99 protein-coding genes, 2 tRNA genes and 1 riboswitch (2 of these 102 cut by a window edge) are annotated in these 115343 nt (G+C 60.3%); of the genes, 38 read left to right on the forward strand and 63 right to left on the reverse strand.

Annotated elements, in window-relative coordinates:
- The 3 genes from ACEN8R_RS21265 to ureC form a co-directional block, all read left to right on the forward strand.
- On the forward strand, positions 1-177 hold the final stretch of the coding sequence (locus ACEN8R_RS21265) for a GNAT family N-acetyltransferase (protein ID WP_018928452.1). 357 nt of this gene lie to the left of the window's left edge; the window shows 177 of its 534 coding nt (coding positions 358-534); its start codon lies beyond the left edge, outside the window; it ends in the stop codon at positions 175-177.
- Entirely contained in the window at positions 177-485 is a 309-nt protein-coding gene (locus ACEN8R_RS21270) for an urease subunit beta (protein ID WP_018928453.1), read from the forward strand. Before ACEN8R_RS21265 ends, ACEN8R_RS21270 begins: the two co-directional genes overlap by 1 nt.
- A gap of 184 nt (positions 486-669) precedes the next feature.
- On the forward strand, positions 670-2370 hold the full coding sequence (gene ureC / locus ACEN8R_RS21275; protein WP_495624347.1) for an urease subunit alpha: 1701 nt from the start codon (positions 670-672) through the stop codon (positions 2368-2370).
- Positions 2371-2437: 67 nt separating this feature from the next.
- Here the strand turns inward: ureC and ACEN8R_RS21280 are convergent, their stop codons facing one another.
- Positions 2438-7357 (reverse strand): NEL-type E3 ubiquitin ligase domain-containing protein, encoded by a 4920-nt coding sequence (locus ACEN8R_RS21280; protein WP_495624348.1) that lies wholly within the window; start codon positions 7355-7357, stop codon positions 2438-2440.
- Positions 7358-7598: 241 nt separating this feature from the next.
- Between ACEN8R_RS21280 and ACEN8R_RS21285 the strand changes: the two genes are divergently transcribed.
- The gene (locus tag ACEN8R_RS21285; RefSeq protein WP_495624349.1) at positions 7599-8726 is read left to right on the forward strand and encodes a sensor histidine kinase; all 1128 of its coding nucleotides are present in this window, start codon (positions 7599-7601) and stop codon (positions 8724-8726) included.
- 163 nt (positions 8727-8889) lie between these two features.
- Here ACEN8R_RS21285 and ACEN8R_RS21290 read toward each other — a convergent pair whose 3' ends face one another.
- Both ACEN8R_RS21290 and ACEN8R_RS21295 read right to left on the reverse strand, forming a co-directional pair.
- Positions 8890-9195 (reverse strand): chaperone modulator CbpM, encoded by a 306-nt coding sequence (locus ACEN8R_RS21290; protein WP_018928457.1) that lies wholly within the window; start codon positions 9193-9195, stop codon positions 8890-8892.
- A 25-nt stretch (positions 9196-9220) separates the two neighbouring features.
- Positions 9221-10168 (reverse strand): DnaJ C-terminal domain-containing protein, encoded by a 948-nt coding sequence (locus tag ACEN8R_RS21295; protein ID WP_018928458.1) that lies wholly within the window; start codon positions 10166-10168, stop codon positions 9221-9223.
- Positions 10169-10464: 296 nt separating this feature from the next.
- On the opposite strand from ACEN8R_RS21295, the gene ACEN8R_RS21300 reads away from it, so the two are divergent.
- Positions 10465-11739, forward strand: coding sequence for an Hsp70 family protein (locus tag ACEN8R_RS21300; RefSeq protein WP_018928459.1), 1275 nt, complete (start codon positions 10465-10467; stop codon positions 11737-11739).
- A gap of 130 nt (positions 11740-11869) precedes the next feature.
- Here the strand turns inward: ACEN8R_RS21300 and ACEN8R_RS21305 are convergent, their stop codons facing one another.
- The 3 genes from ACEN8R_RS21305 to ACEN8R_RS21315 form a co-directional block, all read right to left on the reverse strand.
- Entirely contained in the window at positions 11870-12883 is a 1014-nt protein-coding gene (locus ACEN8R_RS21305) for an AI-2E family transporter (RefSeq protein ID WP_018928460.1), read from the reverse strand.
- A gap of 178 nt (positions 12884-13061) precedes the next feature.
- The gene (locus ACEN8R_RS21310) at positions 13062-13367 is read right to left on the reverse strand and encodes a PsiF family protein (RefSeq protein WP_064616040.1); all 306 of its coding nucleotides are present in this window, start codon (positions 13365-13367) and stop codon (positions 13062-13064) included.
- Between the two features lie 72 nt (positions 13368-13439).
- Positions 13440-14228 carry an AraC family transcriptional regulator gene (locus ACEN8R_RS21315; protein ID WP_495019426.1) on the reverse strand — a complete coding sequence of 263 codons (789 nt, stop codon included), beginning with the start codon at positions 14226-14228 and terminating at the stop codon, positions 13440-13442.
- A gap of 98 nt (positions 14229-14326) precedes the next feature.
- Here ACEN8R_RS21315 and ACEN8R_RS21320 point away from each other — a divergent pair, with 98 nt between their 5' ends.
- Positions 14327-15202 (forward strand): DMT family transporter, encoded by an 876-nt coding sequence (locus tag ACEN8R_RS21320; RefSeq protein WP_495624350.1) that lies wholly within the window; start codon positions 14327-14329, stop codon positions 15200-15202.
- A gap of 101 nt (positions 15203-15303) precedes the next feature.
- Here the strand turns inward: ACEN8R_RS21320 and ACEN8R_RS21325 are convergent, their stop codons facing one another.
- The 3 genes from ACEN8R_RS21325 to ACEN8R_RS21335 form a co-directional block, all read right to left on the reverse strand.
- The gene (locus ACEN8R_RS21325; protein ID WP_018928464.1) at positions 15304-16194 is read right to left on the reverse strand and encodes an esterase/lipase family protein; all 891 of its coding nucleotides are present in this window, start codon (positions 16192-16194) and stop codon (positions 15304-15306) included.
- A 108-nt stretch (positions 16195-16302) separates the two neighbouring features.
- A complete protein-coding gene (locus ACEN8R_RS21330; RefSeq protein WP_007903452.1) occupies positions 16303-16608 on the reverse strand; it encodes a DMT family transporter in 306 nt (101 codons plus the stop codon).
- Positions 16609-17247 carry an FMN-dependent NADH-azoreductase gene (locus ACEN8R_RS21335; protein WP_495624351.1) on the reverse strand — a complete coding sequence of 213 codons (639 nt, stop codon included), beginning with the start codon at positions 17245-17247 and terminating at the stop codon, positions 16609-16611.
- Positions 17248-17368: 121 nt separating this feature from the next.
- On the opposite strand from ACEN8R_RS21335, the gene ACEN8R_RS21340 reads away from it, so the two are divergent.
- Positions 17369-18313, forward strand: a complete 945-nt coding sequence (locus ACEN8R_RS21340) for a LysR substrate-binding domain-containing protein (protein WP_018928466.1) — start codon at positions 17369-17371, stop codon at positions 18311-18313.
- A 25-nt stretch (positions 18314-18338) separates the two neighbouring features.
- Here the strand turns inward: ACEN8R_RS21340 and ACEN8R_RS21345 are convergent, their stop codons facing one another.
- Complete coding sequence (locus tag ACEN8R_RS21345; RefSeq protein ID WP_064616035.1) at positions 18339-20414, reverse strand: AsmA family protein; 2076 nt, start codon at positions 20412-20414, stop codon at positions 18339-18341.
- Between the two features lie 379 nt (positions 20415-20793).
- On the opposite strand from ACEN8R_RS21345, the gene ACEN8R_RS21350 reads away from it, so the two are divergent.
- The 7 genes from ACEN8R_RS21350 (at position 20794) to ACEN8R_RS21380 (ending at position 26069) form a co-directional block, all read left to right on the forward strand.
- Entirely contained in the window at positions 20794-21396 is a 603-nt protein-coding gene (locus tag ACEN8R_RS21350; RefSeq protein ID WP_495624352.1) for a hypothetical protein, read from the forward strand.
- Between the two features lie 160 nt (positions 21397-21556).
- Positions 21557-22189 carry a TetR family transcriptional regulator gene (locus tag ACEN8R_RS21355; RefSeq protein WP_018928469.1) on the forward strand — a complete coding sequence of 211 codons (633 nt, stop codon included), beginning with the start codon at positions 21557-21559 and terminating at the stop codon, positions 22187-22189.
- A gap of 216 nt (positions 22190-22405) precedes the next feature.
- Positions 22406-22906, forward strand: coding sequence for an urease accessory protein UreE (gene ureE, locus ACEN8R_RS21360; RefSeq protein WP_018928470.1), 501 nt, complete (start codon positions 22406-22408; stop codon positions 22904-22906).
- On the forward strand, positions 22903-23577 hold the full coding sequence (locus ACEN8R_RS21365) for an urease accessory protein UreF (protein ID WP_018928471.1): 675 nt from the start codon (positions 22903-22905) through the stop codon (positions 23575-23577). The genes ureE and ACEN8R_RS21365 overlap by 4 nt, the downstream gene beginning before the upstream one ends.
- A gap of 23 nt (positions 23578-23600) precedes the next feature.
- Positions 23601-24215 carry an urease accessory protein UreG gene (ureG, locus tag ACEN8R_RS21370; RefSeq protein ID WP_018928472.1) on the forward strand — a complete coding sequence of 205 codons (615 nt, stop codon included), beginning with the start codon at positions 23601-23603 and terminating at the stop codon, positions 24213-24215.
- 28 nt (positions 24216-24243) lie between these two features.
- The gene (locus ACEN8R_RS21375) at positions 24244-24816 is read left to right on the forward strand and encodes a HupE/UreJ family protein (RefSeq protein WP_018928473.1); all 573 of its coding nucleotides are present in this window, start codon (positions 24244-24246) and stop codon (positions 24814-24816) included.
- 125 nt (positions 24817-24941) lie between these two features.
- Positions 24942-26069 carry an AGE family epimerase/isomerase gene (locus ACEN8R_RS21380; protein ID WP_018928474.1) on the forward strand — a complete coding sequence of 376 codons (1128 nt, stop codon included), beginning with the start codon at positions 24942-24944 and terminating at the stop codon, positions 26067-26069.
- A 120-nt stretch (positions 26070-26189) separates the two neighbouring features.
- Here ACEN8R_RS21380 and ACEN8R_RS21385 read toward each other — a convergent pair whose 3' ends face one another.
- From ACEN8R_RS21385 to amaB, 8 genes are all read right to left on the reverse strand, one after another.
- Positions 26190-26957 (reverse strand): SDR family oxidoreductase, encoded by a 768-nt coding sequence (locus tag ACEN8R_RS21385; protein ID WP_018928475.1) that lies wholly within the window; start codon positions 26955-26957, stop codon positions 26190-26192.
- A 745-nt stretch (positions 26958-27702) separates the two neighbouring features.
- Positions 27703-28419 (reverse strand): ABC transporter ATP-binding protein, encoded by a 717-nt coding sequence (locus ACEN8R_RS21390; protein WP_018928476.1) that lies wholly within the window; start codon positions 28417-28419, stop codon positions 27703-27705.
- Entirely contained in the window at positions 28416-29288 is an 873-nt protein-coding gene (locus ACEN8R_RS21395) for an ABC transporter ATP-binding protein (RefSeq protein ID WP_018928477.1), read from the reverse strand. Before ACEN8R_RS21395 ends, ACEN8R_RS21390 begins: the two co-directional genes overlap by 4 nt.
- Positions 29285-30565, reverse strand: a complete 1281-nt coding sequence (gene livM, locus ACEN8R_RS21400; protein ID WP_018928478.1) for a high-affinity branched-chain amino acid ABC transporter permease LivM — start codon at positions 30563-30565, stop codon at positions 29285-29287. Before livM ends, ACEN8R_RS21395 begins: the two co-directional genes overlap by 4 nt.
- Before the next feature lie 3 nt (positions 30566-30568).
- Complete coding sequence (locus ACEN8R_RS21405) at positions 30569-31483, reverse strand: ABC transporter permease subunit (protein WP_007939055.1); 915 nt, start codon at positions 31481-31483, stop codon at positions 30569-30571.
- Positions 31484-31654: 171 nt separating this feature from the next.
- Entirely contained in the window at positions 31655-32788 is a 1134-nt protein-coding gene (locus tag ACEN8R_RS21410) for a branched-chain amino acid ABC transporter substrate-binding protein (protein WP_018928479.1), read from the reverse strand.
- 363 nt (positions 32789-33151) lie between these two features.
- Complete coding sequence (amaA, locus tag ACEN8R_RS21415; RefSeq protein WP_018928480.1) at positions 33152-34435, reverse strand: L-pipecolate oxidase; 1284 nt, start codon at positions 34433-34435, stop codon at positions 33152-33154.
- Between the two features lie 94 nt (positions 34436-34529).
- On the reverse strand, positions 34530-36020 hold the full coding sequence (gene amaB / locus ACEN8R_RS21420) for an L-piperidine-6-carboxylate dehydrogenase (protein ID WP_018928481.1): 1491 nt from the start codon (positions 36018-36020) through the stop codon (positions 34530-34532).
- A 187-nt stretch (positions 36021-36207) separates the two neighbouring features.
- Between amaB and ACEN8R_RS21425 the strand changes: the two genes are divergently transcribed.
- The 3 genes from ACEN8R_RS21425 (at position 36208) to nadE (ending at position 39466) form a co-directional block, all read left to right on the forward strand.
- Entirely contained in the window at positions 36208-37119 is a 912-nt protein-coding gene (locus ACEN8R_RS21425; protein WP_111455418.1) for a LysR family transcriptional regulator, read from the forward strand.
- Positions 37120-37407: 288 nt separating this feature from the next.
- A complete protein-coding gene (gene pncB / locus ACEN8R_RS21430; protein ID WP_018928483.1) occupies positions 37408-38634 on the forward strand; it encodes a nicotinate phosphoribosyltransferase in 1227 nt (408 codons plus the stop codon).
- 4 nt (positions 38635-38638) lie between these two features.
- The gene (gene nadE, locus ACEN8R_RS21435) at positions 38639-39466 is read left to right on the forward strand and encodes an NAD(+) synthase (protein ID WP_018928484.1); all 828 of its coding nucleotides are present in this window, start codon (positions 38639-38641) and stop codon (positions 39464-39466) included.
- 71 nt (positions 39467-39537) lie between these two features.
- Here nadE and azu read toward each other — a convergent pair whose 3' ends face one another.
- The gene (azu, locus tag ACEN8R_RS21440; protein WP_064616027.1) at positions 39538-39984 is read right to left on the reverse strand and encodes an azurin; all 447 of its coding nucleotides are present in this window, start codon (positions 39982-39984) and stop codon (positions 39538-39540) included.
- Positions 39985-40329: 345 nt separating this feature from the next.
- Here azu and ACEN8R_RS21445 point away from each other — a divergent pair, with 345 nt between their 5' ends.
- Positions 40330-40917 (forward strand): cytokinin riboside 5'-monophosphate phosphoribohydrolase, encoded by a 588-nt coding sequence (locus tag ACEN8R_RS21445; protein ID WP_018928486.1) that lies wholly within the window; start codon positions 40330-40332, stop codon positions 40915-40917.
- A gap of 68 nt (positions 40918-40985) precedes the next feature.
- Entirely contained in the window at positions 40986-41177 is a 192-nt protein-coding gene (locus ACEN8R_RS21450) for a hypothetical protein (protein WP_018928487.1), read from the forward strand.
- 129 nt (positions 41178-41306) lie between these two features.
- On the opposite strand, the gene ACEN8R_RS21455 is transcribed toward ACEN8R_RS21450, so the two are convergent.
- From ACEN8R_RS21455 to rnr, 11 genes are all read right to left on the reverse strand, one after another.
- On the reverse strand, positions 41307-42197 hold the full coding sequence (locus ACEN8R_RS21455) for a transglutaminase family protein (RefSeq protein ID WP_019582213.1): 891 nt from the start codon (positions 42195-42197) through the stop codon (positions 41307-41309).
- Positions 42197-44683, reverse strand: a complete 2487-nt coding sequence (locus tag ACEN8R_RS21460; protein WP_495624353.1) for a circularly permuted type 2 ATP-grasp protein — start codon at positions 44681-44683, stop codon at positions 42197-42199. The genes ACEN8R_RS21455 and ACEN8R_RS21460 overlap by 1 nt, the downstream gene beginning before the upstream one ends.
- A gap of 88 nt (positions 44684-44771) precedes the next feature.
- Positions 44772-48047, reverse strand: a complete 3276-nt coding sequence (locus tag ACEN8R_RS21465; protein ID WP_138866700.1) for a transglutaminase family protein — start codon at positions 48045-48047, stop codon at positions 44772-44774.
- A gap of 344 nt (positions 48048-48391) precedes the next feature.
- Entirely contained in the window at positions 48392-50695 is a 2304-nt protein-coding gene (locus ACEN8R_RS21470; RefSeq protein ID WP_026286605.1) for a YgiQ family radical SAM protein, read from the reverse strand.
- A 259-nt stretch (positions 50696-50954) separates the two neighbouring features.
- Positions 50955-52352, reverse strand: coding sequence for a replicative DNA helicase (dnaB, locus tag ACEN8R_RS21475; RefSeq protein WP_019650685.1), 1398 nt, complete (start codon positions 52350-52352; stop codon positions 50955-50957).
- A 136-nt stretch (positions 52353-52488) separates the two neighbouring features.
- Positions 52489-52935: a 50S ribosomal protein L9 gene (gene rplI / locus ACEN8R_RS21480; protein WP_007939577.1), complete on the reverse strand. Its 447-nt coding sequence runs from the start codon at positions 52933-52935 to the stop codon at positions 52489-52491.
- A 19-nt stretch (positions 52936-52954) separates the two neighbouring features.
- Complete coding sequence (locus ACEN8R_RS21485) at positions 52955-53848, reverse strand: YybS family protein (protein WP_019582207.1); 894 nt, start codon at positions 53846-53848, stop codon at positions 52955-52957.
- Positions 53849-53884: 36 nt separating this feature from the next.
- Positions 53885-54115: a 30S ribosomal protein S18 gene (gene rpsR / locus ACEN8R_RS21490; protein WP_002551829.1), complete on the reverse strand. Its 231-nt coding sequence runs from the start codon at positions 54113-54115 to the stop codon at positions 53885-53887.
- Positions 54116-54143: 28 nt separating this feature from the next.
- Positions 54144-54566 (reverse strand): 30S ribosomal protein S6, encoded by a 423-nt coding sequence (gene rpsF, locus ACEN8R_RS21495; protein ID WP_007939579.1) that lies wholly within the window; start codon positions 54564-54566, stop codon positions 54144-54146.
- 234 nt (positions 54567-54800) lie between these two features.
- Positions 54801-55568 (reverse strand): 23S rRNA (guanosine(2251)-2'-O)-methyltransferase RlmB, encoded by a 768-nt coding sequence (rlmB, locus tag ACEN8R_RS21500; protein WP_018928494.1) that lies wholly within the window; start codon positions 55566-55568, stop codon positions 54801-54803.
- The gene (rnr, locus tag ACEN8R_RS21505) at positions 55565-58195 is read right to left on the reverse strand and encodes a ribonuclease R (protein WP_018928495.1); all 2631 of its coding nucleotides are present in this window, start codon (positions 58193-58195) and stop codon (positions 55565-55567) included. The genes rlmB and rnr overlap by 4 nt, the downstream gene beginning before the upstream one ends.
- 226 nt (positions 58196-58421) lie before the next feature.
- Here rnr and ACEN8R_RS21510 point away from each other — a divergent pair.
- The 5 genes from ACEN8R_RS21510 to ACEN8R_RS21530 all read left to right on the forward strand — a co-directional run bounded on the left by ACEN8R_RS21510 (position 58422) and on the right by ACEN8R_RS21530 (position 61501).
- Positions 58422-58508, forward strand: a tRNA-Leu gene (locus tag ACEN8R_RS21510).
- Between the two features lie 165 nt (positions 58509-58673).
- A tRNA-Leu gene (locus ACEN8R_RS21515) sits at positions 58674-58760 on the forward strand.
- Positions 58731-58913, forward strand: coding sequence for a hypothetical protein (locus tag ACEN8R_RS21520; protein WP_495624354.1), 183 nt, complete (start codon positions 58731-58733; stop codon positions 58911-58913). Before ACEN8R_RS21515 ends, ACEN8R_RS21520 begins: the two co-directional genes overlap by 30 nt.
- 12 nt (positions 58914-58925) lie before the next feature.
- Entirely contained in the window at positions 58926-59936 is a 1011-nt protein-coding gene (locus tag ACEN8R_RS21525; protein WP_018928496.1) for an extracellular solute-binding protein, read from the forward strand.
- Complete coding sequence (locus ACEN8R_RS21530; protein ID WP_258613016.1) at positions 59936-61501, forward strand: ABC transporter permease; 1566 nt, start codon at positions 59936-59938, stop codon at positions 61499-61501. The genes ACEN8R_RS21525 and ACEN8R_RS21530 overlap by 1 nt, the downstream gene beginning before the upstream one ends.
- A gap of 96 nt (positions 61502-61597) precedes the next feature.
- Here the strand turns inward: ACEN8R_RS21530 and ACEN8R_RS21535 are convergent, their stop codons facing one another.
- The 12 genes from ACEN8R_RS21535 to ACEN8R_RS21590 all read right to left on the reverse strand — a co-directional run bounded on the left by ACEN8R_RS21535 (position 61598) and on the right by ACEN8R_RS21590 (position 76597).
- Positions 61598-63532: a methyl-accepting chemotaxis protein gene (locus tag ACEN8R_RS21535; protein ID WP_064616021.1), complete on the reverse strand. Its 1935-nt coding sequence runs from the start codon at positions 63530-63532 to the stop codon at positions 61598-61600.
- Between the two features lie 138 nt (positions 63533-63670).
- The gene (locus tag ACEN8R_RS21540; RefSeq protein ID WP_018928499.1) at positions 63671-64963 is read right to left on the reverse strand and encodes an adenylosuccinate synthase; all 1293 of its coding nucleotides are present in this window, start codon (positions 64961-64963) and stop codon (positions 63671-63673) included.
- Positions 64964-65017: 54 nt separating this feature from the next.
- On the reverse strand, positions 65018-66205 hold the full coding sequence (locus tag ACEN8R_RS21545) for an ATP phosphoribosyltransferase regulatory subunit (RefSeq protein ID WP_007939588.1): 1188 nt from the start codon (positions 66203-66205) through the stop codon (positions 65018-65020).
- Positions 66206-66523: 318 nt separating this feature from the next.
- The gene (gene hflC / locus ACEN8R_RS21550) at positions 66524-67393 is read right to left on the reverse strand and encodes a protease modulator HflC (protein ID WP_007939589.1); all 870 of its coding nucleotides are present in this window, start codon (positions 67391-67393) and stop codon (positions 66524-66526) included.
- Positions 67393-68565: an FtsH protease activity modulator HflK gene (gene hflK / locus ACEN8R_RS21555; protein WP_018928501.1), complete on the reverse strand. Its 1173-nt coding sequence runs from the start codon at positions 68563-68565 to the stop codon at positions 67393-67395. Before hflK ends, hflC begins: the two co-directional genes overlap by 1 nt.
- Positions 68566-68661: 96 nt before the next feature.
- Positions 68662-69963 carry a ribosome rescue GTPase HflX gene (hflX, locus tag ACEN8R_RS21560; RefSeq protein WP_007939591.1) on the reverse strand — a complete coding sequence of 434 codons (1302 nt, stop codon included), beginning with the start codon at positions 69961-69963 and terminating at the stop codon, positions 68662-68664.
- A gap of 12 nt (positions 69964-69975) precedes the next feature.
- On the reverse strand, positions 69976-70236 hold the full coding sequence (hfq, locus tag ACEN8R_RS21565; protein WP_007902656.1) for an RNA chaperone Hfq: 261 nt from the start codon (positions 70234-70236) through the stop codon (positions 69976-69978).
- A gap of 94 nt (positions 70237-70330) precedes the next feature.
- Positions 70331-71302 carry a tRNA (adenosine(37)-N6)-dimethylallyltransferase MiaA gene (gene miaA, locus ACEN8R_RS21570; protein WP_086944079.1) on the reverse strand — a complete coding sequence of 324 codons (972 nt, stop codon included), beginning with the start codon at positions 71300-71302 and terminating at the stop codon, positions 70331-70333.
- Positions 71302-73212 carry a DNA mismatch repair endonuclease MutL gene (mutL, locus tag ACEN8R_RS21575; protein ID WP_018928503.1) on the reverse strand — a complete coding sequence of 637 codons (1911 nt, stop codon included), beginning with the start codon at positions 73210-73212 and terminating at the stop codon, positions 71302-71304. Before mutL ends, miaA begins: the two co-directional genes overlap by 1 nt.
- The gene (locus tag ACEN8R_RS21580; RefSeq protein ID WP_019582199.1) at positions 73209-74639 is read right to left on the reverse strand and encodes an N-acetylmuramoyl-L-alanine amidase; all 1431 of its coding nucleotides are present in this window, start codon (positions 74637-74639) and stop codon (positions 73209-73211) included. Before ACEN8R_RS21580 ends, mutL begins: the two co-directional genes overlap by 4 nt.
- Positions 74640-75110 carry a tRNA (adenosine(37)-N6)-threonylcarbamoyltransferase complex ATPase subunit type 1 TsaE gene (gene tsaE / locus ACEN8R_RS21585; protein ID WP_018928505.1) on the reverse strand — a complete coding sequence of 157 codons (471 nt, stop codon included), beginning with the start codon at positions 75108-75110 and terminating at the stop codon, positions 74640-74642.
- The gene (locus ACEN8R_RS21590) at positions 75098-76597 is read right to left on the reverse strand and encodes an NAD(P)H-hydrate dehydratase (protein ID WP_495624355.1); all 1500 of its coding nucleotides are present in this window, start codon (positions 76595-76597) and stop codon (positions 75098-75100) included. Before ACEN8R_RS21590 ends, tsaE begins: the two co-directional genes overlap by 13 nt.
- 63 nt (positions 76598-76660) lie before the next feature.
- On the opposite strand from ACEN8R_RS21590, the gene queG reads away from it, so the two are divergent.
- Positions 76661-77725 (forward strand): tRNA epoxyqueuosine(34) reductase QueG, encoded by a 1065-nt coding sequence (gene queG, locus ACEN8R_RS21595; protein ID WP_086944082.1) that lies wholly within the window; start codon positions 76661-76663, stop codon positions 77723-77725.
- Between the two features lie 93 nt (positions 77726-77818).
- Here queG and ACEN8R_RS21600 read toward each other — a convergent pair whose 3' ends face one another.
- Both ACEN8R_RS21600 and orn read right to left on the reverse strand, forming a co-directional pair.
- Entirely contained in the window at positions 77819-78430 is a 612-nt protein-coding gene (locus tag ACEN8R_RS21600) for a trimeric intracellular cation channel family protein (RefSeq protein WP_018928508.1), read from the reverse strand.
- A 223-nt stretch (positions 78431-78653) separates the two neighbouring features.
- Positions 78654-79196: an oligoribonuclease gene (orn, locus tag ACEN8R_RS21605; protein WP_018928509.1), complete on the reverse strand. Its 543-nt coding sequence runs from the start codon at positions 79194-79196 to the stop codon at positions 78654-78656.
- Positions 79197-79303: 107 nt separating this feature from the next.
- Between orn and rsgA the strand changes: the two genes are divergently transcribed.
- Both rsgA and ACEN8R_RS21615 read left to right on the forward strand, forming a co-directional pair.
- The gene (gene rsgA / locus ACEN8R_RS21610) at positions 79304-80335 is read left to right on the forward strand and encodes a small ribosomal subunit biogenesis GTPase RsgA (RefSeq protein ID WP_018928510.1); all 1032 of its coding nucleotides are present in this window, start codon (positions 79304-79306) and stop codon (positions 80333-80335) included.
- A gap of 300 nt (positions 80336-80635) precedes the next feature.
- Complete coding sequence (locus ACEN8R_RS21615; RefSeq protein WP_086944084.1) at positions 80636-81121, forward strand: toll/interleukin-1 receptor domain-containing protein; 486 nt, start codon at positions 80636-80638, stop codon at positions 81119-81121.
- A 41-nt stretch (positions 81122-81162) separates the two neighbouring features.
- Here ACEN8R_RS21615 and ACEN8R_RS21620 read toward each other — a convergent pair whose 3' ends face one another.
- The 3 genes from ACEN8R_RS21620 to motA form a co-directional block, all read right to left on the reverse strand.
- Positions 81163-82329, reverse strand: a complete 1167-nt coding sequence (locus ACEN8R_RS21620; protein ID WP_064616010.1) for a sterol desaturase family protein — start codon at positions 82327-82329, stop codon at positions 81163-81165.
- Between the two features lie 110 nt (positions 82330-82439).
- Positions 82440-83486: a flagellar motor protein MotB gene (gene motB / locus ACEN8R_RS21625; RefSeq protein ID WP_018928514.1), complete on the reverse strand. Its 1047-nt coding sequence runs from the start codon at positions 83484-83486 to the stop codon at positions 82440-82442.
- 3 nt (positions 83487-83489) lie between these two features.
- Positions 83490-84341 (reverse strand): flagellar motor stator protein MotA, encoded by an 852-nt coding sequence (gene motA, locus ACEN8R_RS21630; RefSeq protein WP_018928515.1) that lies wholly within the window; start codon positions 84339-84341, stop codon positions 83490-83492.
- 166 nt (positions 84342-84507) lie between these two features.
- Here motA and ACEN8R_RS21635 point away from each other — a divergent pair, with 166 nt between their 5' ends.
- The 4 genes from ACEN8R_RS21635 to ACEN8R_RS21650 all read left to right on the forward strand — a co-directional run bounded on the left by ACEN8R_RS21635 (position 84508) and on the right by ACEN8R_RS21650 (position 89754).
- Entirely contained in the window at positions 84508-86040 is a 1533-nt protein-coding gene (locus tag ACEN8R_RS21635; RefSeq protein WP_495624356.1) for an HDOD domain-containing protein, read from the forward strand.
- A gap of 96 nt (positions 86041-86136) precedes the next feature.
- Positions 86137-86952, forward strand: coding sequence for a rhodanese-like domain-containing protein (locus tag ACEN8R_RS21640; RefSeq protein ID WP_018928517.1), 816 nt, complete (start codon positions 86137-86139; stop codon positions 86950-86952).
- An 18-nt stretch (positions 86953-86970) separates the two neighbouring features.
- Positions 86971-87831 carry an archaetidylserine decarboxylase gene (gene asd, locus ACEN8R_RS21645; protein WP_007939614.1) on the forward strand — a complete coding sequence of 287 codons (861 nt, stop codon included), beginning with the start codon at positions 86971-86973 and terminating at the stop codon, positions 87829-87831.
- A gap of 135 nt (positions 87832-87966) precedes the next feature.
- A complete protein-coding gene (locus tag ACEN8R_RS21650) occupies positions 87967-89754 on the forward strand; it encodes a cyclic-di-GMP receptor FimW-related protein (RefSeq protein ID WP_495624357.1) in 1788 nt (595 codons plus the stop codon).
- Between the two features lie 25 nt (positions 89755-89779).
- On the opposite strand, the gene serB is transcribed toward ACEN8R_RS21650, so the two are convergent.
- Positions 89780-90994 carry a phosphoserine phosphatase SerB gene (gene serB / locus ACEN8R_RS21655; RefSeq protein ID WP_007939616.1) on the reverse strand — a complete coding sequence of 405 codons (1215 nt, stop codon included), beginning with the start codon at positions 90992-90994 and terminating at the stop codon, positions 89780-89782.
- Positions 90995-91128: 134 nt separating this feature from the next.
- Between serB and ACEN8R_RS21660 the strand changes: the two genes are divergently transcribed.
- Positions 91129-92658 carry an AhpA/YtjB family protein gene (locus ACEN8R_RS21660; protein WP_495624358.1) on the forward strand — a complete coding sequence of 510 codons (1530 nt, stop codon included), beginning with the start codon at positions 91129-91131 and terminating at the stop codon, positions 92656-92658.
- Positions 92659-92821: 163 nt separating this feature from the next.
- Here ACEN8R_RS21660 and ACEN8R_RS21665 read toward each other — a convergent pair whose 3' ends face one another.
- The 9 genes from ACEN8R_RS21665 to ACEN8R_RS21705 all read right to left on the reverse strand — a co-directional run bounded on the left by ACEN8R_RS21665 (position 92822) and on the right by ACEN8R_RS21705 (position 102191).
- The gene (locus tag ACEN8R_RS21665; RefSeq protein WP_305410941.1) at positions 92822-93535 is read right to left on the reverse strand and encodes a PqiC family protein; all 714 of its coding nucleotides are present in this window, start codon (positions 93533-93535) and stop codon (positions 92822-92824) included.
- Between the two features lie 176 nt (positions 93536-93711).
- Positions 93712-95976, reverse strand: coding sequence for a DNA topoisomerase IV subunit A (gene parC, locus ACEN8R_RS21670; RefSeq protein ID WP_018928521.1), 2265 nt, complete (start codon positions 95974-95976; stop codon positions 93712-93714).
- Positions 95977-95986: 10 nt separating this feature from the next.
- Positions 95987-96508: a retropepsin-like aspartic protease family protein gene (locus ACEN8R_RS21675; RefSeq protein ID WP_018928522.1), complete on the reverse strand. Its 522-nt coding sequence runs from the start codon at positions 96506-96508 to the stop codon at positions 95987-95989.
- Entirely contained in the window at positions 96505-97494 is a 990-nt protein-coding gene (locus ACEN8R_RS21680) for an esterase-like activity of phytase family protein (protein ID WP_018928523.1), read from the reverse strand. Before ACEN8R_RS21680 ends, ACEN8R_RS21675 begins: the two co-directional genes overlap by 4 nt.
- A complete protein-coding gene (gene parE, locus ACEN8R_RS21685; RefSeq protein ID WP_018928524.1) occupies positions 97494-99401 on the reverse strand; it encodes a DNA topoisomerase IV subunit B in 1908 nt (635 codons plus the stop codon). The genes ACEN8R_RS21680 and parE overlap by 1 nt, the downstream gene beginning before the upstream one ends.
- Positions 99402-99443: 42 nt before the next feature.
- Positions 99444-100052 carry a YqiA/YcfP family alpha/beta fold hydrolase gene (locus ACEN8R_RS21690; protein ID WP_018928525.1) on the reverse strand — a complete coding sequence of 203 codons (609 nt, stop codon included), beginning with the start codon at positions 100050-100052 and terminating at the stop codon, positions 99444-99446.
- A gap of 151 nt (positions 100053-100203) precedes the next feature.
- Positions 100204-101019: a 3',5'-cyclic-AMP phosphodiesterase gene (cpdA, locus tag ACEN8R_RS21695; protein WP_026286607.1), complete on the reverse strand. Its 816-nt coding sequence runs from the start codon at positions 101017-101019 to the stop codon at positions 100204-100206.
- 111 nt (positions 101020-101130) lie between these two features.
- On the reverse strand, positions 101131-101583 hold the full coding sequence (locus ACEN8R_RS21700; RefSeq protein WP_007939629.1) for a DUF1249 domain-containing protein: 453 nt from the start codon (positions 101581-101583) through the stop codon (positions 101131-101133).
- The gene (locus ACEN8R_RS21705; protein ID WP_018928528.1) at positions 101574-102191 is read right to left on the reverse strand and encodes an NUDIX domain-containing protein; all 618 of its coding nucleotides are present in this window, start codon (positions 102189-102191) and stop codon (positions 101574-101576) included. Before ACEN8R_RS21705 ends, ACEN8R_RS21700 begins: the two co-directional genes overlap by 10 nt.
- 229 nt (positions 102192-102420) lie before the next feature.
- On the opposite strand from ACEN8R_RS21705, the gene ACEN8R_RS21710 reads away from it, so the two are divergent.
- Positions 102421-103167, forward strand: coding sequence for an RsiV family protein (locus tag ACEN8R_RS21710; protein WP_018928529.1), 747 nt, complete (start codon positions 102421-102423; stop codon positions 103165-103167).
- Here the strand turns inward: ACEN8R_RS21710 and cytX are convergent.
- Together cytX and thiC are read right to left on the reverse strand one after the other, a co-directional pair.
- Positions 103136-104428 (reverse strand): putative hydroxymethylpyrimidine transporter CytX, encoded by a 1293-nt coding sequence (cytX, locus tag ACEN8R_RS21715; RefSeq protein ID WP_018928530.1) that lies wholly within the window; start codon positions 104426-104428, stop codon positions 103136-103138. The genes ACEN8R_RS21710 and cytX overlap by 32 nt on opposite strands.
- A gap of 213 nt (positions 104429-104641) precedes the next feature.
- Complete coding sequence (gene thiC / locus ACEN8R_RS21720) at positions 104642-106531, reverse strand: phosphomethylpyrimidine synthase ThiC (RefSeq protein WP_018928531.1); 1890 nt, start codon at positions 106529-106531, stop codon at positions 104642-104644.
- A gap of 166 nt (positions 106532-106697) precedes the next feature.
- A riboswitch (TPP riboswitch) is annotated at positions 106698-106803 on the reverse strand.
- A 193-nt stretch (positions 106804-106996) separates the two neighbouring features.
- Here thiC and ACEN8R_RS21725 point away from each other — a divergent pair.
- Positions 106997-108430, forward strand: coding sequence for a TolC family outer membrane protein (locus ACEN8R_RS21725; protein WP_018928532.1), 1434 nt, complete (start codon positions 106997-106999; stop codon positions 108428-108430).
- 66 nt (positions 108431-108496) lie between these two features.
- On the opposite strand, the gene waaA is transcribed toward ACEN8R_RS21725, so the two are convergent.
- Both waaA and ACEN8R_RS21735 read right to left on the reverse strand, forming a co-directional pair.
- Complete coding sequence (gene waaA / locus ACEN8R_RS21730; RefSeq protein WP_018928533.1) at positions 108497-109774, reverse strand: lipid IV(A) 3-deoxy-D-manno-octulosonic acid transferase; 1278 nt, start codon at positions 109772-109774, stop codon at positions 108497-108499.
- Between the two features lie 22 nt (positions 109775-109796).
- Entirely contained in the window at positions 109797-110687 is an 891-nt protein-coding gene (locus tag ACEN8R_RS21735) for a LysR family transcriptional regulator (RefSeq protein WP_018928534.1), read from the reverse strand.
- A gap of 103 nt (positions 110688-110790) precedes the next feature.
- Between ACEN8R_RS21735 and ACEN8R_RS21740 the strand changes: the two genes are divergently transcribed.
- From ACEN8R_RS21740 to ACEN8R_RS21755, 4 genes are all read left to right on the forward strand, one after another.
- The gene (locus tag ACEN8R_RS21740; protein ID WP_007939639.1) at positions 110791-111123 is read left to right on the forward strand and encodes a DMT family transporter; all 333 of its coding nucleotides are present in this window, start codon (positions 110791-110793) and stop codon (positions 111121-111123) included.
- Between the two features lie 139 nt (positions 111124-111262).
- Positions 111263-112438: an NAD(P)/FAD-dependent oxidoreductase gene (locus tag ACEN8R_RS21745; RefSeq protein ID WP_018928535.1), complete on the forward strand. Its 1176-nt coding sequence runs from the start codon at positions 111263-111265 to the stop codon at positions 112436-112438.
- Positions 112435-113247, forward strand: a complete 813-nt coding sequence (locus ACEN8R_RS21750) for an aldo/keto reductase (protein ID WP_018928536.1) — start codon at positions 112435-112437, stop codon at positions 113245-113247. The genes ACEN8R_RS21745 and ACEN8R_RS21750 overlap by 4 nt, the downstream gene beginning before the upstream one ends.
- A 32-nt stretch (positions 113248-113279) precedes the next feature.
- Entirely contained in the window at positions 113280-114245 is a 966-nt protein-coding gene (locus ACEN8R_RS21755; RefSeq protein WP_018928537.1) for a hypothetical protein, read from the forward strand.
- 10 nt (positions 114246-114255) lie between these two features.
- On the opposite strand, the gene ACEN8R_RS21760 is transcribed toward ACEN8R_RS21755, so the two are convergent.
- Positions 114256-115062: a hypothetical protein gene (locus tag ACEN8R_RS21760; protein ID WP_018928538.1), complete on the reverse strand. Its 807-nt coding sequence runs from the start codon at positions 115060-115062 to the stop codon at positions 114256-114258.
- A gap of 52 nt (positions 115063-115114) precedes the next feature.
- Positions 115115-115343, reverse strand: the final stretch of a protein-coding gene (locus ACEN8R_RS21765) for a hypothetical protein (RefSeq protein WP_495624359.1). The gene runs 476 nt beyond the window's last position; 229 of the gene's 705 nt are visible here — the last part of the coding sequence; the start codon falls outside the window, past its right edge — the gene reads right to left on this strand; it ends in the stop codon at positions 115115-115117.

Here is a 115343-nt window from a genome sequence, read left to right on the forward strand (position 1 = left end):
CGCCAGCACAAGCGCGGCATGCTCTACCTCGACACCGAGGCCGGCTCCCCCGCCGAAGACTTCTACAAGGCCCTGGGTTACACCCGTGCCGGCGAAATTCCGGACTACGCCTGCGACCCGAACGGGCGCTACAAACCGACCGCCCTCTACTACAAGATTCTCCAAGGAGCCCAGTGATGATTCCCGGTGAGTACCAGATCCAGCCTGGCGACATCGAGCTTAACGTGGGCCGACGCACTGTCAGCCTGAAGGTGGCCAACAGCGGCGACCGGCCGATCCAGGTCGGCTCGCATTATCACTTCTTCGAAACCAACGACGCGCTGACCTTCGACCGCGTCGCCAGCCGCGGCATGCGCCTGAACATCCCCGCCGGCACCGCAGTGCGCTTCGAACCGGGGCAGAGCCGCGAGGTCGAGCTGGTGGACCTGGCCGGGCATCGCCGGGTGTTCGGGTTTGCCGGCAGGATCATGGGCGACCTCGACTGACACGCAAACCCTGTGGCGAGGGAGCTTGCTCCCGCTCGAGTGCGAAGCGCTCGCAACACAGCTGGTGCGATCTATCTGAATAAGCGGAGCGGCAGATTTTACGACTGCTGCGCAGCCGAACGGGAGCAAGCTCCCTCGCCACAATGGACCGCGGACTACCGCACTTCACTTTCAAGGCAAGCGCATGAAAATCTCAAGACAAGCCTACGCCGACATGTTCGGCCCCACCGTCGGTGACAAGGTCCGTCTGGCCGACACTGAGCTGTGGATCGAAGTGGAACAGGACTTCACCACCTACGGCGAAGAAGTGAAATTTGGCGGCGGCAAAGTCATTCGCGACGGCCAGGGCCAAAGCCAACGGCTGGCCGCCGAGGTGGTCGATACCCTGATCACCAACGCGCTGATCATCGACCACTGGGGCATCGTCAAGGCCGACGTCGGCCTCAAGGACGGGCGCATCGCCGCCATCGGCAAGGCCGGCAACCCGGACATCCAGCCCAACGTCACCATCGCGGTCGGCGCCAGCACCGAAGTGATCGCCGGTGAAGGCATGATCCTCACCGCCGGCGGCATCGACACCCACATCCACTTCATCTGTCCGCAGCAGATCGAAGAAGCGCTGATGAGCGGCGTCACCACCATGATCGGCGGCGGCACCGGACCGGCCACCGGCACCAACGCCACCACCTGCACGTCAGGGCCGTGGCACCTGGCGCGCATGCTCCAGGCCGCCGATGCGTTTCCGATGAACATCGGCCTCACCGGCAAGGGCAACGCCAGCCTGCCGGAGCCGTTGATCGAGCAGGTCAAGGCAGGCGCTATCGGTCTGAAGCTGCACGAAGACTGGGGAACCACGCCCGCGAGCATCGACAACTGCCTGACAGTGGCCGACCAATACGACGTCCAGGTCGCCATCCACACCGACACCCTCAACGAGTCCGGCTTCGTCGAAACCACCCTCGCCGCCTTCAAGGGCCGCACCATCCACACCTATCACACCGAAGGTGCCGGTGGCGGTCATGCGCCGGACATCATCAAGGCCTGCGGTTTCGCCAACGTGCTGCCGAGCTCGACCAACCCGACCCGGCCGTTCACCCGCAACACCATCGACGAGCACCTCGACATGCTGATGGTCTGCCACCACCTGGACCCGAGCATTGCCGAAGACGTGGCCTTCGCCGAAAGCCGCATCCGCCGCGAAACCATTGCTGCCGAAGACATCCTGCATGACCTCGGTGCCTTCTCGATGATCAGCTCCGACAGCCAGGCCATGGGCCGCGTCGGCGAAGTCATCACGCGCACCTGGCAGACCGCCGACAAGATGAAAAAGCAACGCGGCCCGCTACCCGGCGATGGTGAAGGCAACGACAACTTCCGCGCCAAACGCTACATCGCCAAGTACACCATCAACCCGGCGATCACCCACGGCATCAGCCATGAAGTGGGCTCGGTCGAAGTGGGCAAGTGGGCGGATCTGGTGCTCTGGCGTCCAGCGTTTTTCGGGGTAAAGCCAACGCTGATCCTCAAGGGCGGTGCCATTGCGGCCAGCCTGATGGGTGACGCCAACGCGTCTATTCCAACGCCGCAACCGGTGCACTACCGCCCGATGTTCGCCAGTTACGGCGGTTCGTTGCATGCCACCAGCCTGACTTTTATCAGCCAGGCGGCGCAGGAGGCGGGCTTGCCTGAAGCCTTGGGGCTGAAGAAGAAAATCGCGGTGGTCAAAGGCTGTCGCGAGGTGCAGAAAACCGACCTGATTCACAACGACTACCTGCCGGACATCGACGTCGATCCGCAGACTTATCAGGTTAAGGCCGACGGTGTCTTGCTCTGGTGCGAGCCAGCGGATGTGTTGCCGATGGCTCAGCGTTACTTCCTGTTTTGAGATTCGGTCAGGCATAAACCCGGCACGAGGGGTGTCATTCTTCGTACCGGGTTAGCTGTTTCTCAGGTCAATCCGTTGCTGGTGCGTTCATAAAGGCGATGTCCACCCTTTGCAGTTTCGCCCGATCCATCGCCTGTTGGGTCAGGGTTTTAAGCAGCGTTTTCATCTCGATATCGATCAGGTTCAACTCGGCGGCATAGGCTTGGTCAGTCATGACCTGGCCCGGAGCAATTTCGCTTTCCAGCTTACCCAGTTCAGCGGCGAGTACCCGGAGCTCCTGCTTCAGATCGGCCTTTGCCTGCAACGAAAGGTTCGGTTCGGAGGCCCTCTTTTCAAGCGCCATGTAAAACTCAGTCGTTGCATCGATTCGGCGCCTGAAAACTTTGAAGGCGCTTCGATTTGTGCCCCGTAGGTATGTTTCCCAGAACGGTTGTTCGATGATCGAATCACGCAGTAAATCGCCGGTTTCCAGCTCCATGACCCGCTGATACGCACTCTCGATCATCTCGGGAGTCACACCGGTGTGCGTGCGAAATTGCAAATCACGGGACTGCCAGGGCAGGTCCAGTCGCTCTGCCAGATCCGTCATGTAAGCCAGGTGGACCTCGACTTCATCGATACTTCCCGACACTGCGCCCTCAGCATCGACAGTCCTGAATTGCTCACCATTTTCCAGGCGCTCGGCAACCACTTTGTGGGCGATCCGGCTCAACTCGTCCAGCCGCGACTTGCCTCTGGCCAGCTGCACCAGTTCGGCCTCCACCAGGCCCGGGTTGGCCAATGCGTAAGCCTCATGGATCAGCACTTCTACGCCCATCGCATTGAACAACTGCGCCCCGGCGTCAACACAGTTAGTGACCTCCTCCCTGCCCATGACGAAAAGATTGCGCCGCAGCTCGCTGTCCTTGGACATGGCCTCCAGCATTCGCCAGAGCTTTTGCGTCATGTCCACCCTGAAGGCTTTGTCAGTTCTGAAGGCGGTTGATTGGGTGAGTTTCCTGATCTGATTGAAAAAAGGCACTGAGCCGAACTCATCCTCAACGCTGTTCCAAACATCCTGTTTGGCCACCCACTCAGGTCGCGTCAAGCCTTCCTCCCAATCAAGACTGTCGCGCACGCCGCGAGGCGGATACGGACGATCGGGGTCCAGGCCGACGGACCGGATATAACCTCTGAGCGTTTCCAGGTTCTCGGCCGACAACCACGGCGGATCGCGATTCAATACCGTGCGCGCCAACAGCTCCGCGGAGGCTGAGCCGGGCGTAACCTGCGGGATAACGGTCAGTTCGTTGCGCTGCAGGCTCAGGTAAAAATGCCGGAACCTGGGTTGAGCGAACAGCCCCTCCGGCCAGGTATCAATCCCGGTGTCACCCAGCATCAGGGTATGCAGCATGCGCATCCCACCGATGTCGGGCACTCTCCCCAACGGGTTTCCTTGCAGATCCAGACTTTTCAGCCGGGAGAGCCATCTCAAATAGGTAGCTCCCTGGGCATCCAGCACTATCCGGTTATCGCCGAGGTTCAGTTCGGTCAGCCCACGCATTCGCCCCACCGCACGAGGAAATTGCGTGAGCTGGTTACCGGTGAGATTCAGCGAACGGAGTTTCGGAAAATGAACCAGAAACGTGACATGGGCATCGTTCATTCCAGTGCCCAGCAAGTTCAGGCTGGTGACGTGCTGAAAATCGGCTTCCAACAGAGGCATGCTTCCCAAGTGTCGCCCCAGGGGAACGTTTCTGAAATCAAGCGCTGTCCCGTACATATTTCCCAAAGGGTCCACATCCCTGGGCCCGGTGTGCTGCCAGCACTGGCGAATGGTTGTGTAGATCGAGTTTCGGGTCTGCCATTCGGCAATGCCGGCAGGGCTGTACCTGAACGCTTCGGTGGGTAAATTGAGCCAGTGCCGGAAATTGGCATTGAGACGATCGAACTCCGCCTCCAATGCGCTTGCCCGCTGTTCCGGAGTAACGTCGTCGCCCCCGCCGTCCAGGTAAGCCTGGGCCTCGGTTTCCGTCCACCCGGGGCGCACACTCCTGACCCGCTCCTGCGGCGTCACTCGGCCGGTCAGTTGTCGAATGCCCTGGGGGGCAAACATGCCACCGCGCAACTTCATCGTTTCGGGATCGTAGGCGGGCTTGCGCAGAGGGTTGTCCGCCAGCATCGGACGCAGCTTGTCACGCGCCAACGGGGCATTTTGAACACTGCGTTTGAGGTTCGCGCCTTGATAGATCTCGTACCCCAGCGCTTTGCGTTCGGCGTCGGGCAGAGCGTGCAAGACGGATGAAAAAAGATCGTCGGCACCCCGCAGATGGTTATCCTCGGCATCCCGCGCTTCATAGCCCTCGTCCGTGCTGACCAGCACTTTGCGCGTACGTGCGTTCTCCGGGCCAATGCTGTCGCGCAGGTGCCCGGTGAACGAATGTTCGCGAACTTCAATGCGCACGTCGCCCGGCCAGTTCGGCAAGGTTTCCAGGGTGTGCAGCGCCAGCCGTTCCGTATCCGGAGCGTGCATCGAGTCAAGGAACAGCCCTTCATAGGCGCGCGCCAAACGTACTTCCAGCAAGGCCGCCCGCACCTGTTGCCGCAGATGCAAGGCAATGCGCTTTTGTTCGGCCAGTGCTCGCAAATCCGCCGGAGCAGCGGCGGCCAGCAGTTCCTCGGCCACGCCGTCGGGCAATTGTGCAAAAGCATCCTGAAGCACCCGCACATTGGCATTGTCTGATGGCGACAGACCGCTCTGTGGCAGCTTCCCCGTGTCCGACCACGTCTTGAACCGTTCGATCGTGTCGACCAGCAACGCCGGCGGTGCTTCGTTTTCGACATGCAGCCGACGCAGCACATCTGCTTCGACGCCACTGGCGATCCGGATCTGCTCAAGCGTTGCATCGTCGAACGTTTCTACCCTCGCCCCCAACCGCCGCATGAGCTCGGTCGAGGTCCATTCGACAGGGCGGTCGAGCTCGGTATGCCAGGTGCCTGCGCCATTGTGTTCAAGCTTCGGTTGGTAGGCCATCGCTCGATCCGGATGGAGAATCCGCGGTTGCCCCGTGAGTGGATCGTCTTGCACCGCAAAGTATTTACCGCCGATCGACAGGAATTCCTGATCGTTGTGCAGATACAGGCCTCGCTCGTTTGGCTTCGTACCCGGACTCAGACTGACTTGATGTTCATACGGACTCAGGTCCGGATTCCAGAGACGGGTCTTGCCGTCAGCGAGCACCACCGGCTTCAGCTGTTCGACAAAAGATGAAGGCCGGACCGCTAGCGCTGCGCCCGTGGGTAAAACATGCCCTGCCGCCATGATTGCCAACTGGGCAGCATTGATCAGGACACCGCACAGAAGCGCCGACGCTTCTTCCTTGTCTCCCTTGCTCCAGTCCTCAATGCCCTCCATGGTTTCGAGCAGCATTTGCCCGACCATCACGCCCAACATGGCCTCCCCCAGGCCAGGCACCAGCATTGCGCCGAAGTTGAACACATTCCAGCCGATGTTCGCGTAACTCCTCAGCCGCGCCCAGCGGGCATTGGCATCTTCATCGCCAGTGGGCACGGCGATATGTCGCGCATCGGCGATGGCCTTGTCGCGCCGCCATCGACTGAACTGAGGCCAGAGCGCGCCTTCGATCACATGGGTGATCGGTTCTGCGTCGGGGTTTTCCACTGCGGTTTCCCGCCACCATGGCCCCATGTTCAACGGCTCCCGCTGCTGCCAGGTGAAGGTGCTGAAGCGCTCCCTGACGCGAGCGAAAAACCTGCCCTGGTCTTTTTGCGGTACGAACCGACTGAAGAACTGCTGATAGTCCGACGAGCGCAACTGGCTCGTCAGCGCCTTCATGAAGTCGGTGAAGGACGGATATTCCTTCAAGGGATGTTCAGGGTCATCAGGGACGTAGGCGATCAAGGTGCCATCGAGCCGGCTCTGCGTAAAAATATCGTTCCTGCCCAGCACCTCGTCGACCACACCGCTTGGCCCGTTGGCAAAAAAGGCCTTGAGCAGTTTGAATTGATCAAACTCCTGCCCGGGTAAAATGGCCAGTTTGCGCGACCACTCCATCATTGTTCGTTGGTCTGCCGGAACCAGGCTGTTGTAGATTCGCTTTACTCGTGTCGGATCAGCCACTGCACTAAACAACACGATACCCGACAGCTTCACGCCCAAAAGAGTCAGCCGATGAGACTGTAACGGGCGATTGCCCATCGTGATGTTTGTCTGGTTGTCTCGTAGTTGCTGCAACTTGCCATATGCATAAGAAGTGATATCACTCTTCAAATAGGCAATCAGCGCTGACTCATTGAACGCGGCCTTTTCGGTCCCGATGAAGTGCTGCTCAAGCGAGGCCTTGGCATCAACCGCCGAAGGGGCCAGCAACCCTTTGATGTGCCGCTGATATTGCGCACCGAGATCCAGATCCCTGCAAAGGCTCGCAAAACTCTCGATGGTCAATGAATGGCGCCTCAGGGCTCCTTCGGCGTCGGTAATGAAAATGCCGGAGCCATCACGAAAGGCGCCAGCACGGGTTTCAGAGTCCTCGAAGTTATGGAGGGCGGCCTCCAGCAGAGTTGACTGCCTGAGCTGACTGGCATTGGTGTCAACGCCAAAACCCAGGAGGGCCGGAATATAAAGCCGTACCGATGTCGCATGAACATCCAGATCCAGGTTCAGCTTTTCTTTCAGGGCCTGAACAAGCAAGGGTTCGGCGAACTTATTGATGTCCTTTTGCAAATCGCCCAGTGTGTCATCCAGGCTGTCTTGCAACCGCCACCGCTCACTGATGAGTTCGTTGAGATATTGACGGTTGATAGCACTCGCCTTGATGTACCACTCGGGAACGTCCGGCTTCATATCAGTCGTTGATACAAAACTTGATACCGATGGTTTCTTTATGAATGCGGGAACTTTGATTGCAAGATAATTCAAATAAACATTGGCGCCTGCTGTCATCTCTTGAGAAATATTGGAAACGCCCCCTTCTGACAATTCATTCATTGCGCATGTATCCCTATGCATTTGAGAAGAACGCCAAGCTTATTCAATACCTGAAAAAACAAAAGATTAAATAACTGTTGGAAAATAGCGATAAAACAAACAACACCTTCCAACTTAAGAATCTAAAAAACAAATAAGTACCACCTGCAAGACCTGCAAGCATGATCCGGCGTGTCAGCGGTAGTTTTTACCGATCTACAAAGAGGCTAAGATGCCCAGACTCTCCAGGCAGGTAACGGCCATGCGCTTATCCGAATTCATCAGGCAACACGTGGACCGTATCGTCGATGAATGGGAACAGTTCGCCAGAACGATCACCCCGGCGGCCGAGTGCATGGATCGAGCAGCCTTGCGCGATCACGCCAAGGCAATTCTGCTCGCGGCAGCGCGGGACATGACCACCGCGCAAACCGCCAGCGAACAGCTCGCCAAGGCCAAGGGCGAAGGCCCGGAGAAAACCCCAAGCCTGGATGAAGCGGGTGCCAGCCATGGCGAACTGCGGCATACCGTGGGCTTCGACCTGGTGCAAATGACCAGCGAGTTCCGCCATTTGCGGGCCTGTGTGATTCGGTTGTGGGTCGACAGCCTGGAGTCACCGGACCTGACCTATTTCCGGGACATGATCCGTTTCAACGAAGCCATCGATGAGGCCCTCGCCGAATCCACCGCCGCCTATGCCGAACAGGTCAACCATTCACGGGATCTGTTTCTGGCGATACTCGGGCATGACTTGCGAGCGCCATTGCAGGCAGTGAGCATGTCCGCCGAGTTACTGCTGCGTAAAGCAACGCTTGAAGGCGATGCTTTGGCCTGTGCCAACAATATTAAGGATGGCGCGCGGAACATGGCGGTGCTGGTCAGCGATTTGCTGGAACTGGTGCGCAGTCGCCTGGGCAAGCGCCTGCCAATCGAACCGGCGCCCATGGACCTGGCCGAGACGGCGCGCGAAGCGATTGCCCAGGCTTGCGCTGCTCATCCGCAATGCGATCCGGCACTGAGCGTCGAAGGCGATACCCGGGGTATTTGGGATGGCCGAAGGCTCGCTCAAATGCTGCAGAACCTGATCGGCAATGCCTTGCAGCACGGTTCGAACCACAGCGTGATCAAGCTGAGCCTCAGGGGTGAAACGGACAGCGTTCGCCTCACCGTGCACAACGACGGTGCGCCGATTCCGCCCGAGGTCATCGGCACAATCTTCGATCCACTGGTACGCAGTGCCGACGAAGAACTCGGCGGGCCGAGCACCAGCCTTGGCCTGGGGCTGTTCATCGTCAAGGAAGTGGTTGATGCCCATCAAGGGACGATCGAGGTCAGTTCCAGCGAGGCTGAGGGCACACTGTTTAGCGTGGTGTTGCCCAGGAAGGTGTAACGCCTTGGGACCGCTGTGGCGAGGGGGCTTGCCCCCGTTCGGCTGCGCAGCAGTCGTAAAATCGACGCATGCGGTCAGTCTGAAAAACCGCGATGACCGGATTTGGGGTCGCTACGCAACCCAACGGGGGCAAGCCCCCTCGCCACAGGTTTAGTGTTTACAGCTATTCGATCACCAAGCGCCCCAACCGCTGCTTGAGCATGCGGTTCTCGGCCCGCAGTTGCTGGACCTCGTCAAGCAGGTCCAGCGCCAGGGCGACACCTTCCCATTCCAGCTCCAGGTCGCGCCGCAGCTTGGCGGCGCGCTTGGCCAAAACCAGTTCGTAGTCGGTGAAACGCCAATCCTTGGGCTCTGTACCCTGTGGTTCGAGGATGCCGTGTTCGACGATCTCGATCACATGCACGTCCGACAACTCGGTCGCCTCACAGAATTCTGCCAGGTCCAATAGAACGATCACGGGGTCGCTCATGATTGGGCTCCTCCTTATCTCGGAATCAAAAATTCTCTCGCGGATCGAAAGCGGCTTTTTTCGCCAACTCCTCCCACAACGCCTTGACGTCATGGTCGAGTTTTTTCGGCATCACCGCCTTGAGCTGCACGAACAGGTAACCACGGTGCCCGGCCTTGTGCATCAGGCCGTGGCCCTTGGCGCGCATGCGCTGGCCGTTCTGGCTGCCGGCCGGAACCTTGAGGTTGATCTTGCCGGTCAGGGTCGGCACCGCGACTTCGGTCCCCAGTGCCAGTTCCCACGGTGCCAGTGGCAAGGTGATGATCAGGTTCTCGCCTTCGACATCGAATTTGGGGTGCGGCGCAAAACGAATGGTCAGGTACAGGTCGCCATTGGCCCCGCCACCGATGCCCGGAGCACCCTGGCCCTTGAGGCGGATGCGCTCGCCGTCGGTCACGCCGGCGGGGATCTTCACGTTCAGGCTTTTGCTGGTGTTGCTGACATGCTGGCCGGCAGCGTTGTACTGCGGCACCTGGAAGCTGACCTTCTTCGATTCGGTCGAGAGGGTTTCTTCCAGAAAAACCGGTAATTCCATTTCCACGTCTTGCCCTCGACGACCGGCGCTATGGCCCGACCGTCCACCACCACCGAAACCCGAACCACGGTTGCCGAAGATCGAACTGAAGAAGTCCGAGAAATCGCCCGTGTCCTGACCACCGCCTCCGAAACCACCACGACTCTGCCAACCCGGCGGGCCCTGGAACGGCTGGCCGTGGTGACCGTATTTGCGCAAGTCGTCGTATTCGGCGCGCTTGTCGGCGCTTTTCAGCGCTTCATAGGCTTCCGACGCGTCCTTGAACTTGGCCTCGGCGTCCTTTTCCTTGCTGACATCGGGGTGGTATTTGCGCGCCAGCTTCCGATAGGCGGCCTTGATCGCCTTATCGTCCGCAGTCGGCTCCACGCCGAGAATCTTGTAATAGTCTTTGAAGTCCATCGAGGGAATCACCATCCATTATCGAAATCGCGCCACTCGGTACAGCATGCTCTGGTTTACAGCGTCTTGATTGATCAATCTCAATTTTGTGACCGGGCAGCGCATCAGTAGTTTATCGGCAGCCAGGCGCAGTTCTTGCTGTCGCCCAAGGATTGCCAAACCTATGCAGGGAAGTTTGGGGGTGATGGCGCATCTTTCAAGCGTAGATCAATGTGATTTAACAGATAGTCGGCCTTCGAATCTGCGCCGCACTGACATACACTGCGCGGCCGTTTTTTAACCGGAACTTGAAAGACATGAAAAACGCATCTCCAGCCCGTGCCTGCGGTATCGACTTCGGCACGTCCAACTCCACCGTCGGCTGGCTGCGCCCCGGCATGGAAACGCTGATCGCGCTGGAGGACGACAAGATAACCCTGCCCTCGGTGGTCTTCTTCAATATGGAAGAACGCCGCCCGGTGTACGGCCGGCTGGCGCTGCACGAGTACCTGGAAGGTTACGAAGGCCGGTTGATGCGCTCGCTCAAGAGCCTGCTGGGCTCCAAGCTGATCAAGCACGACACCAGCGTCCTCGGCACGGCGATGCCGTTCAAGGACCTGCTCGGGCTGTTCATCGGCCAGTTGAAAAAGCGCGCCGAAGCCGCTGCCGGTCGGGAGTTCGAGGAAGTGGTGCTGGGCCGTCCGGTGTTTTTCGTCGATGACGATGAACTGGCCGACCAGGAAGCCGAGAACACCCTGGTGGACGTAGCCCGCGCCATTGGTTTCAAGGACGTCTCGTTCCAGTACGAGCCGATTGCAGCGGCGTTCGACTATGAATCCACCATCGAAAAGGAAGAGCTGGTACTGATTGTCGACATCGGCGGTGGTACGTCGGACTTCTCGCTGGTGCGCCTGTCCCCTGAGCGACGCGGGCACGACAACCGTCACGACGACATTCTCGCCACCGGTGGCGTGCACATCGGCGGAACCGATTTCGACAAACAGCTGAGCCTGCAAGGACTGATGCCGCTGTTCGGCTACGGCAGCCGTATGAAGAGCGGCGCCTACATGCCCACCAGCCACCACATGAACCTGGCGACCTGGCACACCATCAACTCGGTGTACTCGCAGAAATCGACCCTGGCCCTGGGCAGCATGCGTTACGACATTGAAGACACCGGCGGCATCGATCGCCTGTTCAAGCTGATCGACCAGCGCGCCGGGCACTGGCTGGCGATGGAAGTGGAAGAGACCAAGATCCAGCTGACCCACGCCGACAGCCGTCATGTGCCGCTGGACCGCATCGAGCCCGGTTTGAGTGTGGAACTGACTCGTGCGCTGTTCGAATCCGCCATCGACAACCTGCTGGAGCGGGTGCGCAACAGCGTGACCCAATTGCTGAACGACGCCAATGTGCGGGTCGATCAGGTAGATACGGTGTTCTTCACTGGCGGTTCGAGCGGGATTCCGGCACTGCGCAACAGCGTCTCGGCAATGTTGCCGAAGGCGCAGCATGTGGAAGGCAACATCTTCGGCAGCATCGGCAGCGGGTTGGCGATCGAGGCGGCCAAGCGTTACGGCCCGATGGATTGACCTGAAACCCTGTGGCGAGGGAGCTTGCTCCCGTTGGACTGCGCAGCAGTCCCTTCTTTTGGAGATAAGGGGGGCCGCTTCGCGCCCCAACGGGAGCAAGCTCCCTCGCCACAATTAGATCAACACGGGATCAAACCATCCCCACCTGCTTCAACTCACTCTTCAGGTACGCGTAATAAATCGGCCCCGCCACCACCCCCGGCAGGCCGAACGCGGCTTCGAACACCAGCATCGCCAGCAGCAACTCCCACGACTTGGCGCTGATCTGCCCGCCTACAATGCGCGCGTTGAGAAAGTATTCGAGCTTGTGGATAAAAATCAGATACCCCAATGCCGCCACCGCCACCCAGATCGACAGTGACAGGCCGACGATGGTGATCAAGGTGTTCGACATCAGGTTGCCGATCACCGGCAACAAGCCGAGCAGGAAGGTCAGCACGATCAGGGTTTTGGTCAGCGGCAGCTTGATCCCGAACATCGGCAGGACCACCGCGAGGAAAATCCCGGTGAAGAAGGTGTTGAGCAGGGAAATCTTGATCTGCGCGAAGACGATATTGCGAAACGCCTGGACCAACAGGTGCAAGCGGTCGAACAGCGCCGCGGCCAAGGGCTTGCGCTTGGTCAGGTCCGGTACGCGCTGCAAGGCGATGATCGCCCCCAGTACCATGCCGATCAGCAGCGTCACGAACATGTGCGCCGCGTCCTTGCCCACCAGTTGCAAGTCGCTGAGGTGCTTGCTCATCCACTCGCCGATGGCCACTCGGAATTCGGCGGCACTGGCCGGCAAATAAGCGTCGATGAACGGCGGCAGCTGCCCGCGTGCGCGGTCGACCACGCCCATGAATTTATCGAGGGAAGCACCGGGGTTTTCCGCCTCGTGCAGCAGAAAACTGATCGCACCGGCAAAGATCAGCGCCAGCACACTGACCACCAAAGTCCCCAGTAACGCCACCGCCAGCCAGCGCGCACGGCGGCCCTCGATCAGCCGTTGCAATTGCGGCGTGAGCATATTGACCAGTTCGAACACCAACAACCCGGCCAGCAGGCTGGGCAGCAATCGCAGAGGGATCACCAGCAGCAAACCGCCAAAAATAATGACCCAACTGATGAGCAACAAGACCTGACGCTGAGAAAACGCTGACATACAGCCTCAAAACGAACGACGTGAAAGGATTGGCAGTCTGCCAGCGTTCCGGCGCCGAAGCGAGCAAACACGAACCTTGGGAGCGAGCCTGCTCGCGATAGCATCAACGCGGTTCTGCGTGATACCTAGTCGCCTGCATCGTCGGATCGCCGTCCGGAGCAGGCTCGCCCCACACTGCTTATTTTTTCTTCAGGCACTCACTCATGAACGCTTTGCGTGCATCGCCCTTGAGGCCCTTGGTAGTGGCATCGGCGTTACAGGTTTTCATCTTTTCTTGTTGAGGTGTCATGGGCTTGGCGGCATCGGCGGCCGGCGCGGCTTTGAGGCAGGTACTCATGAAGGCTTTGCGCTCATCGCCCTTGAGGCTCTTGGCGGTAGCTTCGGCATTGCAGGTAGTCATTTTGTTCTGTTGGGCAGTGGCAGCAAAACCCTGGGAGCAGAGCAGCAGACCGATCATCAACAACGGGGCACGCAACATCTTCATGGAGTTTTCTCCTTGTTACCGCACCGATGGGTACGGCCTCGCTCTGGAGTGTAGACAAAGCCTGTTACACCTTCATCTGCTATCAAGATGGCTGCGCCGATACTGTTCCGGCGTGCACCCGGCCTGGCGCTGAAACATCGCGATAAACGCCGAGCCGGTGCTGTAACCCATGTCGAAGGCGATTTCCTGAATGCTGCGGTGGCTGTCCAGCGCTTCGATCGCCGCCAGAAACCGCAACCGTTGCCGCCATTCACCGAAACTCATGCCCAACTCGCGAACAAACTGCCGGGCCAACGTGCGTTCGCTGACGTGAACCTGCCCGGCCCAATACGCCAACGGCCGGTTATCCCCAGGTTCGGCCTGCAAGGCTTCCAGAATGCCAAGTAACCCGGGACTGCTGGCGTAGGGCAAATAGCACTCATGCATGGGCGCCTGTTGCAGTTGGTCCACCAGTACTTGAGCCAGACGCTGGTCCGCGTCGTGCTCGGGAATTTTCACATCGCGGGCGGCGAAGTCTTTCAGGATCGCCTTGAGGATGTCGCTGATCGCCAGGGTGCAGGCCTGTTGCGGCAGATCGCGGCACAGCGTCGGCGCGAGGCAGACCGCGCGATAGTTGATCGGCTGATGGCTATAGAAACTGTGTTCGGTCCCGGGCGGCACCCATACCGCGTATTGCGGCGGTGACATGAAGCGGCTGCCGTCGACATCCATGTGCAGCACACCATGGGCGGCGTACTCCAGCGTGCCCCACGGATGCCGGTGAGGCGCAGCGTATTCGTGAGCGCTGAAGTCGGCATAGCGGAAATACACCGCCGACGGCAGTTCGCTGAAATCCAGCAGGTCGATGTGTTTACTGTTCATGCTGTCCGGAATCAGGGGCAGATTGTCTGGATCGCAGTATAGGCTTGCATCCAGACAGGCGGATAATTGCCCCTCATTAACGTTCTGGCTTTTTCCCGATGCAATACGCTTATCCCCTGCTGGCCATCTTCATTTGGGCTGGCAACACCGTGATCAACAAACTCGCGGTGGGCGCAATCTTCCCCGCCGAAATCGGCTTCTACCGCTGGCTGCTGGCCGGGATTCTGTTCACGCCTTTCATGCTTAAGCCAGTGATCGCCCATTGGCCGGTCATACGCCCAAACCTGGGGAGGATCTTCATCCTCGGCGTACTCGGCATGGCGGTTTATCAGAGCCTGGCCTATTTCGCTGCAACGCTGACGTCGGCCACCAACATGGGCATCATTTTGTCGCTGATGCCATTGATGTCGCTGGCCATGGCGATGATCAGCCTCGGCCAACGCCTGACCGCCGGTGCGCTGGCCGGCGCGGTGCTGTCGTTTGCGGGGGTTTTGGTGGTGGTGTCGTCCGGCAGCCTCGGCGCATTGCTCGAACACGGGGTGAACCTGGGCGACGCGATGATGCTGATCGCCACGCTGGCGTATGCGATTTACAGCACCTTATTGAAAAAATGGCAGCTGCGCTTGCCGCCGCTGGTGCTGTTGTATTTGCAGGTACTGGTGGCGGTGGTGGTGCTGTTTCCGCTGTTCCTCGCCTCACCGAAAATCGGCCCGACCCTGCATAACATTCCGCTGGTGCTTTACGCCTGTCTGCTGGCCTCGATGCTTGCGCCGCTGGCGTGGATGCAGGCCGTGGTACGCCTGGGCCCGAGCCGGACCACGCTGTTTTTCAACCTACTGCCGTTGATTACGGCGCTGATTGCGGCGGTGGTGCTGCATGAGCAGTTGGCGTTGTATCACCTGGTGGGTGGGGTGTTGACGTTGGGTGGAGTGATTCTTTCCGAGCGCTGGACTACCACGTTGGGCCGCGCATAACCCTTTGTGGCGAGGGAGCCTGCTCCCGCTCGAGCGCAAGGCGGTCGCATTCTGGGGGCTGCTTCGCAGCCCAACGGGAGCAAGCTCCCTCGCCACAGGGGTTAAACGCCTGCCGCCTTCAACCGCGCGGCATGCTCGACAAACAACCGCACGGGCTCCGCCCCTTTGCCCACCAGCCCCAGGGATTGGTTGACGATATCGAAGTGATCCATCGGGTATTGATCGCCAATCACCGTCCCGAGATGCGAGCTGTAGCGCCCGACCATCCCGTCGCAATGCCCCGCTTCACGCACGAAGGTTCTGGCAAACAACCGGCAACTGCGGTTGGTGCCGTCGAACAGGTTGCACCCGCGATCGGTCTTGCCCGGCTGCAAAGTCCCGGACCAGGAGTAATAGCGCACGCCATTGACCACTTCCGGGCCATGCCCACCCCAGGTGTCAGGCAGCCCCTGTGGATAACGCTGATTGAACAGCGCCACGCCGGCCGTGGTCAGCGATTGATGCGAAGCCGGGATATCCACCGGCAGTCGCGGCCCGCGATAACCGGTTTCCAGCAGGCACATCAATGCGCTGATCAACCACAAAAAAAAGGTGAGCAATCGGCCCCTGGCGCTGTCTGCCGGGTAATGATCGTGCAGGTAGTCCGCCAGCTCCGAACCGTGATTGGGCCCGGCCACCGAGGTCACTGACGCCACCTGGTCCGGGCGTTTTGCCGCAGCATACCGAGCGGTCAGCGAGCCCTGGCTGTGGCCGATCAGGTTGACCTTCTCGGCCCCGGTATCGCGCAGGATTTCCTCGATTCGTGCCAGCAATTGCTCACCACGCACCTCGGTTGAGTTGAGCGGCGAAACCTGCACCGCGATCACGGTTGCACCGTCCCGGCGCAACGCCGAAATGATCCCGAACCAATACGGATAGAGCAGCAGACGAATAAACCCGAGCATCCCCGGGACCAGCACCAACGGGTAACGCGTGGCAGAGCCCTGCGACATGGATGAACATCCTTGTGGTCGGTGAGATGAAGCAAGGCTGGATGCAAGGCCTCAGCCAAGCATCGCCACCCAAGATGACAACCCGGTGACCAATCTATGACATCCACCCTACTTCAACCCCACTACGCCCGCCACAATCAGCCCGACCGACACCAGTTTGAGCGCGGTCAGGCTTTCGCCCAGCAGCGCAAAGCCGAGGAACACCGTGCCCAATGAACCGATGGCGGTCCAGATCGGGTAGGCGATGCTCACGGGCAATTCGCGCATGGCCAAGGTCAGGAAATAGATCCCACCCACGGCCGCCACCACGGTGATCACCGAAGGCCAGAGCCGGGTGAAGCCTTCGGCGTATTTCATGCCCATGGCGAAGGTGACCTCGAACCCGGCGGCAATCAGCAGGAACAGCCAGGCCATCTAGAACTCCCTGGCCAGCGCCAGCAAACGCTGTTCGGCCTCGGCTACGGAAACCTGGAAGGTGCGCTCGGCGGACTCCTCGCCCTCGGCGGCGACAACCGTGACGTCAGTGATGCCGATGAACCCCAGTGCCGTGCGCAGCAACGGGTCGGCATGGTTCATCGCTTCAAGCTCACCGCCGGGGCCGAAGCCAAACCCGCCGCGACTGGTGACGATCAATGCCTTCTTGCCCCGCACCAGCGGTTCGTACTGCGCGATGCCGTTGTCCAGGGTGTGATTGAACGTCAGCCCGAGCCGCACAATCTGGTCGATCCAGGCCTTGAGGCCACTGGGCACGCTGAAGTTGTACATCGGGGTGGAAATCACCAGCAGATCATGGCCGAGCAACTCACCCACCAACTCATCGCTGAGTGCCAGGTCGGCCTGCATCGACAACGGTCGCGCTTGAGGCTCCGGATGAAAAGCAGCCGCTACGAAGGCTTCGTTGGCGGCCGGGATCAATGCCCGGCCGACTTCACGGCGGGTCAATTGCGACTGCGGGTTACGGACCTGCCAGGCTGAAAGAAACACCTCGGCCAACCGCCGCGAGTGAGAGCGTTCGCCACGGGGGCTGGCGTGAATGGCAAGAATTGTGCTCATCTGAATCTCCTTGAGGGCTAAACTGAAACGGCTTGTGGTTGCAGCTTGAAGCGCACAGCCGCCTGCCTTCAAATGAGCAAAAATCAGTCTGGATGAATCTATTTCACCCATGGAGTTTTAAATGTTTGCCTCGTTGCCGTTGACCGCCCTGCGGGCCTTCGAATCCGCCTCGCGCCTGCTGAGTTTCAAGGCTGCCGCCGAAGAGCTGTCCGTGACGCCGACGGCGGTTTCCCACCAGATCCGCTCCCTGGAAAACTGGCTCGGCGTGCCGCTGTTCGAACGACTGCCACGCCAGGTGCGCCTGACCGAGTGCGGCGAACGGCTATTCCGTAGCCTGCATGGCGCCCTGCTGGAGGTGGCACAAAGCGTCGATACCTTGCGCCCGCAACGCAGCGGCACGAGCCTGACGATCTCCACCACCGCCGCTTTCGCCGCCCTTTGGCTGGTGCCGCGGCTGGGACGGTTTTATGCCCGGCATCCGCACATCAGCGTGCGGCTGGACACTCACTGCGAAGTCATCGATTTGCATCAGGACGCCAGCGTCGATCTGGTGCTGCGCTACAGCCAAGACGACTACCCGAACCTGTATGGGTTGTGCCTGTTCGACGAGTCCTTCGGGGTTTATGGCTCGCCTGAACAAGTGGCCCTGGCGACCCGTCGGGTACCCACCCTGATCAGCGTGCAGTGGCATAACTCCAAACTGTATGCCCACGGCTGGGAAGCCTGGTGCGCGCAATCCGGCGAAACCTGGCTGGCCGGACAGCCAGCGGTGCGTGAATACGACGAAGAGCATTACGCCCTGCAAGCCGCCATTGCCGGGCAAGGTTTGGTGCTGGCGAGCAATATTTTGGTGTCGGAGAGTGTGGCCAGCGGCTTATTGCTGCCTTACCGGGGTGAGATTCAGGTCGACGGGGCCGGATACAGCGCACTGTGCGTTCCAGGGCGCGAACGGCATCCGCCGGTGCGGGCGTTTTTTGCGTGGTTGCAGGAGGAAGCTCGATTGTCTGGTCTATTGCCAAGATCGAAGCCCGCGGCAGCTCCTGCAGGGGAACGCGTTCCAATGTAGCGGCCGCAGGCTGAGATCTTTTGATCTACCGGGTGGGCTTGACCGTCACCGGCGCCTTGCCCGCCTTCATCTGCTCCAGCAACGGCGCACATTGATTCGGCTCGCCAGCACTCGGCGCGATCAGCGCCAGCAAACCCGCCGCCGGCGCGGCAATCACACCCAACGCCACCATCCCGGCCCCGCGCAGCATCAGCGGCACCGCTTTCACCCCCGCATCCGGCTTGATGAACTTACCCCGCACATACAGTGGCGAACGCAACGAAATCAAGCGCCAGCCCTTGGATTCCGGGCTGATGGTCAGGTCCAGTTGCTCGGTCGCCATGTTCGCCGTGCCATCGATGTAGACAATCGCGTTCTCGGTATCGAAGACGAACAACTGCGTGGTCGCCAGACCGCTCTTGATGTCGAAATTGGCCGCCGCGCAGTTGATCTTCACTTCCTTGTCGCCAAAGATTTTCCCGACCACATAGTTGCCGACATTGAGCCCGGCCAGCTCCATCAGCTCGCGACTGATGGCGCCATCATTGATCAGCATCTTCAAATTGCCGTCGGCAGTGCCCAGCAGCTTGGCCACCGAGTTGCCACGACCGGTAAGGTCGGCGTCGCCATTGAGCTCACCGAAACTGGTTTTCATCCGTTCAATGGACGGGAACAACTGTTTGAGCTTGAACTTGCGCGCGGTCAGTTTGGCCCGGCCTTCCAATGGCTCGGCGCGCCCGTTCAGACGAATCTGCGCATCCAGATTGCCGCCCGCCACGCCGAAACGCAGGGGCTCGAGACTGAGCACACCATCCGTCAGCACCAAATGGGTGTAGAGGTCGTTGAACGGCAGTTTTTCGCTGTGGACAATGCGCTTGCCAGTGAACTCGACGTCAGCGTCCATATCGCGCCAGCGCTCGGTCTTGAATTCCTCGACCGGCAGAATCTTGTCCGCCGGCTGTTTGCTTTCACCGCCGCGGGCCTTTTGCTTGGCATTGGAGTCGGCGCCGATCAGTGGGGCCAGGTCGGCAAACAACAGTTGATTGGACTCCACCGCCCCGCTGAGCTTGGGCCGCGGTTGACTCGCGACATAAGCCAGGTTGCCATGGATATCGCTCTCGCCGATCTTGCCGTTGAAGTCCTCATAGCGGTACACCGCCCCGCCCGACTCATGCAACTTGGCGGTCAAATGCCCATCCGTGGCGTACGGCGGGGTATCCGGCAGGGTCACGCCGATCAGCGGATAGAGATTGCCCAGGCTGGCACCGGCCAGTTTCAGGCGCAGATCCAGGGCGCCGAGGTTCAATGGGTCGGTGAGCGTGCCGGCCAGTTCGACGCTGGTGTCGGCAATCTTCATTTGCGCATGAAGCGGGAACGGCTTGGCGGCATCCTGTAGGGCCAGCAAACCACCGATTTTGCCTTGGCCGGCCAGATTCTGGCCGTGGTATTGGCCTTTGACCTTCAACGCGAACGCGTAATCCTGCGGCGAACCGCCCTTCTCAAGCGCGGTTTTCGCCGCTTTGTCGCCGACGATGTCACTGAACGGAATCGGCTTGCCCAGCGGATCGATAAGCAAGTCGAGGCGGGTTTTCAGGCTCTGGTCGTCGAGCGTGACATGGCCCTTGTCGAAGCCGATGGCACCGATGTCCAGCACCCAGTTAGAAGGCTCGGCATTCGGATCCTTGGGGTCGAACTTGAATGTCCAGTTGGCGCGGCCGTCGGCAAGACGCTGCAGGTCGGCATTGGGCTCGGTCAGGTCGATACGCGGGATCGTCACCCGCTGTGTCAGCAAGGCCAGCGGTGAAATACGCAGCTCGACGCGTTTGAGGGTGGCCATCTGCGGTTGCTTCGACCAGTCCGGGTTGCCCAGGCTCAGGTCCTCGGCCACCACATGCGGCCACGGTACCCAGGCCCGCCAGCCGCCTTCGTCGGGCTCGCGCTGCCAGACCACCGCGAGGTTGCCATTGATGGCGAACGGACGATGCAGTTCTTCGGAGACTTTGGCGTTAAGGGGCGGTTTGATCCGGTTCCAATCGAAGAACGCGATGATCAACACCAGGACGGCCAGCAGCACAACGAGGCTGGCGGAGGTCCAGGCAAGCATTTTACGAGTGCGCGTCATTGCACAGAGCTCCTGAATACGACTGAGCGCCCTGACAGCGACGCACTGATGAAACGTTAGGCCAGAACCGGCCTGCCATGAAATGTACGACTGGAAAACGGCCCGCAGGTTTAACCCGAAGGCCGATTCGAACGCAAATAGCCGTCTCGCCCCTCCCTTTTCAGCGTTACCGACCCCGCACTTTTGCGAGGCGAAAATGAGTCGAAAATACCCACCTCAGTGCAAAAACGTTCGCCGGAAACGCCCGTTCTAGAGCCGCTCGGCCAAACAATCAATTCCGTTGATTATTACCATTGCGTTTATGAACTTTTATATCGACTTATCGAGAGTAGCATTGACCTCGTACCCACTTTATCGCCCTCCCAAGGAGCAACCCATCATGAAACGCGAATTACTGCTTAGCCTGACCCTCTCAATGTTAGCCAGCACCGCTTTTGCTCTGCCGGCTGCCGATCAGGCCACTCCACAAGTCAAAGACAGCCACTCGGTGTTCAGCCAGACCGTTGCCGATGGTGCCAACGGTAACGAGCGCCTGAAAGAAAAAGGCCTGATCACCCAGGATGGCTCGGATCGCACTCCACAGGGCCAAACCCTGGCTGCTGACGGTACCGACCGTACCCCACAAGGCCAAACTCTGGCGGCTGACGGTACCGACCGTACCCCACAAGGCCAAACCCTGGCGGCTGACGGTACTGACCGTACCCCACAAGGCCAAACCCTGGCGGCTGACGGTACTGACCGCACTCCACAAGGCCAAACCCTGGCTGCTGACGGTGCCGACCGCACTCCACAAGGCCAAACCCTGGCTGCTGACGGTGCCGACCGCACTCCACAAGGCCAAACCCTGGCTGCTGACGGTGCCGACCGCACTCCACAAGGCCAAACCCTGGCGGCTGACGGTGCCGACCGCACTCCACAAGGCCAAACCCTTGCTGAAGGTGGTGGTGACCGTGTGATCGAACGCAACAGCGCTGTGAGCTAAGCCCATGGCGGCCTGGAAAAAAAGCCCAATCCCCGGATTGGGCTTTTGACTTTATAGAAGCTGCGTTTTCCCCGCGTGATCCCCCCGACAGTCCGTTCGACGCCAGCGAAGCCGATTTGCTAGAGTGCGCCGCTGTCCCTGTCCAGAAAACACCCTTGCGATGCTGCCCCGCGCCGAACAGAAACAACAGACCCGCAACGCCCTGATGGACGCTGCCCGCCACCTGATGGAAAGCGGCCGAGGATTCGGCAGCTTGAGCCTGCGTGAAGTGACGCGAACCGCCGGGATCGTGCCCACTGGTTTCTACCGGCACTTCGCCGACATGGACGAATTGGGCCTGGCGCTGGTGTGCGAAGTCGGCCAGACCTTCCGCGAAACCATCCGCCTGGTGCGCCATAACGAGTTCGTCATGGGCGGTATTATCGATGCCTCGGTGCGGATCTTTCTCGACGTGGTCACGGCCAATCGCTCGCAGTTCCTGTTTCTTGCCCGAGAGCAGTACGGCGGCTCGCTGCCGGTGCGCCAGGCCATCGGCCGCCTGCGCGAGGACATCAGCTCGGACCTGGCGGCCGATTTGTCGCTGATGCCCAAACTGCAGCATCTGGACATCGCCGGCCTGAGCGTCATGGCCGATCTGATCGTCAAAAGCGTGTTCGCGACCCTGCCGGACATCATCGATCCGCCGGCCGAAGCATTGCCCGAGCACCTGACACCCCAGGCGAAAATTACCCAGCAGTTGCGGTTTATCTTTATCGGGCTGAAGCATTGGCAGGGACTCGGAAGTACCGAGTAACCCGTTAGAAAAAGATCGCAGCCTTCGGCGGAAGGCTGCGATCTTTTTTTGTGCGCTGCAAATTGGTGCTCAAACACCCGCTACGCACCAACTTCAATCAAAGTCCTGCAACATTGTGAGTCTCCCCCGTCGCTCTGACAGGCATTTCCTACCTCTCACCCGATTGGCAAGCCCCTTGCTCTAGCCTGAACATTGTTCATTGCTGGAAGCCTTCCGATGCTGGTGATTCATCGCAGAATCGACCCTCAACCCGTCTGGGCCGCCGAGTTGCACCTGACCTTCGAAGCCAGGAGCAAAAGTCGCTTGCGCTGTTTCAGTGCCGAGGGTGAAGACGTCGGCTTGTTTCTGGAGCGCGGCCAGCCGCCGCTGCATGACGGCGAATGCCTGCAAGCCGAAGACGGGCGCGTCGTTCGCGTCTGTGCTCGCCCCGAACAACTGCTGCACGTCACCTGCGCCAATGCGTTCGAACTGACCCGCGCCGCCTATCATCTGGGCAATCGCCACGTGGCCCTGCAAGTCGGCGACGGCTGGTTGCGCCTGCTCGATGATTACGTGCTCAAGGCCATGCTCGAACAGCTTGGCGCCAAGGCCGAGAACATCGAAGCGCCGTTCCAGCCGGAACACGGTGCCTACGGTGGCGGCCATCACCACTCGCGCCACGGTGACGAGGACTTCAACTACCCGCCGAAACTGCACCAGTTCGGCGTGCGCTTATGAACCCCGCCTGGGCGCTGCTGCGCCTGGCCAGCCCGCAGCTGCCAATTGGCGGCTACAGCTATTCCCAGGGCCTGGAAATGGCGGTGGATAACGGCCGGGTCAATGATCCCGACAGCGCGCGACGCTGGATCAGCGATCAATTACTGCTGAACCTGGCGCGTTTCGAAGCACCGCTACTGCTCGCCCATTGCACCGCCGCAGCCGAAGAAAACTGGGCCGAGTTGCTGCAACGCTGCGAAGAGCATCGCGCCAGCCGCGAAACACGTGAGCTGCATCAGGAGAGCCGGCAGATGGGCTATTCGCTGCAGCAGCTGCTCAACGGCTTGCCGGAGCTGGATGAGCCTGCTCGCGCCTTTCTCGAGCAACGCCCTGAACCGCACTTGGCTCTCGGCTGGGCGCTGGCGGCTCGCGCCTGGAACATCAACCCGCAAGATGCGCTGGCCGCCTGGCTCTGGAGCTGGCTGGAAAACCAACTGGCGGTGTTGATGAAAACCCTGCCGTTGGGCCAGCAAGCCGCACAACGCCTGACCAGCGAACTGCTGCCGTTGCTGCAACAGGCGCAGCAAGACGCCAGCCGAATCAATCTCGAACACGTTGGCAGCGCCGCTTTCGGTCTGTCCCTGGCGTGCATGGCCCATGAGCGCCAGTACAGCCGTCTGTTCCGTTCCTAGGGCCTTTTAGTTTGGAGAATCACATGAACACACAACCCCTGCGCGTCGGCATCGGCGGCCCGGTCGGCTCCGGCAAAACCGCCTTGACCCTGGCCCTGTGCCTGGCCCTGCGCGAACGCTACAACCTGGCCGTCGTGACCAACGACATCTATACCCGCGAAGACGCTGACTTTCTGGTGCGCAACGAAGCCTTGGCGCCGGAGCGGATCATCGGCGTGGAAACCGGCGGCTGCCCGCACACGGCGATCCGCGAAGACGCCTCGATCAACCTCGAAGCCGTGGACCAACTGAACCGGCGCTTTCCGGGGCTGGATCTGATCCTGGTGGAATCCGGCGGCGACAACCTCTCGGCGACCTTCAGCCCGGAGCTGTCCGACCTGACCATTTACGTGATCGATGTCTCCGCCGGCGACAAGCTGCCGCGCAAGGGTGGCCCCGGCATCTGCAAATCCGACCTGCTGGTGATCAACAAGATCGACCTGGCGCCGCTGGTAGGCGCGTCGCTGGAGATGATGGACAGCGACACCCAACGCATGCGCAACGGCAAGCCGTTTGTCTTCAGCAACCAGAAAACCGGCCAGGGTCTTGAAGAAATCATCGCCTTTATCGAACGCCAGGGCCTGCTGACTGCGGCCTGATCACACTTATCAACAAGGAAGCTTATCCATGACACTGAAACGCATTCTGGGCGCCATGGCCCTGCTGCTGACCCCAGCCATTGCCTTCGCCCACCCGGGCCATGGCGACAACGGCTTGATCGCCGGCATCAGCCACCCGATCGGCGGCCTCGATCACTTGCTGGCGATGGTTGCCGTGGGGTTGTGGGCGGCGCAGCAGAAAGGCGCTGCGCGCTGGGCCCTGCCGTGCACATTCGTGGGCACCATGTTGATCGGCGGCTTGCTGGGTTTTGAAGGACTGAACCTGCCGGCGCTGGAAAGCGGGATTGCGGCATCGGTATTGGCGCTGGGCCTGGCGGTGGCGTTGGCAGTGCGTCCGCCGCTGAGCCTGGCGGTGGCGGCGACCGCGTTGTTCGCGCTGTTTCATGGCGTGGCGCATGGTCTGGAATTGCCGGACATGTCCAGTCCCTGGGCGTATGCCGCAGGGTTTGTGGCAGCGACAGCGGCGTTGCATGCCGCGGGTTATGCGATGGTTCGCGTCTTGCCTCAGGCCGCGGCACCATTGGTTCGGCTGGCGGGTGCGGCGTCGGCGGCAACCGGAGTCTGGTTGCTCGCGGGTTGATTCTCTAGCGTCTGAACTGGCCCCTTCGCGATCCGACTTGCCCGCGAAGGCGGCCTGACAGACACCGCATCTCTAAGGCCTGCTAACATGTCGCGCAATTAACCCTGCCGTGACGACGCCAGCCAATGCCGCATGTTTCCCGCTCTGCCTCCCAGCCTGAATTGACCGCCCTGTTCGCCTCAGTGCATCAGCACTTCCAGGACGTGATCGTGCCGCTCTGGCAGGGCCCCGGCTGGAACGCCGACATGGCGTTGCCTTATGAGGCGCTGGATGCCGAGCATAAACCGCTGCCCCCTCAGCGCTACCGGGCCATGGCCTGCGCGCGGCAGCTGTATTTGTTCTCCAGCCTGATCGGCCAGGTGCCCAAGGCTGAAGAGCGCGCGGCGGCGCTGTTTCGTTCCTTGCAACGGCATTTCCACGATGCCGAGCATGGCGGCTGGTTCTACAGCATCGACCCGCAAGGTACGCCGCTGGACCAGCGCAAAGACCTCTACACCCACGCCTTCATCCTGTTCGCTTGCGCCCATTATTGGGACAAGGTTCGCGAACCGCTGGTGGAGTCGGTACTCAATGCCGCGCTGGAAGTGGTGGCGCAGCGTTTCGCCACGGGCGACGGCCTGTACGAAGCCAGCCTGGACCGTGATTGGTCCTCGCTCGACTCCGGGCCATTGCAGAACCCGCTGATGCATTTGGCCGAAGCCTTCCTCGCCACCCTGTCGGTGCGCGAAGACGCGGCTGTGCAGAACGCACTCATCGAGTTATGCACAGCCATGCAAAAGCGTTTCATCGACCCGCGACATGCGGTGTTGATGGAGAAGCCGCTGGGAGCTGTGGATAACTGGTTCGAGCCGGGCCATCAGTTCGAATGGTATTTCCTGCTGCAATCCTCGCCATTGCTGCGCGGCTCGACACTGCATGCCTCGCTGGAGCGCGCGTTTGCGTTCACCGAGCAACGGGGTGTCGATCAGCAGACCGGTGCCGTGCGAGCGATGCTGGAACTGGATGATCACCCTCGTGACGCAACCCAACGCATCTGGGCTCAAGCCGAATACCTGCGCGCCCTGACCTTGCGCCCGGACAGCGAAGCATCGGTGCAACGCCAATTGCAGGCGTTGCAACAAAGCTTTCTGCATGCGGGCGGTTGGTATGAGTGTCGCGATGAGCAGGGCGAAGTGAGCCGCAAGGACATGCCTTCGACCACGCCTTATCACTTGGCAACCTGCTATCGCGGGCTGGCCGAGTATTTGCGCTGACTGAAAAATTGTTTTCGCGGGCAAGCCTCGCTCCTACAGGTTTTATGTTGAATCGCGACTCTGCGAACAACACATAATCCGTAGGAGCGAGGCTTGCCCGCGAACAGCCGTTACTCGGTCTTACACCTTGGCATTACGCTCAATGGCAAACCCACTCCAGGTCTGGCTCACCGGCATCAGCTCAAGGCTGTTGATGTTGATGTGGGCCGGTGCGTTGAGCACCCAGAAAATGGTCTCGGCGATGTCTTGCGGCTGGATCGGGTCGGCACCGGCGTAAGTGGCGTTGTAACGCTCCTGGTCACCGGCGAAACGCACCAGCGAGAACTCGCTCTCGCACAGGCCCGGCTCGATGTTGCTGACCCGCACGCCCGTACCTTGCAGGTCGCAGCGCAGGTTCAGGGAGAACTGTTTGACGAACGCCTTGCTCGCGCCATACACGTGGCTGCCCGGGTACGGGTAGTTGCCGGCGATGGAGCCGAGGTTGACGATGCTGGCGCCACGACCATGAGCGATCAAACGTGGCAGCAACAGGCGGGTGCTGTACATCAGGCCTTTGATGTTGGTGTCGACCATGGTGTCCCAATCATCGAGATTGCACTTGGGCGCCGGGTCCACACCCAGGGCCAGGCCGGCGTTGTTGATCAGCCCGCGCAGCTTGGCGAAGGATGGCGGCAGGTTGGCAATCGCCTCCTCCATGGCCTTGCGGTCCCGTACGTCGAGCACCAGGCCATGGACCTCGGTCTGTTTCGACAACTCGGCGCACAGGGCATTGAGGCGCTCTTCACGACGACCTGTCAGCACCAGTTTCCAGCCGGCCTCGGCAAAACGACGGGCACAGGCTTCACCAAAACCGGAGGTCGCGCCGGTAATAAACAGGGTGTTGGACATCGTGTTCTCCTTGCGTCGGCTGACAGTCAGCCCTTGGAATAGAAAATCAACCGGCAGCATGCCCGGCCTTTTCCACAGCGGCAACCATGGCAAAAACCGTACAAAAAATGATCAATGCTGGCAACACCCCATGCCCCGTGGCTTGCAGCCATGTACGCGCACCTTATCCACAGGCCGGTCCACAGTTTCCGGGGGCAAGTGGAAAAGCTGCAAGCCGCTATCCACAAGGCTTTGCGGGCATATTTGAAAGTTTTTTGCTTGACCCTGAGGCATCCGCTGTGTAGTCCAGGGCAACTTGCACGACTGAGCGGTCATAGCGACGATGGCGCCAAGCCAGCAACCACGGCCCTCAGCCGAGTCTTTCCAGAGTTTAACCACAGACTTATCCACAGGCTTGTCCACCTCGGCTCACACCGGCTTCGCTCATAACAAAAAGGTTGACAATGCCCACTTCAGGTTCGCCAAAAGCACCTGATCAAAAAACAGCCATCCCTCTGAAAGCCACGTATTCAAAGGCTTACAGCCAGCTACTCCCACGTTATTCACAGCCAGCTCCACAGCAAACGGGGACAAGTCAAAACCGTGACAAAACAGCAATTTGCAGCGGCTTTATGTCGCGCTTTGAGAGGTCATGAATATTGTTTTCCACAATTTCCCTTTACCTCAAACCACAGCCTCGTGTAGGGATTGTGCGGGCATAAAAAAACGCCCTGAGTTCGTCAGGGCGTTTTCCAGGCTCTTCGGTTTAGTGCCCGCCGAGATAGGCGTTACGCACCTCCTCGTTCACCAGCAGCTCCTTGCCGGTGCCGGTGAGGCGGATCTGCCCGTTGACCATCACGTACGCCCGGTCCGACAGCTTGAGGGCGTGGTTGGCGTTCTGCTCCACCAAAAAGATGGTCATGCCCGTCTTGGCCAGTTCCCGCAGGGTCGCGAAGATCTGTTTCACCACAATCGGCGCCAGCCCCAGGCTCGGCTCATCGAGCAGCAACAGCTTGGGGCGGCTCATCAACGCCCGGGCAATGGCGAGCATTTGCTGCTCGCCACCAGACATGGTCATGGCCCGCTGATTACGCCGTTCCTTGAGCCGCGGAAACAGCTCGAACATGCGCTCCATGTCCTCGGCGGCGTACTTGTCACCGATCGGGATGGTGCCCATCAGCAGGTTTTCCTCGACGGTCATGTCGGGGAACACCCGACGGCCTTCCGGCGACTGAGCGATACCGTTGGAGGCGATGTAGTGGGACGACTTGTGAGTGATATCCACACCCTGATAGACGATTTGCCCGTCAGTCGCCCGTGGCTGACCGAAAATCGACATCAGCAGGGTCGACTTGCCGGCACCGTTGGAGCCGATCAGGCTGACGGTCTCCCCTTCATTGATGTGCAACGAGACTTTCTTCAGGGCCTGGATCGGTCCGTAGAACACGTCGATATCTTTCAGTTCGAGGATCGGTTGACTCATACCAGTTCCTCTTCGTCGGCGCCCAGGTAGGCGGCAATCACTTTCGGATCGTGTCGGATCGCATCAGGCCCGCCCTCGGCGATGACAACGCCGTGGTCCAGCACCACGATGTGGTCGGAAATGCTCATGACCATGCCCATGTCGTGCTCGATCAACACCACGGTCAGATCATGCTCGTCACGCAGCAGCCGGATCATCGCGCTCAGCGCTTCGGTTTCCTGAGGGTTGAGACCGGCGGCCGGTTCGTCGAGGCAGATGATCTGCGGCCGGGTACACATGGCCCGGGCGATCTCCAGACGGCGTTGCTGACCATAGGACAGTTCACCGGCCAGACGGTTGGCGCAGTCCACCAGGTCCACCACTTCCAGCCAGTAGAAGGCGTGGTCCAGTGCATCGCTTTCGGCCTTGCGATAACCCTTGGTGTTGAGGATGCCGGCCAGCATGCCGCGGTTGACCCACATGTGCTGGGCTACCAGCAGGTTTTCCAGTACCGACATCTCCTTGAACAGGCGAATGTTCTGGAAAGTCCGCGCCAGACCGGCACGGTTGATCAGGTGCGTGCCACCGAACATCTTGTAGTGGAGCCGGCTGATGAAGCTTTTCGGCGAAACGAAATCGGTTGCCTTGAACGGCTCTCCGAGCATTTTGATGACGTTGGTCTTCACCCCACGGGTGTTGAGCTCGATATGCCCGCCGGACGCTTTATAGAACCCGGTCAAGCAGTTGAACACAGTGGTCTTGCCCGCGCCGTTGGGGCCGATCAACGCGAAGATCGAGTTGCGCTTGACCTTCAGGCTGACGTCACTCAACGCCTTGATGCCACCGAAGTGCATCATCAGGTTCTCGACCGAGAGTACGACTTCACTCATGGCGCTACTCCTTTACGCGGGGTCACACCGGTACGGCTGATCCGGATCAGGCCGCGCGGTCGCCAAATCATCATCAACACCATCAGGATGCCGAACAGCAGCACGCGATATTCAGCGAAGCCGCGCAGCAGTTCCGGGGCGACGGTCAACACGAATGCTGCCATCACCACGCCGATGGTCGAACCCATGCCGCCAAGTACCACGATGGCGAGGATCAATGCCGATTCGAAGAAGGTGAACGAGGTCGGGTTCACAAAGCCCTGATAGGTCGCGAAGAACACGCCGGCCAGGCCCGCCGTCGATGCGCCGATGGTGAACGCCGACAGTTTGACCAGTACGTGATTCAGACCCATGGAGCGACAGGCGATTTCGTCTTCACGCAAAGCTTCCCATGCGCGACCGACCGGCATGCGGGTCAAGCGATGCTTGATGTACAGCACGGCCAGCACCACCAGGAACAACACCGCATAAATGAAGTAGTACTTCACGTCCGGGTTGTAGGCGATGCCGAAGAACTCATGAAAAGGTACCCCGCCGTCCTTTGCCCGCTTTCCGAATTCGAGACCGAAGAAAGTTGGCAACGGCGCCGCCATGCCATTCGGGCCACCGGTCAGGGACAACCAGTTGTTGAGGATCAATCGGATGATTTCACCAAAGCCCAGGGTCACGATTGCCAGATAGTCGCCGTGCAGACGCAGCACCGGGAAACCCAGGATGCACCCCGCCAGCCCGGCAGTGATCGCCGCCAAAGGCAGCACCGTCCAGAAGCCCAGCCCCAGATATTGGTAACCGAGCGCCAGGCCGTAGGCACCGATGGCATAGAACGCCACATAACCCAGGTCGAGCAGGCCGGCCAGGCCGACCACGATGTTCAGGCCCAGGCCCAGCAGCACGTAGATCAACCCAAGGATGACCACGCCCAACAGGTAAGAGTTGGAGAAGAACGGGAATACCACGGCGACAACGATCACCAGCGGGACGACCCAGCGCAACCGGGATTTGTAATCAGGCGCCAGAACATGAACCCCGGAACCGGTGCTCTCGAAGCCTTCGAGAATTCTCAGGCCTTTGGGGGTTTGCAAGAATAGGCTCAGGGCAAAGCGGCCAGCCATAACGATGGCGACTATCCATGCCACGCGCGTCGGCTGCAGGTTGAAGCCGTAGCCGTCGAGGACCACACCAACAATCGGGCCGAACACAATCAGGGCGATGAGGCCGGCAAGAATCGCGTCAACCAGGCTTTTTTTGACATCAATGGTTTTAGTGGTTGAAGACATCGCTTACACCTTCGACACAAGAGGACGGCCAAGCAGGCCTTGAGGCCGAAAGACCAGAACAAGAACGAGCAGCGAGAAGCTGAAAACGTCTTTGTAATCCGAGTTGACCAGCCCCGAGAACAGCGACTCGGAGATCCCGAGAATGATCCCCCCCAGCATGGCGCCGGGCAGTGAGCCGATCCCGCCGAGCACTGCCGCGGTGAACGCCTTGATCCCGATGACAAAGCCTGCGTAGAAGTCGAACGTGCCGTAGTTCATGGTGATCAGCACACCGGCCAGGGCCGCCATCGCCGCACCGATGATGAACACGTAGGAAATCACCCGATCGGTGTTGATCCCCAGGATCGAAGCCATCTTGCGGTCTTGCTGGGTGGCGCGGCACATGCGGCCGAGTTTGGTGTACTTGATGACATAGGTCAGCAAGCCCATGCCGACGAATGCGGCAACCAGAATGAAGATTTTGGTGTAGGTGAGTTGAACGAAGCCGCTCCCGACTTCAACTCGCCATGCACCGGTCAGCAGTGTTGGTACACCCTGTTGACGGGCACCCTGACTGATCTGTGCATAATTTTGCAGGATCAGGGAAATACCGATGGCGCTGATCAGCGGTGCCAGTCGGGTGGAGTTGCGCAGCGGTTTGTAAGCGACACGCTCAATGACCCAGCCATACACCGCGGTGACGATGATGGTGAAAACCAGGGTGCCGAGCATCAGCAGCGGGAAGGATTCAATACCGAAGTAAGCCAGCAGAGCCAGACTGATCGCCGCGAGGTACGCAGAGATCATGTAAACCTCGCCATGGGCGAAGTTGATCATGCCGATGATGCCATAGACCATTGTGTAGCCGATGGCGATCAGGCCATAGACCGACCCGAGGGTCAGGCCGTTGACCAGTTGCTGCAGGAAAATACCATCCATAACGCAATCTCACGCACTTGAGAGACTGCACAGAAGCCGGGTGCGACGGACCGGGGTTCAGCCGCCGGCGCAACTCGGTTGTGTGCAGCTCTACGAGAAAAGACAGGTACTGCACGGACATGTTTCAGGACTGCCCGGCGCGCAAGGCGCCGGGCAGATCAACCGCTCATATCACTTCTGTTTTTCCAGCTGGTGGTATTTGCCGTCCTTGTCCCACTTGTAAACCACGTAGTCGGAGACTTTCAGGTCGCCCTTGCTGTCCCAGGTCTTCTCGCCCATGACGGTCTTGACCGGGTTGGCTTTCAGCCATTTGGCAGCGTCTTCGCCCTTGTTGGATTTGGCGCCATTGAACGCTGCGGCCAGGGTCTGGACCGAAGCGTAAGCGTACAAGGTGTAGCCTTCAGGTTCGGTGCCGGCCTTGCGGAAGGCGTCTACCACGGTCTTGCTGTCTGGCAGCAGACGTGGGTCGGCGCCGAAGGTCATCAGTACGCCATCAACGTTCTGTGGGCCACCGGCGGTGGTCACCAGTTCGTCAGTCACGATGCCGTCATCGGACATGAACTTGACGTCTTTGAGGCCCTGTTCACGCAGTTGCCGAACCAGTGGACCGGCTTCCGGGTGCAAGCCGCCGAAGTAGACCACGTCGGCACCGGCCGCACGGATCTTGGTGACGACGGCGCTGAAGTCTTTCTCGCCGCGAGTCAGGCCTTCATACAGCACTGGCGTTACGCCGCGCTTGATCAGTTGAGCCTTGGTGGCATCTGCCAAGCCTTGGCCATAGGTGTCCTTGTCGTGCAGCACGGCGACTTTCTTGCCCTTGAGCACGTCGACGATATAGTCGCCAGCCACGATACCTTGCTGGTCGTCACGCCCGCACATGCGGAACATGGCACTCAGGCCGCGCTCGGTCACCTTGGGGTTGGTGGAACCTGGGGTGATCGTGATGATGCCGGCTTCATCGTAGATCTCGGAGGCAGGGATGGTCGACGAGGAGCAGAAGTGACCTACCACACCAACGACTTTCTTTTCAGTCAGGTCTTTGGCGACCGTCACAGCCTGCTTCGGCTCGCAGGCGTCATCGCCTTTGACCAGTACGATTTTTTCCCCGTTGACACCGCCGGCGGCGTTGACCGCATCAGCGGCTGCCTGTGCACCCTTCATGTACTGCTCGCCAAATGCCGCGTTGGCGCCTGTCATAGGGCCGGCCACACCGATTTTCACATCAGCCTGTGCAAACGCAGAAACACCCAACGCAGCTGCCACTGCGAGGGCCAGAAAGCCTTTCTTGTAAAACGTCTGGGACATGAGGTGGTGCTCCAAGGTTTTTTTTAGTTGGCACTGCGACTTCACTGAATGCTCAGAGCAAGGGCCGTGCCATCGGTTTTTTATTCTGAAAAAAGTCGCTGCTTTCTTGTTATTTCGACTGTTTCGATCCCATTTTCATTGGGCGTGCAACCGTCTAAACCGCGGGAGGTGAAACCATTTATTTCAAAAGGCGCAACCCGCATGCGCCATCATTGCAACCGCAGCGCCAAACGATGTGCAACCTGCCTGTAACAGCCCGCGTCACCGAACTGCACACTGCCGGTGCACAACTGCTACAACCCGCACCATTACAGGCTAGCCGCTTCGCTGAAAAGCGCTGCTTCCAGCAACATATTTCAACAATCAGATCACGATCCGCAGGCACTGGCCCGCGTGATACAGCGAAAAACCGGCCTCATACAGGCAGCTTCGCAGCCCCACGCCCGCCAATGGCTGCATGGGTGCGAAGGGAATCGGCAGGGCTTGAGGATTTCCGTTACACAAGTAGTCGGCGAAGGCTTTGCCGACCACTGTGCCGGTGGTCACGCCTCGACCGTTGTAACCAGTAACGGCCACCAGACCCGGTGCCGGCTCGAACAGGCGCATCAAATGATCGGGGGTGAAGGCGATGCAACCGGTCCAGGTGCATTCCCATTCCACCGGTTTCAGGTAGGGGAAGTAATGCTGCTGAACCCGATCGGCCCAGGCTTTGAGGAACCAGGTCGGTTTCTGGTTGCCATTGCCGAGACTGCCGAGCAACAACCGCCCCTCGGCATCACGACGGATGCTGCTGAGCACTTGCCGGGTGTCCCAGGAACCCTGACCACCGGGCAGAATTTGCTGCGCGGCGTCTTCGGTCAGCGGCACCGAAGCCACTTGATAGTAATAACCGGGGAAGAAGTTGCGACGCAGCTCCGTCCAGTCGCCTTCGGTATAGGCATTGGAGGCGATCACCACCTGTTCGGCCAGCACCGAACCCTGGGCGGTCTGCACCGACCAGCGCTGGCCCTGACGTTCGAGTCGGGTCACCGGGGAATGATCGAACAACTGACCGCCAAGGCCGATAGCCGCGTTGGCCAGCCCCGTGGTGTAGGCCATCGGGTTGATCGTGCCGGCACGCCGGTCGAGCAGCGCGGCGGCGATTTTCCTGGTGCCCGTGGCTTGTTCGCAGGCAGCTCCGGTCAACAATTCCACCGGTGCCCCACGACGTTTCCATTGTTCTTCGCGACTGCGCAGGTCCGCCTCGCCACGCGCGTTGTGCGCCATGTGCAGCGTGCCTTCGCGGCGCAACTGGCAATCGATGTTGTATTTGTCGACCAGGCTGAACACCAGCGACGGCGCGGCTCCGAGCATACGGTTGAGCTGACTGCCGACCGCCTTGCCAAAACCGGCTTCGATTTCGTCCGGAGGAATCCACATCCCCGCGTTGACCAGCCCGACGTTACGCCCCGACCCGCCATGGCCGGCGCGATGCGCTTCCAGCACACAGACACTTTTGCCTTGCTCCAGCAGATGCACCGCCGCCGACAGCCCGGTGAAACCGGCACCGATGACGCAGACATCCACCGTCACCTCACCCTTGAGCGCCGCATTGTCGGGCCTTTGCGGCGTCAGTTTTTCCCACAGACACTCTTCGCGTAACGGCATTGCCAGACTCCGAAAATGAAACCTAACCAACACACCATCGATCGTTCCCGCGCAGAGCGTGGGAACGATCGATCAACAGCTTGTCGCTTGCTGCTTAATCGAACGTAATCCCCTGAGCCAACGGCAATTCCAGCGAATAGTTCACGGTGTTGGTCTGGCGGCGCATGTACCCGCGCCATGCATCGGAGCCCGACTCACGACCGCCGCCCGTTTCCTTCTCGCCGCCGAACGCGCCGCCGATTTCCGCGCCGCTCGGGCCGATGTTGACGTTGGCAATGCCGCAATCGCTGCCCACCGCCGACATGAACCGCTCGGCTTCACGCACGTCGGTGGTGAAGATGCACGACGACAGGCCTTGTGGCACGGCGTTGTTCAGGCGCAATGCCTCTTCGAAATCGGTGTAACCGATCACGTACAGAATTGGCGCGAAGGTTTCGTCGCGCACCACATCGCTTTGTTCCGGCATTTCGACGATGGCTGGTGAAACGTAGTAAGCGTTGGGGAATTTGTCTTCCAGCTGACGCTGGCCGCCAAACACCCGGCCGCCTTCGCTCAAGGCTTGCTCCAGCGCGTCCTGCATGTTGTCGAAGCTGTGTTTGTCGATCAGCGGCCCGATCAGGTTGCCTTCCAGTGGATGGCCGATGCGCACCTTGGAGTAAGCGGCTTTCAGGCGGGTGACGATTTCTTCTTTCACCGATTCGTGGGCAATCAGGCGACGCAAGGTGGTGCAACGCTGACCGGCAGTGCCGACGGCGCTAAACAGAATCGCCCGTACGGCCATGTCCAGATCGGCGCTTGGGCCGAGGATCATCGCGTTATTACCGCCCAGTTCCAGAATGCTACGGGCGAAACGTGCGGCGATTTTCGGCGCCACTTCGCGGCCCATGCGGGTGCTGCCGGTAGCGCTGATCAGCGCGACACGCGGGTCATCGACCAGGGCTTCGCCTGCATCGCGACCACCGATGATCACTTGGCTCAGGTGCGGCGGGGCGTCGCTGAAGTTCTTCAGGACACGGTCGAACAGCGCCTGACAGGCCAGCGCGGTCAGCGGGGTTTTCTCCGACGGCTTCCAGATCACCGGGTTGCCGCAGACCAGCGCCAGCGTCGCGTTCCAGGCCCAGACGGCGACCGGGAAGTTGAACGCGCTGATCACGCCGACGATGCCCAGCGGGTGCCAGGTTTCGCGCATGTGGTGGCCAGGGCGCTCGGAGGCGATGGTCAAACCGTACAACTGACGGGACAGACCGACCGCGAAGTCGCAGATGTCGATCATTTCCTGAACTTCACCCAGGCCTTCCTGAGTGATCTTGCCGGCTTCCCAGGAAACCAGCTCACCGAGATCGGCCTTGTACTCGCGCAGGATGTCGCCCAATTGACGAACCAGTTCGCCACGGCGCGGCGCCGGCACCTTGCGCCACAATTCGAACGCATGATCTGCGCGACTGATGTGCTGCTCGACTTCAGCGGCGCCTTCCCAGTTCACGGCGGCAATCCGACTACCGTCGATGGGCGAATGCACCGGCACTTTGCCGTTCTGGTACAGGGCCGGGTTCACACCAAGACGATCAAGCAATGCGGCAACCATGGGTCACTCCTCGAGCAGAAACAGAAAACGTGCAGCCGGATTAATTCGACTGATCTGACCTGTAGTTTTAGCGCTCCCGAGGTTCTCCAACAAACGACGATTAAGCGAGATATCATTCCGTTTATTCATGCTGCGAATCTGCCGGTAACACGCGTGCCACGTAGAGAAACAAGAACAAGGAGAACCGATGCTGAATAAACGCTACTTGCCGTCGATCACTGCGCTGCAGTGTTTCGAGGCCGTGACCCGGCATTTGAGCTTCACCCGCGCCGCCGAAGAGCTGAACCTGACCCAGAGCGCCGTGAGCAAACAGGTCGCGCAACTCGAAGAGTTGTTGCAGCACCTGCTGTTCCGCCGGGTGCGCCGACGCCTGCAAATGACCCCCGCTGGCGATTTGTATTTGGTGGAGGTGCGAAAAATCCTCACCCAAGTCGAAATGTCGACCCATTACCTGCGTTCCTACGGCGGAGACACCGAAGTCTTGCGCGTCTCCACGCCTCCGACCTTCGGCGCGCGCTGGCTGGTGCCACGCTTGAAAGGCTGGCGCCTGCGTCATCCGTCAATTCATCTGGACCTGTGCAGCGAACAGGAAGCCGACGACCTGCTGCAAGGTCGCAGCGACCTGGCGTTCTACTTCGGCCAGGGCTCACGGCCCGGCACCGAATGCCTGAAGCTGTTTGGCGAAGAGCTTGTTCCTGTGTGCGCACCGGGCAGTCTGCCGGACACGCCGTTCACCGATCCTACGCAGCTTACCGACCTGGTCCTGCTGCAAAACGCTTCCCGGCCCCAGGCCTGGCACGATTGGTTCGACAGCCAGGGCTACCACACCGAACACAGCTACCACGGCCCGCGTTTCGAAACGTTCTATATGTGCATCCGCGCCGCCCAAGTCGGCTGTGGTGTAGCGTTGCTACCGAAGTTTCTGGTGGAAGAGGAATTGGCCGACGGCAAGTTGGTCATTCCCTGGCAGCATGCAATGCCCAGCACCGACGCCTATTACCTGGCGTATCCGGAGCACTCGGCGGAAGTGCCCAAGGTACGGGATTTTGTGAAGTGGATGCTGGAGCGGATAAACAATCCGGATGCCTCACAGATTTGAAGACTCACAAAAATCTGTGGTCAAGAACAATATCTGTGGCGAGGGAGCTTGCTCCCGCTCGGCTGCGAAGCGGTCGCAAAACGGTAAATGCATTCCTCCAGATCGAATGCATCGGCTGTAGTCAGGGGCGCTTCGCCCCCCAGTGAGAGCAAGCTCCCTCGCCACAGAGATCTCTAGCGTCTAAAAAATTGCTGGCAATCCTCACCGCTGATATGCGCCACTAGCCCCATTCATTGAAACAGCTGCAACGTCGCTGCCACGGGCCGCGACCCGCCTGGAGACCCCGTTATGAGCGAGAGTGTGTTTGCCGATCGCATCGTGCAGAACCTGCTCGACACCGACTTCTACAAACTGACGATGATGCAGGCGGTGCTGCACAACTACCCTAACGTGGAAGTCGAATGGGAGTTTCGTTGCCGTAACAGCGAGGATCTGCGCCCATACCTGGCGGAGATCCGTTTCCAGATCGAGCGCCTGGCCGAGTTGAGCCTGAGCGCCGATCAGTTGAGCTTCCTGGAGCGCATCAGCTTCCTGAAACCGGACTTCCTGCGTTTTCTCGGGCTGTTTCGTTTCAATCTGCGCTATATCCACACCGGCATTGAAAACGGCGAGTTGTTCATCCGCCTGCGCGGGCCGTGGCTGCACGTGATTCTGTTCGAAGTGCCGTTGCTGGCCATGGTCAGCGAAGTGCGCAACCGCTATCGCTACCGGGAAATCGTCCTGGAACAGGCCCGTGAGCAGCTCTATCGCAAGTTCGACTGGTTGACCGCCAACGCCAGCACCGATGAATTGTCCGAGTTGCAGGTAGCCGATTTCGGCACTCGCCGGCGCTTCTCGTATCGCGTGCAGGAAGAAGTGGTAAACGTGCTCAAGCACGACTTCCCCGGTCGCTTCGTCGGCACCAGCAACGTGCATCTGTCCCGCGAGCTGGATATGAAGCCGCTGGGCACCATGGCCCACGAATGGATCATGGCCCACCAGCAACTCGGTCCGCGGCTGATCGACAGCCAGATCGCCGCCCTCGACTGCTGGGTCCGCGAGTACCGTGGCCTGCTGGGGATCGCCCTGACCGACTGCATCACTTCCGATGCGTTTCTCGGCGATTTCGACCTGTTCTTTGCCAAGCTCTTCGACGGCTTGCGTCACGACTCCGGTGACCCGGTGCTCTGGGCGGAAAAGGCCATCGCCCACTATCACAAGCTGGGCATCGACCCGATGAGCAAGACCCTGGTGTTTTCCGACAGCCTGACGTTGCCCAAGTCTCTGGAGATTTTTCGGGCGTTACGTGGTCGGATCAATGTCAGTTTCGGCATCGGCACTAACATGACCTGCGATATTCCGGGTGTCGAACCGATGAGCATCGTGCTTAAAATGACTGCATGCAACGGCCAACCGGTGGCCAAGATTTCTGATGAGCCTGGCAAGACTCACTGCAAAGACCCGAATTTCGTCGCCTATTTGCGACACGTTTTCCAAGTACCTGCCACCCTTTCCAGTACATCAAGCAAGGAGTGAATTCATGCAAGCCGTACAGCGTGAGATTGCTGAACAGCTCAAGGTCCAACCGCCGTTCGTGGATCAACTCGCCCTTGAGGCTGAAGTCGCCCGGCGAATCACCTTCATTCAGGATTGCCTGGTCAATTCCGGACTCAAGACCCTGGTGCTCGGTATCAGCGGCGGCGTCGATTCCCTGACCGCCGGCCTACTGGCCCAACGCGCCATCCGTGAACTGCGTGAGCGTACCGGTGATAACAGCTACAAGTTCATCGCCGTGCGCCTGCCGTACCAGACGCAGTTCGATGAACACGATGCCCAGGCCTCGGTGGACTTCATCGCCCCGGACGAACGCCACACGGTGAACATCGGCCCCGCAGTCAAATCCCTGGCCGGCGAAGTGGCAGCCTTCGAAGGCAAAGAGGCCGTCTGGGTGGATTTCGTATTGGGCAATACCAAGGCGCGGATGCGCATGGTCGCGCAATACACCATCGCCGGTGCGGCTCATGGCCTGGTGATCGGCACCGACCACGCGGCAGAAGCCGTGATGGGTTTCTTCACCAAGTTCGGTGACGGCGCCTGCGACCTCGCACCGCTGAGCGGCCTGGTGAAAAACCAGGTCCGGGCGATTGCCCGCAGCTTCGGCGCGCCAGAGTCGCTGGTGGAGAAAATCCCGACCGCCGACCTCGAAGACCTGTCGCCGGGCAAACCGGACGAAGCATCCCACGGCGTGACCTACGCCGAGATCGACGCCTTCCTGCACGGCGAACCGGTGCGCGAGGAAGCGTTCAAGATCATTTGTGATACGTACAAGAAAACACATCACAAGCGTGTGATGCCGTTCGCGCCTTGATTCTGTCCCCTGTAGAAATGAGCACAAAAAAAGCGTCCCGGGTGGACGCTTTTTTTATGCGTTTGAATCGATTACTTCAGTGTAACCGTGCCTTTCATCATCGAGATGTGGCCCGGGAACGAGCAGAAGAAGCCGTATTTTTCGGCTGCATTGAGCTTCGACACATCGATGGTCAGAGAGTCCTTTTCGCCAGCGCCGATGACTTTGGTGTGAGCGATGACACGGGTATCACCTTCTTTCAGGTAATTCTTGTCGATGCCAGCCGACAGGCCGTCGGTGGCGATCGGCTGCATGTCAGCCTCTTTGCTGATCACCAGGTTATGGCCCATGACGTTTTTCGGCAGGCTGCCGGAGTGGGTCAGTTCAACGGTGAAGGTCTTGCAGCTTTTGTCGATTTCAATGGCCTTGGTGTTGAAGGACATCTGATCGGTGGAGTCGATGGTCGTTTTGCACTCGGCAGCCATCAATTGGCTGCTGGCCAGTGTCAGCAGGGATACCGCAACAAGTTTGGCAAACATGGTGAATCTCCAAGGCAGGGTTAACAAAAGTGCGAATGGACAGAAGACTGCCTGAAATCTTCGCAAGTTCCTATGACCTGAATCAAAAATTGTATACAACTTTCGGGCTATGACCCCCATCGAAACAATCTACCAGCCAGACGTCTGGGACGGCCCTATCATCAGGGCCATCATTACTCACCTGGAGCGCCTGTCATGTCTTTCAGCAGCTTGTTGAGCAGTTTGTTGGCCGCCTACGCCTGTGGCGCCAGTGGCACTTACGAAACACCTGAACGCGCGGTTTAACCCTTGGAACGATGCGAGCCTGCCTTTACTCTGTGGTCCTGATTGACCATGGAGCAAGGCATGTCTTTAACGTCCGTTTGTGTATTTTGCGGTGCCAGCACCGGCACCAATCCGGCTTATCGTGAGGCGGCTGTCGCCCTGGGGCGAGCATTGGCCGAGCGCAAGCTGACCCTGGTCTATGGCGGGGGCGCCGTCGGGCTGATGGGAATTGTGGCAGATGCCGCACTGGCGGCCGGTGGCGAAGTGATCGGGATCATTCCGCAGAGCCTCAAGGACAAGGAAATCGGCCACAGTGGCCTGACCCGCCTGGAAGTGGTCGACGGCATGCATGCGCGCAAGGCGCGAATGGCCGAGCTCAGCGATGCCTTCATTGCCCTGCCCGGCGGTCTGGGCACGCTGGAAGAGCTGTTCGAAGTCTGGACCTGGGGCCAGCTCGGTTATCACGGCAAACCGCTGGGTTTGCTGGAAGTGAACGGTTTCTACAGCAAGTTGACGTCTTTTCTCGATCATATCGTCGGCGAAGGCTTCGTTCGCGGGCAGCACCGTGACATGCTGCAAATGAGCGAATCACCGCAAACCCTGCTCGATGCACTGGACGCCTGGCAACCCTCGGTACCGCCAAAATGGACCGAGCAAAAACCCAGCTAACGGCTCGGTGCCGATACAGGGCAGAATATGCGCCGCTCAACCTCACCTTCGACCCCAGAGGATCGCCCATGGCTAAACCTAATTATTCCTTCGCCAAACGTCAGAGAGACTTGGCCAAGGAGCAGAAGAAAGAGGAAAAGCTTCAGCGCAAGAAAGCTACAGCTGAAGAAGAAGCAGCAGCACTGAACCCGGATGCAGAAGGTGAAGTGGCGGCAGAAGATGATGTTGAAGCACCGAAAGATCAGGCGCCCGACGCCTGAGACCCTCAGGGCCCGATGATCAGATCAGGCCCACCGGATCTGTGTCCAGGGTCAGCAACGATGTTGCTGGCCCTCACAGGCCAATTTGAAACCCTCCTCCAAAAAACACATTCCCGCATGGGGTCTGCGCTATTCCAATGGCATCACTGTCACCCGAACTTCGGGATCATGGCTGCCACCGCCCAGAATCACCCCGCGCAACGGCGACACATCGGAAAAGTCCCGGCCCCAGGCCAGGGTGATGTGCTCCAGCGCCGGTTGCACATTGTTGGTCGGGTCAAAATCCACCCAACCCAGCACCGGGCAAAACACCGACACCCACGCATGCGACGCATCGGCGCCGATCAGCCGCGGCTGGCCCGGTGGGGGCTGTGTCAGCAGATAGCCGCTGATATACCGCGCCGCCAACCCACGGGAGCGCAGGCACGCGAGCATCAAATGCGCGAAGTCCTGGCAAACCCCACGACGCCTCTCCAGCACTTCCACCAGCGGCGTCGCCACTTGGGTCGCCTCGGCGTCGAAGGTGAACTCGCTGAAGATCTTCTCCATCAACGCTTGAACACCCAGCAGCAATGGCCGGCCAGCAGGAAAGCAACTTTCGGAGAACTCGACGAAACTGCGTTTCAAATGCACGTAGGGCGATTCGAAGCGGTAACGGCAGGCTTCCAGCAACGCAGGCGAGAGTGGCTGACCGCTGTAGGTCAGCGCGTTGCAGGTCGCTTCCCAGGCCGGCGATTGATTGAAGTCCAGCGACGGCCGTTCCAGCACTTCGACGGTGAGCCGAGCGTTGACCAGCAATTCATCGTGGGGGCGCTCGAACGCCAACCGGGTCAGCGGATTGCCGAACACATCCAGCTCATCCCGGCGTGAAGTCGGCTGGGGACTGATCTGCAACTGCTGTTCGGTGCAGCGCTGCCAGGCACAGGCGCGCGGCCACAGATGCGCCAGTTGCTGGGCCAGGGACACCGGGCTGTCGTAGTGATAATGGGTGTCGTGGAAAATCTGGTAATGGGCACTCATCAGACGGACACCGTGCGCTGGCTGACATCATCGACATGGGCGAAATGGCGCAAGGCCAGGCGATCCGACACCTGTCCGCTGGCATCGGCGATCTCTTGCAGCAGATCCGCCAACCCCTCTATGGCGGCGTGAACACTGGCCTCGCCGAACAGCGAGTTCTCCAGGCAGCCCAGATCGAAGTGCGCCAACCGCTCCACCAACTGCAGCAGACCTGTTTCGCGCGGCGCGCCGAAGTCGTCGTTCAAGCGCTTCAACGTACGGGTCACCAGTTTCAACTGGAACAGCACCGCGTGCGGGTTTTGTTCATCGAGCAGCAACAGGTCGAGCACCGGGATCAATTGCGCCACCGCCAGGTACCGCGAGCGGTAGGTGATGCTGCTGTTACCCAGTTCCAGCAGCCATTCCAGCCCGGCCTGATCGAAAGCCCCGGCACCGCGCAAAAACGCCGCCAGACTGCCGCTGAGAAATTGCAGCCGTTCGATCCGCCGACCGATCATCAGGAAACGCCAGCCTTCGTCCCGTGTCATGTCGTCGAGGGCAAAGCCGGACAGCGCCGCCAGCGACATTACCAACCGGTTGAGGAAGTCCAGCAACTCGCCGAAATCCGGCTCTTCGGTTTCCAGCTCCATGGCCTCGCGCTGCAACTCCACCAGCGCTTGCCAGTTCTCTCGCGAGAGCTTGCCGCGTACTTGCGACGCCGCCCACTGCAAACGCTGCAGATTGGAGCGCAGGCTGAACGGCCAATCATCGCCGAGCAGCGCCGCCAGCAATCGTTCCGGCAACTCACCCTCCTCCGGCAACAGATTCAGGCGTTCACCGAGATCGACCGCCGCCTCCAGGGCTTGCGGGTCATCGCCATCGACATAGCGCGCGAGCATGACCCGCAGCAGCCGCGCGCTGTCATCGCAGCGCTCGCAATAACGGCCGAACCAGAACAGGTTCTCGACCACCCGCGATGGCAGATACGGATCACGACGTACCAGATCGTGAACGCCAATGTTGCGCTGGGCTTTCCATTGTTCGCCGCTGGGTGGGCGATCGCCCAACACCCAGGTGTCTTTGCTCGCGCCGCCGCGTTGCATCGACACCGCTTCGGCATCGGCCTCGGCGGCAACCCGGGTCAAGCCACCGGGCAGCACTCGATAACCCTCCCGACTGGCCACCGCATACACGCGCATGCCGATGGCTCGCGGTTGCAACTGTCCGCCTTCGGCCTGCCAGATCGGCGCCTGGGACAGTTGCGCCAATTCTTGCGCAACATAGGCATAAGGCCGTGCCTGCATGCGCTCAGCCAGAGCCTGGCGCTGTTTTTCACTCAAATCACGCCCAAACACCGGTGCAAAGCTCTGCGACGGAAACGCCGGCTTGATCAACAGCTCCGGCAGTTTTTCCAGGGCCTGGGCCAGCACCGGCGCTTCGCCGCACCACCAGGTCGCGATGGACGGCAGGATCAACTCTTCACAGAACAGGAATTGATTGATTTTCGGCAGGAAGCCCAGCAAACCCGGCGACTCCAGCACACCGCTGCCGAGGGCGTTGGCCACCAGCACCCGGCCCTGACGCACCGCTTCGAGCAGCCCTGGCACGCCAAGGGCCGAGTCGGTGCGCAGCTCCAGCGGGTCGCAGAAATCATCGTCGAGCCGACGCATGATCGCGTGAACCCGGCGCAACCCGCTCAAGGTTTTCAGATAGACCGTGGCATCGCGCACGGTCAGATCACCGCCCTCCACCAGTGGATAACCGAGCTGACGAGCCAGGTACAAGTGCTCGAAATAGCTTTCGTTGAAACGCCCCGGTGTCAGCAGGACCACCAGCGGCGCTTCATCGTCGCTCGGCGCCTGCCGGGCGAGTGTTTCCTGAAGTGTGCGGAAGAACCCGGCCAGGTGCCGCACCTTCAAGTCGCGATACAACTCGGGGAAGGCCCGGGACACGATGGTGCGATTTTCCAGGGCGTAACCGGCACCGGATGGTGCCTGAGTCCGGTCGGCGGTTACCCACCAGCGACCGTCAGGCGTGCGCGCCAAATCCACGGCATACAGATGCAGAAAGGCCCCGTCGGGCGGTGCGATGCCCTGGCAAGGCCAGAGGAAGTTGTTATGACCGAACACCAGTTCAGCCGGCAGCAGGCCTTCGGCGATCAAGCGTTGAGGACCGTACAGGTCCGCCAGCACAGCATTGAGCAAACGCGCCCGTTGAGCGATCCCGGCCGAAAGCTGCTGCCACTCATCGGCTGCAATCACATGAGGCAACAAATCCAGCTCCCATGGCCGATCAGCGCCCTTGGGGTCGGCGTAGACGTTGTAGGTCACGCCGTTTTCCTGAATCTGTCGGGTCAGCAGCGCCTGACGCTGCACCAGTTGCGCTGGCGTGCTGCGTTGCAATTGATCGAACAGCCGCCGCCAGTGCGGGCGCACGGCGCCGCTGTTGTCGAGCAGTTCGTGATAGGTGCCCGCAGTCAACGGGTAGCGGTCAAGCAGGTCAGGCATGGAAAGCTCGGCAGACAGCAAAGAACGGTCAGACTAACGCAGGCTCATGACGCCCGGATAGACGAAAAATCCGAGCGTCGCGTACGGTTTAAAAGCGTCGCAAATCGAGTGTCATCGGCAGCTCGTCGTTGATTTCCAGTTTCGGTACAGGAAGTTTCCCAGGCGTGTGTCCGATGCGGAAGAAACGCGCCATCCGCCGGCTCTCGGCTTCATTGGCGTTCACCGGCAGGCTGTCGTAGTTGCGCCCGCCCGGATGGGCGACGTGGTACTGACAACCACCCAGCGAACGCCCCATCCAGGTGTCGAGCAAGTCGAACACCAGCGGCGCGTGGACCGGGATAGTCGGTTGCAGACAGTTGTACGGTTGCCAGGCACGGAAACGTACACCGGCGACGAACTCGCCGACCCGACCGGTAGGTTGCAACGGCACCGGGATGCCATTGCAGGTCAGCAGATAACGTTGCGGCGGCAACCCCGTCAGCTTGACCTGCAAACGTTCCAGGGACGAATCCACATAACGCACCGTACCGCCCGCGCTGCCCTCTTCGCCCAACACATGCCAGGGCTCCAGCGCCTGACGCAATTCCAGTTCGATACCGCTGACGGCGTAGTCGCCGACCTTGGGAAAACGGAACTCCAGATGCGCCGCGAACCACTCTGCCTGCACCGGATAACCGGCGGCATTCAGGTCGACGATTACATCGGCGAAATCCTGCTCGATAAAGTGCGGCAGCAAGAACCGGTCGTGCAGTTCGGTGCCCCAGCGCGCCAGTTTCGGCGGCGCATAAGGCTCGCGCCAGAACCGCGCCACCAGCGCCCGCAACAACAACTGCTGAGCCAGGCTCATGCGCGCATGGGGCGGCATTTCAAAGGCTCGCAGTTCCAGCAAGCCAAGGCGTCCGGTGGCGCCGTCCGGTGAATAGAGTTTGTCGATGCAGAACTCGGCGCGGTGGGTGTTGCCGGTCACGTCGATCAGCAAATTGCGCAACAAGCGATCCACCAGCCATGGTGGGCATTCTTCGCCCGGCTCCGGCATCTGGGCGAAGGCGATTTCCAGTTCATACAGCGAATCGTTGCGCGCTTCGTCCACCCGCGGTGCCTGGGATGTCGGGCCGATGAACAGCCCGGAAAACAGGTAGGACAAGGACGGGTGGTTATGCCAGTAGCTGATCAGGCTGCGCAGCAGGTCGGGACGGCGCAGAAACGGTGAGTCAGCCGGGGTCGCGCCCCCCAGGACGAAATGGTTACCGCCGCCGGTGCCGGTGTGCCGGCCGTCGATCATGAATTTCTCGGTGGTCAGCCGGGTCTGGCGCGCCTCTTCGTAAAGAAACTCGGTACGTTCCACCAACTCGTCCCAGGTAGCGGACGGCTGGACGTTGACCTCGATCACGCCCGGATCCGGGGTAATGCGAAAGTTGCTCAGACGCGGATCGCTCGGCGGTTCATAGCCTTCCAGCAATACCGGGCAATGCAGTTCCTCGGCGGTGGCTTCGATGGCGGCGACCAGTTCCAGGTAGTCCTCGACCCGCTCCAGTGGCGGCATGAACAGGTACAACCGACCTTCACGTGCTTCGGCGCAGAACGCGGTGCGGGTCAGCCAGTCGGCGGACTGGTCGATCTCGGGCACACGTTCGTCGGCCGTTTTCGGTTGAGCGTGATTCCGTAGCTGGTCGGTGTCCGGTAGCGCCGGGAAATCCTGATTCGGGTCCGTGGGATGAATGAATGGGTACTCCGCAGCTTTCACCCAAGGCTGCGAACCGAGCGGCAAGCGATAACCCAGTGGCGAATCCCCCGGCACCAACCGGCAGTGTTCCTCGCGCAGGTACCAGCGACCGCTTTGCCATTGATCGCCCTTGGCGGTACGCGCCAGCGGCAGGACCTGACCGATGACCTTGTCCAGGCCTTGGCTGAAGACTTTGCGCAGGCGCGCACGCTCCAGAGGTTCTTCCAGGCGTGAGTCTTCGGCGCTGACGTTCTGCGGCAACGTTCCTTCGCGCCAGAGGTAATAGAAATTGTCTTCGTAGGCCGGGAACACAAAGCGTGTCGGAATTTTCAAGCGTTCGGCGACACTCGCCAGGAAACGCCCGGCCAGTTCGCCATCGGCGCCGTAATCTTCCCGCTCGTCGGCAATCAGCGCGCTGTTGTGCCAGATCGGCACGCCATCGCGGCGCCAATAGCAGTTCAGCGACCAGCGCGGCAGTTGCTCGCCGGGGTACCACTTGCCTTGACCGAAATGTACCAGGCCCTTGGGCGCGTAATGCTTGCGCATGCGCTGGAACAGTTCGGCTGACAGCCGACGCTTGTCTGGCCCGAGCGCGGCGGTGTTCCACTCGGCGCCGTCCGGGTCATCAATGGAAACGAACGTCGGCTCGCCGCCCATGGTCAGGCGCACGTCACCTTCGAGCAAATCAGCATCGATCTGCCGGCCCAATGCCTGAATCGCCAGCCATTGGTCTTCGGTGTAGGGTTTGGTAACCCTCGGCGCTTCCCAAATCCGCTCGACCGACATTTCGTGGGTGAATTCGCACTCGCACGGTTCCACCAAACCACTGATCGGTGCCGCAGAGGATGGGTCGGGACTGCACGCCAACGGAATGTGTCCTTCACCGGCAAACAACCCCGAGGTCGCGTCCAGGCCGATCCAGCCTGCACCGGGCAAATAGACTTCGCACCAGGCATGCAGGTCAGTGAAATCCACTTCGGTGCCCGAGGGACCGTCGAGGCTTTTGACGTCGGCGGTCAGCTGGATCAGATAACCGGAGACGAATCGCGCCGCCAGGCCGAGGTTGCGCAGCAATTGCACCAGTAGCCACGCCGAGTCGCGGCAAGAGCCGGAGGCCTGTTCGAGGGTGTATTCCGGGGTCTGTACGCCCGGCTCCATACGAATCAGGTAACCGATGTCTTCGCTCAGGCGCTGGTTGATCGCGACGAGGAAATCCACGCTGGGCAGCGGCGTGCGGTCGATGCCGTCCAGATAGGCCTTGAATGTCGGCGTCAGCGGCAAGGTTTCCAGGTACGGCGCCAGCTCTTTGCGCTCATCCGCTGCATAGGCGAAAGGGATCTTCTCGGCGTAGGGCTCGAGGAAGAAGTCGAAGGGATTGAAGACTGCCATCTCGGCCAGCAGGTCGACCTCGATCCTCAGTTCATCGGTTTTCTCCGGGAACACCAACCGCGCCAGGTAATTGCCCTGAGGGTCTTGTTGCCAGTTGATGAAATGCTGCTCGGGCGAGACTTTCAGCGCATAGGACAGTATCCGCGTGCGGCTGTGGGCAGCCGGGCGCAGGCGAACGATCTGCGGACCGAGCTCGACGGCGCGGTCGTAGCGGTAATGCGTGACGTGATGCAATGCGACATGAATCGACACGGCGTGCCTCCTGCGAGCCTTAAACTTATAGGAAAGCGCGCAAGACTTATGCCAGCCAGCGGCGTTGGCGCTTTCTCCAATTGCTTGAGGCAGTACAGCACCAAAATCGGGCGATGCGGAAAATTGGTTTGGCGCAGTTGCACGCAAATGTGGCGAGGACGTGAATGTATGCGGTCTCTGTGGTGAGGGAGCTTGCTCCCGCTGGGGCGTGCAGCGGCCCTAAAAAGCTGACGACTGCTTCGCAGCCGAACGGGAGCAAGCTCCCTCGCCACAATGAGATTCGTTGTTCCTGAAACGCAGAACGCCAACCCGGAGGTTGGCGTTCTGTTCAGCTCAAGCGACGTTTAGCGCGGCACGACCGGCTTGCGCGCAGGCTTCGGCCCCTTGCCTTTAGCCGCGTCCTTGCGCTCCTTGGCTGCCTGCTGGTTGCGGGCGAATGCCGCCGCCTTGGCCTGTTCACGCTTGTCCCACGGGTTACCGCCATCGCTGGCACGCGGTGGCAGGCCGGTGTGCTGGGTCAGGATCTTGGTGGTCGTTTCCTTGGCCACTTTGTGGCTGCCAGCCGGCGTCGAGTTCTTGCGACGGGCGCTCTGATAGCTGTCGGTCGCTGGCTGATGCAACGGGATCAACTGGTTCTTGCCCGGCCCGATCAGGTCGGCGCGGCCCATGCGGGTCAGCGCTTCACGCAGCATCGGCCAGCCTTTCGGGTCGTGATAACGCAAGAACGCTTTGTGCAGGCGACGCTGCTCTTCGCTCTTGACGATAGTCACGCCGTCGCTCTTGTAAGTGACCTTGCGCAGCGGGTTCTTGCCCGAGTGGTACATCGCGGTGGCGGTGGCCATCGGCGACGGGTAGAACGCCTGCACCTGGTCGGCACGGAAACCGTTGCCCTTGAGCCACAGGGCCAGATTCATCATGTCTTCGTCGGTGGTGCCCGGGTGAGCGGCGATGAAGTACGGAATCAGGTACTGCTCTTTCCCGGCTTCCTTGGTGTACTTCTCGAACATGCGCTTGAACTTGTCATAGCTGCCGATGCCCGGTTTCATCATCTGGTTGAGCGGACCTTCCTCGGTGTGTTCCGGGGCGATCTTCAGGTAACCACCGACGTGGTGGGTCACCAGCTCCTTGACGTACTCCGGCGACTCGACCGCGAGGTCGTAGCGCAAGCCGGAGGCGATCAGGATCTTCTTCACGCCCGGCAAGGCCCGGGCGCTACGATAGAGCTGGATCAGCGACGAGTGATCGGTGTTGAGGTTCGGGCAAATGCCTGGGAACACGCATGAAGGCTTGCGGCACGCGGATTCGATTTCCGGGGTCTTGCAGGCGATGCGGTACATGTTCGCGGTCGGGCCGCCGAGGTCGGAAATGACGCCGGTGAAACCCGGAACCTTGTCGCGGATCTCTTCGATTTCGCGAATGATCGACTCTTCGGAACGGTTCTGGATGATCCGGCCTTCGTGCTCGGTGATCGAGCAGAAGGTGCAGCCGCCGAAGCAGCCACGCATGATGTTCACCGAGAAACGAATCATCTCGTAGGCCGGGATCTTTTCCTTGCCGTACGCCGGGTGCGGAACGCGCGCGTAAGGCATGCCGAACACGTAGTCCATTTCTTCGGTGGTCATCGGAATCGGCGGCGGGTTGAACCAGACGTCTACCTCGCCGTGCTTTTGCACCAGAGCGCGGGCGTTGCCCGGATTGGTTTCCAGGTGCAGCACGCGGTTGGCGTGAGCGTAAAGCACCGCATCGCCACGGACTTTTTCAACCGACGGCAGACGAATGACGGTCTTGTCGCGAGTCATTTTCGGGCTGGCCAGGATCTGTACGACCTTAGCCTCGCCAGGGTCTTCAACCGGCCCCTTTTCCTGCTCGATGGCGCAGGCGGCGGTGTCCTGGGTGTTGACGTACGGGTTGATGATCTTGTCGATCTTGCCCGGACGGTCGATGCGCGTGGAATCGACTTCGTACCAGCCTTGCGGCGTATCACGGCGGATGAACGCGGTGCCGCGCACATCGGTGATGTCTTCGATCTTGTGGCCGTAGGACAGGCGCTGGGCGACTTCGACGATCGCACGCTCGGCGTTGCCGTAGAGCAGGATGTCGGCGCAGGCGTCGATCAGGATCGAGTTACGCACCCGATCCTGCCAGTAATCGTAGTGGGCGATGCGGCGCAGGGAGGCTTCGATGCCGCCGAGCACAATCGGCACGTGCTTGTAGGCTTCCTTGCAGCGCTGGCTGTAAACCAGGCTCGCGCGGTCCGGACGTTTGCCTGCCAGGCCACCGGGAGTGTAGGCGTCGTCGGAACGGATTTTCTTGTCGGCGGTATAACGGTTGATCATCGAGTCCATGTTGCCGGCCGCGACACCGAAAAACAGGTTCGGCTCGCCGAGCTTCATGAAGTCGTCTTTGGACTGCCAGTTCGGCTGCGCGATGATCCCGACGCGGAAGCCCTGGGCCTCCAGCAGCCGGCCGATGATCGCCATGCCGAACGACGGATGGTCGACGTAGGCATCACCGGTGACGATGATGATGTCGCAGGAATCCCAGCCGAGCTGATCCATCTCCTCCCTGCTCATGGGCAGGAATGGCGCTGGCCCGAAACATTCGGCCCAGTACTTGGGATAGTCAAATAACGGCTTGGCTGCTTGCATGTCGATAACCGGTGTTGGCTTTCATTGAATTTCGCGGGCGCGGAATATAGCACAAATTTTGACCAATTCCGACGGCTATGGTCGGAAATCAGCGAGCGATATACGCAACCCCTGTGGCGAGGGAGCTAGCTCCCGCTCGACTGCGAAGCAGTCGCAACATATGCAAATACGGTGCACCTGAAACAGGATGACTCAGGTTTTGGGGTTGCTACGCAACCCGGCGGGAGCAAGCTCCCTCGCCACAAAGTCCCCGCGCAGGTTATTCATCGTCGTCGAAGTTGTAGCTACCCGGCGCCAGGTTTTCAAATCGGGTGTATTTGCCGATGAAGGCCAGGCGGATAAAGCCGATCGGGCCGTTCCGCTGCTTGCCGATGATGATTTCGGCAATGCCTTTGTGTTCGGTTTCCGGGTGATACACCTCGTCCCGGTAAACGAACATGATCACGTCGGCGTCCTGCTCGATCGCTCCCGATTCCCGCAAGTCGGAGTTCACCGGGCGCTTGTTCGGGCGTTGTTCCAGGGAACGGTTGAGCTGGGACAGTGCCACCACCGGGCAGTTGAATTCCTTGGCCAGGGCTTTCAGGGACCGGGAGATCTCGGAAATCTCGTTGGTCCGGTTGTCACCACTGGACCCCGGGATCTGCATCAGTTGCAGGTAGTCGATCATGATCAGACCGATCTCACCGTGCTCACGCACCAGACGACGGGTCCGGGCGCGCATTTCCGAGGGGCTGATACCCGCCGTGTCGTCGATGAACAACTTGCGATCATTGAGCAGGTTGACCGCCGACGTCAGGCGTGGCCAGTCGTCGTCTTCCAGGCGACCGGCCCGGACCTTGGTCTGGTCGATACGACCGAGGGACGACAGCATACGCATGATCAGCGATTCGCCTGGCATCTCGAGGGAGTAAACCAGGACAGCCTTCTCGCTGCGCAGCACGGCGTTTTCCACCAGGTTCATCGCAAAGGTGGTTTTACCCATGGACGGACGGCCGGCGACGATGATCAGGTCGGCCGGTTGCAGGCCACTGGTCTTCTCGTCGAGGTCGGTGTAACCGGTGGACAGGCCGGTGATCGAGTTGTCGGTGTTGAACAAGGTGTCGATGCGGTCGATGGCCTTGGTCAGCAGGTCGTTGACGCTGACCGGGCCGCCGGTTTTCGGACGAGCCTCGGCAATCTGGAAGATCTGCCGTTCGGCCTCGTCGAGAATCTCGGCGGCGGTGCGGCCTTCAGGGTTGAAAGCGCTGTCGGCGATTTCGGTACTGATGCCGATCAACTGGCGCAGGGTTGCCCGCTCGCGAACGATCTGGGCATAGGCCTTGATGTTGGCGACGGACGGCGTGTTTTTTGCCAGTTCGCCAAGGTAACCGAGACCGCCGACCTGGGACGTCTGACCTTCCTTGTCCAATTGCTCGGCCAGGGTCACGACGTCGATTGGCTGGTTCTGGTCCGCCAGTTTGGCGATGGCCCGGAAGATCAGGCGGTGGTCATGCCGATAGAAATCGCCGTCGGAGACTTGATCGAGCACGCGTTCCCAGGCGTTGTTGTCCAGCATCAACCCACCGAGCACGGCCTGTTCGGCCTCGATGGAATGCGGCGGCACCTTCAGGGCAGCGGTTTGCAGATCGTATTGCTCGGGAGCGGAGATATCGTTCATGGCCACTTGGTTTATTCAGGAGAAGCAGAGGTTGTGAAAATCAGGAACTGCAGAAAGACAAAGGGCACGACCTGTAAACAGGATCGTGCCCGATGTTACCGGCAAGCACCCGAGGGTGCCAGCCGACAAGTGCTGCTTAAGCTGCTACCACGACAACGCGTACGGTGGCTTCAACTTCGGCGTGCAGGTGCACGGCTACGTCGAATTCGCCTACGTTGCGGATAGTGCCGTTCGGCAGACGAACTTCGCTTTTTGCAACTTCAACGCCAGAGGCGGTCAGTGCATCAGCGATGTCGTGGGTGCCGATCGAACCGAACAGCTTGCCTTCGTCACCGGCGGTGGCAGTGATAGTCACTTCCAGCTCAGCCAGTTGGGCGGCGCGGCTTTCAGCCGATGCTTTACGGTCTGCTGCGGCTTTTTCCAGCTCAGCGCGACGCTCTTCGAACGCAGCCAGGTTGGCTGGGGTCGCAGCGGTAGCTTTGCCGTATGGCAGCAGGTAGTTACGACCGTAACCAGCCTTAACGTTCACTTTGTCACCCAGGTTGCCCAGGTTGGTGACTTTTTCCAGAAGGATCAGTTGCATGTGAAAATCCTCTTAACTTTTAACCTTCACCGTTCGCGCTATCGGCATCTTTCGGTGCCGAACGACCGCGAAAATCAATCAGGCTGTCGACGATGGCCAGAACCACCAGCAACGGATAGATCAGCTGCATGAACAGCAACAGCGTGACGTACAACCCCACCAGCCAGAACTTGGCCAGTCGCTTTTGCGCCACCAGCCCGTGAATCAGGGCCAGCCCGGCGAACACCAGCGGTACGCTGCACAACGGCGTCAACATGGCCATCTGCGGGCCAAGATTTGGCCCCAGAAGCATTAACGCCAGCAGCAACATCGCCGGTCCCAGCGGGATTCGGATGGCGCGAAACTCGCGACCAAAACCACCCGGGTTGTACAACAACGCCTGCCAGTAGCGCCCGACAATCAGGCTCAGCACACTGACGATTTGCAACAACGCCGCAATCAGGCCAGTCAGGACCGGTGCAATCAGGGACGCAAAGCGCGCTTGCTCGTCTACCGACAATTGCTGGTAGACCTCACCGAGTAGCGACGGCATGACTTTTATCAAAGCCTGCGCCAGCATCTCGATCTGGGGCGCAAAAGCCGCCCCCAGCACCACTGAAAACACCAATCCCATCGCTATGCTGACCAGCAGCACGCGGTTCCAGGACTCGCTTGCGCGCAAAACCAACGCAAGGCTCGAAGACCCCAGCAGCACCAGAAGTGCCCGTGGATCATCGAAGAAAAGCCACCAGATCAACGCCGGCAGCAGTCCCAGAGCAAGTACGCCAACGGCGTCCTTCAATCCGCGCCGCAGGAGCACAAGGCATCCAGCGGCAGCACCCAACCAATACAACAACGGCAATGTTGCGCATCCGGCCACTACCAGAGTGGCCTGCATACGGCCGCGCATGATGAACTCAGCTAAGGCGCGCATGCATTCAATCCTTTGCTACGTGTCGACTGCCCGGTCTCAGCGGCCGTGGCTGTCGGTGTAGGCCAGCAGGGCCAGGAAGCGGGCGCGCTTGATAGCGGTGGCCAGCTGACGCTGATAACGTGCTTTGGTACCGGTGATGCGGCTTGGAACGATTTTGCCGGTCTCGGATACGTAAGCTTTCAGAGTGTTGAGATCTTTGTAATCGATCTCTTTCACGTCTTCAGCGGTGAAGCGGCAGAATTTACGACGACGGAAGAAACGTGCCATGTAATAGGCTCCTCAAAAGGTCCGTGGATTACTCGTCAGCGTTATCGCTGTTGTCGCTGTCATCACTGTCAACGCCTTCAGCGTCGGAGTGCTCAGGACGGTCGCGACGCTCACGGCGCTCACTGCGGTTTTCTTCAGCCTTGAGCATCTCGGATTGGCCGGTAACGGCTTCTTCGCGACGGATGACCAGGTTACGGATCACTGCATCGTTGTAGCGGAAGTTGTCTTCCAGCTCGGCCAGGGCCTTGCCAGTGCACTCAACGTTCAGCATCACGTAGTGAGCCTTGTGAACATTGTTGATTGCGTAGGCCAGTTGACGACGGCCCCAATCTTCCAGACGGTGGATTTTGCCGCCGTCTTCTTCGATCAGCTTGGTGTAACGCTCAACCATGCCGCCGACTTGCTCGCTTTGATCCGGGTGGACCAAAAAGATGATTTCGTAATGACGCATGAATGCTCCTTACGGGTTGTAGCCTGCCGCTCAAAAGCGGTCAGACAAGGAGTGAATGACACTTATGGACTTGCTTGCGATAGACACATGCGTGCCTGCCGTCACAGCAAGGGGCGCAATTGTAGAGAAGGGTCGAGGGAGGTGCAAGGCAATTGGTGATTATTTGAACAATCACTTCGACTGGAAAGCCGAACACTTGCAGGAGCCGCCTGCGGCGACTCCTGCAGAGGAGTCTCAGGACTTTTTGGCGGTCCCGGCGGCTTTGACGCCACGCTGGCGCAGCGCTTCGAACAGGCAGACGCCGGTGGCGACGGACACGTTGAGGCTGCTGACGCTGCCAGCCATCGGCAGGCGCACCAAATAGTCGCAAAGGTCGCGAGTCAGGCGGCGCATGCCGCTACCTTCGGCACCCATGATCAGGATGGTCGGGCCCGTCAGGTCCTGCTGATACAGATCCTGTTCAGCCTCGCCCGCCGTACCGACGACCCACAAGCCGCGCTGCTTGAGTTTTTCCAGGGTGCGCGCCAGGTTGGTCACGGCGACCAACGGAATCACTTCCGCCGCGCCACAAGCAACTTTTCGAACCGTCGGGGTCAGCGTGGCTGATTTGTCCTTCGGCACGATCACCGCCAGCGCGCCGGCCGCATCGGCCGAACGCAGGCAAGCGCCGAGGTTGTGCGGATCGGTCACGCCGTCGAGCACCAGCAGCAAAGGCGCGCCTTCGGTGCGATCGAGCAGCTCGTCGAGCATGGCCTCGCCCCAGACCTGGCTCGGGCTCACGTCCGCCACCACGCCCTGGTGCACGCCTTCAACCCAGGCGTCCAGCTCGCGACGCTCTGCCTGACCGACGGCCACGCGATTTTCGGCAGCGAGTTCGATCAGCGTCTGAACGCGCGGATCGCTGCGGCCTTCAGCCAGCCAGATTTGCTTGACGCGTTTTGGGTGGTGACGCAGCAACGCTTCTACTGCGTGCACGCCGTAGATCTTTTCCAACTGACTCATGACTTGGCCTTAGGTTTACGCGCCCCGCCGCTTCTGGCGGCTGGAGCGGAACCCGCTTTTGGCGGGCCTTTACGGTGTTTGCTCGGTTTGGCTGGCTTGCCGCCGGAGGCCTTGTCAGGCGCCGACCGCCCGGTCTTTCCCCCAGACGCCGCTTTACCGCCGCTTTTCGCTTCAGACAGCAATGCCTGTTTCATTTCACGACTTTTGCGCAACTCGGCATTTTTTGCCGCCGCATCGCTCGGACGATAGGCTTCGACGGCCTTTTCCTTGGCAGGACGACGCCCGGCCTTGGCCAGTACCGGCTCGGCAGCTGTTTTGATAGCAGGCGCTGCGGTTTCAGTGCCGCGCTTTTTGCGACCGATCGGTGCGCTGATGGTTTTTTCGGCCATCTCGAAGTCGATCTTGCGCTCGTCGAGGTCGACGCGCATGACGCGCACTTCAACGGTGTCGCCCAAGCGGAAGCTACGACCGGTACGCTCACCGGCGAGGCGATGGTGCACAGGATCGAAGTGGTAGTAGTCACCCGGTAGCGCGGTGACGTGCACCAGGCCTTCGACGTAAATATCGGTCAGTTCGACGAACAGGCCGAAACCGGTCACGGCGGTGATCACCCCCGGGAACGATTCGCCCACACGGTCTTTCATGAACTCGCACTTGAGCCAGTTCACTACGTCGCGAGTGGCTTCGTCGGCACGGCGCTCGCTCATCGAGCACTGCTCGCCGAGCTGCTCCAGGGTCGCTTCGTCGTACGGATAGATCCGCGCCTTCGGAATGGTCATCGCGCCGGCACGGCGAACGTGCGGGGTGTCCATTTTCGAATGGATGACGCTGCGAATCGCCCGGTGCGTGAGCAAGTCCGGGTAGCGGCGAATAGGCGAAGTGAAGTGGGTATAGGCTTCGTAATTCAGGCCGAAGTGGCCCTGGTTATCGGCGCTGTACACCGCTTGGCTCAACGAACGCAGCATGACGGTCTGGATCAGGTGGAAATCCGGACGATCCTTGATGCCCGCGAGCAAAGCCTGGTAATCCTTCGGCGACGGACCGTCCTTGCCTTTGTGCAGGGACAGGCCGAGCTCGCCGAGGAAGGCGCGCAGTTTTTCCAGACGCTCCGGCGGCGGGCCGTCGTGGACACGATACAACGCAGGGATTTCGTGCTTCTTCAGGAATTCGGCGGTGGCCACGTTGGCCGCCAGCATGCATTCCTCAATCAGCTTGTGAGCATCGTTGCGAACGGTCGGACGGATTTCGGCAATCTTGCGCTCGGAACCGAAGATGATCCGGGTTTCCTGGGTTTCGAAATCGATCGCGCCGCGCACGTGACGAGCCGCCAGCAGAACCTTGTACAGCGCATACAGCTGCTTGAGGTGCGGCAGAACGTCGGTGTATTCACCACGAAGCTGACGCGCTTCGGTGGCTTTCGGCGTTTCCAGCATGGCGCTGACCTTGTTGTAGGTCAGGCGGGCATGGGAGTGAATCACCGCTTCGTAGAAGCAGTAGTCGGTCATTTCGCCGGATTTGGAGATGGTCATCTCGCAAACCATGGCCAGGCGATCGACGTGCGGGTTCAGCGAGCACAGGCCGTTGGACAACTGCTCAGGCAGCATCGGCACCACGCGCTCGGGGAAGTACACCGAGTTGCCGCGAACCTGGGATTCGTTATCCAGCGCCGAACCGATTTTCACGTAGCTGGAAACGTCGGCAATCGCCACGTACAACTTCCAGCCACCGGAGAACAGGCGCAGCTTGCCCGGTTTGGCTTCGCAGTAGACCGCGTCATCGAAGTCGCGCGCATCTTCACCGTCGATGGTCACGAACGGCAGATGACGCAGGTCGATGCGCTTCTCTTTGTCTTTCTCTTCGACTTCGGGCTTGAGCTTGGCGGCTTCTTTCAAGACCGCTTCAGGCCAGACGTGCGGAATATCGTAGGTGCGCAGGGCAACATCGATTTCCATGCCCGGTGCCATGTAGTTGCCCACCACCTCGACCACGTCGCCTTGCGGCTGGAAGCGTGGCGTCGGCCAGTGAGTGATCTTCACTTCAACGAACTGACCGATCTGCGCATTGGCATTGCGACCTGGCGTCACCAGCACTTCTTGCTGGATCTTCGGATTGTCTGCGACGACGAAACCGATACCGCCCTCCTCGAAGTAACGACCGACGATGCTCTCGTGGGCACGGGACACCACTTCGACAATCATGCCTTCGCGGCGACCGCGACGGTCGAGGCCGGAAACACGTGCCAGAGCACGGTCGCCATCGAACACCAGGCGCATTTGCGCCGGGCTCATGAACAGGTCGTCACTGCCGTCGTCCGGGACCAGGAAGCCGAAACCGTCACGGTGACCGCTGATGCGGCCCAGGATCAGGTCGAGCTTGTCCACCGGCGCATAAGTGCCGCGACGGGTGTAGATGAGTTGAGCGTCGCGCTCCATGGCGCGCAGGCGGCGGCGCAGGGCTTCGATCTGGTCTTCTGTGGTCAGACCAAACTCTTCGACCAGCTGCTCGCGGTTAGCAGGCGAACCTCGATCAGCAAGGTGCTGAAGGATCAGTTCGCGGCTAGGAATAGGGTTTTCATATTTTTCCGCTTCACGAGCGGCCTCGGGATCGAGGGACTGCCAATCGGCCATTAGAGAGTTTTCACCTTGTCTATATGCGGGTTAGTTTGGCATAGGCGTAATGAAACGGGAAATTTCAGGCTATGACAGCCCATCTAAAGCCCTTTATCGACACCGCGAAGCTGATTTGAATGCCGCCGGTAAAATTTTCCAGGTTTTTTTGATGACAGGGGTTTACAGTTAAAAAGACGCTCCGTATAGTGCGCGCCATCGACGACGCACTAGCGCTGCCGATACTGCCCAGATGGTGAAATTGGTAGACACGCCAGCTTCAGGTGCTGGTGACCGCAAGGTCGTGGAAGTTCGAGTCTTCTTCTGGGCACCAATTTCGAGCTTGAGATTAGATCAATTTCAAGGCTCACACAAAAACCCGCGAAAGCGGGTTTTTGCATTCCAGGCTTCTGAATTATTAAAATTAAATCAGGGGTTTACAGATCAAAATGCTCTCCGTATAGTGCGCCACATCAACGGCGGCAACGCTGAAGATCATGCCCAGATGGTGAAATTGGTAGACACGCCAGCTTCAGGTGCTGGTGACCGCAAGGTCGTGGAAGTTCGAGTCTTCTTCTGGGCACCAATTCAAATTCAAGGTCACGATCTTGAATTTCACAAAAACCCGCGAAAGCGGGTTTTTGCGTTTCTGGCCTTTGAAGCCATAGCCGCCCAGCAAGGCGCACTTGAGAAGCAATATCGTTTATCATTGTTTCAAGTTTTTGCAATGCGACAGTGAGGAACCCTGCGAATGATGCTTCGAAATACCCTGCGCCGCGGCCTGACCATCACCCTCCTCGGCCTGACACTCGCCACGCCCCTCACCCAAGCCGCCGATCCGGTTTCCCTGACACTCTATAACGGTCAACACAAGGAAGTCGGCGACGCCGTCGCCAAAGCCTTCGAAGCCAAGACCGGGATTCACGTCAATGTGCGCAAGGGCAGCAGCAACCAACTCGCCAGCCAGATCGTCGAAGAAGGCGATCGCTCCCCTGCCGATGTGATCTACACCGAAGAATCGCCACCGCTGAACAAGCTCGGCGAACAAGGCCTGCTGGCGAAAGCCGATGCCGCCACACTTGAAGTCCTGCCCAAGGACTACGTTGCCGGCAATGGCACCTGGATCGGCATCACCGCGCGGGTCCGGGTCGTCGCCTTCAACCCTAAACTGATCGACGAAAAAGACCTGCCCAAGTCCGTGATGGAATTCTCCGATCCAAAATGGCAAGGCAAGGTCGGCTTCGTGCCTAGCAGCGGCGCCTTCCAGGAACAGGCGGTGGCGATTATCAAGGTCCACGGGATGGACGCCGCCGAAGAGTGGCTGACCGGCCTGCGTGCGTTCGGCAAGACCTACAGCAACAACATGGTTGCGCTGAAAGCCGTGGAAAATGGCGAAGTCGCCACCGTGCTGGTGAACAACTATTACTGGTTCGCCTTGCAGCGTGAAAAAGGCCAACTCGACTCGAAGCTGCATTACTTCACCGGTGGCGACGTCGGCGGACTGATCACCGTCTCCAGCGCTGGCGTACTGAAATCCAGCAAACATCCAAAAGAAGCCCAGCAATTGCTCGCCTACATGGCCAGCGAAGAAGGTCAGCGTGTGATCACCCAGACCACCGCTGAATACCCGCTGCACAAGGGCATGGAATCGGATCGCGGTCTCAAGCCGTTCAGCGAACTGCAAGCGCCGAACGTCACGCCAGCCGATCTCGGCAACGCCGAAGAAGCCCTGGACCTGGAACGTGACGTTGGCTTGAACTGATGAGCGCCTCGTTATCCGCCCCCGCTTCGCATGGGGGTTACATGCCAAGGCGCAAGCGGCCGTCGATCTGGCTACTGCTACCGGTTCTGCTGCTGGTGGTACTCAGCCTGTTGCCGCTGGCCTATGTCGGCCTCAAAACCTGGCAAGCCGGCTGGGCCGAGGCACTGCATCTGCTGTGGCGGCCCTACGTGTTTGGCCTGCTGCGCAATACCCTGGCGCTGATGCTGGGCGTCACATTGGCCTGCGGTGTGATTGGCTTGTCACTCGCCTGGCTGCTGGAGCGCAGCAATCTGCCGGGACGGCGATTATGGGGCGTGATCCTGTGCCTGCCGTTCGCGGTGCCGGCATTTGTCAGCAGCTTCACCTGGGTATCCCTGAGTGCTCACTTCGAAGGGCTGGGCGGGGCGATTCTGGTGATGACGCTGTCCAAGTACCCGCTGATCTTTCTGCCGGTCGCGGCAACGCTGCGCAATCTCGACCCCTCTCTTGAAGAGTCTGCCCGCACCCTGGGGCAGAATCGTTGGGGTGTATTCTTCAAAATCACCCTACCCCTGCTCTGGCCGTCACTGCTGGCCGGTTCACTGTTGATTGCGCTGCACATGCTGGTGGAGTTCGGCGCGCTGTCGATCATCGGCCTGCAAACCTTTACCACGGCGATCTATCAGCAGTTCGAACTGGAATTCAGCAACGCCAATGCAGCGATGCTTTCTGCGGTGTTGCTGGCGCTGTGCCTGGTGCTGCTATGGCTTGAGTTACGCGTGCGCGGCAAAGGCCGTCACGTACGCACCGGCCAGGGCGCTGCTCGGCATGCGGAGCAGGTTCGGCTCGGGCCGTGGGCGGCTGTGGGACAACTTTACTGCTTGCTGCTGGCGATCATCGGCAGCGGCATTCCACTGGGAATGCTGGCGTACTGGCTGATGGTGGGTTCGTCGGCAGCGTTCCCGGTGGCCGCGATCAGCGAGGCATTGCTCTCGTCGCTGGCGCTGTCGCTCGGTGGCGCTGCGCTGTGCCTGGTGCTGGCGGTGCCGGTGGGGTTGCTGGTGGTGCGCCATAAAGGCCGACTGGCAATCTGGGCCGAGCGCTTGCCGTATCTGCTGCATGCACTGCCGGGATTGGTGATTGCGCTGACCCTGGTGTATTTCGCCCTGCATTATGTGCCAGTGCTGTACCAGACCTCGGCGTTGCTGCTGATAGCCTATGCGCTGTTGTTTCTGCCACTGGCGCAGGCACCGATTCGTACAGCCCTGAACAAGGCTGCGCCGCAACTGGAAGAGGCCGCACGCACGCTGGGGGCGTCGTCTTTCAGCGCGTTTTGTCGGGTGACCCTGCCCATCATCTTTCCCGCCCTGGGTGCTGCGTTTGCGCTGGTGTTTCTGGATGCGATGAAGGAACTGACGGCGACGCTGCTGCTGAGCCCGACCGGGCTCAATACATTGGCGACGGAAGTCTGGGCGCATACCGCGAATGTGGAGTTCGCGGCGGCGGCGCCTTATGCGGCGTTGTTGATTGTGGTGTCGGGGTTGCCTGTGTATCTGCTGACGACGCGGATGTATTTGAGTCGTTGAAAAGCTTCGCGGGCAAGCCTCGCCCCTACAAGGATTACGTAGCCCTTGTAGGAGCGAGGCTTGCCCGCGAAGGCACCAGACCTGCGAACGAGAAACCTAAGCCCTGAACTGCCCCAGGCTCGCCTTCAGCTGCGCCGCCAACCCATCCAGCACCTTGCCGCTGGCCGTGGTCTCCACGACCGCCTGAGCTGCTTTCTCAGCTTGAGCATGGATGGTCTCAACCCGCCCACGCACAGCCTGCGCACCTTGCGCCTGATGCGCCGCGGCCTGGGTCGCCAGGCCGATCGCCGCATGCACCTGCTCGACCGACGCCTGCACCGACTGTTGCAACCGCGCGCTATCGCGCAACACCAGCAGACCTTCGCTGGCCTGACGCCCAGCCTGCCCGATTGCCGCGACGGCCTCACGCGCGCCCTGCTGCAGTGCAACGATGTGCGCCTGAATGTCACCGGTGGAGCTCTGGGTCTTGCTCGCCAGCGCCCGCACCTCGTCCGCCACCACAGCAAACCCGCGACCGGTCTCGCCGGCACGCGCAGCTTCAATGGCCGCGTTCAGCGCCAGCAAGTTGGTTTGTTCGGCGATCCCGTGAATCACCGTCAGCACCACTTCAATCTGCTCACTCTGCTGCGCCAGACGCTCGATGACTTTCGCGCCGGTGTCGACCTGTCCGGCCAATGCCTCGATGAGACTACCGACCTTCGCCGAAGTCCGGGTGTTCTCATCCGTGGCCTGACGAATGCCCACCACCTGCTGCAAAGCGGCCTGCATGGCGTGGCTTTCAGACTGAGCCTCGTCAGCCATTTGCGACAACGCGCGCAGGCTTTCGGCCACTTCATCGCGCTGCATGCCAGCCGCCGCATCGGCACCAGCATTACGCAAAGTCATGGCGCCGATTTCCACACCGGTACGCTGGGCCACATCACCCGCCTCACGCACGATCGGCTGTAATTTATCCACAAAGCGATTGACCGCCGAGGCCATGTCGCCGATCTCGTCCTGGCTGTTGATCTGCACGCGCTTGGTCAGGTCGCCCTCGCCTGCCGCCAAGTCATCCATCGCGACAATGAGCATTTTCAGGCGATTGACCACTCGACGCCCCAGCACCACCGCCAGTAACAGCAGCACACCGAAACCCACCACCGCCAGGCCCATGCCGATGCGCCAGCGCAAAGCCCCTGCGGCTTCCTGTACGGCGCCCGTGGTGTTGGCTTTCATTTCAGAAGCAGTGGACTGCGCCGATTGCAGACGTCCGCGCATCGCCGTTGCGCTGTCGGCCGCCGCACCTTTGAGGCTGTCACCCACCAATTGATCGCTGCTGGCGATCAGCGCCGAGAAGCGCTTGTCCAGCGCCGCCAGATCGGTTTCCACAGAGGCAGTTGAGACCCCCATCAAGACTTTGCCGATTTCCACGCCATTGGGACTGATCGAGGCTTCGAGGTAGTAGACCGACGGATCGCTCTTCGCTGCGTCCAGCACCTTGTCCAACGCCCGCTCGCCCTGGCCTTTCTCCAGAAGCGCCTTGTTGATCGCGTTCTCCCGGTTGAGATAGCGCGTCAGGTGCTGGCCCGTGGCGTCGTCATAGACCACGAACAACACGTTGGGATTGCGCTGGGCGCGGCGAGCGAATTCGGACAGGGTGGGAATGTCGCTGTCCCACATGGCGCGGGGTGCGACCGACGCCAGAAGTTGCGCCATGTCATTGGCCGAGTCCTTCAGGTCCTTCTCCAGCGTCGTACGCAGTTGAGCCTGCTCGTCTTTCAAACGTGAAGACAGCCCAGCGGTCAGGCGCTGACGGGTATTGCTGGACAGGTTATCCAGGCTCGACGTGACTTCACGCCCCGCCTGCTCCAGCTCACCGGAGAGCTTTTGGCTATCGGAGCCCAAGCGCACGCCCAGATCGGTTTCCAGCGCAGTCACCGTGCTCCGGGTCAGAGCGACAGCCACCAGCACCTGCACCAAAAGGGCGATACCAAGGGTAACGAACACGGGCCGCAACAAACGGCTTTGTAACAGTGAGAGAACGGCCGACACAGGAAATCCCTCTACTCTAACGCCATTAAATTGATGGCATTCTGAAGGCAATATTCACAGCAAAGGTCATGCCGTCCAACAGGCATAAACGACAAAGGCCCCGATTAAGGGGCCTTTGTGTTTTACATCAACGACTTATTAAGCGAACGGGTGACGCAGAACGATAGTTTCGTTGCGGTCCGGGCCCGTCGAAATAATGTCGATCGGCGCGCCGACCAACTCTTCGATGCGCTTGATGTAGTTGCGCGCAGCCTGAGGCAGCTCCTCCAGGGTCTTGGCACCCAGGGTCGACTCGCTCCAGCCCGGCATCTGCTCGTACACCGGCTCCAGGCCGATGTAGCTGTCGGCGTCGGTCGGTGCGTCGATCACTGCACCATCTTCGTTCTTGTAGCCTACGCAGATGTTGATGGTTTCCAGACCGTCCAGCACGTCCAGCTTGGTCAGGCACAGGCCCGAGATGCTGTTCACATCGATAGCGCGACGCAGGATCACGGCATCGAACCAGCCGCAACGACGGGCACGGCCAGTGGTGGCGCCGAACTCGTGGCCACGCTTGGCCAGGAACGCACCAACGTCGTCGAACAGCTCAGTCGGGAACGGACCGGAGCCGACGCGCGTGGTGTAAGCCTTGGTGATGCCGAGGATGTAGTCCAGGAACATCGGACCAACACCCGAACCGGTAGCGATGCCGCCAGCAGTGGTGTTGGAGCTGGTGACGTACGGGTAGGTGCCGTGGTCGATGTCCAGCAGGGAGCCCTGGGCGCCTTCGAACATGATGTCCTTGCCGGCACGACGCAGGTTGTGCAGCTCTGCGGTGACGTCGAGCATCATCGGCTTGAGCAGCTCGGCGTATTCCATGCACTCGTCGAGTGTCTTCTGGAAGTCGATCGCTGGCTCTTTGTAGTAATTGACCAGTACGAAGTTGTGGTAATCCAGCAACTCGCCCAGCTTGGCGGCGAAACGCTCACGGTGGAACAGATCACCGATGCGCAGACCGCGACGGGCAACCTTGTCTTCGTAAGCCGGGCCGATGCCGCGACCGGTGGTGCCGATCTTCAGCTCGCCACGGGCCTTTTCACGGGCCTGGTCCAGTGCTACGTGGTAGGACAGGATCAGCGGGCAGGACGGGCTGATACGCAGGCGCTCGCGCACCGGTACGCCTTTCTCTTCCAGCTTGTTGATTTCCCGCAGCAGGGCGTCGGGTGCAACCACCACGCCGTTACCGATCAGGCACTGCACGCCTTCGCGCAGCACGCCAGACGGGATCAGGTGCAAGACGGTTTTTTCGCCGTCGATCACCAGAGTGTGACCAGCGTTGTGGCCACCTTGGTAGCGCACTACGGCGGCAGCATGTTCGGTCAGCAGATCAACGATCTTGCCTTTGCCCTCATCACCCCATTGGGTGCCCAGGACTACGACATTCTTACCCATAACACTTGTCCTCATTCGCGCAAACTTGGTGCCGGCGGCGGCCGGCAGGAAAACTCAAGAAGCCAGTGGCGATACTTGCCAAAGCCCGTTCTGCTGAATCAATTGCCGGTCGCAGTCCGCTTCACGGGCGGCGGCCAAAGGCTGCCCAGGCAATGCCTGAACGACACGCTGACCCTCACTGCGCAACTGGCAAACCTGCTGCCAGAGTGCTGCATCCGTACTGTCAGGCATCCAGATACCGCCAGACGGTAGCTCGATCTCAGCACGCCCCAGGGTCACCAGGGTTTTCAAATCGGTGGAGAAGCCTGTCGCCGGACGGGCGCGACCGAAGTCGGCACCGATATCGTCGTAACGACCGCCCTGAGCGATGGACTGGCCAACACCCGGCACGAACACGGCGAACACCACACCGGTGTGGTAGTGGTAGCCGCGCAATTCGCCCAGGTCGAAGTACAGCGGTAACTCCGGGAAACGCGTGGACAGACGCTCGGCAATCGCCAGCAAATCGTCCAGGGCCGCCAGAACAGGCGCCGGCGCATTGGCCAGACGCTCGCGGGCAGCGCTCAACACTTCACGACCGCCACACAGGTCGACCAGCGCTCGCAGCATGCCCGACAGATCGGCAGGCAGGCCTTCGGTCAAGGTAATGACCTCGTCGATGGCTTTACGTTGCAATGCATCGAACAACTGTTGCTCGACTTCGCCGGACAAACCGGCGGCGCGGGCCAGGCCGCGGTAGATGCCGACATGCCCGAGGTCCATGTGCACATCCGGCACATCGGCCAGTTGCAGCATGGCCAGCATCAGGCTGATGACTTCCACGTCGCTGCTCGGGCTGGCATCGCCGTACAACTCGGCGCCCAGTTGAATCGGGCTGCGCGAGGACGACAACGCACGTGGCTGAGCATGCAGCACGCTACCGGCATAGCACAGACGGCTCGGGCCTTCGCGACGCAGGGTGTGCGCATCGATGCGCGCCACTTGCGGCGTGATGTCGGCACGGAAACCCATCTGCCGGCCCGACTGCGGGTCGATGACCTTGAAGGTGCGCAGATCGAGGTCCTGGCCTGCGCCGGTCAGCAGGGATTCCAGGTACTCGATATGGGGAGTCACGACAAACTCGTAACCCCAGCTCTGGAACAGATCCAACACCTGGCGACGCGCAACTTCGATGCGCGCAGCCTCCGGTGGCAGTACTTCTTCGATGCCATCTGGCAGCAGCCAGCGGTCTACCGTTGCCATTACGCCATTCCCCTATGATCCGGGCAGCAAGCCTTTGGGCGAGCCTTGAGTGAAGCAGAAAATGATCGGCTCATGTGCATAAACCCCGCGCATGAACAACGTGGCGAAAAGCCTGGAACCGGCTTCGCCAACCACTTTCCTCGAAAAACCTGTCGAGTCATTCAACTCGGGCGCCTGCATAAAAACAGCAATCAAACGTGCAGACGCAAAAAAGCCGGGAATTTCCCGGCTGCCGCATCATACACACGTTTTCCCAAAGGATCACCCCGCCCGAGGCTTTAGCCGCCAGGCGGGGGGATGATTCAGGTCAACGTCGTATCAAGGCTTGGCTTTTTCCAGGTAACGGAAGAAGTCACTGCTCGGGTCCAGGACCATGACGTCGGATTTGTTCGCGAAGCTTTCACGGTAGGCACGCAGGCTACGGTAGAACGCGTAGAACTCCTGATCCTGGCCGTATGCCTTGGAGTAGATCGCAGCAGCCTGGGCATCACCATCACCGCGAACCTCTTCGGATTCACGATAGGCTTCAGCCAGCAGCACGCGGCGTTGACGGTCGGCGTCGGCACGGATGCCTTCGGCCAGCTCGTTACCCTTGGCGCGGTGCTCGCGAGCTTCACGCTCACGCTCGGTGCTCATACGCTCGAACACGCTGCGGTTCACTTCCTTCGGCAGGTCGATGGCCTTGACCCGGACATCGACAACTTCAATGCCCAGCTCTTTTTCCGCCATCTTGTTCAGCGAAGCGGTGATGTCTGCCATCAGCGCATCACGTTCACCGGATACCACTTCGTGCAGGGTGCGTTTACCGAACTGGTCACGCAGGCCCGACTCCAGACGACGGGACAGACGCTCGTCGGCAATCTGCTTGAGGCCGGAAGTCGCGGTGTAGAAGCGCTCGGCATCTTTCACGCGCCACTTGGCGTAGGCATCGACCATCACGGCTTTCTTTTCCAGCGTCAGGAAGCGCTGTGTCGGTGCATCCAGCGTCATCAGGCGCGCATCGAATATGCGCACCTTGTTAACGTAAGGCACTTTCACATGCAGGCCTGGCTGAACATCGGCCTGGACCACGCGACCGAACTGCAGCAACACCGCACGCTCGGTCTGAGCCACGATGTAGAAGCAGTTCCAGGCAACGATCGCCACGACGACGCCGACAATAAGGGCGATCAGCGATTTATTGCTCATCAGCGACTCTCCCTGGTACGTGCCTGCTGTTGCTGCAGATCAGCCGCCGCACGCACATTCACTTCATTGCTGCTGGCTGCTGCGCCGGTCACCGGAGTGCTGGTGCGGCGACCATCCTCGACCATCTTGTCCAGCGGCAGATACAGCAGATTGCTCTGGCCATTCTTGTTGCCGGTCACGAGAACCTTGCTGGTGTTGCTGAAGATTTCCTGCATGGTGTCCAGGTACAGACGCTGACGGGTAACTTCAGGCGCCTTGCGGTACTCGGCCACCAGTTTGGTGAAGCGGTCAGCCTCACCCTTGGCGCGGGAGACGGTCTCGTCGCGGTAACCGTTGGCATCCTCGAGGATGCGCTGGGCCTGACCACGGGCTTCCGGCACGACGCCGTTGGCGTAGGTTTCAGCCTGGTTACGCGAACGCTGCTCGTCTTCACGGGCGCGGATCACGTCATCGAAGGCTTCCTGGACTTCACGCGGTGCAGCAGCGCTCTGTACGTTGACCTGAGTGACGGTGATACCGGTGCGATAGGTATCGAGGAAACGTTGCAGACGCTCCTTGATTTCGCTGGCCATCAATTCACGACCTTCGGTCAGCACCTGGTCCATGGCGGTAGAACCCACCACGTGGCGCAAGGCACTGTCGGTCGCATGCTGCAGGCTGGTTTCCGGCTGATCGACGTTCAGCACGAAGTCCTGCAGGTTGCTGATCTTGTACTGCACGGTCAGCGGCACTTCGACGATATTTTCGTCTTCAGTCAGCATTTGACCCTGCTTGGTATAGGCACGCTCACGCGTGACGTTTTCCAGGTACTTGCGATCGATCGGCGGGAAATAGATGTTCAGGCCCGGGCCGACGGTTTCATAATATTTGCCGAAGCGCAGCACCACGGCCTGCTCCTGCTCGTCGACCACGTAGACAGCGCTGTACAGCCACACGGCTGCGAGCACGGTCAGACCGATGCCGAGCAGACCACCAAAGCCGCCACTCTTGCCCGGACCACCACCCTCATCACCGCGTTTCTTGCCACCACCGAACAACCCGTTCAGGCTTTCCTGCAGCTTTCGGAAGGCCTCGTCGAGATCCGGTGGTCCCTTGCGGTCGCCGTTATTGCGGCGCTTGCCACCCCAAGGATCCTGATTATTCGAGTTGCCACCCGGCTCATTCCAAGCCATAGCGCTCTCCATCTGATAAAGCAAAGACGCACCCACGGCGCGCCGACCAATGCTACAGAATGCCTGTCACCGCGGCACAACCGCTTTCTCAGGCTTTTATTGCAAAGTGTGTTGCTCGATGAATTCCATCGGTTGCAGACCTTCGCGGCTCACGAGTCGATTCAATTCGATCCGTGGCAAGCGAACGGCCAGCAGGCTGATGCCTTCTTCGTCGTGTTCTTCTTTTTGCACCGCACCGAGTTCGAAAAACTGCGCACGCAGTCGAGCAAAACGTTGCGGCAAGCGCAAGGTGCCAACAAACAAATCGCTGCCCAACAGTTCCGCCACTGCCTGCTTGAGCAAGTCCAGGCCGGTACCGTCCTTGGCCGACAACCAGACCCGCTGCGGCTTGCCATCGGCATCGCGCTGGATCTGCGGCTCAACCCCCTCGAGCAAATCGAGTTTGTTGTATACCTCAAGGATCGGCAAGTCTTGTGCCCCGATCTCCCCGAGCACCACCATGACCTGTTCGATCTGGGCCATACGATCAGGCTCGTGCGCATCGATCACGTGCAGCAGCAGGTCGGAGTTGCTCGACTCTTCGAGCGTAGCTCGAAATGCCTCGACCAGTTTGTGCGGCAGGTGACGAATGAAGCCCACAGTGTCGGCCAGCACGATCGGCCCGAGGTCCTCGAGCTCTAGTCGGCGCAAGGTCGGGTCGAGGGTCGCGAATAGCTGGTTGGCGGCAAAGACGTCGGAATCGGTGACCGAGTTGAACAGCGTCGATTTGCCGGCGTTGGTATAACCAACCAGTGAAACCGTCGGAATGTCAGCACGCTTGCGCCCGCGACGAGACTGCTCGCGCTGGCTGCGGACCTTTTCCAGGCGCCCCTTGATCTGACGCAGACGAATCCGCAACAGGCGCCGGTCGGTTTCCAGTTGGGTTTCACCCGGCCCGCGCAGGCCGATACCGCCCTTCTGCCGCTCAAGGTGAGTCCAGCCACGAACCAGACGCGTACTCATGTACTCAAGCTGGGCCAGTTCGACCTGGAGCTTGCCTTCATGGGTGCGGGCGCGTTGGGCGAAGATATCGAGAATCAGACCCGTGCGATCGATCACGCGACACTCGAAAATACGTTCGAGGTTACGTTCCTGACTGGGCGTGAGGATGTGATTGAAAATCACCAGATCGACCTGTTCGGCTTTGACCAGGTCGCGTAACTCTTCGACCTTGCCGCTGCTGATCAGGGTTTTGGCGGTTGGCCGATGACGCGGCACGTTAAAAAACGCGACGGTCTCGGCACCAGCCGAAATTGCCAACTCCTGAAACTCCTGCGGATCTTCGCGCGCCTCAGGGTCCTGACCATCCAAGTGAACGAGAATTGCCCGCTCACCACCACCGTGGCGCTCAAAGAACAAAGGAGACTCCTATCAGGCGTTACCTGGCTCAGCGTCGCCTGCTTCGGATTCGGTTGCGCTAGGCAGACGAATTGGACGAACTGGCACCACTGTAGAGATAGCGTGTTTGTAAACCATCTGGCTGACGGTGTTTTTCAGCAGGATAACGAACTGGTCGAAAGACTCGATCGTGCCTTGCAGTTTGATCCCGTTGACCAGGTAGATGGAAACCCCCACTTTCTCTTTACGTAAAGTATTCAAGTAAGGGTCTTGTAGCGAATGCCCTTTTGACATGTGCCGCACTCCTTTAAGGATTCAATATAAAAAATAGGTAAACAGATGGCTTGGGGCCGTCACACCCCCAAGGATAGACGGCAATTGCAAGGACTCAGCTCAATATGGAGATGGTCCCGAGGTATTTCAAGGCGCGCGGCAGATTGTCGCAATCGAGGCTGTCCAACCAGTGTAAATCAGCCCAACTGCGCAGCCAGGTGAACTGGCGCTTCGCCAATTGGCGCGTGGCAATGATTCCACGCTCCTGCATCTCGGCTTGCGTCAGCTTGCCATCCAGGTAATCCCAGACTTGTCGATAACCTACTGCACGTATAGACGGCAACCCGGAATGCAAGTCACCTCTATCTCGCAGGGCTACGACCTCGTCGACGAATCCCTGTTCCAACATATTTGTGAATCTTTGTTTAATGCGCTCGTGCAGTACCTGGCGATTTGCCGGAGCGATGGCCAAGTTCGCGACAGTATAGGGCAATTGTTGCAGTCCCGAAGCGGCTGCTTCAGTACTTTGCGCAGATTGTCGCAAGCGTAGCTCAGTCATGCTCTGGCCGCTGACGCGATAAACTTCCAGTGCACGACTAAGGCGCTGCGGATCGTTCGGGTGAATTCGCGCCGCGGATTGCGGATCAATCACCGCCAATTGATCGTGCAGGGCTTGCCAGCCAAGGCGTGCAGCCTCTTCTTCGATTTGCGCACGAACGTCCGCATCGGCCGCCGGCATGTCGGCCAGACCTTCGAGCAAAGCCTTGTAATAGAGCATTGTGCCGCCCACCAGCAGCGGAATATTGCCCCGCGCGGTGATCTCGCCCATGGCTTGCAACGCATCGCGACGGAAATCCGCGGCGGAATAACTCTCGGCCGGATCGAGAATGTCGATCAGACGATGCGGGAATTCGGCCAGGATCTCTTTGGAGGGTTTGGCGGTGCCGATGTCCATGCCGCGATAAACCAGCGCCGAATCGACACTGATCAGCTCGCAGGGCAGGACCTTGGTGAGTTCGATGGCCAGGTCGGTCTTGCCGGCGGCCGTCGGCCCCATCAGGAAAATCGCGGGAGGGAACTGGCTCATCAACGACCGCGCAAGAACAGTTTGTCCAGATCGTCCAGGCCCAGTTGGGTCCAGGTCGGTCGGCCATGGTTACATTGACCGCTGCGCTCGGTGTTTTCCATGTCCCGCAGCAGGCCGTTCATTTCCGGCAAGGCCAGGCGCCGATTCGCGCGAATCGCGCCGTGGCAGGCCATGGTGCCGAGCAGTTCGTTCAGGTGCGCCTGAATCCGGTCGCTGGTGCCGTATTCCATCAAATCCGCCAGCACATCGCTAACCAGTCGGTTGGCCTCGGCCTGTTTCAGCAACGCAGGGATTTGCCGGATGGCCAGGGTTTCCGGGCCAAGGCGCTGCAATTCAAAACCCAGACGCTGGAACCAGGCGACGTTTTCTTCGGCGCAGTCGGCTTCGCGCTGGCTGACCGCCAGGGATTCCGGCACCAGCAATGGCTGACCGCTCAACCCCTCGCTGGCCATGGCGACTTTCAGCCGTTCGTACATGATCCGCTCATGGGCGGCATGCATGTCTACCAGCACCAGGCCTTGGGCGTTTTCCGAAAGAATGTAGATGCCCTTGAGCTGCGCCAGTGCATAGCCCAGCGGCGGAATGTCATCTTGCCCGGCCGGCAGCGCGACCGCATTGGCCTCGGGCAACGGCGCGAAAAACTCGCGATAGGCCGCCTGGGCTTCGGCGACGGGCACGCCGGACTGAGGTCGCGGCGTGTATTGATACTGATAACCGGCACCGGCGCCAGAGCCCGCCGAAGTATTGAAGGACGGCTGGGCCTGAGGCTGCTCCAGCAGCGCATTGGCCGCCAGACGCATCTCGCCCTGCGGGCCGAACTCGCCGGCTTCGATACCGGTTGGCCGGACCATGGCTGTCGCGACAGGCGCGGCCAACTGGTCTTCCGGCCGCACATCACCCAAGGCGCGATGCAAAGTGCCGTAAAGGAAGTCGTGAACCATGCGCCCGTCACGGAAGCGTACTTCGTGCTTGGTCGGGTGCACGTTGACGTCGACGCCCGCCGGATCGACTTCGAAAAACAGCACGAATGTCGGGTGCCGACCGTTGAACAATACGTCGCGATAAGCCTGGCGCACTGCGTGCGCCACCAGTTTGTCGCGCACGGCACGGCCATTCACAAAGAAATACTGCAAATCCGCCTGGCTGCGGTTGAAGGTCGGCAACCCGACCCAACCCCACAAATGCAGGCCATTGCGTTCGATTTCGATCGGCAGCGCCTGCTCCAGAAAGCCCGCCCCGCAGATCGCCGCCACACGCCGGGCGCGGGCCGCGTCATCATGGGCCTCGTGCAGGCTGAGGATGGTTTTGCCGTTATGGCGCAGATGGAACGCCACATCGAACCGCGCCAGCGCCAGACGCTTGATCACTTCTTGCAGGTGATCGAATTCGGTTTTTTCGGTCTTCAGAAACTTGCGGCGCGCCGGGGTATTGAAGAACAAATCGCGCACTTCCACCGAAGTGCCCACCGGATGAGCCGCTGGTTGCACGCGAGCCGCCATGTCCCGGCCTTCGGTTTCCACCTGCCAGGCTTGATCGGCGTCGCGAGTGCGGGAAGTCAGGGTCAGACGCGCCACGGAACTGATGGAGGCCAGCGCCTCACCACGAAACCCCAGACTCATGACCTGTTCGAGGTCTTCCAGGTTGCGAATCTTGCTGGTGGCGTGACGGGCCAGGGCCAAAGGCAGGTCATCGGCGGAAATGCCACTGCCATCGTCGCGCACCCGCAGCAGCTTGACACCGCCCTGCTCCACATCGACATCGATGCGTTTGGCGCCGGAGTCGAGGCTGTTTTCCAGCAACTCCTTGATCACCGAGGCCGGGCGCTCAACCACTTCACCAGCGGCAATCTGGTTCGCCAGCCGTGGACTGAGTAGCTCGATACGCGCCGTGTTGGTCAGCACCTGGTTCATTCTTTGGCCGCCAGTTCAGTGCCTGGAATGGTCAACGTCTGACCAATCTTCAGCTCGTCACTTTGCAAGTTGTTGGCACTGCGCAAGGTGGCCGCAGACACCTGATAACGCACGGCGATCATCGCCAGGGTTTCACCGGGGCTCACGCGATGGTCACGTGGGCCTTGGGCGATCTTGCCGGAATCGCGCAGCCAGGCAATGTAGGTGCCCGGCGGCGGGTTCTGCTGGAAGAATTGCCGCACGCCGCTGCTGATGGAGCGCGCCAGCGCCTGCTGGTGGCTCGATGCCGCGAGTTTCGAGGCTTCGTTGGCGTTGGAGATGAACCCGGTTTCCACCAGGATCGACGGGATATCCGGCGACTTCAGCACCATGAACCCGGCTTGCTCGACACGTTGTTTGTGCAGCGGCGTGACGCGACCGATGTTGCTCAAGACTTTCTGGCCAACGTTCAGACTGGAAGTCAGGGAAGCGGTCATCGACAGGTCGAGCAGCACGCCGGCGAGCATCCGGTCCTTGTCGTCGAGGCTGACGTTGCCGGCACCGCCGATCAAGTCGGAACGGTTTTCGCTGTCGGCCAGCCAACGGGCGGTCTCCGACGTAGCGCCGCGGTCAGACAGGGCAAACACCGACGCACCGAACGCTGCGGCTGACGGCGCGGCGTCGGCGTGGATCGAAACGAACAGGTCGGCGCCCTTCTTGCGGGCGATTTCGGTACGGCCGCGCAATGGAATGAAGTAGTCGCCGGTACGGGTCAGTTCGGCGCGGAAACCTTTCATGCCATTGACCTGACGCTGCAGTTCACGGGCGATGGCCAGCACCACGTCTTTTTCACGCTGACCGCGAGACCCCGAGGCGCCCGGGTCTTCGCCGCCGTGACCGGCATCGATCACCACGATAATGTCGCGCTTGCCAGCCGGTGCGGGTGGCAGCTTGATCGAAGGCTCGGACGGCGTGACGGGTACGGCGGGTACCGTGGCCACAGACGGTGTTGGCGCAGGCGGTGGCGCGGCATCGGCCGCGTTGTCGAACAGGTCGACTACCAGGCGATTGCCGTACTGGGCGTTCGGCGCCAAGGTGAAGCTTTTCGGCGTGACGGCTTTTTTCAGGTCGATGACCACCCGCAAATCGGTCGGCGTACGCTGAGCCGAACGCATTGCCGTGATCGGCGTGTTGGCCGTGGAGACGTTCAGCGGCGAGCCGAGCGTCGCGCCATTGATGTCGATTACCAGCCGATCCGGTGCGGTCAGGGTAAAGACGCTGTGCTGGACAGGCCCCGTCAGGTCGAACACCAGTCGAGTGTTATCCGGCGCCCGCCAAAGGCGAACACTGTTGACCTTCGTCTCGGCCACAGCGTCGACGGTCACCGCCAAAAACAACACCCCTACGGCAGCAACCAACGCGCGAAAGCGCATACCTAACCCCATCATTTATTTGGATTCCAATGCCAAAACGGCACACCACGACTCGCCACGCGAGCCTTGGGGCAAAATTCTCAGCGAACGCCCGCTGTCTTGCGGGCTAATGGTAATGGTCAGGTCGGGCTTTGGCAAAAAGCCTGCACCCTTCTGGGGCCATTCAATAAGACATAATGCGTCGTCATCGAAATAGTCGCGGATGCCGAGGTACTCCAGCTCCTCGGGGTCGACCAATCGATATAAGTCGAAATGGAAGGCGCGGACGGCGCCGATCTCGTAAGGCTCGACCAGGGTAAAGGTCGGACTTTTTACCGCGCCGGTATGCCCCAGGCCACGGATGATGCCCCGGGACAGTGTGGTTTTCCCCGCGCCCAGATCCCCTTCAAGAAAGATCAGACCGTGCCCTCCGGTGGTTTTGGCGATACGTGCGCCAAAATCGCTCATGGCCTGCTCATCAGCCAGGTACAGGGTTACTTCAGACACGGTGCTTGCTCCTCCAACAACTGACGAATGGCTGGAATCAGATCACTGGCCGCCAGCCCGCGGCCTAATTTACCTTGTTGCGCACCGGCATTGGCGTGCAGCCAGACCGCCAGGCAGGCCGCGTCATACGCGTCCAGGCCCTGAGCGAGCAAGGCGCCCACCAGACCGGCCAGCACATCACCCAACCCGGCCGACGCCATGGCCGGATGGCCCTGATGACACAGCGCCAGACGCCCATCGGGGCTGGCAATCAGACTGCCAGCGCCCTTGAGCACTACCACCGCTGTATATTTTTTGCTCAACGCATGGGCCGCGGCCGGGCGGTCAGCCTGTACGGCGGCTGTCGATATCCCCAGCAATCGTGCCGCTTCGCCCGGATGCGGCGTGATGACACTACCTGCGGGCAAGCTCACGCCACCTTCGGCCAACAGGTTCAATGCATCGGCATCCCAGACTTGTGGCTGCGACGCGTTGGCCGCGGCCGACAACAGGCTGCGCCCCCAGGCGGCCTGCCCCAGCCCCGGGCCGACGACCAGCACCGTGGCCTTCTCCAGCAAGCCCATCAATTGATTGGCCGACGACGTACCGAGCACCATGGCTTCCGGCAAACGCGCCAGGGCGGCCGGAACATGCTCGCTGCGGGTGGCCACGGACACCATGCCGGCACCGCTGCGCAGGGCACTTTGTGCACTAAGCAGGATGGCGCCGCCAAAACCGCGATCACCGCCAACGAGCAATACGTGACCGAATTTGCCTTTGTGGGCAGTTGGAGCGCGGCCGGTCAGACGCGGCACATTACCGGCCGTCAGGCGACGCGCACTGATCTCGGCCCCAATAAATGTCTCGGGGGCGACGTGCAGATCGTTAAATACCAAATCGCCCACCACATCCGCCGCGTCACCGGCGAACAGCCCCACCTTCAACCCGATGAACGTCACAGTCAGGTCTGCTCGAACCGCAATGCCGAGCTGGCGACCCGTATCGGCGCACAGCCCCGAGGGGATATCCACCGCCGCAACCGGGAGCCCACTGGCATTGATCGCGGCGATGGCGCTGGCGAACGGCTCGCGCACTTCACCGGTCAGGCCGGTGCCGAGCAAGGCATCCAGCACAATGCCGCGCAACTCGGAGTGCGGGGTCCAGCCTTGAATGGCCACGCCTTCGGCCACCGCCTCGACATGCGCCGACGCGGCATCGCCTTGCAAACGCCCGGGGTCACCGGCGGCCAGCACCCGCACATGCCAGCCGGCACGTCGGGCCAGCACGGCCACCAGATAACCGTCGCCCGCGTTATTGCCATGGCCGGCCACCACACTCAATTCGTGCCCGGTCGGCCAATGGCGGACCAGCGCACGCCAAGTCGCCCGTGCCGCACGCTGCATCAATTCAAAGCCCGGTGTACCGGCCGCGATCACGCTCGCATCGAGCCCTCGGACTTGCGCGGCGCTATACAGCGCGTCGGGTAATTCATCTTTAGTGTGCGGCATGCGTCTTCAGGCTCCGATGTCTGGCAGAATTATACGCATCTCAGCTCCGGTTTCTCTCGCCTCATGCCCGCTATTACCACAGACCTGCCCGCCCTCGCCCAATCCATCAAGGACTGGGGCCGCGAGCTGGGCTTTCAGCAAGTCGGCATCAGCGGCCTCGATCTGGCCGAGCATGAGCAGCACCTGGAGCGCTGGCTCGCCGCTGGCTATCACGGCGAAATGGATTACATGGGCGCCCATGGCAGCAAACGCTCGCACCCGGAAGAACTGGTGCCGGGCACCCTGCGCGTGGTTTCCCTGCGCATGGACTACCTGCCGGGCGACACGCACATGGCGCAACGGCTGGCCCAACCGGAAAAAGCCTACGTCTCGCGTTATGCCTTGGGCCGCGATTACCACAAATTAATTCGTAAACGCGTGCAACAACTGGCGGAAAAAATCCAGGCAGTGATCGGCCCGTTCGGCTACCGCGCCTTCGTCGACAGCGCCCCGGTGCTGGAAAAGGCCATCGCCGAACAGGCTGGCCTGGGCTGGATCGGCAAAAACACGCTGGTCTTGAATCGCAAGGCCGGCAGTTACTTCTTCCTCAGCGAACTGTTCGTCGACCTGCCGCTGCCGGTGGACCCACCCCACGCCACCGAGCACTGCGGTCGCTGCACGGCCTGCCTGGACATTTGCCCGACCAATGCCTTCGTCGGCCCCTATGTGCTGGACGCCCGTCGCTGCATTTCGTACCTGACCATCGAACTGAAAAGCGCGATTCCTGAAGATTTACGACCGCTGATCGGCAATCGGGTGTTCGGTTGCGATGACTGCCAGATTGTCTGCCCATGGAACCGCTTCGCCCGGCCTTCCGGGGAAAGCGACTTCAAACCCCGGCACAACCTGGACAACGCCGAACTGGCCGAACTGTTCATGTGGGACGAAGAAAAATTCCTCAGCAGCACCGAAGGTTCACCGTTGCGTCGGGCCGGTTACGAGCGTTGGTTGCGCAATCTGGCGGTCGGCCTGGGCAATGCACCGTCGAGCATTCCGGTGCTGGAAGCGTTGAAGGCACGGCGGGACTATCCGTCGGAACTGGTGCGCGAGCATGTCGAATGGGCGCTAAAACAACACGGGCTTATGTAGTAGCTGCCGAAGACTGCGTTCGGCACGACTGCGAAGCAAGCCCTTCGGCCTCGAACGCAGCCTTCGGCAGCTGCTACAGGGACTGCGTGTAAATCAGGCTTCGTCGTTATAAACGAACTTGGGCATTTCCCAGTGGAAACGGATCGCCAGCAAGCGCAGCAGGAAGCCGCCGAATAGCGTGATCAGGATCGCCTGTTCACCCGGCAATTGCAGATAGACACAGAATAAATAGCACCACGCCGCGGCAAACGAGACGCTGGCGTAGAGTTCGCGGCGGAAGATCAGCGGGATGTCGTTGCAGAAGATGTCCCGCAGAATGCCACCGAATACCCCGGTGATCACGCCGCTGACCGAGGCCACCAGCATGCCGTGGCCCATTTCCAGGGCGGTCATGCAGCCGATCAGGGTGAACGCGACCAGGCCCGCGGCGTCGAGCACCAGAAACAGCGAGCGCAGATGGCGCATCCAGCGCGCAGCGAAGACGGTGAACATCGCAGCGATCGACGTCAGCACCAGGTATTCCGGGTGTTTGACCCAGGTCAGCGGGTAATGGCCAAGCAACACGTCGCGCACCGAACCGCCGCCCAACGCCGTGACGCATGCAATCAATACCACGCCAAACCAGTCCATGCCGCGACGGCCCGCAGACAGGGCGCCAGTCATGGCTTCGGCAGTAATGGCGATCAGGTAGAGCATCAGCAACATGGTGGCGGTCCTTACGAGAAGGCGCGCAGTCTACTCAGATCGTCAGGGCACCAAAAGGGGGCAAGGGAACCTGTGGCGAGGGAGCATGCTCCCGCTGGGCCGCAGAGCAGCCCCATCTGCTGACAGAGCAACTCTTCAAATAGACCGCGCCGGCTGACTTTACGACTGCTACGCAGCCGAACGGGAGCAAGCTCCCTCGCCACAAAAACCTCCCTATGCCCAATCAGAACTTGATGAAATTCTTGCGGTAGTGCTGCAGCTCGGCGATCGATTCGCGGATGTCGTCCAGGGCCAGGTGGGTGCTGCCCTTTTTGAAGCTGTCGCGCACATCCGGTGCCCAACGCGCGGCCAACTCCTTGAGGGTCGACACGTCGAGGTTGCGGTAGTGGAAATAGCTTTCCAGCGACTTCATGTGGGTATAAAGGAAGCGACGGTCCTGGCAGATGCTGTTGCCACAGATCGGCGACTTGCCCTTCGGCACCCATTTCTCCAGGAAGGCGATGGTCTGGGCTTCCGCTTCGGCCATGCTGATGCGGCTGTCGCGAACCCGTTGGGTCAGTCCGGAGCCGCCGTGTTGACGGGTATTCCACTCGTCCATACCGGCGAGGATCTCGTCGCTGTGATGAATGGCGATCACCGGACCTTCAGCCAAGGTGTTCAAATTACTGTCGGTGACGATGGTGGCCATCTCGATGATGACGTCGGTATCAGGGTTCAGCCCGGTCATTTCCAGGTCGATCCAGATCAGGTTCTGCGGGTTCTGCATATGTCGGCTCCTCGGCGTAGGTTCGCAGTTTAGCCTAGGGAGGCGGCCGGGCGTGCTAAACTCGCGACCGTTTTACCTAATCGCTGCATTCTCGATACGGAACACCCATGGCCAAACGCCAACTCAATCGTCGTCAAAACTGGCGCATCGAAAAGATTCAGGGCGAGCGCGCTGCCCGCGCCGCCAAACGCGAGTCCTCGGCTGTCGAGGCACTTGAGGGTGGCGACCTGGGTCCGGAACAGACGGGCCTGGTGATCGCGCACTTCGGTGTACAGGTTGAAGTCGAAGCCCTCGATGGCGAGCTGGCCGGCCAGGTATTCCGCTGCCACTTGCGCGCCAACCTGCCGGCGCTGGTGACCGGCGATCAGGTCGTATGGCGTGCCGGCAACCAGGGCATCGGCGTGATCGTGGCGCAACTGCCGCGCAAAACCGAGCTCTGCCGCCCGGACAGTCGTGGACAGCTCAAGCCGGTGGCGGCCAACGTCGACATGATCGTCATCGTCTTCGCACCGCTGCCAGAGCCTCATGCCAACCTGATCGACCGCTACCTGGTTGCCGCGGAACATGCGGGTATCCGTCCGTTGTTGCTGCTGAACAAATTCGACCTGATCGACGAGCAGAACGCCCCGGCGCTGAATGCCTTGCTGGCGGTTTACCGCACGCTGGGCTACCCGGTGCTGGAAGTGTCGGCGCACCACGGCAACGGCATGGAACAACTTCAAAAACTGTTGGACGGGCACATCAGTGTGTTCGTCGGCCAGTCCGGTGTCGGTAAATCATCTTTGGTCAACAGCCTGTTGCCGGAAGTCGAAACCCGCGTCGGCCCGCTGTCCGAGCTGTCGGGCCAGGGCACCCACACCACCACCACCGCGCGGTTGTTCCACTTCCCCGGTGGCGGTGAGCTGATCGACTCTCCGGGTATCCGCGAGTTCGGCCTGGGTCACGTCAGCCGTGCCGACGTCGAAGCCGGCTTCATCGAGTTCAACGACCTGCTCGGCACGTGCCGCTTCCGCGACTGCAAACACGACCGCGAACCGGGCTGCGCCCTGCTCAAGGCCCTGGAAGATGGCCGCGTGCAGCAGCAACGGATGAACAGCTACCGGTCGATCATCGCCAGCTTGCCTGAAAACAGCTATTAAACAAACGCGCCAGCCGCCCCGACATCAATGGGACGGCTGGCTGCTCGCAGCAGCCTACAAAAACCACCCATCGACTTAAACATCAGATATTTCTGTAGGGCATCCGCACGCCTGTTTGAAGGGTACTTCTCTTTAACCGTAAAGGCCTTGTTCCAGCCCTTCAACTGCATACATTCAAGCCCTCTTCGCATATTAGCGATACTGAGGGACAGCCATGCCAACCTATCACTTGTTCATCGTTCACTCGTGGAACCGTTCAGGCGCCCATTACCGCGAACTCGCCCTCAAGGGACACTTCTGATGCCTGTATTCATCAGCTATCGTCACGCGGATCGCCCCTACGCGATCGCCATCAGCAGCCGTCTGATACAGGCCAACATCAAGACCTACTTCGACGTGCTGGATCCGGAATCCCAGACCACTGACGACATCACCGGGGTCATCACCCGCTACATCAGCGCGAGCACGCATCTGATAGCCGTTGTCTCGGGCAAGACCGTGCCGCCATGGTGGGTACCGTTCGAAATCGGCGAAGCGACAATCAGCAACCGGCGGATTTGCTCATTCCAGACCGAACCGGCGGAACTGCCGCTGTACTTCGATAAATGGCCGAAGCTCAGCACTGACAAGGACCTGGATTTTTTCATTGAGGCCTACCGTGAAGAAGTGGCGACCAAGCGTTCAATGACACTGGATTCAATCAGCGAATCCCTTTGCGGCAGCTACAGACGCAATGCGGAACTGTTCCACGACCAGCTCAAGAGTCGCATCCGACGGGGTTTCTGAGAGGTGCAAAAAAGCCGCGATGATCGCGGCTTTTTTTGGCCTCAGGAAACCGCTGCCGGCGGTTTCGGCTCGACGCTCTTCAGGCCAGGCTTCTGGAACGGGTACAAGTGCTGGCGCAGGATACCGCCCGGCAAGTCCTTGCCAAAAACCCCGTAGCGCGTCGGCCACTCCTTGGGTGGCAACTTGAAGGTGCCAAACAGCATATCCACCAGCGGCGTATGGATCGCATAGTTCTTGTAGATGTAATCCTTGTGCCGGGCATGATGCCAATGGTGATAGCGCGGCAGGACCAGCACATAATTCAGCCAGCCGCCGTTGATCCGTACATTGGCGTGGGCCAGCACTGCCTGCACCCCGACCAGAATCACGTAGGCGTTCAACGCCTGGGGCGCAAAACCCAGCAGCATCAAAGGCACCAGCACGCCGGTACGGGTGAGCAGAATCTCGATGAAGTGGACACGCGAACCGGCGAGCCAATCCATGTGCGTGCTTGAGTGATGTACGGCATGCATGCGCCATAACCACGGCACGACGTGATACAGCCGATGCAGCCAGTACTGACCGAGGTCAGCCACCAGTACCGCCAGCAAGAACTGCACAACGATCGGCAGGCTTTGTACGCTGGCCTGCAAATCCGCCGACACGGCCCAGCCAGCCATAAAGCTCGACGAGGCAGTGATGAAAATCAGGATGAACTGCACCAGCATATGACTGACAAAAAAGTAGGTCAGGTCAGTTCGCCAGTGCGGACGCAGAATGTTTTGCTCAGGGTCCTTGGAATAGAGTTTTTCCAGGGGGATAAAGACGATGGCCGACACCAGCAGAGCCAGGACGAACCAGTCCAGCCCCAGCGAGTACGGTGTCTGCCCAATCGAGCTGATCTGCACATTGGTGCCGCCGAGAAACACCGCCAGCCCCGAGGCGACAAGTCCGGTGATCCCCAAGCGCTTTCGCTTGTTGAGCAGGATATTCAGGGTGCCCAGGCTGAAAGACAGTACCAGCCCAAGCAATAGCGTGGTGCGCGCAAACTGCTCGTCGTACACCTTGCGCAGTTCGGCGGTGGTCAGCCATTCGGGAAAGAGAAAGCACAATACCGCCAGCAGGCTCAATAGCCCGAGCGTGGCTGAGATGTAGCCACTGACCCGCCCTTCACCAAACTTGAAGGGTGCATTGCCATGCTGCTGAAAATAGGACTTGAGTCTTTCCATTACTGATCTTCCATGATTCCGAAAACAAACTTGCAGTGAGTCGAGTCAGTGCGACGCTGCAGTGACGCAGCCAGAAACAGAAAAGCCACTCATGGTGGCTTTTCTGCAGGTTATTGCTTGGGCGGTACAGCGGGTTTGGGCGGTTCACCCGGCTTCGGCGCCGGATTATCAAACAGATTCAAACGCTCACGAAGTTCGTGTGCCGGCAGCGGTTCCTTATCCGCCGGCAATGCGTTCGGATCGGCTGGCGGCGCATGCACTTCGCCCGGGCCACCCTGCCCTTGCGTCGGCGCTGGCGCCGGTTCGGCACCTTGTTCACCTTCGATGGCGCGCTGGGCTTTCTTGGTCAGCACCACGATGTCGATCCGGCGGTTGACCGGATTGAACGGGTTCTCCCTGTCGAACAGCGCCGACGAGGCATAACCGACGACTCGCGCGACCTGGGCATCCGGATAACTGCCAGCGACCAACGCACGACGAGCCGCGTTGGCGCGATTGGCCGAGAGTTCCCAGTTACCGAAATCGCCGGTGCCCGAGTACGGCTTGGCATCGGTGTGGCCGCTGATGCTGATCTTGTTCGGCACCGCTTTGATGGTGTCGGCCATGGCCAGCAGAATGTCTTCGAAGTACGGCTTCAGGCGCGCACTGCCGGAGTCGAACATCGGGCGGTTTTCGGCGTCCATGATCTGGATGCGCAAACCGTCCTGGGTGATCTCGAAGAGGATCTGGTCCTTGAATTTCTGCAATTGCGGGTTTTCATTGACCTTGTTCTGCAACTCTTGCAGTAACAACTCCAGGCGTTCCTTCTCGACTTGCTCGGCCATGCCTTCAACCTGCTCGGCGTCGATGGTCACCTTGTCTGGCTGCGGCTGAGATTTCACCTCCGGGTTGAGGGTGTTCTCCGGCGCCAGGGTCGGCGTGCCGCCCAGGTCGATGATGTACGGCGTACCGCTTTCGGAAAACCCGACCGGGTCCTTGAAGTAACCGGCGATGGCGATCTTCTGTTCAGGCGTCGCGGTGGACAGCAGCCACAACACCAGGAAGAACGCCATCATCGCCGTCGCGAAGTCCGCGAAGGCGATTTTCCAGGCGCCCCCGTGATGCCCTCCGGCGATGCGCTTGACGCGCTTGATGATTATCGGCTGGTTATTTTCCATGACTTAACGACCGCGAACCGCTTGTTCCAGCTCAGCGAAGCTAGGACGGTGCGCCGGGTACAGAACCTTGCGACCGAACTCCACCGCCAGCGACGGCGGCATCCCGGAAGCCGAAGCCACCAGCGAAGCCTTGATGGCTTCGTAGGTGTTCAGTTCTTCCTTGGCATCGTGAGCCAGGGAGTGGGCCAGCGGGCCAAAGAAACCGTAGGCCGCGAGAATACCGAAGAAGGTACCGACCAGTGCCGCCCCCACGTGCAGACCGATGGACTTCTGGTCGCCTTCACCCAGGGATGCCATGGTCACCACGATCCCCAATACCGCCGCGACGATACCGAAACCGGGCATGGCGTCGGCGATGCCGTTCACCGCGTGGGACGGGTGCTCGAGGTCTTCCTTGAGGCTGTAGAGTTCCATGTCGAACAGGCCTTCCAGCTCATGGGGAGCCATGTTGCCGGAGGACATGATGCGCAGGTAATCGCAGATGAACGCGGTCATGCGTTCGTCTTTGAGCACCGCCGGGTACTTGGCGAAGATCGGGCTCGCGGCGGCATCTTCGATGTCGCCTTCGATCGCCATCATGCCTTCGCGACGGCTCTTGTTGAGGATCTCGTAAATCAGCCCCAGCACTTCCAGGTAGAAGGTGTGGTTGAAACGCGAACTGAACATGCCCAAGGACTTCTTGAGCACGTGCATTGTCATGTGGCCGGGGTTGGCCTGCAGGAAGGCGCCAAGGGCCGCGCCACCGATAATCATCACCTCGAAAGGCTGGATGAGAGCGGCAATCTTGCCGTGGGAAAGCACGTATCCGCCGAGCACGCTCGCGAATACGACGATGATGCCGATAATTTTAGCCATAGGTAGGAGAGCACTTACTGAGTCGGGTTCAAGGTCATATTCGGAAGTTAAAAAATCTCTTCTTCTACTTATCGGCAAAACTGCGCCAGACTATAGCCAGTTAAGGCGAAAAGCTAATTTGACCCGTTCAGGGCATAGGTAAAGCAGACGATGATCGCGTCCAGACATGGCTAACGAAACGAACGTCCCAACGCCCAAACCAACCACGCTTGAAGGCTGGGTCAAGCTTCTCGATGGCGTACGCCTGCCGGTTCCGCAAGCCAGCCACGACCGGGTCTGCAAAGCGATCCGCGATAACCGCAGCTCGCTGCGCGACATCGCCGACCTGATGCAGGAAAGCCCGGCCCTGGCCTTGAGCGTGATTCGCGAAGCCAACCGTCACACCCATGGCAGCATGACCGAGCCTGCTGAAAACCTTGAGGTGGCGATCAATCGCCTCGGTTTGAAACGCACCGAAGAACTGCTCGACCGCCTGCCCGCCGAACCCCAATTGCAAATCCCCGTCGCCCTGCGCCAGCTTCAACTGATCAGCCAGCACGCCACTCAACAGGCCAACGGCTTTTTCGCCAGTCGCCTGGCGCGACTGTGGCAGGACATCCACTGGGGCAGCCTGCTGTTTCTCTCGCCACTCTGGCCCATGGCGCTGACCCATCCGCAGTTGCTTGAAGAGTGGGAGTTGCGGGTCATCCATAAAGGCGAGTCGGCACGCAAAGTCGAAAAGCAATTGTTCGGCGTGCGCCTGCTGGAAATCTGTCTGGCGCTGGTGGACGTCTGGCGCCTGCCGATCTGGGTGCAGCAAGGTTATCGGCTGCTGCGTAGCGAACAACGTGAGCTGGTGAAAGTCCTGCGCATTGCACGTGACAGCGATCACCCGTTGCGCCAACAGAACCGCCTGGATGACGACCCGACGTTGCGCCGCTGGCTCAATCAGCCCGCCAATACCGTGCTGCTGGCCAACGGTCTGGCGCTGGCGGCACAACAGGCCTGGGACAGTCCACACTGCGAACGCTGGCAGTACCTGACCAGCCTTTATCTGCAAATGCCGATGGATGAGGTGCAACAACAATTGCACCAGCAGGCCGCCAACAGCGCTCGCCAACACGCCATGCCAGACCTCTGGCACCCGGCCGAATCGCTGATCTGGCCACCGGGTGCGCACCGCGTGCATGCCGGTTTGTTGCCCGCCCCGGCGCCGACCGCCGAAGACCTGGCGAAGTGGCGCAAGCAATGCGCCGAATTGCTGGTGGAGCCGAGCCGCTTTACCAATGCCATGCACTTGACCACATCGGCCCGGGACGCCCTGGTGGCGTGTGGCATGCGCCGGGTGATGATTCTGATGGCCGATCGCACGCACGCCAATTTGCGTGTGCACCAGATCGCCGGGCTACCCAAGGAAGTGGCCGGCCTGAACCTGGTGGTCAGCCAGAGCACCGTGCTGCAACGCCTGCTCGCGCAACAGGCCCAGGTGCGCCTGACGCCGGCCAACAACGCACAATTCTCGGCCCTGCTGCCAGCCAGCCTGCGCTCACAGTTCAGCGGCGAACACCTGCTGCTGCGCTCACTGGTCAACAACGGCCGGGTGATCATGATCGTGGTAGCGGATCAGGGCGGCGGACCGTTCTCGGAAATCACCGTGCAAGCGTTCGGCAAAACCGCTCAATGCATCGAAAAGGCCCTGCACAGCTTTAGCCACCGCTAGGGCCTGTTATCAGTTATTTCCTGCCCCAAAATAACTGATAACAGGCCCTCATGACGCTGCGCTACAATCCTCCCCTTTGTGCTCTGGAGACCTCACATGTCTGACTTCTCTGGCTTGGCGCTGGTGATCGAACCGAGCGACCTGCTCTCGCGTCTCGACTCCCGCGAACTGATTCTGGTGGACCTGACCAGCAGCGCCCGCTATGCCGAAGGGCATATCCCCGGTGCACGCTTTGTCGATCCAAAACGCACTCAACTGGGTCAGGCGCCTGCGCCGGGCCTGTTGCCGACCCACGCCGCGCTTGAAGCATTGTTCGGCGAACTGGGGCACAACCCCGATGCAGTCTATGTCGTCTATGACGACGAAGGCGGCGGTTGGGCCGGGCGCTTTATCTGGCTGCTGGATGTCATCGGCCACAGCAAATATCACTATGTCGACGGCGGCCTGCCGGCCTGGCTGGCGGAAGGCTTGCCCATGTCGATCCAGATCCCGCCGGCAGTCGGCGGCCCGGTCGCCCTGACCCTGCACGACGAACCTGTCGCCACCCGCGAATACCTGCAAAGCCGCCTCGGCGCTGCTGACCTGGCGATCTGGGACGCACGCGGCCCGCTGGAATACTCCGGCGAGAAAGTGCTGGCGGCCAAGGGCGGGCACATTCCCGGCGCGGTCAATTTCGAGTGGACCGCTGGCATGGATCAGGCGCGCAACCTGCGCATCCGCACCGACATGCCGACAATCCTGGAACAACTCGGCATTACCAAAGACAAAGAAGTCATTACCCACTGCCAGACACACCATCGTTCTGGCTTCACCTATCTGGTGGCCAAGGCGCTCGGTTATCCGCGGGTCAAAGGCTACGCCGGCTCCTGGGGCGAATGGGGCAACCACCCTGACACGCCCGTAGAGATTTAAGTTTTTCAAGGACAGTTAATGAATAAGCGTTTGTTTATCCTCAGCCAATACCTGCTGCCCCATCACTTGCTCTCGCGACTGGCCGGCTGCATTGCCGAATGCCGTGTGCGCTGGTTCAAGAACGCCTTTACCGCCTGGTTCGCCAAGCGTTATCAAGTGGACATGTCCCAGGCGCTGGTCGAAGACCTGACCGCTTACGAGCACTTCAATGCGTTCTTCACCCGCGCCTTGAAAGACGGCGCTCGCCCGCTGGATCAAACCCCGGGCGCGATCCTCAGCCCGGCCGACGGTGCCGTCAGCCAGCTCGGCCCGATCGAACACGGTCGCGTTTTCCAGGCCAAGGGCCACAGCTTCAGCGTGCTGGAACTGCTGGGTGGCGACGCGGCCAACGCAGCGCCCTTCATGGGCGGCGATTTCGCCACCATTTACCTGTCGCCGAAAGACTATCACCGTGTGCACATGCCGCTGGCCGGCACCCTGCGCGAGATGGTCTACATCCCCGGCCGCATCTTCTCGGTCAACCAGACCACCGCTGAAAACGTTCCGGAACTGTTCGCCCGCAACGAGCGTGTAGCGTGCATTTTCGACACTGAACGCGGCCCGATGGCCGTGGTACTGGTGGGCGCGATGATTGTGGCGTCGATCGAAACCGTTTGGGCTGGCTTGGTCACACCGCCAAAACGCGAGCTGAAAACCTTCCGCTACGACGAAGCGGCCCGTGCGCCGATTCACTTGGAAAAAGGTGCGGAACTGGGTCGTTTCAAGCTCGGTTCTACGGCGGTCGTGCTGTTCGGGCCGGATCAAGTGAAATGGGCTGAAGGGCTGGGCGCCCTTTCGCCAGTGCAGATGGGCCAGGGCATCGGCCTGCCAACCGCCTGATCCCTCGATCCGATCCCACGAACGCCTTTCGTGGGATCGGACATTTCCTCCCGCTGCGCCCCCTCCTCCAGCGTTCATAGCTGCTACAGTCAAAGTCATTCGTTGCCCATTTCACGGTCGGAGTTTGTCCACGGCATGAATGAGACCAATCCTGCCCTGCTGCTACGCGCACCGATCCCGACGCAGTCGCGCCTGTCTTTCTGCGAAGCCACGCCACGCGACCTCAAGCGCTGGATCGCCAACCTGCCCAAAGCCAACATCGGTGAAACCGCTCGCCAGTTGTATCAAGGCCTGAGCGAACTCAACCAGTTGCTCACACCCAGCGACAATCGCCTGCAATTGCTCGAATTGCTGCGGCCCGAGGTGTATTACGTCTGCAAGCACCTGGAGCGGCATTTCCTGCATCAGGCCATTGTGCTCGACGAGCGTTCGCGCAAAATCGCCAACCTTTGCCAGGCGCTGCAGAGCCACTTGGCGATCGGCTACAAGCAGATCGTCGTCCGCATCGCACCACGCTTCAGTAAAGACCGTGCGCCGCTGCTGACCCAGTCATTGCAACGTGCCGTCCATTGCTTGAACGGTACTTTGATCCGCGCAACTGAGCTCTATTGCCCGGCGCCCGAAGGGCTGTGGCTGGAACTGCATCAGCTGTACCGGATCGGCTGCGAACATCAGCTGCAACATCAGAGCGTGCGCGATGAACTGGCCAGCCAGACGCAAAGCCTGAGTATCGAGCAGACCTACGTCGTCGCCCTCCTGCTGGGCGCTTCACGCTGCAATCAACTGCGCCAGAACCAGATCGCCCGGCTCGCCGAGGTGCTGGAACCCTGGAGCCAATGGATCAAACTGCAACCAGCCAAACCGGACAGCGGGCTGTTTGCCGTCGCCTCGGACCTCGACAGCGGCCCGCGTTATCGCACCAAGTTCCCGGCCGAACACCAGGAGCGCTTGTTGGGGATCGACCCGCAGCCCCTGGTCGCCGCCATCGAAACCCATCTGCAACAATCGGCCGACAAGGCATCGCCGCTGCCGGTTCCGATGGGCCTCAATCTGGATACGCTGCAACACCTGCATGCCGCCTGGGGGCAGGCCTCCGAGCGCGGCTTCCAGCGCACCGTCGGCCACGGCACGTTGACCCTGTGCGTGGGCATGAGCGCCCTGCACTTTTATCTCGGTGGCAAACGCCCGTTCAACGACATCCTGAAAAAACCCGGCGCCCGTCCCGCGCAGTTCTCGGCAATCGAGCCGACAGGACGCGCCAAGGACCAATGGAAACAGGCCTTCGACGCCGCCCCCCATGGCACGGCAGACACGCTGCTGCCCTACGAAGAGATCGAATATCCACATCTTCAGAAACATGACAACCACGAGGCGTCCGGCCAACAGCATTTCCCGACCTACGCGCTACCGGTGATCAATCACAGCCCTGGCGGTTATTGCCTGGCCTGGCCCGGCGCAGTGCCTGCCGAACTGCAGGCTGGCGAAATGGTCGGTATCGAGGATACGGCCGGTCAAGGCTGGAGCGTTGCCGTGGTGCGCTGGATCCGCCAGGTACGGGGCGGTGGCACGCAGATGGGTATCGAGCAGGTTGCGCCTTACGCCGAGCCCTGCGGCCTGCAACTGATTCGCTCCGACGACGAACACAGCCAGTACTTGCGCGGGCTGTTACTGCCCGCCATCAGCGCCATCGACCTGCCGGCCACCCTGCTCACCCCGCGCCTGCCGTTCCAGGAAGGGAATAAGGTGCTGATCAACACCAATGGCCAGGAACGCCCGGCCGAGCTGGAGCGACGGATGACGAGCACCAACAGCTTCAATCAGTTTGCCTACCGCTCCCTGGAGGTAGCCAGAAACGAAAACGCCGCGGAAGGCGGCGTGATCGGGGTAGCGCAAGAGTTTGATTCGTTGTGGAAGTCGCTATAGCGGCGGCGCCCGGACGGTCGAAAACTCAGAGCTGCCCGTCGCGATCCCGGAAGCCCAGCAGATACAGCACGCCATCCAGCCCAAGGGTGGAAATCGCCTGCTTCGCCGATTGTTTGACCAATGGTTTGGCGCGGAACGCTACGCCCAGCCCGGCAATCGCCAGCATCGGCAGGTCGTTGGCACCGTCACCGACGGCAATCGTCTGCTCCAGACGCAAACCTTCTTTATGCGCCAGCTCACGCAGCAAATCCGCCTTGCGCTGTGCATCGACAATCGGCTCGACCGCCACGCCGGTGACCTTGCCGTCGACCACTTCCAGTTCGTTGGCGAACACATAGTCGATGCCCAGCTTGGCCTGCAGTTGCTTGGCGAAGTAGGTGAAGCCGCCCGACAGAATCGCGGTCTTGTAGCCCAGGCGCTTGAGTTCGGCGAACAGGGTTTCGGCGCCTTCGGTCAGGCGCAGGGAAGCACCGATGGAGTCCAGCACGCTGACGTCCAGCCCTTGCAGCAAGGCCAGGCGCTCCTTGAAGCTGGCGCGGAAGTCCAGCTCGCCGGCCATCGCCCGCTCAGTAATCGCGGACACCTGGTCGCCAACGCCGGCGGCCTTGGCCAGTTCGTCGATGACCTCGGCTTCAATCAGCGTCGAGTCCATGTCGAACACCGCCAGACGACGGTTACGGCGGAACAGCGAATCTTCCTGGAAGGCGATGTCGACGTTCAGCTCTTGCGCAACGCTGAGGAATTCAGCCCGCAGCGCTTGCGGGTCAGCCGCTTCGCCACGCACGGAAAACTCGATGCAACCCTTGCCCTTGTCGGCCGGGGTGTCCAGCGGCATGCGCCCGGACAGACGGTCGATATGGTCGATGTTCAGACCGTATTTGGCGGTGATCGAACTCACACGCTGCAACTGCTCGGCGGTCACTTTGCGGGTCAACAGGGTGACGATGTGGCGTTTCTTGCCCTGGTTGCCGACCCACTGCTGGTAATCCTCTTCGGACACCGGCGTGAAACGCACTTGTTGCTCAAGCTCATAGCCTTTGAACAGGATGTCTTTGAGCACCGAGTTGCCTTGCTCGGTGTCAGGAATTTCAACCAGGATGCCGAACGACAGGGTGTCGTGGATCACCGCCTGACCGATGTCGAGAATGTTCACACCACCCTGGGCCAGAACGCCGGTTATGGCCGCAGTCAGACCCGGACGGTCGACTCCCGTGATGTTTATCAGGACGATTTCGCGCAAGGCGCACCCCCGCAGGTGGAAAAAAACCGCATTCTACCCATTTTCAGTGACCATCGGGCACCGCGAGCGCTTTGACGGCCTAGGGCCTGTCGCTATACTGCGCGTCAACTTCACGGACAAAGAGCCGAGCTCAAGTGAACCGGCCCACGCCAGTAAAAACCGACAACTTCTTTCTGCTGATCTTCCGGGCACTGCGTCATCGCCGTGTACCGATCGCATTACGCATTGCCAGCCATAACGTGATCCTGGTCGCTCTGGCCCTGGTGATCTATGCCTGCGTGATGGGTTTGCAGTTCAAGCAGGCCATGCACGAGCAGGCGGATGCCCTGGGCGAAAGCCTGACTACCCAGACGGCTACGTCGGCCACGGAGCTGTTGGTGTCCAACGACATCCTCAGCCTGAATGTGCTGCTCAACAACCTGACCAAGAACAAGCTGGTGGCCCACGCTGCCATCTACAGCGTGGATAACCGCATCCTCGCCGAAGCCGGTCAGCGTCCCAAGCACGGCCTGCTGGGCGAAGCCGAAGGCATGTACCAGAGCAAGATCACCTTCCAGGACGTGACCGCCGGGCAACTGCGCATCAGCCTGGACATGGATCAGTTCCAGCAGCCGATGACCATCAGCCTGCAAAGCATGGGCATTCTGAGCGCGATTCTGCTGGCGCTGTCCCTGGCCTTGAGCCTGCGCCTGGGCCGCAATATCTCCACGCCGCTGCTGCAATTGCGCGTGTGGCTGCGCAATATCGACGAATACACCCCGGCCACCGAGCGTCAGGATGAAGTCGGCGATCTCGCTCGTCAGCTGCACGCCAATTTCGCGCCGGAGCCGGCCGAACCGGAGCCTGTTCCGGAGCCCGAGTTCAACGACAGCGATGACGACGAAGAGACCGATCCGGCCTTCGAAGTACGCAACCTGCGTGATCCTAGCTTCGATGAAAGCCGACCGGTGGCAGGTCTCAAGCCTGCTCCGCGACGCATTGTCAGCACGGTCGAAGACGACGAGGACGACGAAGACCCGTTTGCCGATCTGCGTGACGATTCGACAGACAGTGCGCCGAAATCCGTCGCAAAGCCGCAGGTATCGAACGTGCCTCAACACAGCGCGGTACTGGCGGTACAACTGGGCGCACAGGATCAACTCCGTCGCCTGCCCCGCGCACGTCTGGAAGAGCTGCTCAAGCGCTACCGCGATTGCCTCGATCAGGCGGCGTCGCTCTACCAGAGCGAACTGCACACCCTGAACGATGGCAGCACGCTGATGCTGTTCCACACCGAAGACAGCGGCGATGACTACCTGACCAACGCCATCTGCTGCGGTGAGCTGCTGCGCGCCCTGGGCCATCAATTGCAGATCGAAGTCGCCGACAGCGGCATCACCCTGCAATTGCAGTTGGGCCTGACACTGGGCGACGAACTGTTCAGCTTGAGCCAGATCGACCTGCTGCTGACCGAAACCGCTCAGGATGCGCTGGCCCTGTCGCAACACAGCCGCAACCTGCTGCTGGTGGAGCGCAAGATCAGCGATGACGCGCTGATTCGCCAGCGTGCGCGGATCCGCCCGATTGCAAGCCCTGAGGGGGCGTGCTGCGTAGAACGCCTGATGGAGCCTTATCCATCGATGCTGGAGCGGCAACTGGCGCGGATGCACGAACGCCGGGCATAACCCGTAACCTTGTGCCCGCTATAGAGAAGCCCGCAGATGAGTGATCGTCTGCGGGCTTTTTGTTGTCCCTTAACTCTTGTAGCAGCTGCCGAGCTGCTACAACCAACCCGCAAAAACAACAAAGCCCGCACAAGGCGGGCTTTGTTCTGGACTCAATCCAGGCTCAGAACCTGAACACTTCCATATCCGTACGAATCGGCGAGGCCATCGGGATCTTTGGCTGTTTCTCCGGCTCTGCTGCAGGTGCTACCGGTTTGGCAGCCGGCTTGCGCGGTGCTTCAGCGATCGGTGGCTGGTTGGCCAGTGGCTTGAGCGCTGTGGACAGTTGCTCGGCCAGACGCTGCAGCAACACACCCTGGGCCTGAACCTGGGACGCCGTGCCGCCGGAGTGCTGCTCCTGCAGATGAATGATGCGGTTATCACGCACCTGACCACGACGATCGATCAGGCGCCATTGCGCGTCCAGGATCGCCGGTTGCGACACACCCGAGTCCAGACGGGTGATGGTCAGCAGAACCTGAACATCCGGCGTGAAGCCCACTGTCGCAGGTGCCAGGACAACGCGTTGGCTGTCCAGATGACCAGCGACCTGACGCAGCAACAGCTGATCGATGTCCGACGACAGGCTGCCCGCCCAACGACCGTCGGCCGATGCTTGAAGACTGCCATCCGGCTGACGCTGCAACAAGGTTTCGCGTTGCAGGTAATCAGCAACCGTTACCGGGCCCAACAATACCGCCATGCCCGCGCTTTGCGCAGGCTGAGCCGGACTTCCGCTGTCCAGCTGATACAGCGACACCGGCTGGTGCACGCTGCAACCCGCCAGGCCAAGAACGCCAGCGAGCATCAAAATAAAAGGAAGGCGCAGAGCAGTCATCGTCCCATCCAGGTGGCTGCCACAAGGCTCACCACAGTGAAAATACTCAAAAAATATGAAGAACACTCGGCTACGCCGGCGCTTGAAAGGCCATATCATCCGTGAATATGCGTTCCGACTCCAGCGCCAAAGCGTCGATCTACGCGTCAAATCGTAGATCGAGCGCTCTAGGACGCTTAATTGAGGTTTTCGACGAACAGCGCATCCACCCTCTGGAAGCCCCGTGGCAGTTTGTTACCGCGACGCCCACGCTCACCTTTATAGTGTTCAAGGTCGTCCGCCTTCAGTGACAAGGTACGTTTGCCGGCCTGCAGCACCAAAGTGGCGCCCTCCGGCAAAACAGCGATGTCCGTGACATATTCTTCGCGACTGGCAACACGCTCACCGGGAATCCCGATGATCTTATTCCCTTTACCTTTACCTAATTGTGGCAGATCGCTGATTTTGAAGATCAGCAGGCGACCCTCGGTGGTCACCGAGGCCAGCCAGTTGTGTTCACGGTCGGCCACCGGACGCGGCAGGATGACCTTGGCGTTGTTCGGCAGGCTCAACAGGGCCTTGCCCGCCTTGTTCTTGGCTTGCAGGTCTTCGCCCTTGACCACGAAACCGTAACCGGCGTCGGATGCGATCACGTACAGCGCATCGTCTTCAGGCATCAGCACGCATTCGAAGCTCGCCCCTGGTGGCGGCGTCAGACGGCCGGTCAGCGGTTCACCCTGGCCACGGGCCGACGGCAGTGTGTGGGTTGCAACCGAATAACTGCGGCCGGTGGAGTCGATAAACACGGCAAACTGGTTGGAACGCCCGGCCGCCGAGGTCTTGAAGCCATCCCCAGCCTTGTAGGACAGTCCGGTAGCATCGATGTCGTGACCTTTGGCGGAGCGAACCCAGCCTTTTTCCGACAACACGACCGTCACTTTCTCGTTCGGCAGCAGATCGTGCTCGGTCATCGCCTTGGCTTCGGCACGCTCGACGATTGGCGAACGACGGTCGTCGCCATAGGTTTCGGCGTCTTTGATCAGCTCGCTGCGTACCAGTTTCTTCAGTTTGGCTTCGCTGCCCAGCAGGGCTTGCAGCTTGGCCTGCTCCTTGAGCAGTTCGTCCTGCTCGGCACGCAGCTTCATTTCTTCCAGTCGCGCCAACTGACGCAAACGGGTGTCGAGAATGTAATCGGCCTGGATCTCGCTCAGGGCGAAACGCTCGATCAGACTGGCCTTCGGATGCTCCTCGGTACGGATGATGTGGATCACTTCATCCAGGTTGAGGTAGGCAATCAGCAAGCCGTCCAACAGGTGCAGGCGACGCTCGACCTTGTCCAGACGGAATTGCAGGCGTCGACGCACGGTCCGCACGCGGAATTCCAGCCATTCCACCAGCAGTGCACGCAGGTTCTTGAGCTGCGGCTTGCCGTCGAGGCCAATGATATTGATGTTGACCCGGTAGCTGGATTCCAGCTCGGTGGTCGCGAACAGGTGCTGCATCAGCGCTTCGTGATCGACCCGGCTGTTCACCGGAATAATCACGATGCGACAAGGGTTCTCGTGGTCCGACTCGTCGCGCAAGTCCGCGATCTGCGGGGCTTTCGACGGTTTGGCCTGCATCATCGCGGCAATCTGCTCCAGCACTTTGGCACCAGAGACCTGGTGCGGCAGCGCCGTCACGACGATGTCGCCGTCTTCGACGTGGTAAACAGCGCGCATGCGCACCGAACCGCGACCGGTTTCGTAGATTTTCAGCAGGTCGGCGCGCGGCGTGATGATTTCCGCTTCGGTCGGATAATCCGGGCCCTGAATGTGTTCGCAGAGCTGCTCGACCGTGGCTTTCGGTTCATCCAGCAAGCGCACGCAAGCGGTCGCGACTTCGCGCAGGTTATGCGGCGGGACGTCGGTGGCCATGCCCACGGCGATACCGGTGGTGCCGTTGAGCAGGATGTTCGGCAAACGGGCCGGCAACACCAGAGGTTCTTCCAGGGTGCCGTCGAAGTTCGGGCCCCAGTCCGCCGTGCCCTGGCCCAGTTCGCTGAGCAGCACTTCGGAATAACGCGACAGCCGCGCTTCGGTGTAACGCATGGCCGCGAAGGACTTGGGATCATCCGGCGCACCCCAGTTACCCTGGCCGTCGACCAGCGTGTAGCGGTAGCTGAACGGCTGGGCCATCAGCACCATGGCTTCGTAGCACGCCGAGTCGCCGTGGGGGTGGAATTTACCGAGCACGTCACCGACGGTACGCGCCGACTTCTTGTGCTTGGAATCGGCGTCCAGCCCCAACTCGCTCATCGCATAGACGATGCGTCGCTGTACCGGTTTCAGGCCGTCGCCGATATGCGGCAAGGCACGGTCCATGATCACGTACATGGAGTAGTTGAGGTAGGCATTTTCGGTGAAGTCAGCCAGTGACCGGCGTTCTACACCGTCCAGGCTGAGATCAAGGGAGTCGCTCATGCGGGCCTCATTATTTCGTGGTCTGGCGCAGCAGCATGGTGCCACCGCGCTGGGTAAATTCAAGTTTGTTCAGTGCGCTCATGCCGAGCAGCACTTGATTGCCGTGCAAACCGGGCGCCACCAGCGCGCGAACGTCACGCAGCACGATGGCGCCCAGTTGCAGCCGGTCGAGGCGGGTCCGATAACCCTCACTCAAGCCATTGGCCGTGCTCAGGGTCACCCCGAAGCCTTTTTCCAGTTTCAATCGTTCAGCCATTTCGGCCGGGATCGACACATCGGTTGCGCCGGTATCGAGCATGAACTCCACGGGCTGGCCGTTGATCTGGCCGGTGGCGACAAAATGCCCCTGGCTGTTACCGATCAGCTTCACCTCGATAAAACCCTGGCCCTGCTCAGAGCTGACGACGGTGTTGGGATTCTGTTGACGCTCCTCCCATTGACCGAAGAACCGCGTTGCCAGAAACAGCGCGGCGCCCCAGGCCAGCACCATCAACACCCGACCGGCGCGTTTGCCCGGCGGTTGCTGACTCATGGCTTGGCACTCCAGCCACCTTCAGGCGCGGCAAAGCGCCAGACAATCGGCCGTACTTCACCGTCGGCGCGCGCACCGTTGTTGTTGTCGATACCGATCCAGGCACCGTCAGCGTCGATGATCAGCGCTTCCGCCAGCCCAAAGGGCTGTGAATAACGACGGTTTTCCTGCAAGGCCTCGGCGGCAAACGACCAGCAGCGCTCGACCTTGGTTGTCACCGCATCACGGCGACAGATCTGAAAGGCGTTGCGCTCAAGGGTAAACAGCTTGCCGTCGAACAATGACAGATCAGCAAAATCCCGAGGGCGCGCTCTGGCGTGGGGAAATTGCGCTGGCTGCATTTCCACCCCGCCTTCACTCAGCAGCACACAGCTACCGTCGCAGTCCCAGACTGTTTGCTGGCGCTTGATCAGCAGCAAACCGCGGCGCTCACGTTCGGCGGCCAGCCACAGCGTGTCACCGGCCGGATTGATCGCCAGGCCTTCGAACAACGCATTGAAGTGCAACAACATGCCGCTCGCCCGCGCTTCGCGCACCAGCATCGGCGAGATTTTCAGCCAGGACGCAGGCCCGGTTGGCGGTACTTGCAACACCGCGGCGTGGCCTTCGCTGACGATATAACGATTGCCCGCGCTGTCACAGGTGATGCCTTCGAAATCCAGATCCCCGCCCCGCACGAACGATGCCGCCCAAGTCCGCGCACGCAAGCCCCAAGGCAAACCGGTGTCGGGCACCAGGGGTACGTCAATGTGCACGGTTTCGGCTTGCCAGGTGGGGTTGCGGGTGTCGAGGCGATAGATTTGATCATCGTCGCGATCCGAAACGGTCCACAGCTCCTTGCCACACTGGGCCAGCCCCGACAGATTGCCGCCGCGCATGCCGTCGACGGCATGTTCGGACAACAGGCGCAGCTCTGGCGCGGGTTCCGCGCAAATCGTTACCGAAGTCAGCAGCAACGCGCACGCCAGGGCCCAGCCAAAGCGCATCAGCCCAGAACCTCGGCCAGGTTGCCTTTGGATTCCAGCCAAGTCTTGCGATCGCCCGCGCGTTTTTTCGCCAGCAGCATGTCCATCATTTCCGAGGTCTCGGCGAAATCTTCACCCAGCGTCAGTTGCACCAGACGCCGCGTGTTCGGGTCCATGGTGGTTTCGCGCAACTGTGGCGGGTTCATTTCACCCAGGCCCTTGAATCGGGTGACCTGCGGCTTGCCGCGTTTCTTCTCGGCCACCAGGCGATCGAGGATGCCGTCGCGCTCGGCCTCGTCGAGGGCGTAGTAGATCTCTTTGCCCAGGTCGATACGGTACAGCGGCGGCATGGCGACGTAGACGTGACCAGCCTCCACCAGTGGGCGGAAATGCTGGACGAACAAGGCGCAGAGCAAGGTGGCGATGTGCAGACCGTCGGAGTCGGCGTCGGCGAGGATGCAGATCTTGCCGTAACGCAACTGGCTCATGTCCGCCGCGCCCGGGTCGACACCAATCGCCACGGCGATGTTGTGCACCTCCTGGCTGGCCAGCACTTCGCTGCCGTCGACTTCCCAGGTGTTCAGGATCTTGCCGCGCAATGGCAGGATCGCCTGAAACTCTTTGTCCCGCGCTTGCTTGGCCGAACCACCGGCGGAATCACCTTCCACCAGGAACAACTCGGAACGCATCGGGTCCTGCCCGGCGCAGTCGGCGAGCTTGCCCGGCAATGCAGGCCCTTGGGTAATGCGTTTGCGCTCGACCTTCTTGCTGGCCTTCAGACGACGGCCGGCGTTGTTGATCGCCAGTTCGGCCAGCAACATGCCGGTTTCCGGGTTGGCGTTGAGCCACAGGCTGAAAGCATCCTTGACCACGCCGGAAACGAAGGCGGCCGCTTCACGGGAGGACAGGCGCTCCTTGGTCTGGCCGGAGAATTGCGGTTCCTGCATCTTCATCGACAGGACGAAAGCGATACGTTCCCAGACGTCTTCCGGCGCCAGCTTCACACCACGCGGCAACAGGCTGCGGAACTCGCAGAACTCGCGCATGGCGTCGAGCAAGCCCTGACGCAGACCGTTGACGTGAGTACCGCCCTGGGCTGTCGGGATCAGGTTGACGTAGCTTTCCTGAACGCTGTCGCCGCCCTCGGGCAACCACAGCAACGCCCAATCGACGGCTTCCTTGTTACCGGCCAGGCTGCCGCAGAACGGCTCGTCAGGCAGGCGTTCAAATTCGCTGACCGCGTCTACCAGGTAGGAGCGCAAGCCGTCTTCGTAATGCCATTCGACTTTCTCGCCGGTGGCCTTGTCTTCAAAACTGACCAGCAACCCCGGGCACAGAACGGCCTTGGCCTTGAGCACGTGCTTGAGGCGGCTGATGGAGAATTTCGGTGAATCGAAATACTTCGGGTCTGGTGCGAAAAACACGCTGGTGCCGGTATTGCGCTTGCCGACGGTGCCGACTACTTCCAGCTCGGTTTTCTTGTAACCGTCGGCGAAGGTCATCTGGTATTCGTTGCCGTCGCGTTTTACACGCACCCGGACTTCGGTCGACAAGGCATTGACCACGGAAATACCCACCCCGTGCAAACCGCCGGAGAACTGGTAGTTCTTGTTGGAAAACTTGCCGCCCGCATGGAGTTTGGTGAGGATCAGCTCGACGCCCGAAACACCTTCTTCCGGGTGAATGTCCACCGGCATGCCACGGCCGTCATCGCTGACTTCCAGGGAGTGATCGGCGTGCAGGATGACCTGCACCGACGTCGCGTGCCCGGCCAAGGCTTCGTCGACGCTGTTGTCGATGACTTCCTGGGCGAGGTGGTTCGGCCGACTGGTGTCGGTGTACATGCCGGGGCGTTTGCGCACCGGGTCGAGGCCCGAGAGGACTTCGATGGCGTCTGCGTTATAAGAGCTAGCGCTGGGAGTGGCCATGGGGTCTCGTCGTCAGTGTTCAGTGAAAATAGGGGGCAATGATCACAGTGCTGTGAAATCGATCGCCTGATACAAATCTGCGCCGATGCCGGCAAAACTCAATATTGCCGGCAGTTGCGCGGCAAAACCCTGGAAACTATGGTCGCCGCCGGCCTGAATGCGCAAGGCACAGGCCCGGTAATATTGCTGGGCGAGGCGATAGTCCAGTGTTTCATCGCCAGTTTGCAACCATACCTGAAACCGTTGCGGATCCTGGGGCGCCGGCACTTCCAGCTCGGCCAGGGCCGTCACGTGGTCGTGGGTCATTTCCCAGGTCTCATCGGTATACAGGTTTTTCTGCGTCCCCAGAAACCCGTCGAACATCCGGTGTGGGCTGACGGCAGGGTTGATCAACAGGGCTTTCAAGCCATGGCGCTCGGCCAAGTGAGTCGCATAGTAGCCGCCGAGTGAGCTGCCGACCAGCAGTGGCCGCCCCAGCTCCACAATCGCCTGTTCCAGCTGAGCGATGGCCTCGCGGGGATGGTGATGCAGGGCCGGTACACGCAACTGATCGCTCAAGCCCAGCCGCTCCATCACATTCATCAACTGACAGGCCTTTTTCGACGCCGGCGCGCTGTTGAAACCATGGATATAAAGGATCGAACCAGACATTTGAGCTCCCTGTGCGTCGGGTAAAGAAGGCGGAGTTTACAGGGACTCGGGGGGAATCGGGGACATGCGTGGGATTCATGTCGCCTGAGCGAATGCCATCGCGGGCAAGCTCGCGATGGCCACGCCTCGGTCTTTGAAAATGACAAAGAAATCAGTAGCCGTTGGAGCCGTAATCAATCTGGAAATCGAACCCGGTCACGCGCTCAACGCCAGTTTCAAGCTGACCATCGGGCAACAGCCGCAACCACCGATACCCCGGCGCTTGCTCACTCACCTTGAAATCGTCGCTGCCCGGCTCGAACTGGATGCAGGTCGAGGGCGATGCAATCAGGCGAACACCGTTGCGCACTTGATCAATCTCCTGATGAACATGCCCCCAAAGCACCGCACGCACCTGCGCAAATCGATCCAGCACCGCGAACAACGCCTCTGGATTGCGCAATCCAATGGGCTCCATCCACGCACACCCGATCGACACCGGATGATGATGGAAACACACCAGATGATGCCGCTGCGGCGCCTCGCTCAACGAGCGCACTAGCAATTGCAACTGCTCATCCTGCAAATACCCCGGTACTGAACCCGGCACCGCCGAATCGAGCAACGTCACCCGCCAGTTGCCGATGTCCACCACCGACTCCAGCAATGCACTGTGCACCGCCGCCTCGGCCATGATCCGCGGCTCGTCGTGATTACCGGGGATCCAGCGCGCCGGGGCATCGATCTGCCGGGTCAGGTCGCGAAACAGCTGGTACGACTCCAGCGTCCCGTCCTGGGACAGATCGCCAGTGGCAATCATCAGATCGATCTGCGGTTGCTGCTTCAATACCAACTCAATCACCTGTTGCAGGCTGTCGCGGGTATTCATGCCCAGCAACGTCGCGTCCGCCTCGGCAAACAGATGACTGTCGGAGAGTTGCACCAGCAACGCCGGATCGGCGGTGGTCAAAGTGGATACGCTCGGCAAGGCGTTCTCCCAGGGCGTGATCACGGGATTGGAAAGTGCCGCAATTATGCTGGGGGACGATCAAAAGAGGAAACCTGTGAACCGGAAGCAGTTCACAACTACACAGCACTCTTAGCGCACAACGGCGTACTCGTGTCCGCAAGCCAGGCAATGACTCAGCCATTCCCCCAGGAACAGATTGAGTTGAGCCTTTTCGTCCGGCTGATGCATCGCGGCGTTCGGGTAAGGATAGATGCCGCGAAAGCGTCGTGCATGTTCGGCACTGATAACTTCAGCCATGCGCGCGTCGTGATACACCTGCACTTCCAGTTGCGGCACCGGCAACCAGGGCAGGCTGTGTTCCTGACGCACTTGCAGGGTGGTGGTGTATGGACAGGCTTGCAGCACTTCCAGGGCCAGCACGCCCAGCATCTGGTCACCCTGGGTCACGGCAATGCGCCGGGCCGCCGGATCGTTGCGCATGTCCGGCAACAGTCGCATCAGGCGCGCGTAGTTGGCCTCGCAGGAAGCTTGCAGCCCCACGAGATCAACCCGATAGCGATCGCGCAGCTTGTTTACGACCATAACCCCCTCACTTCCACGCGGTTCAAAGCCAACCACTGCAAGGCAATGATGCTCGCTGCGTTGGCAATACGTCCGTCACGCACGGCTTGCAGGGCATCTTCGAAAGCCCAGACCGTGACGCGAATATCTTCAGCCTCTTCCTCCAGCCCATGCAGGCCGCCAACCCCGGCACTGTCACAACGCCCCAGGTACAAGTGCACAAACTCGTTACTGCCACCCGGCGATGGAAAATATTTGGTCATCGGCCAGAGCGCCCCGAATACAAGTCCAGCTTCCTCCTGCGCTTCGCGGTGAGCAACTTCTTCCGGTATTTCATCCTTGTCGATCAGACCGGCGACCAGTTCGATCAGCCACGGATTGTCGGTCTTGCCCATGGCGCCGACGCGAAACTGCTCGATCAGCACCACTTCGTCGCGCAGTGGATCATAAGGCAGCACACACACCGCATCGTGGCGCAAGAACACTTCACGATTGATCTCGCGACTCATGCCACCGTCAAACAATTCGTGGCGCAAGTGCACGCGGTCGAGCTTGTAGAAGCCCTCGTAGCACTTTTCGCGCCGAACGATATCAACGGCGGTCGGAATGGCGTTGGCAAAATCAGTCATGACAATCCTCGTTTACTGCAAATCCGTTACGAGGCTCCTTTTGGTTACTTGCAACCTCGACTTCGCGCCATCCTAACGCGCCCGCGATGTTTGATGCAGCCCCTTTACAGTCAGCGGGATAGACGGTGAGGGCGAAACCAACTCTAATTAGCTTAGTGGCGAACTGACTGCCTCGTTGAGAGTCGAAGCGGGTAACTTTTCGCCTTCCCCTGTTTCATTAAGGACGCCCATGTCGCTTTTCAAGATCGCCTCCGTGGCCGCCATCGCCCTGACCCTGGGTGCGTGCCAGAGTCTTTTCCAGCCCAATTACCGGGCGCCGCTGGAAACCACCCGCGACGCTTCCGAACAGCTGAAACCGGGTTGCGCCAACCCTGACTGCCCGCTGGTGAACATCGATACGCTGCACTTCCCGGCTGAGCCTGCGCTTGACGGCATCATCGAAAAACGTTTGCTGCAAATGACCCGCACCTCACCCGACGCCCCTGTAGCGCCGACACTGGCGGCGTATCGCGAGCAATTTTTGAGCAGTGCCGAGCCGCGCTACAGCAGCTACTTGCAAGCCAAGGTACGTGAGCAGCATGACGGCTTGGTGATCATTGAATTGTCCAGCTATCTGGACAATGGCGGTGCGCATGGCACGCCGGGCCGCGGTTTCATCAACTACTCGCGTCAGCAGCATAAAGTGCTGACGCTGTCGGATATGGTGATTCCGGGGCAGGAAGAAGCGTTCTGGAAAGCGGCCCAGGTGGCGCACAACAGCTGGCTGATCAGCACCAAACTCGATCAGGAGCCAGAGTTCGTCAAGAGCTGGCCCTTCGTGAAAACCCAGAACGTAGCGTTGACGTACGGCGGGGTGATCCTCAAGTACGAAGTGAGCACCCTTGCGCCTTACGCATTGGGCCACGTCGAACTGAAGATCCCCTACCCACGCCTGAACGGCATTCTCAAGCCTGAGCTGTTTCCCGGCCGTAGCTGAAGGCTCGACCAAGCACCAGTTGCAGCAGCCCTGCCAGTACCAGCGACGGCAGGGTTGCGCCGATGTCCGGATAGAGATTGGCCAGCAAGTGATAGGTGCTCACCCCGCCCAGCCAGGCGAGCAACGCCGGCCAGCGCAAGGCAGCCGATGCCACACGGGCACTACGTTTGCGCAGGATGAAGTGATCCACCAGCACCACGCCGAACAGCGGCGCAAACACCGAACCGATCAACAGCAGGAAATTCTGGTACTGGGCCAATGGCGCCAGGCATGCGATCAGCGTGCAGATCACGCCGATGGCCAAGGCCAGATGCTCGACTTTCAAGCGCAACAGAATCCCGCTGGACACCGCCGCCGAATGAATATCGGCAAAGGCATTTTCTGATTCATCCAACAGAATCAGCAGCAACGGAATCCCCAGGCCCGCACCGGCCAGCGCCAGCAGCAAGGCATTCACTTCACCGCTCGGCGCAAACGCCAGGGTGTACGCCACGCCCAGGCTCATCAGCCAGAAGTTACCGATAAAGAAACCCAGCGCCGTACCGCCGAACACATTCTTCGCACGCTTGCCGAAGCGCGAGTAGTCGGCAATCAGCGGCAGCCAGGACAGCGGCATCGCGATCGCAATGTCGAAGCCCACGGCGAACGGCATCGAACCATCACCGGCCTGCGCCCACAACGCCGCCAGGTCGGCCTTGGCGAACAGGTTCCAGGTCAGCCAGATGCACGCGGCCAGCAACAGCCAGATGCCCCACTTGCGCAGGATCTTGCGTACGAAGGTCAGCGGACCGCTGACCGCCAGCAAGGTGGCCAGTGCACCGAAGAACAGCGTCCACAGCAATGGGTTCGACCACAGGCTGCCTTCGCTGAATGCACGGGCACCGAGCAGGCTGGCGGCGTCGCGCATCACGATGATTTCGAACGAACCCCAACCGATCAGTTGCAGCAGGTTCAGCACCGCCGGAAGGCTCGCGCCTTTTGCACCGAGGCTGAGTTTGAGCGCGGCCATCGATGACAGGCCGGTGTCACTGCCGATCACGCCGACAGCGGCCAGCAACAGCACGCCGACCAGCGTGCCGAGAAAAATCGCCAGCAATGAACCGGACAGGCCCAGACCTGGCGCGAGCAGCGCGCCGGTCTGCAATACCATCAGGCCGATGCCGAGGGAGAACCACAGGGAAAACAGATCCCGACCGCCGAAGACGCGCTTGTCGGTCGGCACGGCGATGTCCGGGGAGTAAGTGCTGGGTTGAATGCTCAAAGGGTGTTATCTCAGAGGAACATGTGTTGTGGTGTTGACCACCCTTTGTGGCGAGGGAGCTTGCTCCCGCTGGTCTGCGAAGCAGACCCAAAACAAGTCACCGCGGTCTGACAGTCAGGTTGCGATTACCGATTTTACGACTGCTTCGCAGCCGAGCGGGAGCAAGCTCCCTCGCCACAAGGGTAAGCGGCGCACCCGAGTGCGCCGGTCAGATCAAACCTTCTTGTACAGCTGACTGCCTTCCTGCTTGAACCGCTCAGCCTGTTCCGCCAGTCCCTTGGCGACTTCGGCATCGACGGTTTCGATCCGCTGGTTGGCCGCATATTCACGGACTTCCTGGGTGATCTTCATCGAGCAGAATTTCGGCCCGCACATGGAGCAAAAATGCGCGACCTTGGCCGAATCCTTCGGCAGGGTTTCATCGTGGTACGAGCGCGCGGTGTCTGGATCGAGGCCCAGGTTGAACTGGTCTTCCCAACGGAATTCGAAACGCGCCTTGCTCAAGGCGTTGTCGCGAATCTGTGCCCCCGGATGCCCTTTGGCCAGGTCGGCGGCGTGAGCGGCGATCTTGTAGGTGATGATCCCGGTCTTCACGTCATCCTTGTTCGGCAGGCCCAAGTGCTCCTTCGGCGTCACGTAGCAGAGCATGGCGCAACCGAACCAGCCGATCATCGCCGCACCGATACCGGAAGTGATGTGGTCGTAGCCTGGGGCGATGTCAGTGGTCAGTGGGCCGAGGGTGTAGAACGGCGCCTCGTCGCAGCACTCCAGCTGCTTGTCCATGTTCTCTTTGATCAACTGCATCGGCACGTGGCCCGGGCCTTCGATCATGCACTGCACGTCATGCTTCCAGGCGATTTTGGTCAGCTCGCCGAGGGTTTCCAGCTCACCGAATTGCGCTTCGTCGTTGGCGTCGGCAATCGAGCCCGGACGCAGGCCATCGCCCAGCGAGAAGCTGACGTCGTAGGCCTTCATGATTTCGCAGATGTCTTCGAAATGGGTGTAGAGGAAGTTTTCCTTGTGGTGCGCCAGGCACCACTTGGCCATGATCGAACCGCCACGGGAGACGATGCCGGTCACGCGCTTGGCAGTCAGCGGCACGTAGCGCAGCAACACGCCGGCGTGGATGGTGAAGTAGTCGACGCCCTGCTCGGCCTGTTCGATCAGTGTGTCGCGGAACAACTCCCAGGTCAGGTCTTCGGCGACGCCATTGACCTTCTCCAGTGCCTGATAGATCGGCACGGTACCGATCGGCACCGGCGAGTTACGGATAATCCATTCGCGGGTTTCGTGAATGTGCTTGCCGGTGGACAGGTCCATGACCGTGTCCGAACCCCAGCGAATGCCCCAGGTCAGTTTCGCCACTTCTTCTTCGATGGACGAACCCAAGGCACTGTTGCCGATGTTGCCGTTGATCTTCACCAGGAAGTTACGGCCGATGATCATCGGTTCCAGTTCGGTGTGGTTGATGTTGGCCGGAATGATCGCGCGACCGCGGGCGATCTCTTCACGGACGAATTCCGGGGTGATGATTTTCGGCACGCTGGCGCCGAAGCTGTGGCCGGCGTGTTGCTGGTCCAGCAGGCCGGCGGCGCGGGCCACTTCGAGCTTCATGTTTTCGCGGATGGCGACGTATTCCATCTCGGCGGTGATGATGCCTTTACGGGCGTAGTGCATCTGGCTGACGTTGGCACCCGGCTTGGCGCGACGCGGGTTGTTGACGTGGGCGAAACGCAGCTTGGTCAGCTCCGGATCGGCGAGGCGTTCCTGGCCGAAGTTGGAGCTCAGGCCGGACAGGCGCTCGGTGTCGCCACGGGATTCGATCCACGGCGACCGCACATCGCCCAGGCCTTTGCGCACATCGATGGTGACATTGGGGTCGGTGTACGGGCCCGAGGTGTCATATACCACCACTGGCGCGTTGATTTCGCCGCCGAAGTCAGTCGGGGTCACATCCAGGCTGATTTCGCGCATCGGCACGAGGATGTCGGGGCGTGTGCCCTGAACATAGATTTTTTGCGAGCGGGTAAACGGCTGAACCGATTGCTGATCGACCTTGGCCGAGTCACTCAGGTTGGTTGCGCTTTTTGATTTTGTAGTCATCACGGGCTCTCCAGACACACATCCAGGCGGTGGATTTTTGTCGGAGCGAACCTGTAAACGAATGGACGCACGGGCGCTGGAAATTCCAGCAGGTGCTGTGCTCGATGCTCGAGGGGTGTTCGATTGTCGAACAACATCCCGGACGAAGCACAAGAGGACTCGCCGGGTGACGAGAAATCTTGTTCCCTACGCAGGCGCTAACCTGATCAGGTTCAACGGGATCCGAAATTATTCGATCTCAGCCTCATAGCAAGGCACCCCGACAAGAACCCGGCCAGTCTAGACATAACCGGCAAAGAACGCCAACACCACGGTAAACACCATGATGAATGGCGCAATCAGCGGATTGTTGCGATGCCTGCGTGCATCTACACTCGCTACGCCGTGCCGCGCCTTGACGCTGCAGGGCGCCGCGCCGTAGCCTTGGCGTTCAAATTATCAGCATAATTTTTTAGGGATGGCCTCATGCTGCGCAAACTCTCACTGGCCCTTGCCGTGTCTTGTGCGTCCAATGGAATGGCCTGGGCAGCAGAAGCGCCCTTATCGACCAAGACCGACCTGGTCAGCGTCTATCAAGAAGCGGTGGACAACAACGCCGATATCGCCGCCGCCCGCGCCCAGTACGGCGCCCAGAAGGAAGTCGTGCCCCAGGCCCGCGCCGGGTTGCTGCCCAACCTGTCGGCCGGTGCCAACATGAACGACACCCGCACCGCGCTCGATCAACCATCGGTGACCTCGAACCGCAGCGGCACGGTGTATCAGGCGACCTTGTCGCAACCGATTTTCCGCGCCGACCGCTGGTTCCAGTTCCAGGCCGCCAAGGACGTCAACGAACAGGCCGCCTTGCAACTCTCGGCCACTGAACAAAACTTGATCCTGCAAAGCGCCGAAAGCTACTTCAACGTACTGCGCAGCCAGGACAACCTGGCCTCGACCAAGGCCGAAGAAGCAGCCTTCAAACGCCAGCTCGACCAGTCCAACGAGCGCTTCGACGTCGGCCTGTCGGACAAGACCGATGTGCTGCAATCCCAGGCCAGTTACGACACCGCGCGGGCCAACCGGATTGTCGCCCAGCGTCAGGTGGATGACGCGTTCGAAGCGCTGATCACCCTGACCAACCGCCAGTACAACTCGATCCAGGGCATCGTCCACACCTTGCCGATTCTGCCGCCGGCACCGAACGACGCCAAGGCTTGGGTCGACACCGCCGCCAAGCAGAACCTCAATCTGCTGGCCAGCAACTACGCGGTGAGCGCCGCCGAAGAAACCCTCAAGCAGCGCAAGGCCGGGCATGCCCCCACCCTGGATGCGGTCGCGCAATACAGGAAAGGTGACAACGACGCCCTCGGTTTTACCAACCCGAGCCCGACCGGCGTGCATTACGGTGGCGATGTGGAACAACGCACCGTCGGCCTGCAATTGAGCATCCCGATCTACAGCGGCGGGCTCACCAGCTCCCAGGTGCGTGAGTCTTATTCACGGCTGGATCAAACGGAACAACAACGCGAAGCCCTGCGTCGCCAGGTCGTGGAAAACACCCGTAACCTGCACCGCGCCGTGAACACCGACGTCGAGCAGGTGCAGGCACGTCGACAGTCGATCATTTCCAACCAGAGCGCGGTGGAAGCGACCGAAATCGGTTATCAGGTGGGGACGCGCAACATCGTCGACGTGCTCGATGCCCAGCGTCAGCTGTACACCTCGGTGCGCAACTACAACAACACGCGCTACGACTACATCCTCGACAACCTGCGCCTGAAGCAGGCCGCCGGCACCTTGAACCCGGGGGACTTGCAGGACCTGACCCGTTATCTCAAAGCCGACTACAACCCGGACAAGGACTTCTTGCCACCAGATCTGGCGAAGGCTGCGGCGGAGCAGTTGAAAGCGAGGCCTTAAACAGCAAAAGATCGTCCGAAGGCTCGGGCCGCGTTCGGACGATCTTTTTTGTTCGCGCGACTCGGTCTACCGCTCGATCAACCTGCCCAACCCGTCCAGCAACCGCTGCAACGCACCCTGATTGGTGCGCATTACCTTCAGCCCCGCCTCCGCCATCCGCTGTGCATCGCGCGGCAGTTCGAACAGCCGCTGCACCGCCAGTGCCAGACCTTCAGCATCATCGACCTCGGCCAGCGCCCCAGCGCTGCGCAACTGCGCGGCGATTTCGAGGAAGTTGAACAGGTGCGGCCCACTGAGCACCGGTTTGGCCAAGGCCGCCGGTTCCAGCAGGTTATGGCCACCATTGGGCACCAGGCTGCCGCCGACGAAAGCGCTGTCGGCCAAGGCGTAAAGAAACAGCAACTCGCCCATGGTGTCGCCCAGCAACACCGAAGTATCTGCGGTCACCGGCTCGCCCGTCGAACGCCGCACCGTGGTGAAACCTTTTTGCCGGCACAACTCAAACACCGGGTTGAAGCGCTCCGGATGACGCGGTACCAGAATCAACAAGGCATCGGGATGATTGGCCAACAGCCGACGATGGGCATCGAGCACCACTTCGTCTTCACCTTCATGGGTGCTCGCGGCGATCCACACCGGGCGATCCTGCGCCTGCCATTGCCCGCGCAGCTCGGCAGCACGCTGCAGCAGTTGCGGATCGATAGTCAGGTCGAACTTGATCGAACCGGTCACTTCAACCGTTTCCGGGCGCGCGCCCAAATCGCGGAAACGCTGCGCCTCGGCTTCGGTCTGCACTGCGAACAGGCTCATCTCGGCGAGCATCGGCCGGGTCAGTTTATGGAAGCGGCCATAACCTTTGGCCGAGCGCTCAGACAGTCGCGCATTAGCCAGGGCCACGGGAATTCCACGCTTGGCGCACTGATGGATATGGTTGGGCCAGAGTTCGGTTTCCATGATCACTGCCAGTTTCGGCCGGACCCGATCAAGGAATCGCGCCGCAGCGCAAGGCAAGTCATAAGGCAAATAGCAGTGCTGGATGCGCGGCTCGTTGGCAAACAGCGCCTGGATGCGCTCAGACCCGGTCGGGGTCATGCAGGTGACGGTGATCGGCAGCGTCGGATATCGCTGCAGCAAGGCACGGATCATCGGCGCCGCGGCGATGCTTTCGCCTACCGACACCGCGTGCACCCAAAGGCCGTCCGGCTTCATCGCCGGTAGCGCGAGGGAGAAACGCTCGCCAATGCGTTTGGCGTACGCCGGCGCCTTGCGCGCCCGCAGCCAAAGCCGAATCGCTACCAATGGCAGCCCCAGGTAAAACAGCGCGGTGTAGAGGGTTCTATTCATGGCGGCGGAGTTTATCGGTTTTTTAGCCAATCGCCTGCAAGTGCACGGCAAAACGTTCCGCCAGCCAACGGGCTGCCGGGCCGAGGGGCTCGTCGCGGCGCCAGACCAGCTCCACAATCAATGCCGGCGGCGTCCATTCGCTGGTCAGTTCGACCATCAGATTCTGATACGCCGGGTACTGCACCACGTGGCGCGGCAACCAGGCCCAGCCGAGGCCGCGCATCACCCATTCGGCCATCACATAGAAACTGTCGGCCCGCCAGACCTGCGGGCTGGCTGGTTCACTGCCGGGATAGACGCTGGACTGCGTGGACATCAGCAGCTGTCGATGCTGCGCCAGTTGCTGGCAATTGACCTGCGTCTGCTGCGCCAATGGATGCCCCACGCCGCACACCGTGACCATTTCAACGCTGCCCAGCACTCGGCGCTCAAGGGCTTCGGGAATCTGCTCGTGATAAAACAGCAAGCCCAGGTCGGCCCGACGCTCCACCAGTTTGCGCGCGACATCACCCTGGGCAGCGCTGGTCAGTTGCACTTCGAGGCTGGGAAATTGTTCGGCCAGGGCTTCGAAGCTTTCAACCACTGCCTGATAAGGCATTGCCTCGTCCTGAGCCACCCGCAAACTCGCTTCCTGACCGCGCATCATCGCCAGTGCCCGGCCGTTGAGGCGCTCACACTGGCGCAGCACTTCCCGCGCCTCTTCAAGCAGCGCGGTGCCGGCTTCGGTGAGTTTCGGCTGGCGACCACTGCTGCGATCGAACAGGCTGACGCCCAGGTCTTCTTCCAGCAGCGCAATCGAACTGCTGACCGCCGACTGCGCCTTGCGCTGATCCCGCGCCACCGCGGAAAAGGAACGTTGTTCCGCGACACTGACAAACAAGTGCAGCTGTTCCAGACTCCATTGCATATTCATGGCTCAACCCATCTCCAGAACAGATAGGTAATGACTTTACCGCATCTGGCGGATCTCTAGAATGCCGACCTCAGAAAGTAACACTTCATACGAGGATTGACCCATGACCGCTTACTACTACCTCGCCATTGCCATCTGCGCCGAAGTGATCGCCACCGTTTCGATGAAAGCGGTCAAGGGTATCAGCACGCCACTGCCGCTGCTGCTGGTCATCGTCGGTTACGGCATTGCTTTCGGGATGCTGACCCTGGTGGTGCGCAGCGTTCCGGTCGGCGTGGCCTACGCGGTGTGGGCCGGCATGGGCATCGTGATGGTCAGCGTCGCGGCGCTGTTTATCTACGGGCAGAAACTGGATGTGCCGGCAATGCTGGGGATGGCGCTGATTGTGCTGGGCGTCGTGGTTATTCAGCTGTTCTCCAAGACCGCGGGACATTAAAACCCGAAGCACTATCTTACTGTGGGAGCACCGCACCGCCGCTCCCACAGGTTTTGCATCCGCTCTATTGATCACCAACAAATCTCCTGCGCATCGAGTCTGTATACTGCGCCCTCGTCTTGAACACTGAGGTCGCTGCATGCCATCCGTTATTTCCACCGACGTTCTGATTGTCGGCGCTGGTGTCGCCGGCCTCTGGCTGAATGCACGCCTGCGCCGCCAGGGTTTCTCGACCGTGCTGGTGGAAAACGCCAGCCTCGGTGGCGGGCAAAGCCTGAAGTCCCAGGGCATCATCCACGGCGGTGCCAAATACGCGTTGCACGGCGCCCTGACCGGCGCCTCGGAAGCCATTGCCGACATGCCGCGTCGCTGGCGTGAAGCACTGGCCGGCGACGGCGAACTGGACCTGTCCGGCGTGCGCGTATTGTCCGATGCCCATTACCTCTGGTCCCCCGGCACCCTCGCTGGCAACCTCACCAGCTTTTTCGCCAGCAAAGCCGTGCGCGGGCGGGTCGATCAGGTCAAAGGCGATCAATTGCCGCCGGCGCTGCAAGACAAGCGCTTCAAGGGCAAGGTCTATCGCCTGACGGAACTGGTGGTCGACGTGCCGAGCCTGATCCAGCGCCTGGCCGACCTGGCTGGCGACGGCCTGCTGGCCGGTCAGCACATCGAACCGCTGCTGGAGAATGGTGAACTGGTCGGTTTGAAAGTCGACGAACGCGAAATCCGCGCCCAGCGCATCGTTCTCAGTGCCGGTGCCGGCACCGCTGACCTGCTGACCGCGCTGGGCCTGAGCCAACCGGCCATGCAGCGCCGCCCCCTGCACATGATCATCGTCAAAGGCCCGAGCCTCAAACCGCTGTACGCCCACTGTCTGGGCGGCGGGCCGAAGCCACGCGTCACCGTGACCACTCACCCGGCCGCCGATGGCCAGTGGGTCTGGTACGTGGGCGGCGACATCGCCGAAGCCGAAGGCGTGGCCCGCGAGCCAGCCGCGCAAATTGCCGCCGCCCAGAAAGAACTGGGCCAACTTCTGCCGTGGATCGACCTGAGCACCGCACAGTGGGCGACCTTGCGGGTCGAACGCGCCGAGCCGCTGCAATCGGGCTTGACCCGCCCGGACAACGCCTTCCTCGCCGAGCAGAATCGGCTGCTGGTGGGCTGGCCGACCAAACTGGCCCTGGCACCGGACTTCGCCGACCGCGTCTTCGCCACACTGCAACGCGACGGTATTCAGCCGAGCCATCCGGCCCCGCTGCCGGAACTGCCGAAACCGCCGATGGGCGTCCCTGCTTGGGAGCAGCTGCTGCCATGAGCCAACCGACCCTGCATGACCTGCATCGTCCGCTGGGCAGCACCGGCCTGCTGGTATCGCCCCTGGGCCTGGGCACAGTGAAACTTGGCCGCGATCAAGGGGTGAAATACCCCAACGGCTTTCAGATCCCCGGCGACGACGAAGCCCGCATGCTGCTCAAACTCGCGCGCGACCTGGGCATCAACCTGATCGACACCGCCCCGGCCTATGGCCGCAGCGAAGAGCGTCTCGGCCCGTTGCTGCGTGGTCAGCGTCAGGACTGGGTAATCGTCAGCAAGGTCGGTGAAGAGTTCGCCGACGGTCAGTCCCGCCATGATTTCAGCGCCGCGCATACCCGGTTCTCGGTGGAGCGCAGCCTGCAACGCCTGGAAACGGACTTTATCGATCTGGTGCTGGTGCATTCCGACGGCAACGACCTGGCGATCCTCAACGACAGTGAGGTCTATGCGACCCTTGCCGAGCTCAAGCGCGAAGGCAAGATTCGCGGTTTCGGTTTTTCCGGTAAAACCGTCGAAGGCGGCTTGAAGGCTCTGGAACAAGGTGATTGCGCAATGGTCACCTACAATCTGAACGAACAGAACGAGAAGCCAGTCATTGACTATGCTGCTGCTCACGGCAAAGCGATCCTGGTCAAAAAGGCCCTGGCCAGCGGCCATGTGTGCCTGAGCCCGGGCGTTGATCCGGTGCGTGCCAGCTTCGAATTGTTGTTTGAACACCCGGGGGTGGCCAGTGCTATTGTCGGGACCATCAATCCGCTGCACCTCGCCCATAACGTCGCGACCGTTGCCCAGGTCCTTCGTAGCCATTGATGCCGCCCACGCGGCCTTAAGCAGGAGCCGACATGCCGCGTACGCTGATCAGAAAGAACCCGAGCAACTTCAAGACCCTGCCGCTGTTCGTCGAAGCCACACCCGAAGGTTTGAGTTATCAGAGCGTCGGGATGCCGTTGAATTTTTCCCAGACCCTGCAACGCCGCCGTCCGGTGACGGTGGCCGACAGCGAGCGGTTTGCCCTGGAGCTGGCGAACCTTGGGGTCTCGGTGCGCCTGACCCTGCATTGGCAGAATCGCGATTACTGGGTGTTGGTGCGTCAGCGTCGGCAGGATCGCGGCGACGTGGTGCTCAAGCTGATCTCCGGCTACGTGCCGGCCCATGAGCTGAACCTGCCGCTGCACACGGCGACCCAGGAAATTGCCGAAGAGTGCCTGCTGGAAACCCCGGAGGGCTGGCTCAGCGGGCGCTTCAACGAAACCTGGCTGCCAGCGCCCTACTCGGCTGCCCTGCACTACCGCGAAGCCCTGCCGTTTCGCCTGACACCACTCTCCGGCTCGGCGCGGCCGGTGCGCTGCGCGAACATGCCGCTGATCGAACGTCCCCGGGCCTACGTGCACTTGCCGACAGCCTCGCTGCAATTGATCTACGATTTGCGCCTGGACGTGCCCAAGGAAGCCAAATCCCTGAGCCTGTTCCATGTCGACGAGCGGCTGGAGGGCGATCAACTGGTGGCCCGGCTCGATCGTAAACGTCCCGATTTGTACCTGATGCCACTTGATGATGGGGTGCCCGTCCCCGAGCTGTATACGCTCAAGCGCGACAAGCTTTTACCGGCCAGTACCCGTGGACTGTATCTGGCGGAGAGCTTCGCTATCCAACAAGGTTGGGTGGTCCATGAAGAACGTATTCGCTGGAAGGACTGGATAGCACAACAAGGGCTGGGAGTACCGAAAGCTCAGCGACCAGGGTTGAAGCAACTGAGCGTGAAGGCTCTCCGACTGGTGAAGCTGATGCGGGGAACACTGAGTAAATAATGGCTTGCGCTTAGCTTGATCGTTGCTTGTCCATGAACGTGCGGAACTGCGCAAACAAATGAAAGTAGCGATTCTCCCGCTTGCCCATGCCGCGCTTGGGAGAGAACGATTCATCTGCAAATGCACCGGTGATACGAACACGGGAAGCCTTGGTATCCATGGTGCAAATCCGGGCTCCTGCCTGTTGCAATACGTATTTGAGCAGTCGTTCGGAATGTAACTGCCTTCCTGTCGCCTTGCAGAAGTCGAAGATGTGCTCGATCCTTTTCCCATAAGCCATATAGGTATCACGCCCACAAATGGCAAAACGATCGTTCAGCCCCCCCCACCACTGCCAATCAGGGATATAGCTATTCAATCGCCTGGCTTCAGGGTGATCGAACACATAGGCGGGAAGCGGTGTGTGATAGAAATTGTCCGGACGAACGAATACTACGAAATCAGGATTGAAGGACTCCATCATGGCGGTGACTGTGTGCAGCGAATTCAGCTGATAAATCAGGTTCCGAAGTGATGCGTACTCGTCAGCCCAGGTATCGCCGAGTGCCTTGACTTGTTCAAAGTTCCAACGCTCAAGAACACCTTCCGTTGAAGTGAGCTGGCCCGTCATAACCTCGAAGGCCTTATAGTTATCCGCCTTCAGCTCCCCCCTTTCGCCTGAGCGCGCGTTCTGGACTTCGTCGACTTTATACAGATGATAAAAGCATTTTACGTTGCTGTTCGGGGGCAACTGCGCAAGAACGTTTTCTTGAATGGAGGGAAAGCAGATTTCCGAATTTCTTGGGATACCAAAAAAAGCCACCGCAACATTTAACACTCGACAACACCCCTGAAAGAAAACGAGCCCGCTTTTCGGCGCCCTGCTGGCGTCATTTGCGACGAAACAATACTTGCCACCAACGACGACGCTGCAGAGGCACGACAATGACGTCCGACCTTTGCAACCAGTCCCGCTCATAGTCCCAGGCATGCCCGCTCCAGAGCTTCCCTGCCTCGTTGGAAAAACCCAGCGTCATCAGTTGATAGGTATAACCGGTGTGGCTGCGCAGCCAATCGAACAACACCAGCGCATTGAAGCCGGTGGAAGGTCCAACATAA

Source organism: Pseudomonas sp. Pseusp15, assembly GCF_059492165.1.

Coding starts and splice junctions, on each gene's coding strand:
- motA (WP_018928515.1), bottom strand. CDS start 84,341: ATGGCTAAAATTATCGGCATCATCGTCGTATTCGCGAGCGTGCTCGGC.
- dnaB (WP_019650685.1), bottom strand. CDS start 52,352: ATGAACGATATCTCCGCTCCCGAGCAATACGATCTGCAAACCGCTGCC.
- ACEN8R_RS21315 (WP_495019426.1), bottom strand. CDS start 14,228: ATGAACAGTAAACACATCGACCTGCTGGATTTCAGCGAACTGCCGTCG.
- hfq (WP_007902656.1), bottom strand. CDS start 70,236: ATGTCAAAAGGGCATTCGCTACAAGACCCTTACTTGAATACTTTACGT.
- ACEN8R_RS21330 (WP_007903452.1), bottom strand. CDS start 16,608: ATGGCCTGGCTGTTCCTGCTGATTGCCGCCGGGTTCGAGGTCACCTTC.
- ACEN8R_RS21345 (WP_064616035.1), bottom strand. CDS start 20,414: ATGACGCGCACTCGTAAAATGCTTGCCTGGACCTCCGCCAGCCTCGTT.
- ACEN8R_RS21635 (WP_495624356.1), top strand. CDS start 84,508: ATGGCTAACGAAACGAACGTCCCAACGCCCAAACCAACCACGCTTGAA.
- ACEN8R_RS21455 (WP_019582213.1), bottom strand. CDS start 42,197: ATGAGTGCCCATTACCAGATTTTCCACGACACCCATTATCACTACGAC.
- waaA (WP_018928533.1), bottom strand. CDS start 109,774: ATGAATAGAACCCTCTACACCGCGCTGTTTTACCTGGGGCTGCCATTG.
- ACEN8R_RS21710 (WP_018928529.1), top strand. CDS start 102,421: ATGTCGCTTTTCAAGATCGCCTCCGTGGCCGCCATCGCCCTGACCCTG.
- azu (WP_064616027.1), bottom strand. CDS start 39,984: ATGTTTGCCAAACTTGTTGCGGTATCCCTGCTGACACTGGCCAGCAGC.
- ACEN8R_RS21380 (WP_018928474.1), top strand. CDS start 24,942: ATGCCGCATGTTTCCCGCTCTGCCTCCCAGCCTGAATTGACCGCCCTG.
- livM (WP_018928478.1), bottom strand. CDS start 30,565: ATGTCTTCAACCACTAAAACCATTGATGTCAAAAAAAGCCTGGTTGAC.
- pncB (WP_018928483.1), top strand. CDS start 37,408: ATGAGCGAGAGTGTGTTTGCCGATCGCATCGTGCAGAACCTGCTCGAC.
- rsgA (WP_018928510.1), top strand. CDS start 79,304: ATGGCCAAACGCCAACTCAATCGTCGTCAAAACTGGCGCATCGAAAAG.
- rplI (WP_007939577.1), bottom strand. CDS start 52,935: ATGCAACTGATCCTTCTGGAAAAAGTCACCAACCTGGGCAACCTGGGT.
- ureE (WP_018928470.1), top strand. CDS start 22,406: ATGCTGGTGATTCATCGCAGAATCGACCCTCAACCCGTCTGGGCCGCC.
- ACEN8R_RS21530 (WP_258613016.1), top strand. CDS start 59,936: ATGAGCGCCTCGTTATCCGCCCCCGCTTCGCATGGGGGTTACATGCCA.
- ACEN8R_RS21320 (WP_495624350.1), top strand. CDS start 14,327: ATGCAATACGCTTATCCCCTGCTGGCCATCTTCATTTGGGCTGGCAAC.
- rpsR (WP_002551829.1), bottom strand. CDS start 54,115: ATGGCACGTTTCTTCCGTCGTCGTAAATTCTGCCGCTTCACCGCTGAA.
- ACEN8R_RS21665 (WP_305410941.1), bottom strand. CDS start 93,535: ATGACTGCTCTGCGCCTTCCTTTTATTTTGATGCTCGCTGGCGTTCTT.
- hflC (WP_007939589.1), bottom strand. CDS start 67,393: ATGAGCAATAAATCGCTGATCGCCCTTATTGTCGGCGTCGTCGTGGCG.
- ACEN8R_RS21355 (WP_018928469.1), top strand. CDS start 21,557: ATGCTGCCCCGCGCCGAACAGAAACAACAGACCCGCAACGCCCTGATG.
- ACEN8R_RS21395 (WP_018928477.1), bottom strand. CDS start 29,288: ATGAGTGAAGTCGTACTCTCGGTCGAGAACCTGATGATGCACTTCGGT.
- ACEN8R_RS21750 (WP_018928536.1), top strand. CDS start 112,435: ATGAGCCAACCGACCCTGCATGACCTGCATCGTCCGCTGGGCAGCACC.
- hflK (WP_018928501.1), bottom strand. CDS start 68,565: ATGGCTTGGAATGAGCCGGGTGGCAACTCGAATAATCAGGATCCTTGG.
- ACEN8R_RS21450 (WP_018928487.1), top strand. CDS start 40,986: ATGGCTAAACCTAATTATTCCTTCGCCAAACGTCAGAGAGACTTGGCC.
- ACEN8R_RS21365 (WP_018928471.1), top strand. CDS start 22,903: ATGAACCCCGCCTGGGCGCTGCTGCGCCTGGCCAGCCCGCAGCTGCCA.
- ACEN8R_RS21335 (WP_495624351.1), bottom strand. CDS start 17,247: ATGAGCACAATTCTTGCCATTCACGCCAGCCCCCGTGGCGAACGCTCT.
- ACEN8R_RS21410 (WP_018928479.1), bottom strand. CDS start 32,788: ATGTCCCAGACGTTTTACAAGAAAGGCTTTCTGGCCCTCGCAGTGGCA.
- motB (WP_018928514.1), bottom strand. CDS start 83,486: ATGGAAAATAACCAGCCGATAATCATCAAGCGCGTCAAGCGCATCGCC.
- ACEN8R_RS21310 (WP_064616040.1), bottom strand. CDS start 13,367: ATGAAGATGTTGCGTGCCCCGTTGTTGATGATCGGTCTGCTGCTCTGC.
- miaA (WP_086944079.1), bottom strand. CDS start 71,302: ATGAGCCAGTTCCCTCCCGCGATTTTCCTGATGGGGCCGACGGCCGCC.
- ACEN8R_RS21285 (WP_495624349.1), top strand. CDS start 7,599: ATGCGCTTATCCGAATTCATCAGGCAACACGTGGACCGTATCGTCGAT.
- queG (WP_086944082.1), top strand. CDS start 76,661: ATGCCCGCTATTACCACAGACCTGCCCGCCCTCGCCCAATCCATCAAG.
- mutL (WP_018928503.1), bottom strand. CDS start 73,212: ATGAACCAGGTGCTGACCAACACGGCGCGTATCGAGCTACTCAGTCCA.
- ACEN8R_RS21680 (WP_018928523.1), bottom strand. CDS start 97,494: ATGCGCTTTGGCTGGGCCCTGGCGTGCGCGTTGCTGCTGACTTCGGTA.
- ACEN8R_RS21690 (WP_018928525.1), bottom strand. CDS start 100,052: ATGTCTGGTTCGATCCTTTATATCCATGGTTTCAACAGCGCGCCGGCG.
- ACEN8R_RS21525 (WP_018928496.1), top strand. CDS start 58,926: ATGATGCTTCGAAATACCCTGCGCCGCGGCCTGACCATCACCCTCCTC.
- ACEN8R_RS21485 (WP_019582207.1), bottom strand. CDS start 53,848: ATGCGCGCCTTAGCTGAGTTCATCATGCGCGGCCGTATGCAGGCCACT.
- ACEN8R_RS21305 (WP_018928460.1), bottom strand. CDS start 12,883: ATGTCAGCGTTTTCTCAGCGTCAGGTCTTGTTGCTCATCAGTTGGGTC.
- ACEN8R_RS21540 (WP_018928499.1), bottom strand. CDS start 64,963: ATGGGTAAGAATGTCGTAGTCCTGGGCACCCAATGGGGTGATGAGGGC.
- ACEN8R_RS21755 (WP_018928537.1), top strand. CDS start 113,280: ATGCCGCGTACGCTGATCAGAAAGAACCCGAGCAACTTCAAGACCCTG.
- ACEN8R_RS21325 (WP_018928464.1), bottom strand. CDS start 16,194: ATGTCGCAGGGCTCTGCCACGCGTTACCCGTTGGTGCTGGTCCCGGGG.
- ACEN8R_RS21340 (WP_018928466.1), top strand. CDS start 17,369: ATGTTTGCCTCGTTGCCGTTGACCGCCCTGCGGGCCTTCGAATCCGCC.
- ACEN8R_RS21745 (WP_018928535.1), top strand. CDS start 111,263: ATGCCATCCGTTATTTCCACCGACGTTCTGATTGTCGGCGCTGGTGTC.
- ACEN8R_RS21300 (WP_018928459.1), top strand. CDS start 10,465: ATGAAAAACGCATCTCCAGCCCGTGCCTGCGGTATCGACTTCGGCACG.
- ACEN8R_RS21620 (WP_064616010.1), bottom strand. CDS start 82,329: ATGGAAAGACTCAAGTCCTATTTTCAGCAGCATGGCAATGCACCCTTC.
- ACEN8R_RS21650 (WP_495624357.1), top strand. CDS start 87,967: ATGAATGAGACCAATCCTGCCCTGCTGCTACGCGCACCGATCCCGACG.
- ACEN8R_RS21405 (WP_007939055.1), bottom strand. CDS start 31,483: ATGGATGGTATTTTCCTGCAGCAACTGGTCAACGGCCTGACCCTCGGG.
- ureC (WP_495624347.1), top strand. CDS start 670: ATGAAAATCTCAAGACAAGCCTACGCCGACATGTTCGGCCCCACCGTC.
- rpsF (WP_007939579.1), bottom strand. CDS start 54,566: ATGCGTCATTACGAAATCATCTTTTTGGTCCACCCGGATCAAAGCGAG.
- ACEN8R_RS21425 (WP_111455418.1), top strand. CDS start 36,208: ATGCTGAATAAACGCTACTTGCCGTCGATCACTGCGCTGCAGTGTTTC.
- ACEN8R_RS21390 (WP_018928476.1), bottom strand. CDS start 28,419: ATGAGTCAACCGATCCTCGAACTGAAAGATATCGACGTGTTCTACGGA.
- nadE (WP_018928484.1), top strand. CDS start 38,639: ATGCAAGCCGTACAGCGTGAGATTGCTGAACAGCTCAAGGTCCAACCG.
- ACEN8R_RS21615 (WP_086944084.1), top strand. CDS start 80,636: ATGCCTGTATTCATCAGCTATCGTCACGCGGATCGCCCCTACGCGATC.
- rnr (WP_018928495.1), bottom strand. CDS start 58,195: ATGGCCGATTGGCAGTCCCTCGATCCCGAGGCCGCTCGTGAAGCGGAA.
- ACEN8R_RS21740 (WP_007939639.1), top strand. CDS start 110,791: ATGACCGCTTACTACTACCTCGCCATTGCCATCTGCGCCGAAGTGATC.
- parE (WP_018928524.1), bottom strand. CDS start 99,401: ATGGCCACTCCCAGCGCTAGCTCTTATAACGCAGACGCCATCGAAGTC.
- ACEN8R_RS21705 (WP_018928528.1), bottom strand. CDS start 102,191: ATGACTGATTTTGCCAACGCCATTCCGACCGCCGTTGATATCGTTCGG.
- ACEN8R_RS21725 (WP_018928532.1), top strand. CDS start 106,997: ATGCTGCGCAAACTCTCACTGGCCCTTGCCGTGTCTTGTGCGTCCAAT.
- amaB (WP_018928481.1), bottom strand. CDS start 36,020: ATGGTTGCCGCATTGCTTGATCGTCTTGGTGTGAACCCGGCCCTGTAC.
- ACEN8R_RS21460 (WP_495624353.1), bottom strand. CDS start 44,683: ATGCCTGACCTGCTTGACCGCTACCCGTTGACTGCGGGCACCTATCAC.
- ACEN8R_RS21545 (WP_007939588.1), bottom strand. CDS start 66,205: ATGGCAACGGTAGACCGCTGGCTGCTGCCAGATGGCATCGAAGAAGTA.
- ACEN8R_RS21590 (WP_495624355.1), bottom strand. CDS start 76,597: ATGCCGCACACTAAAGATGAATTACCCGACGCGCTGTATAGCGCCGCG.
- ACEN8R_RS21280 (WP_495624348.1), bottom strand. CDS start 7,357: ATGAATGAATTGTCAGAAGGGGGCGTTTCCAATATTTCTCAAGAGATG.
- ACEN8R_RS21350 (WP_495624352.1), top strand. CDS start 20,794: ATGAAACGCGAATTACTGCTTAGCCTGACCCTCTCAATGTTAGCCAGC.
- ACEN8R_RS21640 (WP_018928517.1), top strand. CDS start 86,137: ATGTCTGACTTCTCTGGCTTGGCGCTGGTGATCGAACCGAGCGACCTG.
- ACEN8R_RS21445 (WP_018928486.1), top strand. CDS start 40,330: ATGTCTTTAACGTCCGTTTGTGTATTTTGCGGTGCCAGCACCGGCACC.
- orn (WP_018928509.1), bottom strand. CDS start 79,196: ATGCAGAACCCGCAGAACCTGATCTGGATCGACCTGGAAATGACCGGG.
- asd (WP_007939614.1), top strand. CDS start 86,971: ATGAATAAGCGTTTGTTTATCCTCAGCCAATACCTGCTGCCCCATCAC.
- amaA (WP_018928480.1), bottom strand. CDS start 34,435: ATGCCGTTACGCGAAGAGTGTCTGTGGGAAAAACTGACGCCGCAAAGG.
- parC (WP_018928521.1), bottom strand. CDS start 95,976: ATGAGCGACTCCCTTGATCTCAGCCTGGACGGTGTAGAACGCCGGTCA.
- ACEN8R_RS21700 (WP_007939629.1), bottom strand. CDS start 101,583: ATGGTCGTAAACAAGCTGCGCGATCGCTATCGGGTTGATCTCGTGGGG.
- ACEN8R_RS21600 (WP_018928508.1), bottom strand. CDS start 78,430: ATGTTGCTGATGCTCTACCTGATCGCCATTACTGCCGAAGCCATGACT.
- ACEN8R_RS21385 (WP_018928475.1), bottom strand. CDS start 26,957: ATGTCCAACACCCTGTTTATTACCGGCGCGACCTCCGGTTTTGGTGAA.
- ACEN8R_RS21735 (WP_018928534.1), bottom strand. CDS start 110,687: ATGAATATGCAATGGAGTCTGGAACAGCTGCACTTGTTTGTCAGTGTC.
- ACEN8R_RS21295 (WP_018928458.1), bottom strand. CDS start 10,168: ATGGACTTCAAAGACTATTACAAGATTCTCGGCGTGGAGCCGACTGCG.
- ureG (WP_018928472.1), top strand. CDS start 23,601: ATGAACACACAACCCCTGCGCGTCGGCATCGGCGGCCCGGTCGGCTCC.
- ACEN8R_RS21470 (WP_026286605.1), bottom strand. CDS start 50,695: ATGCAAGCAGCCAAGCCGTTATTTGACTATCCCAAGTACTGGGCCGAA.
- ACEN8R_RS21375 (WP_018928473.1), top strand. CDS start 24,244: ATGACACTGAAACGCATTCTGGGCGCCATGGCCCTGCTGCTGACCCCA.
- rlmB (WP_018928494.1), bottom strand. CDS start 55,568: ATGAGTCAGTTGGAAAAGATCTACGGCGTGCACGCAGTAGAAGCGTTG.
- thiC (WP_018928531.1), bottom strand. CDS start 106,531: ATGACTACAAAATCAAAAAGCGCAACCAACCTGAGTGACTCGGCCAAG.
- ACEN8R_RS21580 (WP_019582199.1), bottom strand. CDS start 74,639: ATGATGGGGTTAGGTATGCGCTTTCGCGCGTTGGTTGCTGCCGTAGGG.
- ACEN8R_RS21270 (WP_018928453.1), top strand. CDS start 177: ATGATTCCCGGTGAGTACCAGATCCAGCCTGGCGACATCGAGCTTAAC.
- ACEN8R_RS21675 (WP_018928522.1), bottom strand. CDS start 96,508: ATGAGTCAGCAACCGCCGGGCAAACGCGCCGGTCGGGTGTTGATGGTG.
- ACEN8R_RS21290 (WP_018928457.1), bottom strand. CDS start 9,195: ATGAGCGACCCCGTGATCGTTCTATTGGACCTGGCAGAATTCTGTGAG.